At 71.6% G+C, this 88,651-nt stretch carries 76 protein-coding genes, 1 tRNA gene and 1 riboswitch (1 of these 78 running past the window's edge); of the genes, 43 read left to right on the plus strand and 34 right to left on the minus strand.

All coding sequences use genetic code 11. The annotated features are described in order from the left end of the window. A protein-coding gene (locus tag GQQ93_RS05940; protein ID WP_157423289.1) for a sensor histidine kinase crosses the window boundary here: on the plus strand, nt 1-372 show its 3' end. The gene continues 1,410 nt to the left of window position 1, outside the view; 372 of the gene's 1,782 nt are visible here — the last part of the coding sequence; its start codon lies beyond the left edge, outside the window; it ends in the stop codon at nt 370-372. A 39-nt stretch (nt 373-411) separates the two neighbouring features. On the opposite strand, the gene GQQ93_RS05945 is transcribed toward GQQ93_RS05940, so the two are convergent. Both GQQ93_RS05945 and GQQ93_RS05950 read right to left on the minus strand, forming a co-directional pair. Next, a complete protein-coding gene (locus GQQ93_RS05945) occupies nt 412-738 on the minus strand; it encodes an MGMT family protein (protein ID WP_212277260.1) in 327 nt (108 codons plus the stop codon). A gap of 5 nt (nt 739-743) precedes the next feature. Next, the gene (locus GQQ93_RS05950; RefSeq protein ID WP_157423290.1) at nt 744-1,196 is read right to left on the minus strand and encodes a GNAT family N-acetyltransferase; all 453 of its coding nucleotides are present in this window, start codon (nt 1,194-1,196) and stop codon (nt 744-746) included. 210 nt (nt 1,197-1,406) lie between these two features. On the opposite strand from GQQ93_RS05950, the gene GQQ93_RS05955 reads away from it, so the two are divergent. The 9 genes from GQQ93_RS05955 to nagB all read left to right on the plus strand — a co-directional run bounded on the left by GQQ93_RS05955 (nt 1,407) and on the right by nagB (nt 12,542). Next, nucleotides 1,407-2,624, plus strand: coding sequence for an NADP-dependent isocitrate dehydrogenase (locus tag GQQ93_RS05955; protein WP_157423291.1), 1,218 nt, complete (start codon nt 1,407-1,409; stop codon nt 2,622-2,624). Nucleotides 2,625-2,731: 107 nt separating this feature from the next. Then, nucleotides 2,732-4,612, plus strand: a complete 1,881-nt coding sequence (locus GQQ93_RS05960; RefSeq protein WP_157423292.1) for a heavy metal translocating P-type ATPase — start codon at nt 2,732-2,734, stop codon at nt 4,610-4,612. 152 nt (nt 4,613-4,764) lie between these two features. Next, entirely contained in the window at nt 4,765-5,916 is a 1,152-nt protein-coding gene (locus GQQ93_RS05965; protein WP_246192136.1) for an ROK family transcriptional regulator, read from the plus strand. Between the two features lie 68 nt (nt 5,917-5,984). Next, a complete protein-coding gene (locus GQQ93_RS05970; RefSeq protein ID WP_157423293.1) occupies nt 5,985-7,229 on the plus strand; it encodes an extracellular solute-binding protein in 1,245 nt (414 codons plus the stop codon). Between the two features lie 139 nt (nt 7,230-7,368). After that, entirely contained in the window at nt 7,369-8,355 is a 987-nt protein-coding gene (locus GQQ93_RS05975) for a carbohydrate ABC transporter permease (protein WP_157423294.1), read from the plus strand. Then, complete coding sequence (locus GQQ93_RS05980) at nt 8,352-9,311, plus strand: carbohydrate ABC transporter permease (protein WP_246192108.1); 960 nt, start codon at nt 8,352-8,354, stop codon at nt 9,309-9,311. Before GQQ93_RS05975 ends, GQQ93_RS05980 begins: the two co-directional genes overlap by 4 nt. After that, nucleotides 9,308-10,840 (plus strand): glycoside hydrolase family 3 protein, encoded by a 1,533-nt coding sequence (locus GQQ93_RS05985; RefSeq protein ID WP_157423295.1) that lies wholly within the window; start codon nt 9,308-9,310, stop codon nt 10,838-10,840. The genes GQQ93_RS05980 and GQQ93_RS05985 overlap by 4 nt, the downstream gene beginning before the upstream one ends. Then, entirely contained in the window at nt 10,837-11,772 is a 936-nt protein-coding gene (locus GQQ93_RS05990; protein ID WP_157423296.1) for an ROK family protein, read from the plus strand. The genes GQQ93_RS05985 and GQQ93_RS05990 overlap by 4 nt, the downstream gene beginning before the upstream one ends. Further along, the gene (nagB, locus tag GQQ93_RS05995; RefSeq protein ID WP_157423297.1) at nt 11,757-12,542 is read left to right on the plus strand and encodes a glucosamine-6-phosphate deaminase; all 786 of its coding nucleotides are present in this window, start codon (nt 11,757-11,759) and stop codon (nt 12,540-12,542) included. The genes GQQ93_RS05990 and nagB overlap by 16 nt, the downstream gene beginning before the upstream one ends. A 92-nt stretch (nt 12,543-12,634) precedes the next feature. On the opposite strand, the gene GQQ93_RS06000 is transcribed toward nagB, so the two are convergent. Next, the gene (locus tag GQQ93_RS06000) at nt 12,635-13,222 is read right to left on the minus strand and encodes a TetR/AcrR family transcriptional regulator (RefSeq protein WP_157423298.1); all 588 of its coding nucleotides are present in this window, start codon (nt 13,220-13,222) and stop codon (nt 12,635-12,637) included. Nucleotides 13,223-13,331: 109 nt separating this feature from the next. On the opposite strand from GQQ93_RS06000, the gene GQQ93_RS06005 reads away from it, so the two are divergent. Continuing rightward, complete coding sequence (locus GQQ93_RS06005) at nt 13,332-14,426, plus strand: hypothetical protein (protein WP_157423299.1); 1,095 nt, start codon at nt 13,332-13,334, stop codon at nt 14,424-14,426. Between the two features lie 16 nt (nt 14,427-14,442). Here GQQ93_RS06005 and GQQ93_RS06010 read toward each other — a convergent pair whose 3' ends face one another. From GQQ93_RS06010 to GQQ93_RS06050, 9 genes are all read right to left on the minus strand, one after another. Continuing rightward, nucleotides 14,443-14,817 (minus strand): YrdB family protein, encoded by a 375-nt coding sequence (locus GQQ93_RS06010; RefSeq protein WP_157423300.1) that lies wholly within the window; start codon nt 14,815-14,817, stop codon nt 14,443-14,445. A 25-nt stretch (nt 14,818-14,842) separates the two neighbouring features. Next, on the minus strand, nt 14,843-15,715 hold the full coding sequence (purU, locus tag GQQ93_RS06015; protein WP_157423301.1) for a formyltetrahydrofolate deformylase: 873 nt from the start codon (nt 15,713-15,715) through the stop codon (nt 14,843-14,845). 59 nt (nt 15,716-15,774) lie between these two features. Then, nucleotides 15,775-17,625 carry a sigma-70 family RNA polymerase sigma factor gene (locus GQQ93_RS18190; protein ID WP_170296135.1) on the minus strand — a complete coding sequence of 617 codons (1,851 nt, stop codon included), beginning with the start codon at nt 17,623-17,625 and terminating at the stop codon, nt 15,775-15,777. A gap of 425 nt (nt 17,626-18,050) precedes the next feature. After that, on the minus strand, nt 18,051-19,244 hold the full coding sequence (locus tag GQQ93_RS06025; protein WP_246192110.1) for an N-acetylglucosamine-6-phosphate deacetylase: 1,194 nt from the start codon (nt 19,242-19,244) through the stop codon (nt 18,051-18,053). Then, entirely contained in the window at nt 19,245-20,030 is a 786-nt protein-coding gene (locus tag GQQ93_RS06030) for a DeoR/GlpR family DNA-binding transcription regulator (protein WP_157423303.1), read from the minus strand. Next, nucleotides 20,027-20,899, minus strand: coding sequence for a class II fructose-bisphosphate aldolase (locus GQQ93_RS06035; RefSeq protein ID WP_157423304.1), 873 nt, complete (start codon nt 20,897-20,899; stop codon nt 20,027-20,029). The genes GQQ93_RS06030 and GQQ93_RS06035 overlap by 4 nt, the downstream gene beginning before the upstream one ends. Further along, nucleotides 20,896-21,894, minus strand: a complete 999-nt coding sequence (locus tag GQQ93_RS06040; RefSeq protein ID WP_157423305.1) for a 1-phosphofructokinase family hexose kinase — start codon at nt 21,892-21,894, stop codon at nt 20,896-20,898. Before GQQ93_RS06040 ends, GQQ93_RS06035 begins: the two co-directional genes overlap by 4 nt. Then, entirely contained in the window at nt 21,891-22,868 is a 978-nt protein-coding gene (locus tag GQQ93_RS06045; protein ID WP_157423306.1) for an ROK family protein, read from the minus strand. Before GQQ93_RS06045 ends, GQQ93_RS06040 begins: the two co-directional genes overlap by 4 nt. 6 nt (nt 22,869-22,874) lie before the next feature. Then, nucleotides 22,875-23,744, minus strand: a complete 870-nt coding sequence (locus GQQ93_RS06050; protein WP_157423403.1) for an SIS domain-containing protein — start codon at nt 23,742-23,744, stop codon at nt 22,875-22,877. Between the two features lie 396 nt (nt 23,745-24,140). On the opposite strand from GQQ93_RS06050, the gene GQQ93_RS06055 reads away from it, so the two are divergent. The 3 genes from GQQ93_RS06055 (at nt 24,141) to GQQ93_RS06065 (ending at nt 27,423) form a co-directional block, all read left to right on the plus strand. Next, nucleotides 24,141-25,394: an extracellular solute-binding protein gene (locus GQQ93_RS06055; protein WP_157423307.1), complete on the plus strand. Its 1,254-nt coding sequence runs from the start codon at nt 24,141-24,143 to the stop codon at nt 25,392-25,394. A 236-nt stretch (nt 25,395-25,630) separates the two neighbouring features. Then, a complete protein-coding gene (locus GQQ93_RS06060; RefSeq protein WP_246192112.1) occupies nt 25,631-26,494 on the plus strand; it encodes a carbohydrate ABC transporter permease in 864 nt (287 codons plus the stop codon). Beyond that, entirely contained in the window at nt 26,494-27,423 is a 930-nt protein-coding gene (locus GQQ93_RS06065) for a carbohydrate ABC transporter permease (RefSeq protein WP_157423309.1), read from the plus strand. The genes GQQ93_RS06060 and GQQ93_RS06065 overlap by 1 nt, the downstream gene beginning before the upstream one ends. Before the next feature lie 148 nt (nt 27,424-27,571). Here the strand turns inward: GQQ93_RS06065 and GQQ93_RS06070 are convergent, their stop codons facing one another. After that, nucleotides 27,572-28,399 carry a DUF559 domain-containing protein gene (locus GQQ93_RS06070; protein WP_157423310.1) on the minus strand — a complete coding sequence of 276 codons (828 nt, stop codon included), beginning with the start codon at nt 28,397-28,399 and terminating at the stop codon, nt 27,572-27,574. A 174-nt stretch (nt 28,400-28,573) separates the two neighbouring features. Then, on the minus strand, nt 28,574-30,268 hold the full coding sequence (locus tag GQQ93_RS06075; RefSeq protein ID WP_157423311.1) for a beta-N-acetylhexosaminidase: 1,695 nt from the start codon (nt 30,266-30,268) through the stop codon (nt 28,574-28,576). A gap of 157 nt (nt 30,269-30,425) precedes the next feature. After that, nucleotides 30,426-30,507: riboswitch (ZMP/ZTP riboswitch) on the plus strand. 66 nt (nt 30,508-30,573) lie between these two features. Here GQQ93_RS06075 and glyA point away from each other — a divergent pair. The 5 genes from glyA (at nt 30,574) to GQQ93_RS06100 (ending at nt 36,349) form a co-directional block, all read left to right on the plus strand. Next, a complete protein-coding gene (glyA, locus tag GQQ93_RS06080; protein ID WP_157423312.1) occupies nt 30,574-31,848 on the plus strand; it encodes a serine hydroxymethyltransferase in 1,275 nt (424 codons plus the stop codon). A gap of 118 nt (nt 31,849-31,966) precedes the next feature. After that, entirely contained in the window at nt 31,967-32,851 is an 885-nt protein-coding gene (locus tag GQQ93_RS06085) for a bifunctional methylenetetrahydrofolate dehydrogenase/methenyltetrahydrofolate cyclohydrolase (protein WP_157423313.1), read from the plus strand. 74 nt (nt 32,852-32,925) lie between these two features. Continuing rightward, on the plus strand, nt 32,926-34,161 hold the full coding sequence (locus tag GQQ93_RS06090; protein WP_157423314.1) for an acylneuraminate cytidylyltransferase: 1,236 nt from the start codon (nt 32,926-32,928) through the stop codon (nt 34,159-34,161). Further along, entirely contained in the window at nt 34,158-35,036 is an 879-nt protein-coding gene (locus GQQ93_RS06095; RefSeq protein ID WP_157423315.1) for an N-acetylneuraminate synthase family protein, read from the plus strand. Before GQQ93_RS06090 ends, GQQ93_RS06095 begins: the two co-directional genes overlap by 4 nt. After that, entirely contained in the window at nt 35,033-36,349 is a 1,317-nt protein-coding gene (locus tag GQQ93_RS06100) for a DUF6716 putative glycosyltransferase (RefSeq protein ID WP_157423316.1), read from the plus strand. The genes GQQ93_RS06095 and GQQ93_RS06100 overlap by 4 nt, the downstream gene beginning before the upstream one ends. Here the strand turns inward: GQQ93_RS06100 and GQQ93_RS06105 are convergent. After that, entirely contained in the window at nt 36,338-36,874 is a 537-nt protein-coding gene (locus GQQ93_RS06105) for a gamma carbonic anhydrase family protein (protein ID WP_157423317.1), read from the minus strand. The two genes, GQQ93_RS06100 and GQQ93_RS06105, sit on opposite strands and share 12 nt — an antisense overlap. Nucleotides 36,875-36,883: 9 nt before the next feature. Next, nucleotides 36,884-38,131 (minus strand): APC family permease, encoded by a 1,248-nt coding sequence (locus tag GQQ93_RS06110; protein ID WP_246192114.1) that lies wholly within the window; start codon nt 38,129-38,131, stop codon nt 36,884-36,886. 55 nt (nt 38,132-38,186) lie between these two features. Between GQQ93_RS06110 and GQQ93_RS06115 the strand changes: the two genes are divergently transcribed. Then, nucleotides 38,187-38,687: a YbaK/EbsC family protein gene (locus tag GQQ93_RS06115; protein ID WP_212277261.1), complete on the plus strand. Its 501-nt coding sequence runs from the start codon at nt 38,187-38,189 to the stop codon at nt 38,685-38,687. A gap of 595 nt (nt 38,688-39,282) precedes the next feature. Continuing rightward, the gene (locus GQQ93_RS18240; RefSeq protein WP_376863402.1) at nt 39,283-39,822 is read left to right on the plus strand and encodes a helix-turn-helix domain-containing protein; all 540 of its coding nucleotides are present in this window, start codon (nt 39,283-39,285) and stop codon (nt 39,820-39,822) included. Between the two features lie 13 nt (nt 39,823-39,835). Here GQQ93_RS18240 and galK read toward each other — a convergent pair whose 3' ends face one another. Next, nucleotides 39,836-41,017 (minus strand): galactokinase, encoded by a 1,182-nt coding sequence (gene galK, locus GQQ93_RS06125; RefSeq protein WP_157423320.1) that lies wholly within the window; start codon nt 41,015-41,017, stop codon nt 39,836-39,838. Further along, nucleotides 41,014-42,105 carry a galactose-1-phosphate uridylyltransferase gene (gene galT / locus GQQ93_RS06130; protein ID WP_157423405.1) on the minus strand — a complete coding sequence of 364 codons (1,092 nt, stop codon included), beginning with the start codon at nt 42,103-42,105 and terminating at the stop codon, nt 41,014-41,016. The genes galK and galT overlap by 4 nt, the downstream gene beginning before the upstream one ends. 158 nt (nt 42,106-42,263) lie before the next feature. On the opposite strand from galT, the gene GQQ93_RS06135 reads away from it, so the two are divergent. Both GQQ93_RS06135 and GQQ93_RS06140 read left to right on the plus strand, forming a co-directional pair. Then, the gene (locus GQQ93_RS06135; RefSeq protein ID WP_157423321.1) at nt 42,264-43,106 is read left to right on the plus strand and encodes a DeoR/GlpR family DNA-binding transcription regulator; all 843 of its coding nucleotides are present in this window, start codon (nt 42,264-42,266) and stop codon (nt 43,104-43,106) included. Further along, on the plus strand, nt 43,103-44,035 hold the full coding sequence (locus GQQ93_RS06140) for an aldose 1-epimerase family protein (protein WP_157423322.1): 933 nt from the start codon (nt 43,103-43,105) through the stop codon (nt 44,033-44,035). Before GQQ93_RS06135 ends, GQQ93_RS06140 begins: the two co-directional genes overlap by 4 nt. 11 nt (nt 44,036-44,046) lie before the next feature. Here the strand turns inward: GQQ93_RS06140 and GQQ93_RS06145 are convergent, their stop codons facing one another. After that, complete coding sequence (locus GQQ93_RS06145; RefSeq protein ID WP_157423323.1) at nt 44,047-45,222, minus strand: MarP family serine protease; 1,176 nt, start codon at nt 45,220-45,222, stop codon at nt 44,047-44,049. Between the two features lie 264 nt (nt 45,223-45,486). On the opposite strand from GQQ93_RS06145, the gene GQQ93_RS06150 reads away from it, so the two are divergent. Together GQQ93_RS06150 and GQQ93_RS06155 are read left to right on the plus strand one after the other, a co-directional pair. Then, the gene (locus GQQ93_RS06150) at nt 45,487-46,536 is read left to right on the plus strand and encodes an LLM class F420-dependent oxidoreductase (protein ID WP_157423324.1); all 1,050 of its coding nucleotides are present in this window, start codon (nt 45,487-45,489) and stop codon (nt 46,534-46,536) included. A gap of 177 nt (nt 46,537-46,713) precedes the next feature. Further along, a complete protein-coding gene (locus GQQ93_RS06155) occupies nt 46,714-46,896 on the plus strand; it encodes a YegP family protein (RefSeq protein WP_157423325.1) in 183 nt (60 codons plus the stop codon). Between the two features lie 124 nt (nt 46,897-47,020). On the opposite strand, the gene GQQ93_RS06160 is transcribed toward GQQ93_RS06155, so the two are convergent. Further along, the gene (locus tag GQQ93_RS06160; protein WP_157423326.1) at nt 47,021-48,196 is read right to left on the minus strand and encodes a hypothetical protein; all 1,176 of its coding nucleotides are present in this window, start codon (nt 48,194-48,196) and stop codon (nt 47,021-47,023) included. A 164-nt stretch (nt 48,197-48,360) separates the two neighbouring features. Between GQQ93_RS06160 and GQQ93_RS06165 the strand changes: the two genes are divergently transcribed. Continuing rightward, nucleotides 48,361-49,623, plus strand: coding sequence for a sensor histidine kinase (locus GQQ93_RS06165; RefSeq protein ID WP_157423327.1), 1,263 nt, complete (start codon nt 48,361-48,363; stop codon nt 49,621-49,623). Then, nucleotides 49,620-50,282 (plus strand): response regulator transcription factor, encoded by a 663-nt coding sequence (locus tag GQQ93_RS06170; protein WP_157423328.1) that lies wholly within the window; start codon nt 49,620-49,622, stop codon nt 50,280-50,282. The genes GQQ93_RS06165 and GQQ93_RS06170 overlap by 4 nt, the downstream gene beginning before the upstream one ends. A gap of 103 nt (nt 50,283-50,385) precedes the next feature. Here GQQ93_RS06170 and GQQ93_RS06175 read toward each other — a convergent pair. Beyond that, nucleotides 50,386-50,460: transfer RNA gene (locus GQQ93_RS06175), tRNA-Lys, on the minus strand. 171 nt (nt 50,461-50,631) lie between these two features. On the opposite strand from GQQ93_RS06175, the gene GQQ93_RS06180 reads away from it, so the two are divergent. Together GQQ93_RS06180 and GQQ93_RS06185 are read left to right on the plus strand one after the other, a co-directional pair. Further along, nucleotides 50,632-50,937, plus strand: coding sequence for a hypothetical protein (locus GQQ93_RS06180; RefSeq protein ID WP_157423329.1), 306 nt, complete (start codon nt 50,632-50,634; stop codon nt 50,935-50,937). A 78-nt stretch (nt 50,938-51,015) separates the two neighbouring features. Next, the gene (locus tag GQQ93_RS06185) at nt 51,016-51,654 is read left to right on the plus strand and encodes a DNA-directed RNA polymerase subunit beta (protein ID WP_157423330.1); all 639 of its coding nucleotides are present in this window, start codon (nt 51,016-51,018) and stop codon (nt 51,652-51,654) included. A gap of 189 nt (nt 51,655-51,843) precedes the next feature. Here the strand turns inward: GQQ93_RS06185 and GQQ93_RS06190 are convergent, their stop codons facing one another. Further along, a complete protein-coding gene (locus GQQ93_RS06190) occupies nt 51,844-52,767 on the minus strand; it encodes a transglutaminase-like domain-containing protein (protein ID WP_157423331.1) in 924 nt (307 codons plus the stop codon). Next, on the minus strand, nt 52,764-53,693 hold the full coding sequence (locus tag GQQ93_RS06195; RefSeq protein WP_157423332.1) for a MerR family transcriptional regulator: 930 nt from the start codon (nt 53,691-53,693) through the stop codon (nt 52,764-52,766). Before GQQ93_RS06195 ends, GQQ93_RS06190 begins: the two co-directional genes overlap by 4 nt. A gap of 49 nt (nt 53,694-53,742) precedes the next feature. Here GQQ93_RS06195 and GQQ93_RS06200 point away from each other — a divergent pair, with 49 nt between their 5' ends. From GQQ93_RS06200 to GQQ93_RS06215, 4 genes are all read left to right on the plus strand, one after another. Beyond that, nucleotides 53,743-54,630 carry an aminodeoxychorismate lyase gene (locus GQQ93_RS06200; protein ID WP_157423333.1) on the plus strand — a complete coding sequence of 296 codons (888 nt, stop codon included), beginning with the start codon at nt 53,743-53,745 and terminating at the stop codon, nt 54,628-54,630. 190 nt (nt 54,631-54,820) lie between these two features. Further along, nucleotides 54,821-57,259, plus strand: a complete 2,439-nt coding sequence (locus GQQ93_RS06205; RefSeq protein WP_157423334.1) for a helix-turn-helix transcriptional regulator — start codon at nt 54,821-54,823, stop codon at nt 57,257-57,259. A gap of 125 nt (nt 57,260-57,384) precedes the next feature. Continuing rightward, nucleotides 57,385-59,949, plus strand: a complete 2,565-nt coding sequence (locus GQQ93_RS06210) for a glycosyl hydrolase family 18 protein (protein WP_157423335.1) — start codon at nt 57,385-57,387, stop codon at nt 59,947-59,949. A gap of 233 nt (nt 59,950-60,182) precedes the next feature. Continuing rightward, nucleotides 60,183-62,024: a glycosyl hydrolase family 18 protein gene (locus GQQ93_RS06215; protein WP_157423336.1), complete on the plus strand. Its 1,842-nt coding sequence runs from the start codon at nt 60,183-60,185 to the stop codon at nt 62,022-62,024. A gap of 96 nt (nt 62,025-62,120) precedes the next feature. Here the strand turns inward: GQQ93_RS06215 and pstB are convergent, their stop codons facing one another. The 7 genes from pstB to GQQ93_RS06250 form a co-directional block, all read right to left on the minus strand. After that, the gene (gene pstB / locus GQQ93_RS06220) at nt 62,121-62,900 is read right to left on the minus strand and encodes a phosphate ABC transporter ATP-binding protein PstB (RefSeq protein ID WP_157423337.1); all 780 of its coding nucleotides are present in this window, start codon (nt 62,898-62,900) and stop codon (nt 62,121-62,123) included. Nucleotides 62,901-62,929: 29 nt separating this feature from the next. Continuing rightward, on the minus strand, nt 62,930-64,027 hold the full coding sequence (pstA, locus tag GQQ93_RS06225; RefSeq protein ID WP_157423338.1) for a phosphate ABC transporter permease PstA: 1,098 nt from the start codon (nt 64,025-64,027) through the stop codon (nt 62,930-62,932). Continuing rightward, on the minus strand, nt 64,027-64,965 hold the full coding sequence (gene pstC, locus GQQ93_RS06230; RefSeq protein ID WP_157423339.1) for a phosphate ABC transporter permease subunit PstC: 939 nt from the start codon (nt 64,963-64,965) through the stop codon (nt 64,027-64,029). Before pstC ends, pstA begins: the two co-directional genes overlap by 1 nt. Before the next feature lie 120 nt (nt 64,966-65,085). Continuing rightward, on the minus strand, nt 65,086-66,180 hold the full coding sequence (locus GQQ93_RS06235) for a phosphate ABC transporter substrate-binding protein PstS (protein ID WP_246192116.1): 1,095 nt from the start codon (nt 66,178-66,180) through the stop codon (nt 65,086-65,088). Between the two features lie 209 nt (nt 66,181-66,389). After that, entirely contained in the window at nt 66,390-67,325 is a 936-nt protein-coding gene (locus tag GQQ93_RS06240; protein WP_157423341.1) for an NUDIX hydrolase, read from the minus strand. Then, the gene (locus tag GQQ93_RS06245) at nt 67,322-69,529 is read right to left on the minus strand and encodes an RNA degradosome polyphosphate kinase (protein WP_157423342.1); all 2,208 of its coding nucleotides are present in this window, start codon (nt 69,527-69,529) and stop codon (nt 67,322-67,324) included. The genes GQQ93_RS06240 and GQQ93_RS06245 overlap by 4 nt, the downstream gene beginning before the upstream one ends. A gap of 75 nt (nt 69,530-69,604) precedes the next feature. Beyond that, complete coding sequence (locus tag GQQ93_RS06250) at nt 69,605-70,300, minus strand: response regulator transcription factor (RefSeq protein WP_157423343.1); 696 nt, start codon at nt 70,298-70,300, stop codon at nt 69,605-69,607. A gap of 76 nt (nt 70,301-70,376) precedes the next feature. On the opposite strand from GQQ93_RS06250, the gene GQQ93_RS06255 reads away from it, so the two are divergent. From GQQ93_RS06255 to ygfZ, 3 genes are all read left to right on the plus strand, one after another. Further along, nucleotides 70,377-70,691: a hypothetical protein gene (locus GQQ93_RS06255; RefSeq protein WP_157423344.1), complete on the plus strand. Its 315-nt coding sequence runs from the start codon at nt 70,377-70,379 to the stop codon at nt 70,689-70,691. A 177-nt stretch (nt 70,692-70,868) separates the two neighbouring features. Beyond that, nucleotides 70,869-71,477 carry a nitrobindin family protein gene (locus tag GQQ93_RS06260; RefSeq protein WP_157423345.1) on the plus strand — a complete coding sequence of 203 codons (609 nt, stop codon included), beginning with the start codon at nt 70,869-70,871 and terminating at the stop codon, nt 71,475-71,477. After that, entirely contained in the window at nt 71,477-72,634 is a 1,158-nt protein-coding gene (gene ygfZ / locus GQQ93_RS06265; RefSeq protein ID WP_157423346.1) for a CAF17-like 4Fe-4S cluster assembly/insertion protein YgfZ, read from the plus strand. The genes GQQ93_RS06260 and ygfZ overlap by 1 nt, the downstream gene beginning before the upstream one ends. Before the next feature lie 97 nt (nt 72,635-72,731). Here ygfZ and GQQ93_RS06270 read toward each other — a convergent pair whose 3' ends face one another. After that, nucleotides 72,732-78,833 carry a ThuA domain-containing protein gene (locus GQQ93_RS06270; RefSeq protein ID WP_157423347.1) on the minus strand — a complete coding sequence of 2,034 codons (6,102 nt, stop codon included), beginning with the start codon at nt 78,831-78,833 and terminating at the stop codon, nt 72,732-72,734. 186 nt (nt 78,834-79,019) lie between these two features. After that, entirely contained in the window at nt 79,020-79,877 is an 858-nt protein-coding gene (locus tag GQQ93_RS06275) for a class I SAM-dependent methyltransferase (protein ID WP_157423348.1), read from the minus strand. Between the two features lie 101 nt (nt 79,878-79,978). On the opposite strand from GQQ93_RS06275, the gene GQQ93_RS06280 reads away from it, so the two are divergent. Further along, nucleotides 79,979-80,725, plus strand: a complete 747-nt coding sequence (locus tag GQQ93_RS06280) for a phosphoglyceromutase (protein ID WP_157423349.1) — start codon at nt 79,979-79,981, stop codon at nt 80,723-80,725. Nucleotides 80,726-80,803: 78 nt separating this feature from the next. Here GQQ93_RS06280 and phoU read toward each other — a convergent pair whose 3' ends face one another. Next, the gene (phoU, locus tag GQQ93_RS06285) at nt 80,804-81,463 is read right to left on the minus strand and encodes a phosphate signaling complex protein PhoU (RefSeq protein WP_157423350.1); all 660 of its coding nucleotides are present in this window, start codon (nt 81,461-81,463) and stop codon (nt 80,804-80,806) included. A 184-nt stretch (nt 81,464-81,647) separates the two neighbouring features. On the opposite strand from phoU, the gene GQQ93_RS06290 reads away from it, so the two are divergent. Both GQQ93_RS06290 and GQQ93_RS06295 read left to right on the plus strand, forming a co-directional pair. Beyond that, nucleotides 81,648-82,880, plus strand: a complete 1,233-nt coding sequence (locus GQQ93_RS06290; RefSeq protein WP_157423351.1) for a sensor histidine kinase — start codon at nt 81,648-81,650, stop codon at nt 82,878-82,880. Next, complete coding sequence (locus tag GQQ93_RS06295; protein WP_157423352.1) at nt 82,877-83,557, plus strand: response regulator transcription factor; 681 nt, start codon at nt 82,877-82,879, stop codon at nt 83,555-83,557. Before GQQ93_RS06290 ends, GQQ93_RS06295 begins: the two co-directional genes overlap by 4 nt. Nucleotides 83,558-83,639: 82 nt before the next feature. On the opposite strand, the gene GQQ93_RS06300 is transcribed toward GQQ93_RS06295, so the two are convergent. Then, entirely contained in the window at nt 83,640-84,116 is a 477-nt protein-coding gene (locus GQQ93_RS06300) for a hypothetical protein (RefSeq protein WP_157423353.1), read from the minus strand. Between the two features lie 155 nt (nt 84,117-84,271). On the opposite strand from GQQ93_RS06300, the gene GQQ93_RS06305 reads away from it, so the two are divergent. Genes GQQ93_RS06305 through rlmB form a run of 4 tightly spaced genes read left to right on the plus strand, consistent with a single transcriptional unit; the run spans nt 84,272 to nt 88,598 of the window. Then, nucleotides 84,272-84,754 carry a CarD family transcriptional regulator gene (locus GQQ93_RS06305; RefSeq protein WP_022889889.1) on the plus strand — a complete coding sequence of 161 codons (483 nt, stop codon included), beginning with the start codon at nt 84,272-84,274 and terminating at the stop codon, nt 84,752-84,754. 30 nt (nt 84,755-84,784) lie between these two features. Beyond that, complete coding sequence (ispD, locus tag GQQ93_RS06310) at nt 84,785-86,098, plus strand: 2-C-methyl-D-erythritol 4-phosphate cytidylyltransferase (protein ID WP_376863111.1); 1,314 nt, start codon at nt 84,785-84,787, stop codon at nt 86,096-86,098. A 44-nt stretch (nt 86,099-86,142) separates the two neighbouring features. Beyond that, nucleotides 86,143-87,567, plus strand: coding sequence for a cysteine--tRNA ligase (gene cysS / locus GQQ93_RS06315; RefSeq protein ID WP_157423355.1), 1,425 nt, complete (start codon nt 86,143-86,145; stop codon nt 87,565-87,567). Then, nucleotides 87,564-88,598: a 23S rRNA (guanosine(2251)-2'-O)-methyltransferase RlmB gene (gene rlmB / locus GQQ93_RS06320; protein WP_157423356.1), complete on the plus strand. Its 1,035-nt coding sequence runs from the start codon at nt 87,564-87,566 to the stop codon at nt 88,596-88,598. The genes cysS and rlmB overlap by 4 nt, the downstream gene beginning before the upstream one ends. Nucleotides 88,599-88,651: the final 53 nt, after the last annotated feature.

Below are 88,651 nucleotides of genomic sequence, written 5' to 3' on the forward strand. Positions count from 1 at the left end.
TCGGGCGGGCTCGCGCTCGCCGTGCCCGAGCTCGCGGGTCGTTGCCCGGTGCCCGTCGAGATCGACGTGCAGGCCGAGGGCCGGCTGCCCGAGGTGATCGAGTCGACGGCGTACTTCGTCGTGGCCGAGGCTCTCGCGAACGTCGCCAAGCACGCGCAGGCGACCCGCGGCTGGGTGCGCGCGCACCTCGTCGATCACACGCTCGAGCTCGTCGTGCGCGACAACGGCGTCGGCGGCGCCGCGCCCGAGGGAAGCGGCATGCTCGGCATCGCGGACCGGGTCGACGCCGTCGGCGGTGAGCTGACGATCGAGAGCCCTGCGGGTTCTGGCACGACGATCACGGTCCGGATCCCGCTCGGCGCGACCGACTGAGTCCGGTTCGGGGCCCGGCCGGCGAGCCGCTGCGTCAGCTCACGGCCGCCAGCGCGCCGCGGCGAGATCGATGCGGTAGCCGTCGTCGTCAGCCGACGGGCGCAGCGGGGTGCCCTCGAGTTCGTAGTGCGGGCGGGCCCGCTCGGCGTGCCCCGCGGGTGGGCGTCCACCCGCCCGGATCACGCGCCACCACGGGACATCCGCACCGTATCTCGCCATCACCTGGCCGACGGCGCGCGCGCCGCGGGAACCGAGCATCGCCGCGACGTCGCCGTAGGTGGCGACGCAGCCCGGCGGGATGTCGTCGACGACGGCGAGCACCGCGTCGACGAACCCGGGCGGCTGCTCGGGGAGTGCGCGGACCACTGGCCTCAGAGCTCGAGTGCGCCGATCACGTCGCCGTAGGCCGTCTCGCCGATGTCGACGAAGCCGACGCGGTGGAAGAACGCCTCGGGGCCCTCGTCGCCGGGCTCCCACAGCACCGTGATGCGGTCGAAGCCGCGGCGCTTGGCCTCTTCGGCGAGTGCGGTGGCGAGGAATCGGCCGACGCCCTTGCCCTGCACGTCGGCGTCGACGTTGATGCGCCAGATGCAGGCGCGGAACTCCTCGTGCGGGTTCTCGGGGTCGAAGTTGCCGTGGATGAAGCCGATCACGCGGTCGCCCTGCAGCGCGACGCGCTGCCAAGCGGTCTCGGGGTTCACGACCGAGGCCTCGGCCGAATAGGTGACCGGCGCGATGAACTGCTCCTGGCCGGGCTTCAGCGACAACGAGTTCGCGGCCACGATGTTCGACGCGGACAAGTCTTCCAGTCTCAGCTCAGCCATAGCGCCAAGGCTAACCCGTGATGCGCGAGGTCGGTAGCAGGGATGTCCCTGAGTCGACCCCGAGCGGGCGCGACGGCGTCGTCCGCGCGACCGGAGCACCGCTCTGTTGTCTCGATGTCGAGATATTCTGCCGACGCGGTAAGCTGGCAGACGGCGTGTCCGCCCACGAGACTTCCTCAAATTCCCCGAGAGATCCAAGGAGAACTCAACTTGTCCAAGATCAAGGTTGAAGGCACCGTCGTCGAGCTCGACGGCGACGAGATGACCCGCATCATCTGGCAGGCCATCAAGGACCAGCTCATCCACCCGTACCTCGACGTGAACCTCGAGTACTACGACCTCTCGATCCAGAAGCGCGACGAGACCGACGACCAGATCACCGTCGACGCGGCGCACGCCATCCAGAAGCACGGCGTCGGCGTCAAGTGCGCGACGATCACGCCCGACGAGGCGCGCGTCGAGGAGTTCGGCCTCAAGAAGATGTGGCGTTCGCCCAACGGCACGATCCGCAACATCCTCGGCGGCGTCATCTTCCGCGAGCCGATCATCATCTCGAACATCCCGCGCCTCGTGCCCGGCTGGAACAAGCCGATCATCGTCGGCCGCCACGCCTTCGGCGACCAGTACCGAGCCACCGACTTCCGCTTCGAGGGCGAGGGCACTCTCACGATGACCTTCACCCCGAAGGACGGCTCGGAGCCGCAGCAGTTCGAGGTCTTCCAGTCGCCGGGCTCGGGCGTCGCGATGGGCATGTACAACCTCGACGAGTCGATCAAGGACTTCGCGCGCGCCTCGCTCAACTACGGCCTCTCGCGCAACTACCCCGTCTACCTCTCGACGAAGAACACGATCCTGAAGGCCTACGACGGCCGCTTCAAGGACCTCTTCCAGGAGGTCTTCGACACCGAGTTCAAGGCGAAGTTCGACGAGGCCGGCCTCACCTACGAGCACCGCCTCATCGACGACATGGTCGCGGCCAGCCTCAAGTGGGAGGGCGGCTACGTCTGGGCGTGCAAGAACTACGACGGCGACGTGCAGTCCGACACCGTCGCGCAGGGCTTCGGCTCGCTCGGCCTCATGACCTCGGTCCTGGCCACGCCCGACGGCAAGGTCGTCGAGGCCGAGGCTGCGCACGGCACCGTCACGCGCCACTACCGCCAGCACCAGCAGGGCAAGCCCACCTCGACGAACCCGATCGCCTCGATCTACGCCTGGACGCGCGGCCTCGCGCACCGCGGCAAGCTCGACGGCAACCAGGAGCTCATCGACTTCGCGGCCACCCTCGAGGACGTCGTCATCAAGACGGTCGAGTCGGGTGCAATGACGAAGGACCTCGCGCTCCTCGTCGGCCCCGAGCAGGCCTACCAGACGACCGAGGAGTTCCTGAACTCCATCGACGCGAACCTCAAGGCGCGCCTCGGCGCGTAATCGGGCGCCGCGACCGCGGTGATCGATCCGAAGGGCGGATGCTTCCCAGCATCCGCCCTTCGTCGTGCTTCCCCGGTTCGCACGGTCGAGCAGGGCAGGATGGGAGCATGGCTCGCACGCTGAAGCTCGCCCGCCGGTACTGGGTCGTCACGCTGACGGTCGCGATCGGGGCGCTCGGCATCGTGCTCGCGCTCGCCGGCGCGGGCGCCGCCGTGCCGTGGATCTTCAGCGGCTACGCGCTCGTCGTCGCCGCCTGGCAGGCGGTCGGCATGGTCCGCGACATCCTCCGCGGCCACTGGGGCCTCGACATCCTCGCCATCACCGCGATCGTCGCGACCGTGCTCGTCGGCGAGTACATCGCCGCGCTCCTCGTGGTGCTGATGCTCACGGGGGGCGCCGCGCTCGAGGACTACGCGAATCGCCGCGCCAAGCGGGAGCTCGACGCGCTGCTGACGCGCTCGCCGCAGCTCGCGCACCGCCTCGACGGCGACGACCTCGTCGACGTGCACGTCGACGAGGTGCGACCGGGCGATCGGCTGCTCGTGCGGCCGAGCGAGATCGTGCCCGTCGACGGCGAACTGCACTCGGCCGAGGCCGCCTTCGACGAGTCGTCGCTCACGGGCGAGAGCGTGCCGGCCGAGAAGCAGCGCGGCGACGCCGTGTTGAGCGGATCGGTGAACGGGCAGGCGGCCGTCGAGATCGTGGCCACCGCGACGGCCGGCGACAGCCAATACCAGCAGATCGTGTCGCTCGTCGCCCAGGCCGCCGAGTCGAAGGCGCCGGTCGTGCGACTGGCCGACCGCTACGCCGTGCCCTTCACGGTGTTCTCGCTCGCGCTCGCGAGCGTCGCATGGTGGGTCTCGGGCGACCCGGTGCGATTCGCCGAGGTGCTCGTGCTCGCGACGCCGTGTCCGCTGCTCATCGCCGCGCCGGTGGCCTTCATCGGCGGCATGAGCCGGGCCGCGCGCAACGGCGTGATCGTCAAGGGCGGGGGAGTGCTCGAGCTGCTCGCGCGGGCGAAGACCGCGGTGTTCGACAAGACGGGCACGCTCACGCACGGGGCGCCGAAGCTCGTGGCGATCAGGCCCGAGTCCGGCTTCTCGGCCGACGAGCTGCTGGGCCTCGTCGCCTCGGCCGAGCAGTACTCCTCGCACGTGCTCGCGGCCTCGATGATCGAGGCGGCGAAGCAGCAGGGGTTGTCGCTCGCGGAGGCCGAGTGGGCGCGCGAGGCCGCCACGAACGGGGTGACGGCGAAGCTCGGCGACCGCGAGGTGGTCGTCGGGAAGTTCGCGTTCGTGCGGGCGCAGGCCCCCGAGGCGCGGCGCACGGCCATCGCGCCGGGTGAACTCGCCGTGTACGTCGCGGTCGACGGGCGCTACGCCGGCGCCCTGCTCGCGAGCGACCGCCTGCGCGCGAACGCGAAGACGACGCTCGCGAGGCTCGACGAGCTCGGCGTGCACGACACGATGATGCTGACGGGCGACGCGCAGGCGACCGCCGACCACATCGCGGCGGAGCTGGGCATCACGCGCGTGCGCGCCGACTGCCTGCCGGGCGACAAGGTGCGCGAGGTCGCCGCGGTGGCCGCGCGGCCCGTCATCATGGTCGGCGACGGCGTGAACGACGCCCCCGTGCTCGCGGCCGCCGACGTCGGCATCGCCATGGGGGCGAAGGGGGCGACGGCGGCGAGCGAGTCGGCCTCGGCGGTGATCCTCGTCGACGACATCTCGCGGACGGCGAAGGCCGTCGAGATCGGGCGCGACACCGTGCGCATCGCGCTGCAGAGCATCTGGATCGGGATCATCGTGAGCGTGGGGCTCATGATCATCGCGGCCTTCGGCGTGATTCCGGCGACGATCGGCGCCCTGCTCCAGGAAGTGGTCGACCTCATCGCGATCCTGGCGGCTCTGCGCGCCGTCGGCGGGCGGCTCGATGCGCGGGGCGAGGATCGCGCCGTGGCATCCGATTCACGCGTCGGCGTCGCGTAGATCACGAATCGGTAACGCAGGCGCGAAGTCGTGTCGAACACTTGCGTCTGGTTTGTTCGTAAGGTTTACTAACAAACGTGACTGCAACGGATGCGCAGCGAGGCCCGGTCACCACGGAGCCGACGCCCCCCACCTCGGTGGCGCATTCCGACCTGCTCACCGTGCCGTTCGCCGGCGCCCCGATCTTCACCCGCTCGCGCGCGCTCCGGCCCACCGGCAAGGTGCTGCCCGAGCACGCTCGCAGCCACAATCGCGCCCTCGTGCTGCAGACGCTCTACAGCTCGGGCGCCCAGAGCCGTGCCGACATCGCCCGAGAGACGGGCCTGACCCGCGTCACGGTCTCCGACCTCGTGGCCGAGCTCATCTCCGAGGGGCTCGTCGTCGAACTCGGCCAGCGCGAAGACGCCCGGCCCGGCAAGCCCGCCACCCTCATCGACGTCGCCCGCGACGCGTTCCAGATCATCGGCCTCGACCTCTCCGAGCACGAGGTGTTCCGCGGCGCCGTCACCGCGCTCGACGGCACCATCGCCGAGCGCGCCGAGCTCGCCCGCGACGGTGCGACCGGCGAGGAGGCCGTCCGGCTCGTCGAGGCGCTCGTCGACCGGCTGCTCGGTCTCACGACCATTCCGGTGCTCGGCATCGGCGTCGGCTCGCCCGGTGTGGTCGACCCGCTCGGCGTCGTGCGCTCGGCCCCCAACCTCGGCTGGGTCGACCTGCCGCTGCAGGAGCGCCTCGCCGCCCGAACCGACCTCCCCGTGCACGTCGCGAACGACGCGAACGTCGCGATCCTCGCCGAGCACGGCGAGACCGCGCCCGGCGAGCTGCTGCTCGTCAAGGTCGGGCACGGTGTCGGCGCCGGACTCATCGTCGGCGGCCGCCCCGTCATCGGCGGCGGATTCGCCGCGGGCGAGATCGGCCACGTCGTCGTCGGCACCGACGGCGGCCCGCGATGCGCGTGCGGCAAGGACGGATGCCTCGAAGCCTGGGTCGCCGAGCCCCGCCTCCGGGCTCAGCTCGAGGCGGTCGGCGCCGACCGCGAGGTGATCCTGCATGAGGCGGGCCGCCGGCTCGGCATCGTGCTCGCGCCGGTCGTCGGCGCCCTCAATCTGACGGAGGTCGTGCTCAGCGGCCCCGCCGATCTGCTCGACGGAGCCTTCCACGAGGCGACCGTCGACACGCTCCGGAAGCGGACGATGGCGGAACTCAACCGTGATCTGAGGCTCCGGATGTCCGAGCAGGCTGAGGACATCGTCCTCCGCGGCGCGGCCGTCATGGTCCTCTCCGGACAACTCGGAGTCTCGTGAGGGACTCCAGGCACCAAGGGTGACAGCGAACCCCCGCTGTTTCCCCACCCCATGAAAGGAAACGACAAATGAGGAAACTCGGCATTGTGGCGCTCGGCGCTGCTGCTGCCCTGACCCTCGCCGGTTGCAGCACCGGTGGTGGGAACGAGTCGGCCGACGGTGGCGACATCACGGTCTGGGTCGTCGGAAGCGACACCCCTGAGGACGCGCGCGCCTACCTCAAGGACACCTTCGAGTCGGAGAACGACGGTTGGACCCTCACGGTCGAGGAGAAGACCTGGGCCGACGTGAGCGACACCTACGCAGCTGCGCTCCAGTCGAACGACTCGCCCGACGTGGTCGAGGTCGGCAACACCCAGACGGCGAGCTTCGCCGACCAGGGCCTGTTCCTCCCGCTCGACGACTTCAACAGCGACGACTACCTGCCCGGTCTCGTCGAGTCGGCGACGTACGACGGCGAGCTCTACGCCGCGCCGTACTACGCCGGTGGCCGCATCGTGTTCTACAGCAAGCAGATCCTCGGCGACACCCCCGTGCCGACGACGCTCGACGAGTACGTCGCCACCGGCAAGGAGCGCCGCACCGACACCGTCTCGGGCATCTGGGCTCCGGGCCGCGACTGGTACAACGCGCTTCCCTACGTCTGGGCGCACGGCGGATTCATCGCCGAGCAGGACGGCGACGAGTGGAAGGCCGGCTTCTCCAGCGAAGGCGGCGTCGAGGGTCTGACCCAGCTCCAGGACGTCTACCTCAACGCCTCGAACGCGGCGAAGGACGGCGACGAGACCGACCCGCAGGTGCCGTTCTGCGCCGGTGAAGACGTCTTCCTCTCGGCTCCCGCGTGGGTGCAGTGGTCGATCACCGCTCCGGCCGACGCCGAGGCTCCCGGCTGCCCCGACACCTACGGTTCGGACCTGACGGCGTTCGCGCTGCCGGGCCTCGAGGCGGGCGAGACCGCGCCGATCTTCGCCGGTGGCTCGAACATCGCCGTCGCGACGAAGAGCGCGAACCCCGAGCAGGCTCGCGCCGCGCTCGACATCATGGCGAGCGCCGGCTACCAGGATCTCCTGGCCGCCGGTGGCCTGACCCCGGGCCTCACCGCTTCGGCGGAGAACCTGCCCGACACCGAGATCGCGAAGGCCCAGGCCGTTGCGCTCGAGAACTCGAAGGTGACCCCGACCACCCCGAAGTGGGCCGAGGTCGAGGCTGCGCAGATCATCCAGGAGGCGCTCGTGAAGATCGCCCAGGGTGGCGACGTGGCGGCCATCGCGGCCGACCTCGACGCGCAGATCGAGGAGATCCTCAACAGCTAGCCTGTTGAGCCCCGGCGGGGGCGGAGTCCCACACAGCTCCGCCCCCGCTTCCCTGCAACGAACTCGACCGGCGCCGGTGCCGCGAGACGTACCATCAGTCATACCCCGCGTCCCCCCGCGGACACCCGGAGGAAGAGCCATGAGCGCAACCCTCGCCGAGCCTGACGCAACGCCGCGCACGCCGACCACGAAACCGCCCCGTCCCCCCAAGGGCGCCCCCACCGCACCTCGCAGGAAGAAGCCGGTGCAGTGGGCCCCCTGGGCGCTGCTCGCCCCGAGCATCGCGCTCCTCGTCGTGATGGTCGTCTACCCGACGATCGTGATGCTCGTCACCTCGTTCACGAACCTCGAGATCAAGAACAAGATGCTGGGCACGTCGCCCGACTTCGTCGGGTTCGACAACTACATCGAGATCTTCACCGACTCGCAGTTCCCGCAGGTGCTCGCCCGGAGCCTCGGCCTCATGGTCGTGCTCACCGTCCTCATCGTCGTGTTCGGCATGCTCATCGCGCTGACCATGACGAAGCTCTCGAAGGCCTGGCGCCTCGCGGTGTCCGTCTCGCTCCTCTTCGCGTGGGCGATGCCGCCGCTGGCCGCCACCGTCGTCTGGGGGTGGATGTTCGACACCGACTACGGCGTCATCAACTGGGCCCTCAACACCATCACCGGCACGCAGGACTGGCGCGGTCACGGCTGGCTCGAGAACCCCTGGTCCTTCATGATGGTGCTCGTCATCATCGTCACGTGGCAGAGCATCCCGTTCGCCGCGATCACCTTCTACGCCGGACTCGGCCAGGTGCCCGAGGAGGTCATCGAGGCCTCGTCGCTCGATGGCGCCAGTGCGTGGCAGCGGTTCCGGCTCATCGTCCTGCCGTACATGCGCAACGTGATCACGGCCGTGCTCGTGCTCGAGACCATCTGGAACCTGCGCATCTTCACGCAGGTGTACGCGCTGCAGCAGCAGGGCGGCCTTGCGAGCGAGACCAACGTGCTCCCGACTTACCTGTTCCGGCAGGGGCTCGGCGAGTTCGGCACCACGGCGGCCATCGGCGTGTTCATGGTGATCCTGCTCATGGCCATCTCCTACTTCAACGTCCGCAACTCCCTGAAGGATGAAGAGCTGTGAGCATCAGTCCTGGAATGCAGCTCGCCGAAGAGCCCGGCTCGATCGCGGCCGAGACCCGCGCCGCCACCACCATCGGCGACGGCGGCCGCCTCGGCCGTCGCGCCGGCCGCCGCAGGGGCCTCCTCGGCCGCCTCGGCCTCAACATCTGGGCGCTCGTCATCATCGTGTGCTCGATCTTCCCGGTCTACTGGATGGTGAACATGTCGTTCACCCCGTCCAACCAGATCATCAGCCGCAACCCGAGCCTGCTGCCGCTCGACTTCACGTTCAAGAACTACATCACGGCGTGGACGCGCGAGGCGGCACCGGGCCAGACCGACTTCCCGCACGCGCTCATCTCGAGCATCACCGTGGGGCTCGCCGTCGTCGTCGTCTGCGCGATCCTCGCCTTCCTCGCGTCGATCGCCCTCGCACGATTCGCGTTCCGCGGCCGGGTGTTCTTCATCGTCGCCGTGCTCGTCGTGCAGATGGTGCCCGGCGAGGCGATGATGTTCACGATCTACAACATGATCGACGACTGGCGCCTCATGAACACGCTCCTCGGCCTGTTCATCGTGCACCTGGCCGCCGTGGTGCCGTTCACGATCTGGACCCTGCGCGGCTTCGTGAAGGGCGTGCCCGCCGAGCTCGAGGAGGCCGCGATGATCGACGGCTGCACGAAGGCGCAGGCGTTCTGGAAGGTCACCTTCCCGCTCATGGCGCCCGCCCTCGTCTCCACCGGCATCTTCGCCTTCATCCAGAGCTGGAACGAGTTCCTGATGGCGCTCCTCCTGCTCAAGGGCTACAACCTCACCCTTCCGCCGTGGCTCAACTCGTTCCAGTCGGCCACCGAGGCGACGAACTGGGGCGCGGTGATGGCGGGCTCGACGCTCATCGCCCTCCCCGTCGTCATCTTCTTCCTCTTCGTGCAGGGCCGCATGGTCGGCGGCCTCGTGAACGGGGCCGTCAAGGGATGAGCACCGAGAACCAGACCGGTGCGGCCGCACAGCTGCACCGGGACATCCTGACGACCCTGCTGCCGGGCTTCGACGGCCCGGTCGCCCCCGACTGGGTGCTCGCGCGACTGCGCGACGGCCTCGGCGGCGTGTGCCTCTTCGGCGAGAACGTCGTCGATCCCGAGCAGCTGCGGGCGCTCAATGAGAGCCTCCGCGGGGCGAATCCCGAGGCCGTCATCGCGATCGACGAGGAGGGCGGCGACGTCACCCGGCTGTTCTACGACCGCGGTGCGCCGTTCCCCGGCAACGCCGTGCTCGGCCGCATCGACGAGCTCGAGCTCACTCGCCGCGTCGCGGCGGAGGTGGGGCGCGCCCTCGCGGCCACCGGCTGCACGGTGACGTTCGGCCCCGACGTCGACGTCAACGCCAACCCCGACAACCCGGTCATCGGCGTGCGCAGCTTCGGCGACGACCCCGTGCTCGTCGCCCGGCACTCGGCCGCGTGGGTCGAGGGGCTGCAGCAGACGGGCATCGCCGCGAGCGCGAAGCACTTCCCGGGCCACGGTGACACGGCGACCGACTCGCACCTCGCGCTGCCCGTCGTCGACGTGCCGCTCGAGACGCTGCGCGAGCGCGAGCTCGTGCCGTTCCGCGCGGCGATCGAGGCGGGCACCCGCACGATCATGACCTCCCACATCCTGATCCCGCAGCTCGATGCTGAGGCTCCGGCCACCCTCTCCCCGCACATCCTGCACAGCCTGCTCCGCGGGGAGCTGGGTTTCGTGGGCGTCATCGTCACCGATGCCCTCGACATGAAGGGGGCGAGCGGCGCGCACGGCATTCCCGAAGCCGCAGTGCGCGCCCTCGCCGCCGGGTGCGATCTGCTCTGCATCGGCTCGAAGAACACCGACCCGCAACTCGATGAGATCGTCGCGGCGATCGTCGAGGCGATCGATGCGGGCCGGTTGCCGGCCGATCGGGTCCGGGACGCGGCGGCTCGGGTGCGCGCTCTGGCCGCGACGGCTCCCGCGGTGCCCGAGGGTCCGGTGGCGCCCGACGTGATCGAACCCGCCCACGACGACGAGGAGATCGCCCGGGTGGTCGCCTCCTTCGAGGTCGCCGACTCCGTGCGGGGGCGTCTGCTCGGGGCACCCGGCGTCGGCACGGTCGTGCGCGTCGACACGGTGGCGAACATCGCCATCGGCTTCGCACCGTGGGGGCCCTTCGCCGCCGAGGCCGTCGCCCCGCAGCCGTCGTGGCTCAGCCGCGCCGAGCTCGTGCCGGTCGCACCCGGCGAGGTGCTCGACGATCCGGCCGCGCTCGCCGGCCCAGTGCTCGTCGTCGGCAAGGACCTGCACCGCCACGCCTTCGCCCGCGAGGCGATCGACGCGATCCGCGCCGTGCGCCACGACGTCGTGACGATCGACATGGGCTGGCCGTCGCACGACCGCGGCTACGCGGACGTGGCGACCTACGGCGCCTCGCGCCTGCTCGGCGACGCGGTGCTCGCGTTCGTCGACGGCGCGCTCGCACCCGTGGGCGCGCGGTGAGGCTCGGCATCGACATCGGCGGCACCAAGACCGCGGCGGTCGCGCTCGCCGAGACGGGCGAACTGAGCGACCAGGTGCGAATGCCGACCGGGTTCGGCGCCGAGGCCGTCGTCGAGACGGCGCTGCGCACCGTCGAACGGATGGCGGAGCTCTCGGGCATCGGCCAGGCCGCGTTCTCGTCGATCGGCATCGGGATCCCCGGTGCGGTCGACACCGTCACGGGCCGCGTCGCGCACGCCGTGAACCTCGGGCTGGAGGGACTCGACCTCGGGCCCCGGCTCGCCGACCGGCTGGGCGTCGACGTGCGCATCGAGAACGATGTGAAGGCTGCGGCCCTCGGTGCGCATCACCTCCTCGCGGCGCACGGGGCGTCCGCCCCGTCGGCCGATCGCTCGATGGCCTACCTCAACCTCGGCACCGGCCTCGCGGCCGGGATCGTGCAGGGCGGCCGTCTGCTGCGCGGCGGCCACGGCGTGGCGGGCGAGATCGGGCACATCCCGATCGATCCGGCGGGCGAGCTCTGCGGCTGCGGCCAGCGGGGCTGCCTCGAGACCGTGGCCTCCGGCTCGGCGATCGCGCGCATGTGGCCGTCCGAGGCCGAGCTGCCCGCCCGCGAGCTCTTCGACCGGGCCGAGGCGGGCGATGCCGAGGCGATCCGCGTCCGCGAGCGCTTCCTCTCCGGCGTGGCAGCGGCGGTGCGCCTGCTCGTGCTCACGACCGACGTCGACGAGGTCGTGATCGGGGGCGGGCTCGCCGCTCTCGGCGACCCGCTCGTCGACGGAACTCGCCGTATCCTGAACAGGTGGGCCGCCGACTCGGCGTTCCTCGCCTCTCTCGGGCTCGCGGAGCGGGTCCGGGTCATTCCCCTCGGATTTCCGGCAGCCGCCGTGGGCGCTGCCCTGGTAGGAGTTGCGCAATGGCAGAAGTCGTAGTCGTCGAAGACGAGCAGGCAGCGGGAGAACTCGTCGCCGGATCGATCGTCTCGCTGATCAGGCAGAAGCCCGACGCCGTGCTCGGGCTCGCGACCGGCTCGACGCCGCTCGCGAGCTATCGGGCGCTCGCGTCGCGCATCGCGGCCGAGGCGATCGACGTGCGCGGGGTGCGGGGTTTCGCGCTCGACGAGTACGTGGGCCTGCCCGTCGGGCATCCCGAGAGCTATCGTGCGGTGATCACCCGTGAGGTCGTCGAGCCGCTGGGGCTCACCCCCGAGCTCGTGCGGGTGCCGAACGGCGACCCGGCGACGATCGAGCACGCCGGCGCCGACTACGAGGCGGCGATCACGGCCGCCGGCGGCGTCGACCTGCAGATCCTCGGCATCGGCCGCACCGGTCACATCGGATTCAACGAGCCGGGCTCCTCGCTCGCGTCGCTCACGCGGGTGAAGACGCTCACCGAGCCGACCCGCGTCGACAACGCGCGCTTCTTCGACTCGCCCGAGGACGTGCCCATGCACTGCATCACCCAGGGCATCGGCACGATCCTGCGGGCCCGCCACCTCGTGCTGCTCGCCTTCGGCGAGGCGAAGGCCGAGGCCGTCGCCGCGGCGGTCGAGGGCGGCGTGTCCGCGAGCCAGCCCGGCTCGGCGATCCAGCTGCATCCGCACGCGACCGTGATCGTCGATGCGGCGGCCGCGTCGCGCCTCGCGAACCTCGAGTACTACCGGCACGCCTGGGCGAACAAGCCGGCCTGGCAGGGCATCTAGCTCGCTGCGAACGACACGGATGCCTCGGACGGGATGCCGCCCGAGGCATCCGTCGTGCTCGGACTGCGACACCCCGCCGACGCGCGCGCCGGTCAGTGGGGGAGCGCCCCGGGGAGCGCGGCGAGGTAGCCCTCCTCGTCGAAGTCGTCGAAGAGCTGGCGCTGGATCATGAACCCCTGGCCGAGCGCCATCATGATGGGCAGATCACGGGCGAGTCGGGCCTCGACCTCGTCGGCGGGGTAGTTGACGAGGTACCACGGGCGGATCGCGTCGCCGAAGGTCTCGCGGATCGCGCGGACGGGGCCGCGCACCGTGGCGCCGAGCTCGGTGTCGGTGACGGCCGCCGCCCAGAGCTGCACCAGCAGCCGGGTGTCGAAGTGCGCGCGCATTCCGCGCAGCACGGTCGCGAGCACCTCCCCGGGGGTGAGCGGAGCCTCGCCCTCCTGCTGGCGGGCCGCGATCTCGAGGCGTCGCTGCCCGAGCGTGCGCTGCGCGACGGCTGCCAGCAGTTCGACCTTGCTGGGGAAGTGCCCGTAGATGGCCCCGGCCGAGAGCCCGGCCTCGGCGATGATATCGGCCATCGAGGCGCCGTCGAGCCCCTTCGCGGAGAACGCGCGCAGGGCGGCGTCGAGGATCTCGTCGCGCCTCGCCGCACGGTACTCATCGCTCACCTTGGGCATCGGCCGCCTCTCGCTCAGAAAACCGAATGATCGTTCTTGACAAGCATAGGAGGCGCGCGCATTCTATAAAGAACGAATGTTCGTTTTGGGTTCGACCTCGGAGGAGAACATGGCACACACGGATGCCGGGCAGTCGCGTACGCCGATCGCGCGCGTCATCGGGCTCGGCCTCGCGCTTGCGGCGGTCGTCGCAGTCATCGTGCTGGCCTTCGCCTGGCCCTCGGTGACGGCCGAGCCCAAAGACCTGCCGATCGCCATCGCCGGGCCCGCCGAACTCACCGCCGCCGCCGAGCAGGCGGTCGACGCGCAGCAGCCCGGAGCGATCGCCTTCGTCGAGGTCGACGACCGCTCGTCCGCGGTCGCCGCGATCGAATCCCGTGAGGTGTACGGAGCCGTCGTGCTCGGCACCGAGCCCGAGGTGCTCAGCTCCTCGGCGTCGAGCGCCGTCGTCGCACAGTTGCTGAACGGCGTCGCCACCGGGCTCGAAGAGGGGGTCAACGCCCAAGCCGCCGCTGCAGCCGCGGCAGCGGGGGCGCCGACCGCCCCGCCCCACATCGACGTCGTCGTCACCGACGTCGTGCCGCTCGCCGAGAGCGACCCCCGCGGCACCGGGCTCGCCGCCGCGCTCTTCCCGCTCGTGCTGGGCGGAATGCTCGGCGGGATCGCGATCTCGCTCACCGTCATCGGCGCGATGCGGCGGGTGCTCGCGGTCGTCGTCTACGCCGTCACCGGCGGACTCGTGCTCACCGGCATCCTGCAGGGATGGTTCGGCGCGCTGCAGGGCGACTACTGGGTGAACGCCGCGGCGATCGCCCTCGCGCTCGCCGCCATCGCGGCACCCATCACCGGGTTCGTCGCGCTCATCGGACGAGCGGGCATCGCCGTCGGCCCCGTCGTGATGCTGCTCTTCGCGAACCCCATCTCGGCGGCCGCGATCCCGAAGGAGTTCCTGCCGGTGCCGTGGGGCGAGGTCGGCCAGTGGTTCCCGCCGGGCGCCGCCGCGACCCTGGTGCGCGAACTCTCGTACTTCCCGGCCGCCGACACGACCTTCCCGTGGCTGGTGCTCGCCGGCTGGGCCGTCGGCGGGCTCGCGCTCTCGGTGCTCGGCCACTTCCGCACCGCGGGCGGTGCCGAGTCCGACGCGGAGGCCGATGCCGTGGCCGACGCCGAGGCTGAGGCCGCGGCCGCGGCCGGCCGAGCCTGACCCCGACGGGAGGCGGTCAGCCCGCGAGCTCCTTGCGGCCGTTGATGATGCCGCTCACCGCGGCCACCACGGCGAAGACGACCGCGACGACGGGCTGACCCAGCATCCACCAGCCGATCGCGGCGGCCGAGAAGATCGCGATCTCGACGAGCGCCTTGCCGAACGGGTCGATGCGGAAGACCGCCTTCGGCGACATGAACAGCGCCCAGGCGACGATCGCGAGGAGCGGCGCGCCGAGGCCGATGAGCACGCCCGGCCACGGCAGCGGGAAGGCCATGAACCCCCAGATGCCGAGCGACACGAAGGCGAACAGCTCGAGGAAGAACCGGAGGATGTCGTTCGGGCCGATCTTCGGCTGGGCCTGCTGCGGGGTCTCGGGTGCGGTGCTCACAACCCTCGAGTCTACCCGCGACGATTCAGCGGAAGATGATGGTGCGGGCTCCGTCGAGGAGCACGCGGCGCTCGGCGAACCACTTCACCGCCTGGCTCAGCGTGCGGCTCTCCTCGTCCTGACCGATCGCGACGAGTTCGCCAGGGCTCCGCGAATGGTCGACGCGCACGACGTTCTGCTCGATGATCGGCCCCTCGTCGAGGTCGCTCGTGACGAAGTGGGCGGTCGCGCCGATGAGCTTCACGCCGCGGGCGTGCGCCTGCCGGTACGGGTTCGCGCCCTTGAAACCCGGCAGGAACGAGTGGTGGATGTTGATGCAGCGCCCGGCGAGCTCTTCGCAGAGCTCGGGGGAGAGGATCTGCATGTAGCGGGCCAGCACCACGAGCTCGATGTCGTGCTCGTCGACCGCGTCGAGGATGCGTCGCTCGAAATCGGCCTTCGACGCGGCGTCGGTCACGGCGGCGGCCTCGAACGGCACCCCGTAGAAGTCGACGAGGTCGCGGAGCGTGCCGTGGTTCGAGAGCACGAGCGGGATCTCGACCGGCAGTTGGCCCGCGCGCTGGCGGAAGAGCAGGTCGTTCACGCAGTGACCGGCGGTGGAGGCGAGCACGAGGGTGCGGAGCGGTCGCCCGACCTCGTCGAGGTGCCACTGCATGCTCCAGCGCTCGGTGACGGGGGCGAGTGCCGCCTCGAACTCGGCGCGGGTCGCCCGCGACTCGACCTGCAGCCGCATGAAGAAGCGCCCGGTGTCGAGGCTCGCGAACTGCTGGCTCTCGGTGATGTTGCCGCCCGAGGCGACGACGGCGCCCGAGATCGCGTGCACGATGCCCGGTCCGTCGGTGCAGCTCAGGGTCACGACCCAGTGGTACAGGTGATCGGGCGCGGCAGCGGTGGTCATCCGCCCAGATTACCGGGCGGTGGATGCCTCGGCCGCCGAACCGGCCGCTCGATGCCGGGTCACCAGTCCGCCTCGGCGGCAGGTCCGGTTCGCCCGTCGACCAGGTAGCGCACGCTGACGCGGTCGGCGAGGAGCCAGCGCCATGAGCCGTTCGACTCCGTGGCGCGGCCGGCCGGGTTGAGCGTGTAGGTGCCCGCCCGCTCGCCGTCGATCTCGAGCGCGATCGTCGCGCCGGGGACTCCGGAGAAATCGAGTCGGTGCAGCCGGGCTCGGACCGCGGGCGCCTGGAGGGTCACGGGGACGACGGCCGGGTCGGAGACGTTGCCGGCGCGATCGGTCTGCACGAGTTCCAGGGTCGTGGTCCCGGCACGGAGCTCGCGCGGGCCGATGCGCCACGCGCCCGACCCGTCGGCCTGCGTCGTCCAGCTCCGGCCGTCGTCGGCGGTGGCCGTGACCGTCGCGCGGGGCTCGGCGCGCCCGACGAGGTCGGGGTCGACGAGATCGCCCGCGGTGTCGACCCGCTCGACGACGGGAGGCAGCGCCTCGGTGTCGCCGGGCTGGGGCGTCGGCGTCGGGGTGGGCGTGGGGGTCGGGGTGGGCGTGGGAGTGGGCTTCGGGGTCGGCGTGGGGGTCGGTTCGGGCGTGGGGGTCGGCTCGGGCGCGACGCTCGGCGTCGGCGCCGGGGGAGCCGGTTCGACCGGAGGCAGGCCGGGCGCTTCGTCGGCCGAGCCGTCGTCGCCGGTCGTCTCGTCGAGCTCGGGCGCGCCTGACGGGATCGGGGCCGGCGCGGTGGGCTCGGGAAGGATCGAGGGCGCCTCGGCCTGGTCGTCGGGCGCGGGCTCGCGCACCTCGCTGATCGGCGCCGCGAGCGGCTCGTTCGTCGGCGTGAGGCTCGGCGCGACGACGGCGACCGCGACGACCGCCGCAGTCAGCACGAGTGCGCCGGCCCCGATCGCGACGCCGGTGCCGCCGATGGCGCCGACGAGCCCGCCGCCGGCCGCGGTGCTTCCGCCGGCTCCGGCTCCGGCTCCGGCCGTCCCGGTGCCTGCGCCTCCTGCGCCGCCGGTCGCGGCGGCGGCTCCCGCGGCGATGCCGCCGGCGCCCATCGCGTACTCGGCGACGGGTGCGCCCTGCGACAACCAGGCCGAGTACGCCGTCGCGCCGCCGACGCCGGCGGCGAGGGGCAGCAGCACGAGCGCAAGCCGCGATCCGACCTCGCGCGCCTCGGCGGCGACGATCGTGCAGCGGGCGCAGTCGTCGAGGTGCGATTCGAGCTTCGTGGTGTCGCGCGGCCGCAGCTTGCCGCGCGTGTAGCTGCCGAGCCGGTCGATCGTCCAACGGCACTCGGGCTCGGTCGAGTTCTTGAGGTGCGCGCGGATCCACGCCTGGCGGAGCCCTTCGCGGGCGCGGTAGGCGAGGGCGGCGGTGCTGTTCGCGCTCATGCCCACGAGCGGGGCGACCTGCTGCGGCGTCATGCCCTCGACCTCGCTGTACCAGAGCACCTCCTGCCACCTGGTCGGCAGCGAACGGAACGCCTGCGCGGTGGTCGAACGGTCGAGGGCGTCGAGTGTCGCCGCCTCGTTCGTGTCGGGGTCCTCGAACGACTCGAGCGTCTCGAGGTTCGTCTCCTGGCGGGCCCGGCCCCAGCTCGCCGCCGTGTTGCGGATCGTCGTGAAGAGGTACGGCCGGAACGCGGCGGTCGGCCCCTTGCCGGCGAGGATCGCGTCGTAGATGCGCGTGAACGACTCGGCGACGAGATCGTCGGGATCGAGCGAGCTGTAGGAGCGCGCGACGGTGCGGCCCGACGCCGCGTGGCGCTGCCAGAGCTCGGCGTACGCCGAGCGGTCGCCGCGGCGGGTGCGCTCGATGAGGGCGGCATCGGCGGTGTGGTCGGTACGCACGGCGGGCACGCGCGGCTCCTTCTGGCGTTCGGGTCGGGTACCTGAGAGACGCGTCGGCGGGGCGATCATGACGCAGATCAGGGGGTGCGCACAATTCCACCAGATTTTGCTGGGATTCGCGTCATAGATCCGCACCCGGCCCGTCTCATCAGGTGAGGGCATGCAGTTCGCTCTCGACTTCCGCCGTCTCGGTGACCCGAAACTCCGAGACGGAAGCCGGATACCCGCCGGCGGGACCGGAAGCGCCCGGGGAAAAGGGGCGTCTCCGTTCGAACGGCCGGGGCTCCGAGGCGATGGGGAACACGCCTCGGGGCCCCGCCCTTCTCCTCTCCGAGGCACGGCGCGGTTCTGCGAGGCGCCGCGCGGCACGGCGCGGTTCTGCACGGGTGCGCGGCCCGGTCCGGCGCGGCCGACGCGGGCTCAGCAGCGACGGCTCAGCCCAACCGGCTCCCGGCCGACCACACCGCCTGCACGTCGAGCTCGTCGCCGAGCAGCACGGCGTCGGCGGCGTAGCCGCGATCGAGCCGGCCGAGGTCGTGCGCCCGCCCGACGGCCGCAGCGGGCACCGTCGTGAGCGCGGCGATCGCCTGATCGAGCGGGATGCCGCAGTCGACGACGGCGCGGCGCAGCGCCTCGTCCTGCAGCAGGGTCGATCCGGCGATCGAACCCCCGTCGCGGAGGCGGGCGACGCCCTGGTCGACGACGACCTCGAGGGTGCCGAGCAGGTACGCGCCGTCGGCCGAGCCCGTCGCCGCCATCGCGTCGGTGACCAGCGCGACCCGGCCCGGCGCGCCCGCGAAGGCGAGCTTCACGACATCGGGGTGCACGTGCACCCCGTCGTTGATGATCTCGAGCGTGACGTGGTCGGCATGCATCGCCGCGACCACGGGGCCGGGTGCGCGATGGTGGATGCCGCGCATGCCGTTGAACGCGTGCGTCAGGATCGTCGCACCGGCGCCGAACGCGGCGAGCGCCGTGTCGAAGTCGGCGCCGGTGTGCCCGACCGCCACCGCGACGCCGGCATCGACGAAGCGCGTGATGGCCTCCGTCGCCCCCGGATGCTCGGGCGCGATCGTGATCTGGCGCAGCGTGCCGTCGGCCGCGGCGAGGAGGCGCTCGACCGAGTCCGCATCGGCCGTGCGCAGCAGCGAGGGGTCGTGCGCGCCGCGGTAGGCGTCGTCGAGGAACGGCCCCTCGAGGTGGGCGCCGAGCACGCGGGGGTCGCGGCGGGCAAGGCCCGCGATCACCTCGAGCTGCTCGACCAACCGGTCGACCGAGGCGGTGACGAGCGAGAGCACGGTGCGGGTCGTGCCGTGGGCGTTGTGCACCGCGAGCACGCGCTCGATGGCCGCCTCGCCCTCGTCGGCCGACGCGCCGCCGGCGCCGTGGCAGTGGATGTCGATGAACCCGGGGACGAGGAACCGCCCCGAGGCATCCGTCACGCTCGTGTCGGAGGTGAGGAGCGCCCGCCAGGTGTCGCCCAGCCCGCGTTCGGCGACGCTGCCGCTCTCGAAGCGAACCCAGGCGTCGGGCACCGTGTCGAAGCCGCTCACGATCCGCGCCGAATGGACGATCGTGGGCCCGTTCGGGCCGGAGGCGGGGATGGTCGGGACGACTGGGGTGCTCACCTAAGCAACGATAACGTCGTAGCCGTGGTCGGCGAGTCGCGCGAGCTGGGCCTCGGTCACGCCCGAGTCGGTGATCAGGGTCGAGAAGAGGCGCCGCGACCCGATCGCCGCGAACGCCCGCTTGTCGAGTTTCGACGAGTCGGCGACGAGCACGGGGTGCGTGGCCCGTGAGGCCATGAGCGCGTTCACGGCGGCCTCGCGCTCGTCGTGCGACGTGGGCCCGATCGCCGGGTCGATGCCGTTGACGCCGATGAAGGCGTAGTCGAGCGTCACGCTGCCGAGCACCGCATCGGTGTAGGCGCCGACGAGCTCGTAGGAACGTGCGTGCACCACGCCGCCGGTCACGACCGTCTTGATCTGCGGACGGATCGCGAGCTGCATGGCGATGTTGATCGCGTTCGTCACGACGGTGAGGCTCGGGTCGTTCGCCGGCTCCATGATGTCGGCGCGCGACATGAGCGCCTCGACGATCGCCGTGGCCGTAGTGCCGCCGCAGAGGCCGATCACGGCGCCGCGGGGCACCATCGCGCTCGCCGCCCGCGCGATCGCCGCCTTCGACTCGGGGTTCTGCTGGTTCTTGTACCGGATCGGCAGGTCGTACGCGACCGAGTGGGCCACAGCACCGCCGCGGGTGCGGGTGAGCAGCTGCTGGCTCGCGAGCGCATCGAGGTCGCGCCGGGCGGTCGCCGGCGACACACCGAGCTGTTCGACGATCTGCTCGACCTCGACCTGGCCGCCGTCGGCGAGCAGGTCGAGGACGGCGCTCAGGCGCTCCGCGCGATTCATCCGATCCCGTCCTTCCCGGTGGTGCCCGCCGTCACCGGCGAGGCGAACAGCCTCAGCATGCGGCCCGCTTCGATGCGCACCGCGTCGCGGCCCGCCGCGAGGTACTTGCGAGAGTCTACGGCGGCGGGATGCTCCGCGAGGTACTCCCGGATCGCGCCGGTGAACGCCGCATTCAGGTGCGTCGACACGTTGATCTTGGTGAGGCCGGCGGCGATGCCCGCCACGATCGTCTCATCGGGCACGCCGGAGGAGCCGTGCAGCACGAGCGGCACGGGCACGGCGGCGTGCAGCCGGGCGATCAGCTCGAGGTCGAGCGCGGCGACCCGCTCGGTCATCGCGTGCGAGGAGCCGACGGCGACGGCGAGGGCGTCGACGCCGGTCTCGGCGACGAACTGCGCGGCCTCGGCGGGATCGGTGCGGACCCCGGGGGCGTGCGCGCCGTCCTTGCCGCCGATCTCGCCGAGCTCGGCCTCGACGAGCACGCCCGCCCCGGCCGCCCGGGCGACGACCCGCCGGGTGGTCGCGACGTTGTCGGCGAAGTCGAGCTTCGCGCCGTCGTACATGACCGAGCCGAAGCCGCGGTCGATCGCGAGCAGGGCGAGCTCCACGTCTTCGGCGTGGTCGAGGTGCACCGCGACGCGGGCGCTCGAGGCCTCGGCGACGGCGAGCGTCGCGCGAGCGATCGGTTCGAACGCACCGTGGTAGTTCACGCAGTTCTCGGAGAGCTGCAGGATCACCGGGAGCCCGGTGTCCTCTGCGGCGCCCACGAGGGCCTCGGCGGTCTCGAGGTGCAGCACGTTGAACGCGCCGACGGCGGTGCCGGCGGACGCCGCGGCCTCGAGCACGGTGCGGGTGGGGGTGAGCGTCATGCGGTGGTCCTCGGGTCGGTGTTCGGGGCGGATGAATCGGGGTGGCCGGTCACGACGACCTCGGCCTCGAGCCGGGCATGGTCGGGCGAGAGCGCCCCTGCGAGGGGCATCAGCACGGCCGAGGCCGACCACGCCGTGGCGCGTCGGGCGAGGGCCGTCCGCGCCCCGACCCCCTCGGGGCCCGGGTCGCTCGCGAGCGAGGGCATGGCGGCGACGGCGGCGGCGATCGCGGCGACGGCCGCATCGCCGGCGCCGGTTGCGTTGCCGTGCAGCGGTTGCGGCAGCCGGGCGCGCACGCCGTCGGATCGGTCGGCGTGCGAGAGCACGAGCAGCCCCTCGGTGCCGAGCGAGACGAGCACCATCCGCGCGCCGGCCTCGAGGAGCGCGCGCCCGCCCGCGACGGGATCGTCGTCGCCGGTGACCTCGGCGAGCTCGTCGCGGTTCGGCTTCAGCACGGTGGCGCCGGCGCGGGCGGACGCGAGCAGCCCGGGGCCGCTCGTGTCGACGATGACCGGGGTGCCGGCCGCGACGAGCTCGGCGACGAGCCCTGCGAGCTCGTCGGGGCCGAACCCGGGCGGCAGACTCCCGCTGATGACGACCGCCTGGGCGCGTCGGCCGAGCCGGGCCGCCTCGGCGAGGAGCGTTCGGGCCTCGTCATCGGCGAGCCGTGCGCCGTGCTCGTTGAGGATGGTCGTCTCGCCGCTCGCCTCGTCGACGAGAGCGAGGCTGCGTCGCGTCTCACCCTGCACGGGCACGAGCCGGTGGGGGATGCCGCTGCGCTCGAGGTCGGCGGCGAGGCGCGCGCCCGCCGCGCCGCCCGCGGTCGAGAGTGCGAGCACCTCGTGCCCCTCGGCCGCGAGGACGCGCGCGACGTTCAGCCCCTTGCCCCCGGCGCGCGAGACGCCCGTCGGCACGCGATGGGTCTCGCCGGGGCGGAGCTCCGCGAGGTGCCAGGTCAGGTCCTCGGCCGGATTCGGGGTGACGGTGAGGATCACGGTGCCGCCGTTCCGGCCGCGGCGGCTCGGGCCGTCGCGAGGTCGCGTGCGGCGAGGGCGGTGCCGAGCAGGCCCGCGTCGTCGCCGAGCTCGGCGCGGAGGAGCACCGGTCGGCGGTGGAAGCTCAGCAGGGCGTCGACGCGCTCGCCGAGGGGGTCGAAGAGCGCGGGGCCGGCCTGGGAGAGGCCGCCGCCGATGACGACCGCCTCGGGGGCGAGGGTCGCGACCAGGCGGGCGATGCCCTCGGCCAGCGCCTCGATGGCGGAATCCCAGATGTCGCGCGCGACCGGGTCGCCGGCGCCGGCCGCGTCGAGCACCGCACGTGCGCCCGAGACCTCGCGTCCGCTCGCCGCGCGATACCGGCGGGCGATCGCCCCGGCCGAGGCGACCGTCTCGAGGCAGCCGATCGCCCCGCAGGGGCAGCGCTCGCCCTGCGGATCGGCGAGCGAGTGCCCGAACTCGCCCGCGTAGCCGCCGGCCGAGTAGGGCTGGCCGCCGATGAGCATCGAGCTCGCGATGCCGGTGCCGATCGCGAGCACGACGGCGTCGTCGTAGCCGCGGGCGGCGCCCAGGCGGTGTTCGGCGTCGCCCGCGGCGCGAACGTCGTGGCCGAAGGCGACGGGCAGTCCGAGCGTGCGCTCGGCGAGATCGCGGATCGGCGCGTCGCGCCAGCCCAGGTTCGAGGCGAACAGGCCGAGCCCGCGCACCTCGTCGACGAGCCCCGGCACGCTCACCCCGGCCGCGACGACGTCGACCCCGGGGTGGGCGTTGCGCAGCGTGCGGGCGAGTTCGGCGAACGACGCGGCGACCGCACCGGCGGCGTCGCCCGCATCACGCGCGGTCGGCGTGCGACGGAGTCCGAGCACCCGCCCCGCGGCATCCACCATCGCCGACTTCGTGTCGGTGCCGCCGACGTCGAAGGCGAGCACGGCGGCGCCCGGGCCGAGCGGCGTCGGTGGCGCGGTGGCGGTCATCTCGGGTCAGCCCTCGAGGATCACCGAGCGCGTGAGGTTGCGCGGCTGGTCGGGGTCGAGACCGCGGGCGAGCGCCCGGGCGAGCGACACGCGCTGCGCGCGCACCAGGTCGGCCATCGGGTCGAGCGCGCTCGTCTCGAATCGGGCACCGGTCGCGGCGACGTCGCCGGCGAGCCCCTCGGGGGCGGCGCCGAACTGCCAGGTCACGCGGCCGGGCGCGGCGATCGAGATCGGGCCGTGGCGGTACTCCATCGACGGGTACGACTCGGTCCACGACTGCGAGGCCTCGCGCATCTTCAGGGCCGCCTCGTGGGCGAGGCCCACCGAGAAGCCGCGGCCGAGGAAGGTGTACTGCTCGGCGTCGACGAGGGCGGGGTCGAGCGCTTCGGCGAGGGCCAGCTCGGCGTCGGCGACCACGGGTGCGAGGTCTTCACCGAGCGAGGCGCGGAAGAGCGCGAGCGCCGTCGTCGCGAAGCGGGTCTGCACGACCGACTGCTCGTCGGCGAAGGGGAGGGTGATCGCGTCGTCGACGAGGTCGACCAGCGGCGAGGCCGGGTCGCCGATGACGCCGATCGTGCGCACCTTCCCACGCACGTCGCCGACGAGCTGGAGGACCTCGGTCGTCGTGCCCGAGCGGGTGAGCGCCACGACGGCGTCGTAGCCGCGGAGGGGGAACGCCTCGGACGCCGCGAACGCGTCGGTCTGGCCGTGCCCGCCCGACTCACGGAGCCAGGCGTACGACTGGGCCATGAACCACGAGGTGCCGCAGCCGACGACGGCGATGCGCTCGCCGCGGCGGGGGAGGCGCGACTGCTCGTCGCGGAGCTCGGCCGCGCGCGCCCACGTCTCGGGCTGCGAGGCGAGCTCGGCAGCCATGTGGGCGGCGGGGGCGGAAGCGGAAGGCAGGCTCACGTGGGCTCCAGTCGGGTGGTGCGGTCGTCGAACGACGACGATGACGTTGCAATGATTGCAGATGACTGCAACACGTGTCCAACGATCACAGAAAAGATCGTTTACTGCCGAACCCTGCAACCACGGGGTTTAGTGAGGGATCCGAACAAAATCAGGTAACAAATGGCTCTCCAGTCTTGACGGGTGTGCGGAGAGCGGAATAGATTCCCAGCGTCGAGTGAACGTACCTGATCGTTTACTCGCTGAAACGTTCACGAAACTGCACGGATCACCAAGGATCGGTGCAGAATGGACGATCGCATCGACGCGTGAGACCTCATCGTCGTCGGTGCACCACCCATCACAGTGAGGAAGCATCCAATGAAGAAGTCTCTGCGCCTCGGCGCCGCGGTCGCGCTCGCCGCCACCGCCTCGCTGACGCTCGCCTCGTGCGGATTCGGCGGCGGTGACAGCGGCGGCGACTCGGCCGGTGGCAAGACCACGCTCGACCTGCTCGTGCCCAGCTACTCCGACAACACCGAGCAGCTCTGGAACGATGTGATCGACGGCTTCGAGGCCGAGAACACCGACATCGACGTCAAGCTCGAAGTGCAGTCGTGGGACAACCTCGAGTCGGTCGTCACGACCAAGATCCAGGGCGGCGAGGCCCCCGACATCTACAACGGCGGCCCCTTCGCCGGCTTCGCCGCCGACGGCCTGCTCTACGCCGCCGAAGAAGTGGTCTCGCCCGAGACCTTCAGCGACTTCCAGGACTCGTTCATCAAGAACGCCGAGGTCGACGGCACCGCCTACGCCCTGCCGCTCATCGCCTCGGCACGTGCGCTGTTCGTCAACAACGCCCTGCTGCAGCAGGCCGGCGTGAACGAGGCGCCGACCAACTGGGACGAGCTGCTCGGTGCCGCGACCAAGGTCTCGGCGCTCGGCGGCGGCGTGGCCGGCTACGGCATGCCGCTCGGCTCCGAAGAGGCGCAGGCCGAGGCGGCCGTGTGGCTCTGGGGCGGCGGCGGCAGCTTCGGCGACGCCGAGGCGATCACCGTCGACGACCCGTCGAACCTGCCGGGTGCCGAGCAGATCAAGAAGATGATCGACGCGGGCGCCACCCAGGCCGACCCGGGCTCGACCGACCGTTCGCCGCTCATGGACATCTTCATCCAGGGCAAGATCGGCATGCAGGTCGGCCTCCCGCCGACCGTCGGCCAGATCGAGGAGAACAACCCCGACCTCGACTACCAGATCGTCCCGATCCCCACGAAGGACGGCAGCCCCTTCACGCTCGGCGTGATGGACCAGCTCATGGCCTTCAACAACGACGACGGTGCCAAGCAGGAGGCGATCACCAAGTTCTTCGACTACTACTACTCGGCCGACGTGTACGTGCCGTGGGTGCAGACCGAGGGCTTCCTCCCCGTCACGAAGTCGGGCGCAGAGGCGCTGAAGGGCGAAGAGGCGCTCGCTCCGTTCCTCGAGGTGCTGCCCGACGCGCAGTTCTACCCGTCGACGAACCCCAAGTGGCAGGCGACCGACGGCGCGTTCAAGTCGCTCTTCGGCCAGATCCAGTCGAAGCCGGCCCAGGACGTGCTGACCGAGATCCAGGCGCAGGTCGACGCGAGCTGACGCTCGTCTCGATCGCCACACGGAAGGGTTCGGTGACTCCTGCACCATGAGCTCCACAACCGATGCACCATCGAACCCGGCGGGGGGGGGCCCCCGGCCCCCCCCCCCCCCGGGGGGGGGCGGGGGGGGGGCCCCCCCCCCCCCCCCCCGGGGGGGGGCCCCCCGGCCCCCCCCCCCGGGGGGGTGCCGCGGGGGGGGGGGGCCCCCCCCGCGCCCGGCCCGGCGGGCGCGACCTCGTGCGCGCCCTGCCCTGGATCGCCCCCGCGCTCATCCTCATCTTCGGCGTCGTGCTGTTCCCGGCCGGCGTCATGTTCTACAACTCGACCCGCAAGATCTCGCTCTCGGGCCTCGACCAGGGTTCGGTCGGCTTCGACAACTACGTCGAGGTCTTCACGTTCCCGTATTTCTGGCCCATCTTCATCCGCACGATCGTGTGGGTCGTCGTCGTCGTGGCGTTCACGGTGGTGATCTCGCTCGGCCTCGCCCAGATCCTCAACAAGGCCTTCCCCGGCCGCCGGATCGTGCGCCTCGCCGTGATCATCCCGTGGGCAGCCTCTGTCGTGATGACGACGATGGTCGTCTACTACGGGCTCGAGCCGTACTTCGGCATCATCAACAAGTTCCTCGTCGACGTCGGTCTCGTCGCCACGCCCGAGGGCTACGGCTGGACCAAGAACCCGACGACCGCCTTCGCATGGTCGATCGTGGTCGCGATCTTCGTCTCCCTGCCGTTCACGACGTACACCATCCTCGCGGGCCTGGCCACGGTGCCGAACGACACCCTCGAGGCCGCGCGCATGGACGGCGCGGGCCCCGCGCGCACCTACTTCACGGTCGTGCTGCCGCAGCTGCGCGGCGCGCTCAGCGTCGCCGTGCTCATCAACATCATCAACGTCTTCAACTCGCTGCCGATCCTGCGAGTGATGACGGGGTCGATACCCGGCTACGACGCCGACACGATCATGACGATGATCTTCAAGTACATCCAGAACCAGCACAAGGTCGACGTCGCGAGCGCGCTCTCGGTGGTCGCCTTCCTTATCGTCATCGTGATCGTCGCGGTGTACGTGAAGGTCGTCAAGCCGACGCGGGAGATCTGATGACCGTCACCGAAACCCGTGCCATGCTCGCCCAGGGCGGCGACCGCGGAGCATCCGGACACGCCACCGCGCCGCGGAAGCGCCGCTACACCGAAGACCAGGTTTCCCTCGGCAGGGTGGTGCTGCGCACGCTCGCGGGCCTCGTCGTGCTCGTCGTGTTCATCCTGCCGTACCTCATCATGTTCTTCGGCTCGGTGAAGACGAAGGCGCAGATCCGCTCGGTCGATCCCACCTACTTCCCCACGGAGTGGCACTGGGAGAACTACCTCAACATGTGGTCGACGCCCGAGACGCCGCTGCCGCAGAACATGGTCTCGACCATCGTGATCTCGGTGTTCGCGACGCTGCTCGTGCTCGCGGTCGCGCTGCCCGCGGCGTACTACACGGCGCGGTTCCGCTTCCCGTTCCGCATGGTGTTCCTGTTCCTCGTGATCGTCACGCAGATGCTGCAGCCCGCGGTACTCACCTCGGGCCTGTTCCGGCAGTTCGCCGCACTCGGCATGATCGACACCTGGTCGGCGATGATCTTCATCAATGCGGCGTTCAACCTGTCGTTCGCCGTGTGGATCATGCACTCCTTCTTCGCGGGCATCCCGAAGGAGGTCGACGAGGCGGCGCAGATCGACGGTGCGGGGCGGCTCACGGTGCTCTTCCGGATCAACCTGCCGCTCGTGTGGCCGGGCATCGTGACGGCGATCGTGTTCACCTTCGTCGCCTGCTGGAACGAGTTCGCGGCCTCCCTCGTCATCCTCTCGACGGCGGGCAACCAGCCGATGTCGGTCGCCCTGACGAAGTTCGTCGGGCAGTACGAGACGAGCTGGCACTACGTCTTCGGCGTCTCGATCGTCGCGATCATCCCCGTGGTCGTGCTGTTCATGCTCATCGAGAAGCGCCTCGTCGGCGGGCTCACGGCGGGCAGCGTCAAGTAGCTCGCCGCGGTCGAGACGAGCGGATGCCACGGGGCCGGCCCCGTGGCATCCGTCGTCGTGCTCACCGTTTCAGGACGACGGGCGCTGCACAGGATGCTTGCTTCGAATTCCTCCTGAATCGGCGTCGAATGCCTGAAACAGTCGCGGGTCATCGCACGGCGGCGACGGCGACGGCCGTTCGCACTTCGCGTTCGATGGTCTCCCAGTCGTAGAGCACCGTCTCGTAGTCGTAGCGGAACACGACGAACCCCATCAGCACGAGCCGTCGATCCTGGGCGATGTCGCGCTGCCGTTGCCCCTTCGACCGGTGGAACTCGTACCCGTCGACCTGGACCACGACGCAACCCTCGACGAGGAGGTCGACCGGGTGCCCGTCGAGCCGAACCTGCTGCTCGACGGCGAGCCCCGATCGGCACAGCCGGGCGTAAGGGATCGACTCGATGCCCGAGTCGGAGAGCTGTGATGCGCCCCGCCGTATCCGTTGGGCCGCCGAGCTGCGCATCGGGAGCTGCCGGAGCAGGCCGACGCTCACTGCCCCGGTGCGCAGCGCCGACTCCCAGGTGGCGAGCGCGCTGTCGAGGGGCTGACAGTCGGCGATGTCGATCAGCGCATTGACCACGGGGTCGACGAGTTCGAATCGGTGTGGCCGGATGGGGCCGTGCCCCCAGTGCACGACATCGTCGCGCGGATCGAAGCGCGACGCGTTCCGTGGCACGCACAGGTGGCGCCGGCCGTCGTCGAGCGTCCACAGCCCGTGGTGGCGTGCCGCGCTCAGACAGCCGAGTCGGCCGCTCACCTGGGCGGCTCGGCGAAGGTCGAACGGCGCGCCGGGGAGCGCGAGCCAGCTCCGGCGGATTCTGCCCACCTCCTTGCGGGCGATCGCGCCGCGGACGGCGTACCGCGTGAATCCCGCCGCGACCGCCTCCTCGACGTGCCTGATCCGGCCGTTGGCTTCGAGCCAGTCGTGAAGTCGCATGTGCGGAATCCTCGCTGAGGACGATCGATCGCGGGCGTGCGATGGGCAGAATCCGGATGGCTCGCTGCGACGCGGCACGGTGGAGGAGCCGTTCCTGATTCAGGCGATCGGACGCCCTTCAGGATGAAATGCGGGAAACCGTCCTGAGTGGCTTCCGACTTCCTGAAACAGTATTCACTCGGCCCAGTCGACCCCGCCGACCTTGCGGTAGGCGATGCCGAGTTCGTCGAAGTGCGCCCCGAGCGCGCCGAGCCTGGCCAGGAAGCCGGCCTCGTCGCGCGCGTCGGCGGGTGACCAGGCGACCTCGGCGGTCGCGGCGATGCGCGGGAAGACCATGAACTCGAAGTCGGGCACCGTCTCGATCGTCTCGCTCCAGAGCGACGACGTCACCCCGAGGATCTGCTCGTCGGCGAGCTCGAGACCGCCGATCGTCGTCTCGGGGGTCCACGCGTACGCCTGCTCGAGCGTGATAGTGGCGGCCCACCTCGTGCCGAGCTCGGTGCCGAGCGGGCCGGCCGGGCGGTCGGGGTACATCATGTCGAGGTAGGTCACGTCGGCGGGCGCGAGGATGAGCCGCCCGCCCTGCTCGAGGAAGGACCGCGCCTGCCCGGCTGACTCGGGGTACGGCCGCACGGGCTCGTCGCGGCGGTTCGCCGGCATCTCGTGCGAGGCGGTCAGGTCCCAGTAGTGCCCGATGGTGCCGGGCGGCATCTCGTTCGAGGCGCCCATCTCGTGGTAGGCGATGACCGTCTTGCCGGTCGCGGCGCCGGCCTTCGTGATGCGACCGACGAGGTCGAGGAAGTCGTCGTGCGGGGTCGCGAGCGGCTCGTCGCCGCCGACGTGGATCCACGGGCCCGGCGTGAGTTCGGCGACCTCGCCGAGCACGTCGGCGAGGAACCGGTCGGTCGCCTCCGCCCGCTCGGGGGCGGCGCAGAGCGACGAGAAGCCGACCTCGATACCGGTGTACGGCTCGCGCGCGACCCCGTCGCAGTTCAGCTCGGCGTAGGCGCTGAGGGCGGCGTTCGTGTGGCCGGGCAGGTCGATCTCGGGCACGACGGTCACGAACCGCTCGGCGGCGTAGTCGACGATGCGCCGGTAGTCGGCCTTGGTGTAGAAGCCGCCGCCGTCGCCGCCGACCGAGGTCGACGCGCCGATGCCGGTGAGCTCGGGCCAGGAGTCGATCTGCAGCCGCCAGCCCTGGTCGTCGGTGAGGTGCAGGTGCAGCACGTTGAGCTTCAGCAGGGCGATGCGGTCGATGTGGTCGAGCAGGTCGCCCGGCTGCATGAAGTTTCGGGCGACGTCGACGAGCGAGGCGCGGTACTCGAAGCGCGGTGCGTCGGCGATCGATACGGCCGGCACCGTCCAGCCGCCGGCCGGGGTCGAGGCGGCCGTGCGCTCGATCTCGGGGGGCAGCAGCTGCCGCAGGGTCTGCGTGCCGCGGAAGAGCCCGGCGGCCGCAGGCGCGGTGATGCGCACGCCGTCGCGCCCGCTCTCGAAGGCATAGCCCTCCTCGCCTCCCGTCACCGACTCGTCGAGGGCGAGCACGATGTCGTCGCCGTCGGCCTCCGACGAAGCGGATGCCTCGCCGCCGACCCGTTCGACCGGCAGCTCCCAGCCCGTGGCCGCGCGGGCGCCCTCGGCGAACGGGCGGACGGCACGTGCGGCCTCGTCGCCGTCGACGACGAAGCGGGTGCGCTCGGTGAGCGCGAACTCGCCGGCGTCGGTGGGCTCGAAGCTCACCGGGGCGGGCACGATGCCGGGCACGGGGTCTCCGTTCTCCCTCGAGGGGGTGCAGGCGGTCAGCGCGCCGAGCGCGACGGCGAGCGACAGGGCGATCAGGGCGGTGGAGCTGGAGTGGCGTCGTTGCATACGTCCTCGCGAAAAGAAGGATTCTTGACGAAATGGCTCTGCCGGTCATCCTGCCACGTTCGGCATGCTGCGCGACAGCCCCAGCGAGGAGGCGGGATCCGTCCCGAGTCGTCGCGCGTCGCGCGCGGCGGCGGCTCGAGGCATCCATTGCTATGCTTGCGAGCGTCGCGACTGGCGTTGAGATGGATTCCCATCGGGGAGCGACTGCTACGGACCGACCGCACGCCTGGGCCGGTACGACTGCTTCCGCGCGAGTCGCGGAGGCAGCAACCCCACATAGGTCCGTATGTCATAAGGAGCCAGTCTTGGCCGAATCCATCTTCAACGCGCCCCTCTCCGAGGTCGACCCCGAGATCGCCGAAGTTCTCGAACTCGAACTCGGGCGTCAGCGCGACTACCTCGAGATGATCGCGAGCGAGAACTTCGTTCCGGTCTCCGTGCTCCAGTCGCAGGGCTCGGTGCTCACCAACAAGTACGCCGAGGGCTACCCGGGGCGCCGCTACTACGGCGGCTGCGAGTTCGTCGACGTCGCCGAGTCGCTCGCGATCGAACGGGCGAAGTCGCTCTTCGGCGCCGAGTACGCCAACGTGCAGCCCCACTCGGGTGCCACCGCCAACGCGGCCGTGCTCTCGGCGATCGCCACCCCCGGCGACACCATCCTCGGTCTCGAGCTCGCCCACGGCGGCCACCTGACCCACGGCATGAAGCTCAACTTCTCGGGCAAGCTCTACAACGCCGTCTCGTACGGCGTCGACCCCGAGACCTTCCTCGTCGACATGAACGTCGTGCGCGACAAGGCCCTCGAGCACCGCCCGCAGGTCATCATCGCCGGCTGGTCGGCGTACCCCCGCCACCTCGACTTCGCCGCGTTCCGTGCGATCGCCGACGAGGTCGGTGCGAAGCTGTGGGTCGACATGGCGCACTTCGCCGGTCTCGTCGCCGCGGGCCTGCACCCCTCGCCCGTGCCCTACGCCGACGTCGTCTCGTCGACCGTGCACAAGACGATCGGCGGCCCGCGCTCGGGCTTCATCGTCTCGCGCGACATGGAGCTCGCGAAGAAGCTGAACTCGAACGTGTTCCCCGGCCAGCAGGGCGGCCCGCTCATGCACGTGATCGCCGCGAAGGCGACCGCGTTCAAGGTCGCCGCCTCGGCCGAGTTCAAGGACCGCCAGGAGCGCACCATCCGCGGCGCGCAGATCCTCGCGGCCCGTCTCACCGCCGACGACTCGCGCGCCGCCGGCGTCGACGTGCTCACGGGCGGCACCGACGTGCACCTCGTGCTCGCCGACCTCCGCAACTCGAAGATCGACGGCCAGCAGGCCGAAGACCTCCTGCACGAGGCGCTCATCACCGTGAACCGCAACGCGGTGCCGTTCGACCCGCGCCCGCCGATGGTCACCTCGGGCCTGCGCATCGGCACGCCCGCGCTCGCCACCCGCGGCTTCGGCGACGCCGAGTTCACCGAGGTCGCCGACATCATCGCCCTCACGCTCCAGGGCGAGGCGGATGTCACGGCGCTCCGCGCCCGCGTCGAGGCGCTCACGGCGGCGTTCCCGCTCTACCCCGGCCTGCAGCAGTAGGCCCGTCGGGCGGGGCGGCCGAGCCGTCCCGCCCGCAACCGGTCGCCGCGCCCCACCGCCGGCGACCGCCCGCCACCATCCCGCCCCGTCGCATCCGATCGCCTCCGAGGGAGCACCCATGACCGCCATCACGCTCGACGGAGTCGCCACGGCGTCCGCCGTGAAGCACGAACTCGCCGCCCGCATCGAGATGCTGAAGACGCGCGGTCTCACCCCGGGCCTCGGCACGCTGCTCGTCGGCGACGACCCGGCGTCCCGCTCGTACGTCGCAGGCAAGCACCGCGACTGCGCCGAGGTCGGCATCGAGTCGATCCGCGTCGACCTGCCCGCCTCGGCGACGTCCGCCGATGTGCGCGCGGCGATCCGCGACCTCAACAGCGCCGCCGAGGTGACCGGGTACATCGTGCAGCTGCCGCTGCCGGCCGGGCACGATGAGAACGCGATGCTCGAGCTCATCGACCCCGACAAGGACGCCGATGGCCTGCACCCCACGAACCTCGGGCGGCTCGTGCTCGGCATCGAGGGCGAGCTCGCCTCGCCGCTGCCGTGCACCCCCGCCGGCATCGTCGAGATGCTCCAGCGCTACGACGTCCCGATCCGCGGTCAGCACGTCACCGTGATCGGGCGCGGCCTCACCGTCGGACGCCCGCTCGGCCTGCTGTTCACCCGCAAGGGGCTCGACGCGACCGTCACCCTGACGCACTCGCGCACGCAAGACCTCGCGGCGGAGGTGCGCCGCGCCGACATCGTGGTCGCGGCCGTCGGCGTGCCCCACCTCGTGAAGCCCGAGTGGATCAAGCCCGGTGCCGCAGTGCTCGACGTCGGCATCACCCGCGTGCAGGATGAGGAGACCGGCAAGGGCCGGCTCACGGGCGACGTCGACCCCGGGGTCGCCGCGGTCGCCGGCCACCTCTCGCCGAACCCCGGCGGGGTGGGCCCGATGACCCGCGCGATGCTGCTCGCGAACGTCGTCAAGGCTGCGGAGCACCGCCTGGGCGCGTAACCGCGCACCGCCCGTTCACCGGGTCGCAACTGGCGCGCCACCGGCGCGCCATTCGGGCTCCGTAGCCTGCCCGCATGGTCGAGCCGCACCCCGAACTGCACGACGTCGCCGTGGCGATCATCCCGGCGCGCGGTGGCTCGAAAGGGCTGCCGGGCAAGAACCTCATGCGCCTCGGCGGCGTCTCCCTCGTCGGGCGCGCGGTCGCCGCGGCGCGAGCGGCGCGAACCGTCGGCACCGTGATCGTCTCGACCGACGACGAGGAGATCGCACGGGTCGCCCGCGCGGCCGGGGCGGAGGTCGTCGATCGTCCGGCCGAGCTCGCGGGGGACGCCGCCGCGTCGGAGTCGGCGCTGCTGCACGCGCTCGACGAGCTCTACGACGGGGTCGCTGCGCCGCCCGTGACCCTGTTCGTCCAGGCGACCTCGCCGTTCATCGATCCCTCCGACCTCGACGCCGCGGTCACCCGGGTCGCGAGCCACGAGGCCGACAGCGTGTTCGCGGCCGTCGAGAGTCACGCGTTCCTCTGGCGCGCCGCGGGTGACGGCGCCGTGTTCGGCGCCAACCACGATGCCGCCGTGCGCCGTCGCAGGCAGGACCGGGAGCCCGAGTACCGCGAGACCGGCGCATTCACGGCGATGCGGACGGCGGGCTTCCGCGCAGCGCGGCACCGGTTCTTCGGGCGCATCGCCCCGCAACTGGTGCCCGCGCTGCACGGCGTCGACATCGACACGGCCGCCGACCTCGTCGTCGCGAAGGCGCTCGTCGAGCTCATCGACCGTCCGGCCGGCGCCATCGACGTCGACGCGGTCGTCACCGACTTCGACGGCGTGCACACCGATGACACCGCCTGGGTCGACACCGATGGACGCGAGCTCGTGCGGGTGAGCCGCAGCGACGGCCAGGGCGTCGCCCGCCTGCGCGCCGCGCGGGTGCCGGTGCTCGTCCTGTCGGCCGAGGAGAACCCGGTCGTCGCCGCACGGGCGGCCAAGCTCCGGGTCGAGGTGATCCAGGGCGTCCGCGACAAGGGACCGGTGCTCGCCGAATGGGCGGCGGCACGCGGCATCCCGCTCGAACGCATCGCGTACCTCGGCAACGACGTCGGCGACCTGCCCGCGCTCGCCCTCGTCGGCTGGCCGGTGGCCGTGGCCGACGCCGTGCCGGTCGTGCGCGAGGCCGCGCGCGTCGTGCTCGAAGCGCGCGGCGGGGCCGGCGCGGTGCGCGAACTCGCCGAACTCGTCCTTGCGGCGCGCCCCGCCGCGCCCGCATCGAGCCCGTCACCACGAACCGAACACGAGGGAGCACTCGCATGACCGCCATCCGCATCGGCCGATCCGTGATCGGCCCGGGGCATCCCGTCTACGTGATCGGTGAGATCGGCCTCAACCACAACGGCGATGTCGAGATCGCCAAGCGCCTCATCGACGTCGCCGCCGAGTCGGGGGCGCAGGCCGTCAAGTTCCAGAAGCGCACTCCCGAGATCGCGACGCCCGAGCACATGCGGGATGTCCCGCGCGAGACGCCGTGGGGCACGATGAGCTACCTCGAGTACCGGCACCGTGTCGAGTTCGGCGAAGCCGAGTACCTCGACATCGCCTCGTACGCGATGCGCGCGGGACTCGACTGGTTCGCCTCCCCGTGGGACGTGCCGTCGGTCGAGTTCCTCGAGCGGCTCGACGTCGCAGCGCACAAGGTCGCCTCGGCTTCGGTGACCGACCTCGCGCTCCTCGCGGCGATCGCGGCGACGGGCAAGCCGGTCATCTGCTCGACCGGGATGTCGACGCTCGAGGAGATCGACCGGGCGGTCGAGGTGCTCGGCACCGAGCGGCTCGTGCTGCTGCACGCGACCTCCAGCTACCCGATGCCGCCCGAGGAGGCGAACCTCCGCACGATCGACACGCTCAGAGGCCGCTATCCGGGAGTGCCGATCGGCTACTCGGGGCACGAGCGGGGCCTCCAGATCTCGCTCGCCGCGGTCGCGCTCGGCGCGGTCGCCGTCGAGCGGCACATCACGCTCGATCGGGCGATGTGGGGCTCTGACCAGGCGGCCTCGCTCGAGCCGACCGGCTTCGAGCACCTCGTGCGCGACATCCGGGTCATCGGCGAGGCGATGGGCGACGGCGTGAAGCGCGTGTTCCCCGGCGAGGAGGCGCCGCGAGCGAAGCTCCGCCGGGTGCCCGCGCTGTGAGCCGGGCGCGTCGACGGCTCGTCGTCGTCGCCGACTCGGACTCGTACGTGAAGTGGGGCGCGGCGTTCGCCTCGCGCCTGCCCGCCGGGTGGGAAGCCGAGCTCGTGGTTGTGACGACGCCGGTGCTGCCGAGCGAACGGCAGCTGTCCGCCGCGCTCGACGGCACCGGGTTCTCGAGGGGTGCGGTCCGACGGCTGAGCCTCGACGGACTCGCCGCGCGACTCGAGATCCGCAGGCCCGACGCGGTGCTGCTCGCGCTGCGCGGGCCCCTCGTGCGCGTGGTCGCGCCGATCGTCGGCGCACTGCCCGGCCGCCCGGTGATCATGAGCGGGTTCCCCGGGCTCACGATCCCCGCCGAGCCGAAGGCGATCGTCTACCGCGAGCAGGTCGACCTGATCGTGCTGCACAGCCGGCGGGAGGTGCGCGAGTTCCGCGCGAACGCGCTCGCACTCGAGGTGCCGGTCGAGTTCGGCCTCGCGACCCTGCCGTTCCTTTCGGCGCGCGATCGCGCGCTCGCGACACCGGGGGCGGATGCCACGGGCCCGTCGCCGGCGGCCACCGACGAGCCGCACGGCGGCGACCTCGTCTTCGCGGCGCAGGCGAAGGTTCCCGCGGAGCGGGAGGACCGGGTGCGGATGCTGGGCTGGCTCATCGAGGCTGCTCGGCGGCGGCCGGCTCGTCGGGTCGTCGTGAAGGTGCGCGCCCGCCGGGGGGAGGCGCAGACGCACGCCGAGGTGCACGACTACGCCGAGCTCCTCGCCGACCCCGAGGTGCAGGACGCGCTTGGCGGCCCGCCGCCGCCGAACCTGGTCGTGCTCGACGGGCCGATGTCGCGGTGTCTCGACGACGCCGCCATGCTCGTCACCGTCAGTTCGACCGCGGCGCTCGAGGCGGTCGCGGCGGGGGTGCCCGCGGTCGTCGTCGACGAGTTCGGCGTCGAGCCGAGGCTCATCAACACCGTGTTCGAGGGCAGCGGGCTCCTCGCCGGGGCCGACGCGATCACCGGGTGGGCGCCGCGGCGGCCCGATCCGGCCTGGCTCGCCGACAACTACTTCCACGGCGGGGCGGTCGACGACTGGGCCGACCGGCTCGATGAACTCCTGCTCCTCCGGGCGGCCGGCGCGCTGCCGTTCCGGAAGCGTCGCCACAATCTTGCCGGGGGAGCGCTGCGGCGGGCGTTCGAGCGCAAGCGCATGCTCGGGCACTTCGACCGCTCGTTCACGGGTGCCGTCTCGATGCTGGTCGCCCGCCCGGTGCGCTGGGTCGTGCGTCGCGTGCGTCGTGTGCGCGCCTCGCGTCGGTTATTCGCCTGAGGCGGTGTGCTCCTCGACGTGCGCGAGGTAGGCGGCGGCGTTGCGGCGGATGCCGTCGCGCTCCGCATCGGAGAGTTCGCGGCGCACCTTCGCGGGGACGCCCGCGACGAGCGAGCCCGGAGGCACGACCGTGCCCTCGAGCACGACCGCACCCGCGGCGACGAGCGAGCCCTCTCCGATGACGGCGCCGTTGAGCACCGTGGCCGACATGCCGATGAGGCAGTCGTCCTCGACGGTGCAGCCGTGCAGCACGGCGCCGTGACCGACCGAGACGCCCCGTCCCACCGTGAGCGGGTACCCGGCGTCGACGTGGCACACGACCGTGTCCTGCAGGTTCGAGTCGGCGCCGAGCACGATCGGCTCGGCCTCGGCGCGGAGCACCGCGTTGTACCAGACGCTCGAGCCCTCCTCGAGGTGCACGTCGCCGACGATCACCGCGCCGGGCGCGACGAACGCCGAGTCGGCGATCACGGGGGCCGGGATGCCGGCGAGGGAGATGATGCGGGCTGAGGGGTCTGCGGCCATGTCTCGAGCCTATCGACGGCGGCGGGCGATCGTGATGAGCCGCCAGCAGACGCCGAGGGCGACGACCACGAGACCGGCGATGATCGAGACCGGCGGAAGCGTGGCGACGAGTACGAGGCATCCGATCGCCCCGGCCGCAGAGAGCGCTCGGGGAACCCGGCGCTCGCCGGCCGGCTGCGTGAGTGCGGCGAGGTTCGCGACGAGGTAGTAGCCGAGTACGCCGAACGACGAGAATCCGATGGCCTCGCGGAGGTCGACGGTGAGCACGAGCGCGACGATCGCCACGGCCACGACGATCTCGGCGACGTGCGGAACGCGCGTGCGAGGGTGCACCGCGGCGAGGGGGTGCGGCAGCTCGCCGTCGCGCGCCATGGCGAGGGCGGTGCGACCGATTCCGGCGAGGAGGGCGAGCAGCGCGCCGAGCGCCGCGACGGCCGCGGCCAGCCGGACGAGCGGTGCCGCGGCGGGCCACCCCGCGGTCTCGACGAGATCGACGAGCGGGGCGGTCGAGCCGGCGAGCGCCGGGGCGCCGAGCGTCGCGAGCAGCACGAGCGCGACGAGCGCGTAGAGCGCGAGCGCGCAGGCGAAGGCGATCCAGATCGCCTTCGGGATGGTGCGTGCGGGGTCGCGCACCTCTTCGCCGAGGGTCGCGATGCGGGCGTAGCCCGCGAAGGCGAAGAACAGGAGGCCCGCCGACTGCAGGACGCCGGTCCATCCCGAGTCGAGGAGTCCGTCGAGTGGGATGCCGCGTTGCACCAGCGCGCCGCTGCCGGCGGCGATGACGAGCAGCAGCACGAGCACGACGAAGCCCACGATGATCGCCGCGGCCCTGGCCGTTCGGGTGATGCCGCGGAGGTTCACCGCGGCCAGGGCGATGACCGCGGCCGCGGCGAGCGGTCGCTGCCACTCGCTCGGTGCGAGATAGGCGGCGAAGGTCATCGCCATGGCGGCGCAGCTCGCGGTCTTCCCGATCACGAAGCCCCATCCGGCGAGGAAGCCGGGCCATGCGCCGAGCCGTTCGCGGCCGTAGCGGTAGGCCCCTCCCGACTCGGGGTACCGTGCCGCGAGCTGGGCGGTCGAACTCGCATTGGCGAACGCGACGAACCCGGCGATCGCGAGTCCGATGACGAGACCGCCGCCCGCGGCCGCCGCGGCCGGGGCGAACACGGTGAAGACGCCCGCCCCGATCATCGCGGCGAGCCCGATCACGACGGCGTCGCGCACGCCGAGGCGTCTGGCGAGTGAGGGTGGCGTCACGGGCCGAACTCTACGCCAAGCAGGTGTCGCGCCGGTGCCGCCGTAGGATCGGTGCATGAGTTCGCCGATGCCCTCGTCCCCGCCGTCGCATCCCGCGGTCGAACGCGTCGTCGCGTCACTCTCGGCCCATGGCTTGGAGCCCGAGATCGTGTGGTTCGACGACGCCGTGACGACGGCGCCGCTCGCAGCCGCCGCGCTCGGCGTCGAGGTCGGCCAGATCGCGAACTCGCTCGTCTTCACGCTCGACGGCGAGCCGCTGCTCGTGCTCACCTCCGGTGCTCATCGTGTCGACACCGAGTGGCTCGGGGCCGAGCTGGGCGGAACGATCGGACGCGCCTCGAAGGAGCTCGTGAAGGACGCGACCGGTCAGGTCATCGGCGGAGTGGCGCCGCTCGGACACCCGGCACCCGTGCGCACGATCGTCGACACCGAGCTCGCCGGTCACCCCGTCGTCTGGGCCGCCGCGGGCCACGCCAAGACCGTCTTCCCGACGACCTTCGACGAGCTCGTCCGCATCACCGGCGGCACCCCGCGCCCCGTCGAGCCCACCGGCTGAACAGTTCGTCTGGGCCCGTGCGACTCGCCTCCGCGCCGTAGCGGTCGACGGCGCGCCCGATTCATCGGCGCTCTGGGTCGGTCGGTCGTCGGGACTACGTCACTGATATGCACCTGGTATCTGCTCGCCAGACCTTGGCCCCACCCCACTACGTCACTGATACGCGTGTGGCATCGCGGGGCGCGGACCTCAGCCCCCGATACCCCAGGCATATCAGTGACGTAGTCGGGGTTGGTGCGCGTCCGCTGATACCCGAGGCATATCAGTGACGTAGTCGGGGTTGGTGCGCGTCCGCTGATACCCGAGGCATATCAGTGACGTAGTCCGGTACGGTCGGGGCGCCGAGGCGGAGGCGAGGCGACCTCGATGTGCACGGGCTTCGTCGTGAGCGCGAGCATCTTCCGAGTGCTCCTCCACAACGCGCCGCTCGATGCTCTCGACACATTCGAGCCGTTTCGGCGCGTTCCGGGGCCCGACCCACCGAGGCTGGGGAGCGGGATGGCGACGAGACGGCGTGAGGCGGGAGCAGCAGGTGACAGTCGGGGAAGACCAGGAGCCGGGCGTCGCGCAGGTGCTCGATGTGCCGCGGTTCGTCATGCGAGTCCGCCGGCTCGGCGATCTGAGCCAACGCGACCTGGCCCGCCTCGCCGGGATCAGTCAGCCGCAGATCGCTCGAATCGAAGGATCCCTCCGTGGGCTCGACGTCCGCACGCTCGAACGCATCCTCGGCCTTGCGGGACTTCGTCTTGCGGTCGTCGACGAAGACGGAGCCGAGGTCTTCCCGGTCTCCGACGACGTGATCCGTGACAATGCGGGTCGGCGAATGCCGGTCCACCTCGACGTTCGGGTGCCGACCGACCGGCCGCGCAGACTGCTCACCGACACCCGCTACGATCGCCCCGAACCGCAGGGTTGGTATCACCACCGGGCCGAACGCGACGCACGCCGCCGGCGGCTCGCGACGACGTCCCGCGTCGATCAGCCGACACGTTCCGACGCCGAGTCAGCGCGACGTGAACGGCGACGATCGACGGCGAGTCGGAGACGCCTCGAACTCGACGACTGCGGGTGCCTCGACGAGTGCTGGGAGACGCGCGGCTGCGCGAGCGGGTGCTCGTGCCGGTGCGGCGGCTGAGATCCGGTGCGGCTCAGACGTCGCGGCGGGTGCCCTGCGAGGCGCGCACGGTGAAGATCGAGGGTTCGCGGTAGCCGCGCTCCGCGAAGGCCGCGGCGACCTCGCGCGTCACGATCGGCACGAGCGCGTCGATCATGAGCGCGATCGCCGAACCGCCGAATCCGCCGCCCGTCATGCGGGCGCCGATCGCACCGTTCGCCTGCGCGGTGGCGACGGCGAGGTCGAGCTCGGGCACGGAGATCTCGAAGTCGTCGCGCATCGAGACGTGCGACGCATCCAGGAAGGGGCCGATCGCGCCCGGACCCTGCTCGTGCAGGGTGCGCACGGTGTCGAGCACCCGCTGGTTCTCGGTCACGACGTGCCGCACGCGACGGAAGGTCTCGTCGTCGAGCAGCTCGGCTGCTCGGGCCAGATCGCCCTCGTGCAGCTCGCGCAGCGACTCCACGCCGAGGGCTGCGGCACCCGCCTCGCACGACGTGCGGCGCGCCGCGTACCCGCCGGTGGCGTGCGCGTGCGAGACCCGGGTGTCGATGACGAGGAGGCTGAGGCCCGCAGCGGCGAAGCCGAGCGGGATCACCTCGGCGTCGAGGCTGCGGCAGTCGAGGAACACCCCCGCGTCGGCCTCGCCGAGCAGCGACGCCGACTGGTCCATGATGCCGGTCGGCGCGCCGACCACCCGGTTCTCGGCGAGCTGGCCGACCTTCGCGAGCGTGGGGCGGTCGAGGCCGAGGCCCCAGTGCTCGTCGAGCGCGAGCGCGACCGCGCACTCGATCGCCGCCGACGACGACAGGCCGGCGCCGACGGGCACGTCCGACGCGAGGTACAGGTCGACCCCGCGCACGGACGAGAGGTCGGCGCCGTACTCGCCGAGCGCCCACGCAACACCGAGGGGGTACGCCGACCACCCGTCGACCGACTCGGGCGTGAGCAGGTCGAGGTCGATCTCGACCACGTCGGGCGCGAAGCTCGTCGCGACGCGGAGCATCCGGTCGTCGCGGTCGCCGAGCGCGACCGCCGTGCGCTGCTCGATCGCGAAGGGGAACACGAAACCATCGTTGTAGTCCGTGTGCTCGCCGATGAGGTTCACCCGGCCGGGCGACGACCAGACGCCTGCGGGGCGGCGCCCGAACCACTCGGCGAAGCCGTGCTGCGCCTGCGCCACCGGGTCGATCGATCCCGTCGTCGTCTCGCTCATTCCGATACCTTCCCGATCGCGGCGCGCAGCGCCTCGGCCTGCGTCTCGGGGGGAACATCCCCGATCCATGCTCCCATCGCGGCTTCGGAGCCTGCGAGGTACTTCAACTTGTCGGCGCCGCGCCGCGGGCTCGTGAGCTGCAGCATGAGCCGCACCTCGTCGCGCCGCGTGTGCACCGGGGCCTGGTGCCAGGCGGCGATGTACGGCGTCGGGGTGTCGTAGAGGGCGTCGACGCCGCGCAGCAGCCGACGGTAGAGCACCGCGAGCTCGTCGCGCTCCGCGAGCGTCGTCGCGGCGAGGTCGGGCACGTGCCGGTGGGGGAGCAGGTGCACCTCGATCGGCCAGCGTGCGGCGAACGGCACGAACGCGCTCCAGTGCTCGCCCTCGATCAGGAGTCGGGGGCCGCCGCGCTCGCGTTCGAGCAGGTCGGCGAAGAGCGCGGGACCGTACGAGTCGATCGCGGCGAGCAGCCGTTCGGTGCGCGGCGTCACATACGGGTACGAGTAGATCTGCCCGTGCGGGTGCCCCAGGGTGACGCCGATCTCGCGCCCGCGGTTCTCGAAGGGGAACACCTGCTGCACGCCCGGCAGCGCCGAGAGGGCGGCGGTGCGCTGGGCCCACGCCTCGATCACGGTGCGCGCGCGCGTCACGGTCTGGGTGCCGAAGGAACCCTCGTGCTCGGGGCTGAAGCAGACGACCTCGCAGCGGCCGAGCGACGGCTCGCGGCGCTCGAGGCCGACCCGGCGCAGCCCGTCGAGTGCGCCGAGCGGGTCGAAGGTCTCAGCCGAGGCGTGCTCGGGTCCGAACGAGGGAGAGCGGTTCTCGAAGACGGCGACGTCGTAGCGGCTCGGGATCTCGGAGGGGTTGCCGGGGGACTGCGGCGAGAGCGGGTCGAGCTCGGCGGGCGGCAGCACGACACGGTGCTGGCGTGCGGCGGCGATCGAGATCCACTCGCCGGTCAAGGGGTCCTGGCGCATCTCCGCCGTCGCGGGTCGCGGTGCGAGTTCGCGCTCGTCGATCGCGCGTTCAGCCGGCAGCCGCGTGTCGGCGTCGTCGAAGTAGATGAGCTCGCGGCCGTCGGCGAGCATCGTCGGGCGCACGGCGATGCGCGGGTCGATCACGGTCGCGGATGCCTCGCCGCCGAAGTCGCTCGTCAGATTCACGCGGCACACGTTACGCGACTTTCGTTCTGCAAACAAACCATTTTCGTATTGCAAAGTCGGGCCTCGGCCCGGATGATCGAACCATGGACGACGACCCGCAGCTCGACGCGCCCCGCCGACGCGAGCTCGCGCTCGCCCTCGTGGCCGAGCGCGGGTTCGTGCGCGTCGCCGAGCTCAGTCGCGCCTTCGGCGTGACGACGGTGACCGCCCGTGCCGACCTCGACGCCCTCGAGCGCCAGGGCGGCATCCGCCGGGTGCACGGTGGGGCCGTGCCCGTCGGCACCTCAGTCGGCGATGTCCGCCCCGAGCGCGAGCCGAGCTTCGAGGAGGCGCTCGAGGCATCCGTCGAGCCGAAGCGGCGCATCGGCGAACACGTGGCCGGACTCGTGCGCAGCGGCCAGAGCCTCATCCTCGACGTCGGCACGACCACGCTGCAGGTGGCGCGTGCGCTGCGACGGCGCACCGACCTCGACGACCTCGTGGTCTTCACCAACGGGCTCTCGATCGCGCTCGAACTCGAGGCCGAGATCCCCCGCTTCCAGGTCGTCGTGACCGGCGGCACCCTGCGCCCGCGCCAGCACTCGCTCGTCGATCCGCTCGCCGGCACCCTGCTGCACGGCGTGCACGTCGACCTCGCCGTCATCGGCTGCAACGGGGTCGACCCCGTGCACGGCGTCACGAACGCGAACCTCCCCGAAGCCGGGGTGAAAGCGCTCATGCTGCAGCGGGCGGCTCGAGCCGTCGTCGTCGCCGACGGCTCGAAGCTCGGCGAGGTGCACCTCGGTCGCGTCGGCCCGGTCGACGCGTTCGACGCCCTCGTCACCGACGCCTCGGCACCCTCGGCGCTCGTCGCCGAGCTGGAGGACGCAGGACTCGCGGTGGTCACCGCTCACGGGTCTGACCCAGCCCATAGAGTTGAGTCATGACCCAACCCACGGGCGAGCAGTTCGAGCTCGAGACGACGACGTCGAGCGGCCAGATCCGGGCCACCGTCACCGCGGTCGCCGCAGGGCTCCGCACGCTCAGCATCAACGGCATCGACCTCGTGCCGCCGTACGGCGAGGACCAGCCGCCGCCCATGGCCGCCGGCATCGTGCTCGTGCCGTGGCCGAACCGCATCCGCGACGGCCGTTGGAGCCACGACGGCGTCGACCACCAGCTCGCGATCACCGAGCCCGCACGCTCCAACGCCATCCACGGGCTGCTCCGCCACACCGAGTACCAGCCGATCGCGCGCGACCGCGACTCGGTCACGCTCGCCGCGCGCATCTACCCGCAGCTCGGCTACCCCTTCCTCCTCGGCACCGCCGTGCACTACGAACTCGTCGCCGACGGGCTCCGCGTCACCCACTTCGTCGAGAACCTCGGCGGCGAGGCCGCGCCGGTCGCCATCGGCACCCACCCGTACCTCAAGATCGGCGGCGTGCCGACCTCCGAGCTGACGCTGCGCCTCGACGCCGCGAGCCACATCGAGGTCGACGAGCGGCTGCTCCCGACGGGCGAGGTGCCGGTCGAAGGCACCGAGTGGGACTTCCGCGAGGGGCGCCGCATCGGCGATCTGCGTCTGGACGACGCGTTCGGCGAACTCGCGAGCGACGACGGGCAGGTGCTGCACTCGCTCACCGCGCCCGACGGGCGCAGCGTCTCGGTGTGGGCCGACGACGAGTTCGGCTACGTGCAGGTGTACACCTCGCACGACTTCCCCGGCGAAGACGGCGAGATCGCGGTCGCGATCGAACCGATGACGGCGCCGGCCGAGGCGTTCAACTCGGGCCGCGGCCTGCGCTGGCTCGGCCCGGGCGAGGAGTGGCAGCTCAGCTGGGGCATCCGTTTCGAGGGGTTCAGCGCCGACTGACGGTCACCGGCTCAGGCCGCGCACGATCCCGAGTCGACCGGCTCCGCGAGCGCCGGAGCCTGCTCGGCGAGCGGCAGGAGCGTCGAGATCGGGATGGCGAAGCCGACCGTCGCGACCGACTCCGACCGCGCGAAGACGACCCCGGCGACCTCGCCGTCCGCCGTGAGCACGGGCCCGCCCGAGTTGCCGTGGTCGACCTCGGCCGAGAGCGTCATCACCTCGCGGGTCGAGGTGCGGCCGCCCTCCTGCAGCGTGAGGGGGCCGCTCGCGGCCACCCGGCCCGGGCGGAGCTCGAGCGGACCGCCGAAGGGGTAGCCGGCCACCGCGACCTCGTCGCCGAGGGCGGGTTCGTCGAGCGCGAGCGGAGCCGCGGCGAGGCCCTCGACCGCGATCACGGCCAGGTCGTGCTCGGCGTCGAACGCGACGACGCGTCCCGAGGCGGCGGGCAGGCCGGGGGCCTCGACGATGGGCTCGTCGACGCCGGCGACGACGTGCGCGTTCGTGACGATCCGGTCGTCGGCGACGACGAATCCGCTGCCCGAGAGGTTCGCGCCGCACTCGAACGCGGTGCCCGTGATGCGCACCACCGACCGCGACGCCTCGGCGAGGGCCGGGCCGTCGATCGTGCCCGTGGGAGGCGGTTCGGTCGGCAGGGGCGTGTCGAGCACTTCGACGAGCCAGGGGAGGGCTCCGCCGAGCGCGGCGGTGCGGAGTTCGGCCATCACCGACTTCGCGGGTGCCGGGGTCACCTGGTCGAGCGCCCGCAGCACGGTCGAGCCGGCGACGGCCGGCGAGAGCACGGGCACCCCGAGCGCCGAGACGCCCGAGGCGACGAGCGCGACCACGAACGCGGTGACGAGGAGGTTGCCGATCGCCCCGAGCACCCGGTCGAGCACACCGAGCTTCACCGCTCGCGCGCCGTTGCGGAGCGCCCGGCCGACGATCGCGCCGAGCCAGGCCCCCGCCGAGAGCAGCACGAGCGCCGTGACGAGCGCCACCGGCGCCCGCCACTCGGGGGCGGGCACGAGCCCGGCCGCCCAGGGCATGACGAAGTAGGCGGCGATGCCGCCCGCGATGAGCCCGACCAGCCCCGCGGCGGTGCGCAGGAGGCCGGCGCGCGCGCCGTGCACGACCGCCCCGATGAAGACGAGCACGAGCAGGAGGTCGAGCAGCAGGCTCCAGAGCATCTCGCCTCCACAGGGTTCGTCGGGTCTGATCCAGACTGGGTCATCCACCTCGGAGACTGCTGCGAGCCGCCCGCTCGCCGAGCGAGCGGGCGGCGTGCGAACGCCCTGACTGGGAGCATTGTGGCCCACCCACTCGATGAACGCGGAGCGCCCGCGGGCGATGGTGGAACGCGCACAAGCGGTGCTCGGCCGCCGCACCCGTCGCGTAGGGTCTGAGGTGCCCGCGCGCACTCGCCGGGCAGCCCCGACGAAGAGGAGTCACGGATGCGCGTCGGCATGTTCCTGAACTACGCGGGCGGCTTCCGCGAGGCCGCGGACGAGGTCGCCGAACTCGAGGCTGCCGGCGTCGACCTCGTCGCGGTGCCCGAGGCGTACTCCTTCGACGCAGTCAGCCAGCTCGGATTCCTCGCGGCCCGCACCGAGCGGATGACGCTCATGAGCGGCATCCTGCAGCTCTACACGCGCACCCCCACGCTCACCGCGATGACGGCCGCCGGACTCGACTACGTCTCGGGCGGGCGGTTCGAACTCGGCATCGGCGCCTCGGGCCCGCAGGTCATCGAGGGCTTCCACGGCGTGCGCTACGACGCCCCGCTCGGCCGGGCCCGCGAGATCATCGACATCTGCCGCACGACCTGGCGGCGCGAGCCCGTCGTCCACGAGGGCCGCAACTACACCATCCCGCTGCCCGCCGATCAGGGCACCGGGCTCGGCAAGCCGCTGAAGCTCATCAACCACCCGGTGCGCGAGCGCATCCCGATCACCGTGGCCTCGCTCGGGCAGAAGTCGGTCGAGCAGACCGCCGAGATCGCCGACGGCTGGCTGCCGATGTTCTACCACCCCGAGCGGGCCGCCGTCGTCTGGGGTGCCGCGCTCGCCGCGGGCACTGCGAAGCGGGCACCCGAACTCGCCCCGCTCGACGTCTTCGCGAGCCCGGCGCTCGCGATCACCGAGCGGCCCGAGCTCATCGCCGCCGCGATCGCCGCGGTGAAGCCCCAGCTGGGCCTCTACATCGGCGGCATGGGCGCGCGCGGCAAGAACTTCTACAACGACCTCATCGCGAGCTACGGCTTCGAGGCCGAGGCGGCGAACATCCAGGACCTCTACCTCGACGGGCGCAAGGCCGAGGCGATCGCGGCGGTGCCCGACGAGCTCGTGCGAGCCGTCTCGCTGATCGGACCGGCCGGGCACGTCGCCGAGCGCGTCGCCGCCTTCGCCGAGTCGGGTGTGACGACCCTCGCGGTCACGCCGCTCGGGCGCGACTCGGCCGAGCGGGTGGCGCTCATGGCCGGGCTCCGCGCGATCGCCGGCTGAGCGCCCGATCCGAGCGCCCGCCCAATCTGAGCGCCCGCCCGATCCGCGGCGGCGGATACCCCCGTCACGAGGAGCCCCGAATTGGGGCCCGCGGGCTCTGGTGCCGAGGGGAACTCACGGATACCGTGAGAACTGCACGCGAAGCTGCGTGCAGGGGAACCTATGGGAGGGGCCGCCATGGCGGGATCGTTCGAGCTCTACACGGATGCGAGCGGCGAGTACCGTTTCCGTCTGAAGGCCGCCAACGGGCAGGTGATCGCCGCCTCGCAGGGCTACACGACGAAAGCCGCCGCGAAGAACGGGATCGACTCGGTGCGCTCGCACGCCGCCGACGCCGAACTCGTCGACCAGACCGAGTAATCCTCGAGCGACCGCCGGGCGGTGCCCATGGCGCCGCCGGTTCGGTCGCGCGCCGGTCGGCGAGGTGCGGGATGCCGCGTGGGCGGCGCCGCACCGCATCGACCACGCGGCATCCGCGCACGGCTCAGGAGAGCGCGCCGCCCGCATCGCCCGCTTCGTGCTCGCCGCGCCGCCAGGCCGCGTAGGCCCAGACGGCGAGGGCCAGCATCGGCCCCCAGAACCAGAGCGGCAGCACGAGGTCGAAGACGATCGCGTCGAGGATCGAGTCGGCGTCGAGTGACATCAGCACGAGCGGCACGGCCGAGATCGTGATGATCGTCGCGGCCGTGAGGCCGGGAACGACCGCGAGCCGAGGCGGAACGCGTCGACCGCCGATCCGGGGCATCCAACGCGGGAACACGCGGCCCCACGGCAGGACGAGCCCGAGCGTGAGCACGCACGCGGCGACCGCGCCCGAGCCCAGCACGAGCCCGGTCGCCAGCACGGCCGGCGACATCTCGCCGACGGCCGGGGCGAACAGGGGCCACGGCGTGAGCCAGCTCGCCCGCATGAACGCGTAGGGCAGCGGCCCGAGTGCGGCGAGCACGGTGATCGCGCGGCGGTGCCGCACGAGCCAGACCTCGAAGCCGCGCACCTCGCGGGTCGTACGGCCGGCGACGACCGCCACGGCGGTCCATGCCAGCACTGCGGCGACCGAGACAGCCGAGATGACGATGAGCAGCGCGTTCTCGACGAGTCCGGAGCCGAGTTTCCCGAGGAAGGTCGTGACGCCCGCCCAGGTCAGCCCGGCCCACCACACCGCGACCGCGATGAGGGCGGCGAGCAGCGCGAGCAGCGGCACGCCGAGCCTGGGCGCCCGCACGACGAGGACGGCGGTCGTGAGCATTCCGGCGACGACGGCGGAGAACCCGAACAGGTAGCCCGCGAAGGTCACGGTGCCGGCATCGCCCAGGACGGCGATGACGGCTGCGGTGAGCACGGCCGCGGCACCGGCGATGAGCGGCGCTCGTCGGCCGAGTGCGCCGCGCGACCCGGCGGCGACGGCGACGACGAGCCCGACGGCTCCGGTCGCGACCACGGCCGCGGCGAACTGCGCCGGGTCGAGCACTGCGCTCGCGAGGCTTCGGGAGCTCGACGTCGTGTACGGATTCCAGCCGGGAACGAGCCACCAGGCGAGACCGAACGCCGTGATCGCGGCGGAGGCCACGAGTGCGAGCAGCGCGAACGGGCGGAGCAGCCGGGCGACGGCGTCCGGAGGGGCGGCGACCGAGCCGGTGCCGGCGGGTCTGGTGGCGGTCATGGTGCACTCCTCTGCATCGGCCGGGGACCTCGTCGCGGCCTCGTTCCCGGCGTGCCCGCCGACCATCGGCGGGAGTCGTCGCCAGCGTGCCGTCCCGAGCGGGTCGCGCGCCTCACCCGATCGGGTGAGATGCGGCCCCGCGACCCGCCGGTAGCGTGGGGCGGGTGTTGGATGCCACGACCGCGCGCCGGGCGCCGGGCCCCGCCGACTGGGTCTGGGCCGCGGTCGGAGCTGCAGCGCTGCTGCCGATCACCGTCGCGGAGGTGCTGCGGGAGGCCGGTCCCGCGGGGGCCGCCTGGGCGAGCGTCGTGCTCGCGCTCTTCGTGCTGCTGCACCTGTTCGTCGCAGTGCGGCCCCGGTGGCCGCGGGCGGCGATCGCCGTGGCATCCACGCTCATGCTGGCGCTCGCCGTGCTGAGCCTGCCCGGCATGCCGGGGCTCGCCGTGCTGCAGGCCAGCTCCGTCGTCTACCTCGCGTTCGTCTACGCCGCCGCGGCGAGCGATGACCGCGTCGCCGGAGTCGCCGGGCTCGCCCTCGGACTCGTCGGCGTCGGAATCATCACGGGCGTCGTGCTGCTCTCGGACCGCCCGAGCGACGTGGGGATGGTCGCGAGCCCGGGGGCGGTGCTGGCGCTCGCAGGCTCGCTCGGGGGCGGCATCGGAGTCGCCTGGGCGCTGGGCCGCTACCGCAGGGAGACGCTCCGCAAGCGCGCGGCGCAGCAACTCGCGCTCGAGCAGGCCGCTGAACTGCGCCTGCAGGGCGAGCTGCGCGCGGTGGCCGAGGAGCGGCGCAGGATCGCCCGAGAGCTGCACGACGTCATCGCGCACTCGCTCGCCGTGATGGTCGCGCAGGCGGAGGCGTCTCGGCTGCTCCTGGGGCGCGACGACGAGCGGGCCCGTGGGGCGATCGAGCACGTCGTCACGACCGGGCGTGCGGCGATGGGCGACATGCGCGGGCTGCTCGGGGCGCTCGCCGCCGCACCGCGCGGCGACGACACGGCGCCGCGCGAACCGAGCCCCGGTCTCGATGCCGTCCCCGAGCTGGTCGAGCGGTCGCAGGCGCCGGAGCGCACCGCCGAGCTCATCGTCGTCGGCACGCCTGCAGCGGTGCGTCCCGGTGTGGGACTCGCGGCCTATCGGTTGGTTCAGGAGTCGCTGACGAACACGATCAGGCACGCTCCGCCGCCGACGCACTCGCGGGTGCGGATCGAGTGGGGCACGGCGCTCACGGTGACCGTCGACGACGACGGACACGGCGTCGTCGCGTCGGGCGAGCCCGCCGCGGGGCGCGGCCTGCGCGGCATGCGCGATCGCGTCGAGCAGCTCGGCGGCGGCTTCGAGGCCGGCCCCCGGGCGGATGCCGCGGGGTGGCGCGTCGTGGCACGACTCCCGCTCGGCAGCGACGTCCACGACGAGGCATCCCGATGACGGACGGCCCCCGCATCCGCGTCGCGCTCGCCGACGACCAGGAGCTCATGCGCTCGGCGCTCGGGGTCATGCTCGAGGACCCGCCAGACCTCGAGCTCGTCGTGCAGGCCGCCGACGGGGCCGAGCTCCTCGAACGCCTGCGCGCGCACCGCGCCGACGTGGTCGTGATGGACGTGCGGATGCCGCGGATGGACGGCATCGAGGCGACGCGTCGGGTGCGGGCGGAGCATCCCGGCACCCGCGTGCTCGTGCTGACCACCTTCGACCTCGACGAGGTCGTGTTCGCCGCGATCCGGGCGGGTGCCAGCGGGTTCCTGACGAAAGACGCCTCGGCCGAGGAACTGGCGGCGGCGATCCGCGCCGTCCATGCGGGCGACGCGACCCTCGCCCCGCGGGCGACGGCGAGCCTCGTCGACTTCGTGGCCAGGGCGCCGGCCGCCGCCGACGCCGAGACGCTGCTCGCCCCGCTCACCGCGCGCGAGCGCGACGTGCTGGCCGAACTGGTCGTCGGCGCCTCGAACGACGAGATCGCCGAACGCCTCTACCTCACCGGCAACACCGTGAAGACGCACGTCAAGGCGATCCTCGCGAAGCTCGAGCTGCCCGACCGCGTGCACGTCGTCATCTGGGCGTACGAGCACGGGCTCGTGGTGCGCTGAGCGGGCGTCCAGGCAATCGGGTTCGAGTGTCGGTGGTCGAAGATACCTTCGAATGAAGGAGGTCTTCGATGATGAGTTTCCGTGTTGTGGAGCCCGACCCTGGTGGTGCCCCCGGGGAATTCCGACATCCCGACCCGCTGATTAAAAGTCAGCTGCTCTGCCTCTGAGCTACGGGGGCGTGAACGTGACGCAGAAGCGCTGTTATCGCTGCAAGCAGTCTAGGCCACTCGAAGAGTTCAACCGGCTCCGATCGGCGAGAGACGGTCTCACGAAGCTCTGCCGAGAGTGCAACCGTCAGAAGGCCCGCGAGTACTACGCCAAGAACCGTGAGGCCCATGTGCGCGTGATCATGGCGAGAAAAGCACAGCAGAGGCGCCTCGCGCTCGATGCCGTCGGCGACTACCTCAGCGCGCATCCGTGCCTCGACTGCGGCGAGTCCGACATTCGCGTGCTCGACTTCGACCACCGCGCGGGCTGCGAGAAGTCCGCCGAGGTGATGCGTCTCGCGCAGAACGGCTACTCGGTGCGCAAGGTCATGGGCGAGATCGCGAAGTGCGACGTCCGCTGCCGCAACTGTCATGCGAAGATCACCTACGAGCGCTCCGGTGAGAACTGGCGCACGGCGTTCATGCGACGGGTCGCTGAGGGCGAATGAGCGGCGGGCATCCGCTGAACCGCCCCTCGCGCTCGCGCTCGGACGACAGGTGCAGCCCGCCCGAGTATCCTGTTCCGAATGGCCGCCGACTTCCACCGCCCCACCCGGTTCCCACCCGCGCTGTTCGACGGCTTCATCGGCGGCGACGATCCTGCACGGCTGAACCGGGCGGCCCACGACACGGCGGCAGCGCTCCTCGCGCGGGTGCGCGCGAACCCCGATCCCGAGATCGTCGCCCGCCTGACCGCCTACACCGACCTGCACGGCATCGACGCGATAGCCGAACTCTGGGCGGGCTCCTCGGCGAAGAGCCTTCCGGGCGCCCTCTGGCGCATCTATCTCCTGCGCACGCTCATCGGCCAGGACGCCGAGGCGCTGAGCCTCGCCTACCGGCGCGGTGCCGAGGTCTCGCACACGATCGACCAGGTCGTCGCGGGCGCGGCCTCGCCCACGGGGCCCGAGGAGGTGCGGGAACTCGCCGACCGGGTGCTGCACGGCGTCTTCACGGGCGACTTCGCCGTCGCGCTCGAGCGCGCGGCGGCGTTCGCGCGGGTGAGCGCGGCCGGGTTCACGAGCCTCGCCGACGATGCGGATGCCACGGATGCCGCGCACCCCGAGCGCTCGGGCGCGCTCACCCGACGGGCGCTGCGCCTCACGGAGCTCGCCGACGAGCTCGGCGCCTGCGCCCGGCTCTGGCGGCGCGACGCCCTCGACTGAGCGGCCCGACAGCGCCCCGCGACTCCACCGGTGCCGCCGGGAATGAACCGGCCCGCGACGTCGTTTAGACTGTCTGAGGCCGGCCGCAGTAACCCCGGGCTCCAAAATTCGCCGCTCCGAGCGGCCTCGCGCCGAGAGGCGTTTCTGCGGCCGGCCTTTCGCTTGCCTCCTGGCCGATCGGCGCGCGGCCTACGACCAGCGGGTCTCACGGCTCACGAGATCGGTCGTGCCGAACCGCCCCGTCGGCGACGCGGTCGTCACCGTTCGCCCGACGCGCGCGCGTTCATCGTCGCGCCAGATCGCGGCGAGCGAGTGCTCGGCCGCCTCGTCGCCGGAATCGGCCGCGATCGTGAGCTCGGCGAGCCGGTCGGCGATCTCGATCGCCGCGGCGGTCAGCGGGCGCCGGGGTGCGTCCATGATGCCCCAGCCGTCCCAGAGCAGCAGTTCGCTGCGCATGCGATGAGCGAGGTCGCCGAGCACGTAGCCGTGCACGATCCAGGGCCCGGTGATCGGATGCCCGGGGGCGACGCCGTAGTCGGCGAGCCCGGTGCGACCCTCGCGGTGGGCGATCCAGGCCTCGGCGGCGGTCTCGAAGGGGGATCCCTCGCCACCCGGCAGATCGTGCACCTCGAGGTCGTCGCCGTCGTCGACGCCGAGCTCGGGGTCGAAACGCACCCAGCGCCCGTCGCGGTGCATCTCGACGACGACGTGGTCGTGTCGGAACCCCGGTGTGAAATAGGCCGCGAAGCCGAGACGAGTGCGGGCCGGTACGCCGTGCTCGCGCAGGATCGAGACCGCGAGCAGGGAATGGTCGCGGCAGCAGCCGCCCACGCGATCGGCGTCCGCCCGTTCGGCGTCGAGGGGGCCCTCCGCCCGTTCGGCGGCGGCGTCGAGGATCGCCGAGATCCAGCGCCGGTCGACGTCGGCGAGCTGCGCGGCCGTCGGGGCGGCGCGTCCGGCGCGGTAATGGGTGATCGTCGCCGTGGCGGCGCGGTGAATCGCCTGCGGCTCGGGGGCGACCGCGGCGACGAGCCGCCGGTGCGACCCCGGCTCGGAGTACGGGGAGTGACGGGCGAAGTCGTGGGCGAGGCGGGTGGAGGCTGAATCGGTCATGGCGACATCGTCGAGTCCGCCCCGGGGGCGGAGTCAAGCGGCCCGCGGGCGAGGTCGAGCGACTCGCGGGCGGAGTCGAGCGAGTCCGGGATCGGGCGGGCGATGCGCACCGCGATCGCCTGCGGGTCGTCGGGCCACGCGCCCGGGTACCACTCGCGGGGCGGTCGGCCCCGCTCGCCCGGCGCGAGCCCGGCGGCGACGTGCACCGCGTCGTAGAAGCGCAGCAATTCGGGGAACACGACCTCGCGGGCGGCGAGGTCGACGACGGCGTGCTCCGCGCCCGGCTCGACGCGCAGCACGATGTCGCGGCCGGGCCTCGCGCGCCCGGTGAACGGCACCGCGGTCTCGATGCGGCCGGGAAGCCCGTCGCCGACGGGATCGTGGAAGATGACCCAGTGCGCGGGGCCCGCCTCCGCGCCCTCCTCGGCGAGGTGCCTGCGGATCTCGACGACGTCGGCGAGGAAGCTCGGGACGAGCGCGGGCTGCTCGACCGTACGGGAGATGCTCGCGACGGCGAGGTCGGGCAGCGATTCGACGCGCACGCGGTCGAGCACCTCCGGCGACGGCTCGGCGCACGCCTCGCCCGCCGCCGAGGCCGCGGCCGAGGCCGAGGCCGCGAGCAGCTCGACCGTGCGGCTGCGCCGTGCGAACCCTTCGCGCTCGGCGGCCCACCAGGCGAGCAGCCGTGCCCGCGCCGCGTCGGCGGGTGCGTCGAGCAGTTCGCCGATGAGTGCGAGGGGGAGTTCGGCGCGGCGGAGCGCCGCGATCGATCGGGCCCGTTCGAGCTGCTCGGGCGCGTAGCGCCGGTAGCCGGTGCGCCCGTCGACCTCGGCGGGCACGAGCAGGCCGCTCGCATCGTAGAGCCGCAGCGCTTTGAGCGAGAGGCCGGAGGCGCGGCTCATCCCACCGGTGCCGAGCGTCTGCATGCCCGTACGCTAGCGCATCGGCGCGGGCCATCCTGCATAGCATTGGTGCATGGCCTCGACCGTGACCCTCCTCATCGCCCCGCTGCCCGCCGACGCGCCCGCCGACGATGTCGACGCGACCTTCCACGAGGTGGATGCCTCGGAGCCGGCGCTGCGCGTCGGCGAGCTGTCGACGCAGCGCGGCGACGGCATCTTCGAGACCCTCGCGGTCGTCGACGGCCACGCGCAGGAGGCGCAGGCCCACCTCGTGCGCCTGCGCAACTCGGCGGCGATCTGCGAACTGCCCGAGCCGAACCTCGAGCAGTGGCACGCGGCGATCCGGCGGGCGACGTCCGCGTTGCCCTCCACCGGCGAGTTCGCATTGAAGCTCGTGCTGAGCCGCGGCGTCGAGCACGGGCCGGCGCCGACCGCGTGGCTGCACGCCTCGCCCGCGGCCGACTTCACCGTGCCGCGCGAGCAGGGGATCCGGGTCGTGACGCTCGATCGCGGCCTCGCCCACGATGCGGCGGCGCGGGCACCGTGGCTGCTGCTCGGCGCGAAGACGCTGAGCTACGCGCCGAACATGGCGGCGCTTCGTGAGGCGAAGCGCCGCGGTGCCGACGACACGATCTTCGTCTCCTCGGACGGCTTCGTCATGGAGGGGCCGACCTCGAGCGTCATCCTGCGCATCGACGGCGTCTACTCGACGCCCGCGCCGAGCGGGGCGATTCTGCACGGTACGACCCAGCAGAGCCTCTTCGAGCACCTCGAACATGCGGGGGAGCGCACCGAGTACCGCGACATCCCGGTGGCGGAGCTCGCGCTCGCCGACGCCGTCTGGCTCGTCTCGAGCGTGCGGCTCGCCGCGGGCGTGACGGCGCTCGACGGGGCATCCGTCACCTTCGACGAGGCGACCACCCGGCGTTTCAACGACTACCTCCTGAGCCCGCGCGACTGAGCGCGGGCCGCCCCCGAAGGGGGAGTTGCGGGCCGCCCACCGGGCACTCGCGCCGACTTTGTAAATGTTGCTAACATAACCCCACGCGATCGGAGTAGTGAGCGGAGGGGCAATGGCGTCCACACCGGAACGGCCCCGCCAAGCCCCGCGTCATCGCTCGTCGACCGAGCTCTTCGAAGACACACGAGCAGTGGTCGAGCTGCTCGCGAGGCATCGCCTCGTCGTCGCCCCGCACGTCGCCGCGCGGCTGGGCCTCGCCCTCAGCGGCGACGCCGACGCGATCATCGAGGTGACCGGGCGGCTTCGCGCCTCGCAGCGGCTCGGCCACGCCGTGCTGCCCGACCCGCTTCCACTCGTGCCGGCCATCGAGCGGGCGGTCGGCGCCGACGCGCTGCGGCTGGCGGAGTGGGAGCGCATGCTGCTCGTCACCGCCGCCGTCTGCGTCGACGACCGGGTCGACGTGCTGCTCGCGGCGTCCGGCCGGCCGATGTCGGCACTCGTCGAGGGCGGGGTGAGCCGTCACCTGCTGCTCGTCGCCGGCCACTTCGCCTTCGCCGACCCGCGCACGCGGGTCTGGGCGCACGCCGTCGCCAGCCTCGCCGAGCGCACCGCGGCGCACGCCGCGCTCGCGCAGGCGTACGCAGATCTCGGGGTCGACGGACGTGCCACCTGGCACCGATCGCTCTCGACGCTCGAAGGATCCGAGGCGTTCGTCGCCCCGCTCCTCGAGATCGCCGAGGCCGCCGACGCGGCCGGCGAATCCGAATGGGCGCATGCGGTCGCCCGTGAGGCGGCGAGCCACGCCGCTGGCCGCGCCGAGATCGACGCGTGGCGCATCGCCGGTCGTGCCGCGCTGCACGGTGGGCATGTCGACGACGCCCGATGCTGGCTCGGCGAGGTGCTCGAGCACGGCGACGAAGACGAGCGCGCCTCGGTGCTCGCCGACTACCTCATCGTGCGGGCGGCACTCGAGGGCGACGTGCCGCTCGGCGAGCTCGACGATCGCATCGATGCGGCTGGCTGCGACGCGTCGGCCGACGAAGCGGCGGGCGACCCCGATGCCTCGGCTCGCCTCGCACGGCGATGGTTCGATCTCGCCCGCGCCTCGGCGACCGCGGCCGGGCTGCTCGCCGAGCGCGGTGCCCCCGCCGCCGCCGCACGACGTCTCGCCGAGGCGGGGCGGCTCACCGCCCGGTACGGCCTCGACGACGAGCCGCTCAGGTCGGCCGTCGCGTGGTGCGCGATGTTCGGGGTCGGGCGCGCGGGCGACGAAGCCGCCACGCAGGGGACCGGTACGACGAGCGGCACGACGAGCGGCACCGCGACCGCGGGAGCCGGCGCCATCGCGCGCGCGATCGAATCGGGGCTCGCGGGCGATCCCGAACGGGCCGCGCGTTGGCTGGGCGCGCTGCGCGATACTTCGAGCGACCCGCGCGTCGCGCGCGACGAGCGCGCGCCGCTCATGCGCGCCGCCCGGGCCGTCGCCGCCGCGCTCCTCGTGCTCTGGTCTGGAGAGGTCGGGCGCGCGGGGCAGCTGCTCGCTCGCGCTGCCACCGACCTGCCGATCGCGCTGCCCTTCGGCGGTCTCGGAGCGACGCTCGCACGGCGGATCGACGTCATCACCTGCGGTGAGATCGGGGCGTTCGCGCGCGCGGTCGAGGCGTCGCAACCCCCGTCGACGGTCTCGATCCGGGCCGAGGAGCTCATCGACCGCGCGGTCGCCGCCCACCTGCGGGGCGCCCGCGCCGAGGCGGCGACGCTCGTCGCGCTCGCGGGCGAACGCGAGCAGGCGGTCGGGTGCGGCCTGCACGTGCCGGGGCTCGACACGGTCGCCGGCTGGGAGGGGCGAGGCCGGGAGCCCGCGGTGGGCGGCGGAGCCGAAGCCGAGCCCGGGGTGCGGCGCCCGCCCGACTCGCGGCTCGCGAGCGAGCTCCGCCGGCGCATGCGCAGCACCGACCGGCACCGATTCGAGGCCGACTATCGCGCAGCGCTCGAGGCCAGCCGCGGCATCGGCTCGCACTACGAGCGAGCCCGCACCGAGCTCATGCTCGCGAGGGCCTGCGGCGAGGCGGGTGCCCTCGATCGCGCGCAGCGGCACCTGCTGGCCGCCGAGCACCTCTTCGGCGAGTCGGGTGCGAAGGCGTGGCTCGCGGTCGTCGCGGGCGAACGCGGTGTGCTCGCGGCAGCGACGAGCCTCCCGGCTGCGCCCGCGCGGGAGCGGCCGACGACCACGACGAACGGCGGGGCGGCTCCGGGCCGCGAGGCGATGTCGCCCGGCCCCGGAGCCCCGGAAGCCGAGGCCGAGGCCGGCGCCGGCGCCGGCGCATCCCGATCCGTGGCCACCACGGCGGCCCCGGTCGCCGCCGCCGGGCGGGCCGATGTCGACGATCCGCTCGTCGCATGCCGCGCCGTGTGGGCCGACGTGCTCACCGAGCGAGAGCTCGAGGTCGCGATGCTGGTCGTCGACGGGGCATCCAATCGCGACGCCGCAGCGCAGCTCTACGTCTCGGTCCGCACGGTCGAGGTGCACCTCGGCCGGGTCTTCACGAAGCTCGACGTGCATTCGCGGGTCGAGCTCGCGGTGCTCGCCTACCGCATGCGCGGCCTGTCGTCGTCGCGCACCTCGTAAGCCGTCCTTCGCCGAGCGTACGTAGTCCCGCGTATGCGGGGATGTGCGGATTCGGCCGCCGCGTCCCGTCGATAGCGTCGGGCTGCCCGTGGACTGCGGGCGGACCACAGGCAGACAGGAACGAGATGCGAACACTGAAGTTCGGGCGCGGCTCGAAGGCCGCCGTCGCCGCCGCGGGGATCGGACTGCTCATCGCAGGCCTCATCCCCGCCGCGGTCGCGAGCGCCGCCGAGGCGTGCGCCCCGGCGTGGAACTCGACCGCCGTCTACACGGGCGGCGCCGCCGCCTCGCACGGCGGCATCAACTACACCGCGAAGTGGTGGACCCAGAACAACGAGCCGGGCACCGGCGAGTGGGGCCCATGGGAGGCGGGCGCCGCGTGCGGCACGGGCACCCCGACGCCGACTCCGACCCCGACGCCCACTCCGACCCCGACGCCCACCCCCACCCCCACTCCCACTCCCACTCCCACCCCGACGCCCGAACCCGGCACCCCGTGGACCTCGAACCCCGATGAGAAGTGCCGCCCCGACGGCCTCTACCAGACCCCCGGCGTCGATGTGCCCTACTGCACGATCTACGACGAGCAGGGTCGCGAGAAGCTGCCGAACGACCTCGAGCACCGGGTCATCGGCTACTTCACGAACTGGCGCACGGGCCAGAACGGCCAGCCGCGCTACCTCGCGAGCGACATCCCGTGGAAGGAGCTCAGCCACATCAACTACGCCTTCGCCCACATCGACGGACAGGGCAGGGTCTCGGTCAACCAGGATGTCGCGGGCAACGCCTCGACGAAGATGACCTGGCCGGGCGTCGCCGGTGCCGAGATGGACCCGGCGCTGCCGTACCAGGGCCACTTCAACCTGCTCGCGAAGTACAAGAAGCAGAACCCGGGCGTCAAGGCGCTCGTCTCGGTCGGCGGCTGGGCCGAGACCGGCGGCCACTTCGACGCCGACGGCAACCGGGTGGCCGACGGCGGCTTCTACACGCTCACCGATTCGCAGGCGAAGATCGACGCGTTCGCGGACTCCGCGGTGCAGTTCATCCGCAGTTACGGCTTCGACGGCGTCGACATCGACTACGAGTACGCGAACTCGAACGGCAAGGCGGGCAGCCCCGACGACTTCGCATTCTCGGAGCCGCGCCGCGCGAAGCTCTGGGCCGGCTACGAGTCGCTCATGAAGACCCTTCGCGAGCGGCTCGACCGCGCCGGCGCGGCCGACGGCAAGCACTACCTGCTCACGGTGGCCGCCCCCGCCTCGGGCTGGCTGCTGCGCGGCGCCGAGGTCTACCAGGTGACCCCGTACCTCGACTACGTCAACATCATGAGCTACGACCTGCACGGCTCATGGAACGACTACGTCGGCGGCAACGGCCCGCTCTTCGACGACGGCAAGGACCCCGAACTGGCAGCCGGCGGCGTGTACGGCGCCTACAGCAACATCGGCTACCTGAACACCGACTGGGCCTACCACTACTTCCGCGGTGCGATGCCGCCCGGGCGCATCAACGTCGGCCTGCCGTTCTACACGCGCGGCTGGGACGGCGTGCAGGGCGGCACCGACGGGCTCTACGGCAAGGCGCCGCTCGCCGACCAGACGAAGTGCCCCCCGGGCACCGGGCCGACGATCGGCGGCACCTCGAAGTGCGGCAACGGCGCGGTCGGCATCAACAACCTGTGGCACGACCTCGACAAGACCGGGGCCGAGGTCGGTGCGGGTGCGAACCCGATCTGGCATGTGCTCAACCTGCAGAAGGGCGTCGTGGGCGACTACACGGCCTCCTACGGGGCGCCGACGTCGATCAACGGCACGTACACGCACCACTTCGACCAGACGACGAAGACCGAGTGGTGGTGGAACTCGACCACGAGGACCTTCCTGTCCGGCGACGCCGACCAGGCGATCACGGCGAAGGCCGACTACATCGCCGCGAACGGCATCGGCGGCGCGATGATCTGGGAACTCGCGGGCGACTACGGGTACAACGCGCAGAAGGGCCAGTACGAGATGGGTTCGACGCTCGTGTCGATCCTGCACGACCGCTTCGCGGCATCCCAGCCCTACGACGCGGCGAAGGCGAACGTCGCGATGCCGACGAAGGCGATCGACCTGCAGGTGTCGTTCGGCGACTTCGCACTCGGCGACAGCAACTACCCGATCAACCCGAAGGCGACCTTCACCAACCGGTCGAAGACCGCGATCCCCGCGGGGTCGACGATCACCTTCGACACCGCGACGAGCGACACGGGCGCCCTGGGCGAGCAGAACGGCTGGGGCATCACCAAGGTGTCGAGCGACCACACGGGATCGAACGTCGGGGGCCTGAAGGGCGACTTCCACACGTACACGATCACGGTGCCCTCCGGCGGAATCCCGGCCGGCGGCAGCGTCTTCACGAAGCTCTCGTGGCGCCTGCCCATGACGGAGATCTCGAACCTGCGGGTGAAGATCGGCTCGGAGACCTTCGCGACGCTCGACGACCTGCCGCGCGGCGTGACGGTCGTCGAACCCACGGCCGGATCGGGCGGCGGCACGAGCACGTGCGATGCGGCGGCCTGGAGCGCCACGGCGATCTACACCGGCGGCCAGCAGGTCTCGTACAACGGCTCGGAGTACACGGCGAAGTGGTGGACGCAGGGCAACACCCCCGGCACGAACGACGTCTGGGGTCAGCCGGTCGCCTGCTGAGCCGGGCGCGGCACCACGGCATCCACGAGCGGTCGACGCGGATGCCACGGGCGGGGGTTCCGGCGACGGAGCCTCCGCCCGTCCGCATGCGGGTGTACGTAGTCCTACGTACACCCGCACGCGGCGCCCGGATCATGTGGATCGTGCGGACGCCGGCCCGCGGCCTCCCTTCGTAGCGTGAGCGTGTCCAAGGGCGCACGCGCCCGTTCAGTTCCCCTTCACCGAAGGACGCCATGAAGATTCAGAGAACCCAGAGGCGCGGAGTGCGCCAGGCGCTCGCCGCCCTCGCCACCGGCGCGATGGTCGCCGGCCTCGCCGCGGTCGGCGCCGCGCCGGCCGTCGCGGCCGAGCAGTCGCCGAGCGCGGTCAACGGCTACCGCAACGTCGGCTACTTCGCCCAGTGGGGCGTCTACGGCCGCGACTTCAAGGCCAAGCAGCTGCAGACCTCGGGTGCCGCGGCCGACCTCACCCACATCAACTACGCGTTCGGCAACATCCACTACCAGGACCTGACGTGCTTCATCGCGAACAAGGCCCAGGGCACGGGGCCGAACGGATCGGACGGCGCGGGCGACGCGTGGGCCGACTTCGGCATGGGCTACACCGCGGCGAACTCGGTCGCGGGCACCGCCGACACCTGGGACCAGCCGCTCGCCGGCTCGTTCAACCAGATGAAGCAGCTGAAGGCGAAGAACCCGAACCTCAAGGTCATGATCTCGCTCGGCGGCTGGACCTGGTCGAAGAACTTCTCGAAGGCCGCGGCCACGGACGCCTCGCGCAAGAAGTTCGTGAAGAGCTGCGTCGACCTCTACCTGCGGGGCAACCTGCCCGTCATCGACGGACGAGGCGGCACCGGTGCGGCGGCCGGCGTCTTCGACGGCATCGACATCGACTGGGAGTGGCCCGGCTCGCAGAACGGCGAGGTCGGCAACCACGTCGACGAGGTGAACGACAAGGCGAACTTCACGCTGCTGCTGAAGGAGTTCCGCACGCAGATGGACGCACTGAGCGCGGAGAACGGCCACCCGTACCAGCTCTCCGCGTTCCTCCCGGCGAACCCCGCCGACATCGCGGCGGGCGGCTGGAACAACCCTGAGAACTTCCAGTACCTCGACTACGGCAACGTGCAGGGCTACGACCTGCACGGTGCGTGGGACCCGAGCCTCACCGGCCACCAGGCGAACCTCTTCGACGACCCCGCCGACACCCGGCCGGCGACGAAGAAGTTCAGTGTCGACAAGGCGGTGAAGGAGTACCTGAAGACCGGCATCTCGCCGAAGCAGCTCGGCATCGGGCTCGCCGCCTACGGCCGCGGATGGCAGGGCGCGACCTCGGCGAACGCCTGGGGCCCCGCGACGGCGGCGGCCCCCGGCACCTGGGAGAAGGGCAACGAGGACTACGACAAGCTGAAGACCCTCGGCACCGACCACTACGACCCGGCCATCGGAGCCGCATGGCGCTACGACGGCAACCAGTGGTGGAGCTACGACAACGCGCAGTCGACGACCCGCAAGGGCCAGTACATCGCCGAGCTCGGCCTCGGCGGCGGCATGTGGTGGGAGCTCGACGGCGACCGCAGCGGCCAGCTGGTCGGCACCCTCGCCGACAAGCTCCGCGCCTCGGCGACGGGCCCGGCGACCGACCCGACCGGTCCGACGGACCCGACCGACCCGACCGACCCGACCGACCCGACCGACCCGACCGACCCGACCGACCCGACCGGCTGCACCGCGGCGGCGTGGAGCGCGACCGCCGTCTACACGGGCGGCCAGAAGGTGTCGTACAACGGCAAGGAGTACACGGCGAAGTGGTGGACGCAGGGCAACACCCCGGGCACCAACGACGTCTGGGGCCTCGTCGGGCCGTGCACGACCGACCCGACCGACCCGACGGACCCGACGGACCCGACCGACCCGACGGGCTGCAGCGCCGCCGCGTGGAACGCGACGACCGCCTACTCGGGCGGGGCGACCGTGAGCCACTCCGGCAGCGAGTACACGGCCAAGTGGTGGACGCAGGGCAACACCCCGGGCGCCGAGCAATGGGGCCCCTGGGAGCTCGTGAAGGCCTGCTGACCCGATCCTGAGAACACGGATGCCCCGGAGCGAGACTCGCTCCGGGGCATCCGTCATGCGCGCGCGAGGCGCCGTGCGCGACGCGCACGAGGCCGATCAACCGAAGCGGCCCGAGACGTAGTCCTCGGTCGCCTGGACCGAGGGGTTCGAGAAGATCGTCGTCGTGTCGGCGTACTCGATGAGCTTGCCGGGCCTGCCGGTGCCCGCGATGTTGAAGAACGCCGTCTTGTCGCTCACGCGCGAGGCCTGCTGCATGTTGTGCGTCACGATCACGATCGTGTACTGCTGCTTGAGCTCCTCGATGAGGTCCTCGATCGCGAGGGTCGAGATCGGGTCGAGCGCCGAGCACGGCTCGTCCATGAGGATGACCTCGGGGGAGACCGCGATCGCGCGGGCGATGCAGAGGCGCTGCTGCTGGCCGCCCGAGAGACCCGAACCGGGGCGGTCGAGCCGGTCCTTCACCTCGTTCCAGAGGTTCGCACCCTGCAGCGACCGCTCGACGAGCTCGTCGGCGTCGGACTTCGAGATGCGCTTGTTGTTGAGCTTTACGCCCGCGAGCACGTTCTCCTTGATCGACATCGTCGGGAACGGGTTCGGCCGCTGGAACACCATGCCGACCTGGCGGCGCACGAGCACCGGGTCGACCGCGGGGTCGTACAGGTTGTTGCCGTCGATGAGCACCTCGCCCTCGACGCGCGCACCGGGGATGACCTCGTGCATGCGGTTGAGGGTGCGGAGGAACGTCGACTTGCCGCAACCCGACGGCCCGATGAACGCGGTGACGCTGCGGGGTTCGATCTCGAGGGTGACACCCTCCACCGCGAGGAACTTGCTGTAGTAGACGTTGAGGTCGCGGACTTCGATGCGCTTGGACACGGGTTTCCTTCTTGCTTTCGGTCGAGGGCTCAGCGGCCGAGCTTCGGCGCGAACAGACGGGCGACGAGCCTCGCGATGAGGTTCAGTGCCATGACGATGAGGATGAGGGTGAGGGCGGCGGCCCAGGCTCGGTCGAGGAACGCCTCGGCCGGGTTGCCCTGGTTCGCGTACTGGGTGTAGACGAACACCGGCAGCGACTGCATGCGTCCGTCGAAGAGGTTGTAGTTCATGCTCGCGGTGAAGCCCGCGGCGATGAGGAGCGGGGCCGTCTCGCCGATGACCCGGGCGATGGAGAGCATGATGCCGGTCGTGATGCCCGCGATCGAGGTGGGCAGCACGACCTTCACGATCGTGAGCCACTTCGGCACGCCGAGCGCGTAGGCCGCCTCGCGGAGCTCGTTCGGCACGAGCCGCAGCATCTCCTCGCTCGATCGGACCACGACCGGGATCATGAGGAGCGCGAGCGCGACGGCGCCGGCGATGCCGGTGCGGGTGCCCGGACCCCAGAAGATCGCGAAGAGCGAGTACGCGAACAGGCCGGCGACGATCGACGGGATGCCCGTCATGACGTCGACGAGGAAGGTCACCCCGCGTGCGAGCTTGCCGCGGCCGTACTCGACGAGGTAGATCGAGGTCATCAGGCCGATCGGGATCGAGATGATCGCCGCGGCGCCCGTCATGAGCAGCGTGCCGATGATCGCGTGCAGCGCGCCGCCGCCCTCACCGGTGACGTTGCGCATCGACATCGAGAAGAAGTCGGCGTCGAAGCGGGCGAGGCCGAAGGTCACGACGGTGATCGAGAGTGAGACGAGGGGGATCATCGCGAGGAGGAACGCCCCCGTCACGAGCGCCGTCACGAGACGGTCGGTCGCGCGGCGGGCGCCTTCGACGAGGCGCGAGAAGAGCCAGATCGCGGGGATGTAGAGGATGGCGCCGACGACGAGCGCCCCGCCCCAGTCGAAGCCCGAACCCGCGCCGACCGCGACGACGCCGAAGACGGAGGCCGAGACCGCGATCGCGGTGCCGAGGATCACCCAGGGGGCGGAGGTGGGGAGGCGGCCCGCGGTGAGCGAGTTCGCGATCGGGGTGCCCGTCTCGGGCGCGGGGTTCATGGTCTGCAAGGTCATCAGTTCGCTCCCGAGAATTCCTTGCGGCGACTGATGATCCAGCGCGCGAAGGCGTTGACCGCGAAGGTCACGACGAAGAGGATGAGGCCGGTCGCGATGAGCACGTTCACGTTGAGGGCATAGGCCTCGGGGAAGCTCAGCGCGATGTTCGCGGCAATGGTGGTGGGGTTGACCGAGGTCAGCAGATCGAACGTCACGACGTGCGCGGCCGAGAGCACCATCGCGACGGCCATCGTCTCGCCGAGTGCGCGACCGAGGCCGAGCACCGAGGCCGAGATGATGCCCGAGCGGCCGAACGGCAGCACGGCGACGCGGATCATCTCCCAGCGGGTCGCGCCGAGCGCGAGCGCCGCCTCCTCGTGGAGGACGGGGGTCTGCAGGAACACCTCGCGGCAGATCGCGGTCATGATCGGCAGGACCATGACGGCGAGCACGAGCGCGGCGGTGAGGATGGTTCGGCCGGTGGCCGAGACGGTGCCGCTGAACAGCGGGATCCACCCGAGGTTCTCGTTGAGCCAGGTGTAGACCGGCACGACGGCCGGCGCGAGCACGCCGATGCCCCAGAGGCCGAAGACGACCGAGGGCACGGCGGCGAGCAGGTCGACGACGTAGCCGAGCACGGAGGCGAGCCGGCGCGGCGCGTAGTGCGAGATGAACAGCGCGATGCCGATCGAGATCGGCAGCGCGATGAGGAGGGCGAGCGCCGCGGCCCAGACGGTGCCGAAGACGAGCGGGCCGACGTACTCCCAGAAGTTCGTCTCGAGGATCGAGGCGTCTTCCTTCGTGGCGGAGAGCGCGGGGATGGACTGGACGATCAGGAAGAGCGCGACGGCGGCGAGCGTCACGAGGATCATCGAGCCGGCGAAGACCGCCGAACGGGAGAAGACGAGGTCGCCGACGCGGAGCTTCGCCTTGATCGGGGCTGGTGCGGAGGTCATCTGGTGCGATCCTCGGGGGTCGGGTTGCGGTTCTGGGGTGCGCCGCCGGACGAACCGGAGGACGCGGCCGTGCCCGACCCCGTCGCTCCTCGCGGAACTCGGGGGTCGGGCACGAAGCTACTACTTGATCGAGTCGATCGCAGCGGTCACCTTCTCGCGGAGCGTGTCCGAGATCGGCGCCGAGCCGGCGTCGGTCGCAGCCGTCTCCTGGCCCTCGGGGCTCGCGAGGTAGGAGAGGTAGGACTTCACGAGCTCGACGTTGTCGGACTCGGCGTACTCGCCGCAGGCGATGAGGTAGCTGACGAGGACGATCGGGTAGACGCCGGCCTCCTCCGAGGTGCGGTCGATCTCGATCGCGAGGTCGCCCTCGGCACGGCCCTCGGCGAACGGCGAGGCGTCGACGATGGCGGCGGCGGCCTCGGGCGAGTACGGCACGAACTCGTCGCCGACCTTGATCGCCACGGTGCCGAGGTCACCGGCGCGCGAGGCATCCGCGTAGCCGATGGTGCCGTTGCCGTTGGTCACGGCGTCGACGAGGCCCGAGGTGCCCTGTGCGGCTTCGCCGCCCTCGAACGGCCACACGCCGTCGGCCTCCCAGGTCCACACGTCGGCCGCAGCCGCACCGAGGTACTCGGTGAAGTTCTCGGTGGTGCCCGAGTCGTCCGAACGGTGCACGGGGGTGATGGCGAGGTCGGGGAGCGTCGCGTCGGGGTTCGTCGCGGCGATCGCCGGGTCGTTCCACTTCGTGATCTTGCCCGCGAAGATGCCGGCGACGGTCGCCGCGTCGAGGTCGAGCGAGTCGACGCCCTCGAGGTTGAAGATGACCGCGATCGGCGAGATGTACAGGGGGAGCTCGACGATCGTCGAGTCGGGGGCGCACTTCTGGAAGCCGCCCGCGGCGAGCTCCTCGTCCTTGAACGCACGGTCGGAACCGGCGAAGTCGCTCGCGCCCGAGAGGAAGGTCTCGCGGCCCGCACCCGAACCCGAGGGGTCGTAGTCGATCGTGACGTCGGGGTTCGCGGTCTGGAATCCGGCGATCCACGACTGCTGGGCCGCGTCCTGCGACGAGGCGCCTGCGCCGACGAGGTTGCCGGCGAGGGTCGAGGCCGACTCCTCGGGAGCGGCGGCGCCGCCCTCGTTCGAGGCGCAGGAGCTGAGCGCGAGCGCCGCGGTGACGGCGATGGCTGCGGGCACGCCGAAACGCTTGAGGTTCACGTGATTTCCCTTCCGGGGATCGATTGCAGGAGTTGTGGGCCGGTGCCGGCCCGCCTGCGACGCTAACGAGCGCGCCTTACGAGCATCCGCCACCTCGGTAAACGGGAGGTGAACACCTCCTGCCTGATGCGGCTTCCGCAGGAAATTGGGCCCCATCCCGCCCTGTCAGGGCATCTCAGCGCAGATCTCCTGCGGAAGCAGCAGCACGCTCAGGCGCGCGGCGGGTGCGTCTCGATCGAGATGATGCCCGAACCCTGGTTCGTCGCCGAGAGATGCACGACGCTGAACGCGCCGGGCTCGAGTTCGGCGGCGTCGCCGACGTAGGTGCCGAGCGGGGTCGCCGTCGCGAGCGCCAGCTCCGTGAGGAGGTCGGGCAGCAGCGGTCCGTGGCTGCAGATCACGGCCGACCGGCCCGAGCGCACGCGCTTGCCGACGACCCGTCGCACCTCGCCGTCGCCCGCCCGCCACGCGTCCTCGCTGATGCCGGCGTCGCGCTTGATCTCGATCCCGGTCGCGGCGGCGAGCGGCGTCACGGTCGTGATGCAGCGCACCGCGGGGCTCGACACGATGCGTCTCGGCCCCCACGCCGTGAGCGTGCCGACGAGCCCCGCCGCCTGGTCGACGCCGCGGGCCGAGAGCGGCCGCGAGGCATCCGGCCCGTCGAACCCGCTGCGGCCGACGGCCTTGCCGTGACGGAGCACGGTGACGCTGAAGGTCCGCGTGACCCCCTGCTCGACGAGTTGCATGAAGTTGTCGAGGATCTCGACGTCGGGCTGGTAGCTGAGGTACCCGCGGGCGCGCTTCGGCGTCACCCACTCGAGCGCCGCGACCTCGGCGTTCGGCTTGAACGTCGAGCGTTGCACGGCCTTGTCGCTGACCTCGGCCGCCCAGTAGTGCACGATCTTCTCGCGCCCGCTCGGCAGCGGGTAGCGCGAGATGCCGAGCGGCACGCCGAGCGCGACCTCGAGCCCCGTCTCCTCGGCGATCTCGCGGACCGCGGTCTGCGGCAGCGACTCGCCGGGGTCGACCTTGCCCTTCGGGATCGTGACGTCGCCGTAGACCGTGCGGTGGATCACGAGCACGTGCAGCTTGCCGTCGATGTGGCGCCAGCACACGGCGCCGGCGGCGTAGACGGCCGTCGTCACCGGCGTTGCCCCGATCGCGGGCGCACGGCCGATCTCGTTCGCCTGGCGACCTCGGCCATGAGCCGGTTCTGCAGATCCGGGAGCGGCTGCCCCGAGCCGTCGGTCGAGTGACGGGTCCACACGCCCTCGCCGTCGAGGTGCCACGAGCTCGTCGACTCGTCCATCGCCTGGTCGAAGAGCCCCTGCACCTCGGCGAGATGCTGCGGGTCGGTGAGGCGCACGAGCGCCTCGACGCGACGGTCGAGGTTGCGGTGCATCATGTCGGCCGAGCCGATGAAGATCTGCGGGTCGCCGTCGTTCTCGAAGCAGAACAGGCGCGAGTGCTCGAGGTAGCGCCCGAGGATCGAGCGCACCCGGATGTTCTCGCTGAGCCCGGGCAGGCCGGGCCGCAGGCTGCAGATGCCGCGCACCCACACCTCGACGGGCACCCCCGCGTTCGAGGCGCGGTAGAGGGCGTCGATGATGGCCTCGTCGACCATCGAGTTCACCTTGATGCGGATGCCGCTGGGCCTGCCCTCCTCGGCGTTGCGGATCTCGGTCGCGATGAGCTTCAGGAGCCCCTTGCGGAGGTGGAGGGGGGCCACGAGCAGCCGCTTGAACTTCTTCTCGATCGCGTAGCCCGACAGCTCGTTGAAGAGGCGGGTCAGATCTTTGCCGACCTGGTCGTCGGCGGTGAGGAGCCCGAGGTCCTCGTAGATGCGACTCGTCTTCGGGTTGTAGTTGCCCGTGCCGATGTGGCTGTAGTGGCGCAGCACGCCCTTCTCCTGGCGGATCACGAGCGCGAGCTTGCAGTGCGTCTTCAGCCCGACCAGACCGTAGACGACGTGGACGCCCGCCTTCTCGAGCTTGCGCGCCCACGTGATGTTCGCCTGCTCGTCGAAGCGGGCCTTGATCTCGACGAGGGCGAGCACCTGCTTGCCCGATTCGGCCGCGTCGATGAGCGCCTCGACGATGGGGCTGTCGCCCGAGGTTCGGTACAGCGTCTGCTTGATGGCCAGGACGTCGGGGTCGGCCGCCGCCTGCTCGAGGAACGCCTGCACGCTCGTCGCGAACGACTCGTACGGGTGGTGCAGCAGCACGTCCTGCCGGGACACCGCCTTGAAGACGTCGGCCCGCAGGTTCGACTCGGTCGGCTGCAGTTGCACGGCCGTCGTCGGCACGTGCGTCGGGTAGTGCAGCTCGGGCCGGTCGAGGCGCGACAGGTCGAAGAGGCCGCCGAGGTCGAGCGGCGCGGGCAGACGGTAGACCTCCTGGTCCGTGACATCCAGTTCGCGGACGAGGAGACCGAGCGTCACCTCGTCCATGTCGTCGGTGACCTCGAGGCGGATCGGCGGGCCGAACCGCCGCCGCAGCAGCTCCTTCTCGAGCGCCTTGATGAGGTTCTCGGTCTCGTCCTCCTCGATCTCGACGTCCTCGTTGCGGGTCACGCGGAACACATGGTGCTCCACGATCTCCATGCCGGGGAAGAGGTCGCCGAGGTGGTTCGCGATGAGCTCCTCGAGGGTGAGGTACCTGGCACTCTCGATCGACTCGCCGGGGTCCACGCGAACGAAGCGAGGCAGCATCTGCGGCACCTTCACGCGCGCGAACTCCTGGCGGCCGGTGCGGCTGTTGCGCACGCGCACCGAGAGGTTCAGCGAGAGGCCCGAGATGTACGGGAAGGGGTGCGCCGGGTCGACCGCGAGGGGCATGAGCACCGGGAAGATCTGCTTCGAGAAGACGTCGTGCAGGTGGGAGCGCTCGTCGTCGCCGAGCTCGGCCCACGTGGCGATGCGGATGCCGGCCTCGGCGAGGGCGGGCTTCACGAGGGTCTGATACGCGGCCGCGTGGCGCTCCTGCAGCTCGTGCGCCTTCTTCGAGATGTCGCTCAGTACGTCGGCCGGGGCCCGGCCGATGTTCGTCGGCACCGCGAGGCCCGTGACGATGCGGCGCTTGAGGCCCGCGACCCGCACCATGAAGAACTCGTCGAGGTTCGACGCGAAGATCGCGAGGAAGTTGGCGCGCTCGAGCACCGGGACGGTCTCGTCCTCGGCGAGTTCGAGCACTCGCTGGTTGAACGCGAGCCAGCTGAGCTCGCGGTCGAGGTAGCGTTCGGCCGGCAGCTCGGGGGCGCCTTCGATGTCGAAGGGTTCGAAGTCGTCGTCGAAATCGCTCGCCGTCCGGTCGGAGGTGCGGTCGTCCTCGAGGATGCTGTCGGGGCTCATCCCCTCATCATGGCACGCGCCCCGAAACGCACCGATGAGGGCCGGGTTAACGGGCGGTGACGTAGGCGGTGCCGGTCAACGGGCGGTGACGGGGGCTGCGCCCGTGCCCTCTTCGTCCTCGTGGACGTTGAAGCGGTAGCCGACGTTGCGCACGGTGCCGATGAGCGACTCGAGGTCGCCGAGCTTCGCGCGGAGCCGCCGCACGTGCACGTCGACCGTGCGGGTGCCGCCGAAGTAGTCGTACCCCCACACCTCGCTCAGCAGCTGCTCGCGGGTGAACACGCGCGAGGGATGCGCCGCCAGGAAGCGCAGCAGCTCGAACTCCTTGTAAGTGAGGTCGAGCGGCTTGCCGTGGACCTTGGCCGAGTAGCTCGCCTCGTCGATCACCACCCCCGAGGTCTGGATGCGCTCGCTCGGCTGCGAGGTCTGCGCCCGCCCGATCGCGAGACGGATCCGGGCGTCGATCTCGGCGGGGCCTGCGCCCTCGAGCACGACATCGTCGACACCCCAGTCGGGCGTGACCGCGGCGAGGCCTCCCTCGGTGACGACGAGCACGAGCGGGGCGGAGAGCCCCGTCGTCTTCAGAATCTGGGAGAGGGCCTTCGCGCCGGCGAGATTGGTGCGCGCGTCGAGCAGCACGAGGTCGGCGTCGGGAGCCCGCACGAGTTGCTCGGGCGACGCGGGGATCACCCTGACCCGATGGGTCAGCAGTGCGAGCGCCGGGAGAACGTCGTCGTTGGCCGTCGGCGTCAAGATCAGCAGCTGCGCCACGCCACACCCTCCAGTAGTAAGGTGCGGTCAATACTACGGGACGGCCGGCGCCGTCCTGCGACACGAACGGGGAGACATGGTCGAGCAGTCCGAGACGCGCTTCGGGTGGGCGAGCGTCGTGCTCATCTGGGCGGTCGCGGTCGCGGGGTCCGCGATCGTCGGCGGCCTCGCCCTGTCGGGCCAGAGCAGCTGGTTCGGGGATGACTCGTGGCTCGGGCTCTACGGAGCGCTCGGCGTCGTGCTCGCCGCCACGGTGATCGGCACGCTCGTGGTGCAGCTGGCCACCCGGCGACCGGAGGGCTTCGTCGGACGGGTCTCGGCGTCGATCGGCGGGGCCGTCGTCGTGGTCGCGCTCGCCGCTCTGCTGCTCGCGCCGCTCGCGGCGGGCTGAGGCGGGCCCGAGCCGCGCGGCCAGCGGATAGACTCGCAGTATGTCTGAGCTGCTCGCCCTCGAACTCCTCTTCATCGGCCTGCTCGGCCTCGCGAGCCTCGCGATCGCGTGGGTCAGCGGGGTCGTCGTCTACAAGCTCTTCAAGGGTCAGCGCTAGGCGCTGGTGAAGGCGTGGCGATGATCGAGCTGCCCGTCGACCTCCCGGCCGAGCTCGTCCCGCTCTCCTGGCTCCTCGGAGTCTGGGAGGGCTCGGGGGTGATCGACTACGCGGTGGGCGACGAATCGGTCACGCACGAGTTCGGGCAGCGGGTGAGTTTCAGCCACGACGGGCTGCCCCACCTGAACTACACCTCGTACACCTGGCTCTTCTCCGCCGAAGAAGGCGGAGACCCCACGCCGCTCGCGACCGAGACCGGTTATTGGCGTCTTGCCCGCTCGCAGGGCGAGGGCGACCCCGGGCCGGCGCTGCTGCCCGCAGTGGGCGAGTCGCGATTCCCCGACGCCGACTCGGTCGAAGCACTGCGCAACTCCGACGGCGGGTTCGACCTCGAGGTGTCGATCGTGCACCCCGGGGGCGTCAGCGAGCTCTACCTCGGCCAGGTGAAGGGCCCCCGCATCGATCTCGCGACCGACGCCGTGATGCGCGCTGCCGGCGCGAAGCCGTACTCGGCGGCCACCCGCCTCTACGGGCTCGTCGAAGGGCACCTGCTCTGGGCGTGGGACATCGCCGCCCTCGGTCAAGATCTGCGCACGCACGCCTCGGCGCGCCTCGGCAAGGTCGACTGATGACCGCATCGCCGCTGCTCGCGCTCGCCGGAGCCGTTCCTTCGGAGTCGTCGCCGACCGTCGCCGGCCACTACGGCAACCCCATGGTCGAGCAGCGCCGCCTCGAGCGCGGCGAGTCGATCGTCGACCTCTCCGACCGCGGCGTCGTGACGGTGACCGGCCCCGACCGGCTGAGCTGGCTGCACTCGATGGCGAGCCAGTCGTTCGACCGCCTCGCGCCGGGCGAGGGCATCGAGGGGCTGCTCCTCGACGCCGCCGGGCACATCGAGCACGCCGTGCACGCCGTCGACGACGGCGAGACCGCCTGGCTCGTCGTCGAGGGCGACGAGGCCGCGCCGCTCGCGGCCTGGCTCGACCGCATGCGATTCATGCTCCGCGTCGAGGTCGCCGATCGCAGCGCCGAGACGGCCGTGCTCGCGGCGATGTCGCTGGCGGCGCTCGATGCCGCCGTCGCCGCGTTCGCCCCCGCAGGGGTCGCGCTCGACTGGGTCGACCCGTGGGCCGCGCCCCGGCCCGGCGGACACCAGTACGCCGACCAGGCCGGCCACCCGGCATCCGACTGGCATCTCGTCGAGCGCATCGTGCCGCGCTCGGCGCTCGCCGACGCCGCCGACGCGGTCGCGGCCGGGCGCGTCGCCGTCGCCGGGTCGCTCGCGCTCGACGCGCTGCGCATCGCCGCCTGGCGTCCGCGCCTCGCGAGCGAGGTCGACGAGAAGACGATCCCGCACGAGCTCGACTGGCTGCGCAGCGCCGTCGACCTCGGCAAGGGCTGCTACAAGGGCCAGGAGACGGTGGCGAAGGTGCTGAACCTCGGCCGTCCGCCGCGGCGGCTCGTGCTGCTGCACCTCGACGGCAGCGACACCGTGCTGCCCGCCCCCGGAGACGAGGTCGTCGGCGAGAAGGTGCGTCCCGAGCCGGCAGCGGGCGAGGCGCCCGAGCGCAAGGTCGTCGGCCGCATCACGTCGAGCGCCATGCATCACGAGCTCGGGCCGATCGCGCTCGCCGTGGTGAAGCGCGCCGTGCCCGCCGAGCTGCCGCTCATCGTGCTGAGTCACGGCATCGACGTGGCCGCCGCCCAGGTCGAGATCGTGCCGGAGGGGGCAGGTGCCGCCGTCGAGGTGCCGCGCCTGCCGCGCCTCGGAGTGCGGAAGCCGTAGCCGCCGGGTGCAGGCCGGGGCGTCTGGACGCCCGCAAGCGCCCCGCGTACGACGATGCCCCGGAGCCCGAGGGCGCCGGGGCATCGTCTGCCGACCGCTACTTGCAGGTCATCTTCGCGTGGGCGACCTTGACCTCCTTCAGGTACTCGCGCTCGCCGTCGTGGTGGCGGACCGCGACCGTGACGCTGCCCTTCTTGAGCTTCGCCGTGCCCGTGTCGAACAGGTGGTACACGGCCGAGCCCGCGGCGACGTCGGCGATCTCGTGGGTGCCCCACGGCGTCGTGATGACGACGTCGGACGCCATGTTGCCGGTGTTGGCGGCGTACACCGCGAGCTGCGCGGTGCCGGCGACGCACTGGGGCGCCGCGCTCGCCGTGACCCCCACCTCGACGGGCAGCGGCTCGTCGATCGTGATCTCGGCGGTCTGCGCCTCCTCGGCGTTGCCCGCGACGTCGGTCGAGCGGAACTCGACCGTGTGCTCGCCCGCTCCGGTCACGGTGACCGGCGCGTCGTAGGCGACCCAGTCGCCGCCGTCGACGCGGACCTCGGTGCCGGCGACGCCCGAGGTGTCGTCGACGCCCGTGAGGGTGAAGACCGCACCGCGGACGATCTCCTCGACCGTGGCCGTGGTGACCGGGGCGACGGTGTCGAGCCTGGCGCTCGCCGAACGCTCCTCCTCGACGTTGCCGGCTGCGTCGGTCGAGCGGTAGCGCACCGCGATCTCGCCCTCGCCGGTCACCTCGACCGGCTCGGTGTACGCGGTCCACACGCCGTCGCCGATCGCGTACTCGGTCGAGGCCACACCGGTTCCGTCGCCGTCGCCCGCCTCGAGCGAGAAGCTCGGAGCGGCCGTGTACCACCCCTCGGCGCCGTCGGGCTCGGCCGGGTTCCAGGCGAGCTCGGTCGAGGGCGCCGTGACGTCCACCTGCGGCACCTCGAGGTCGAACGAGTCGAACTCGACGACCGTCGACTCCTCCTGCTGCGGGCCGATGGCCATGAGGCCGATGCCCCGCAGCGGGCGGTCGAACGTGATCGGCTGGCCGATCGACGTCCAGTTGACGCCGCCGTCGCTCACCTCGGCCGAGTAGCTCGACCCCGACTTCGTCACGCGCAGGTACCAGTACCCGCTCTCGCTCGAGTCGGCGATGTCGAGGTTGCGATTGCCGATGCCCGCCGCGTCCTTCTCGCCGGCGAGCTCGGCCCGGAGGTCGAGCGCGGTGCCCGGGTTGTTGTACGCGACGATGTCGGCCTTGACGTAGTTGTCGTCATCGGCCCACATCATGAGCCCGGCCAGCTGCCAGCGGTGCTTCAGCGGCGCCTTCAGCTTCGTCGACGCCACCCAGTCGCCCTCGGGCGCCTCGGTGAGGATGAAGTTGCGCGGCGACACGGGGTTCGACCCGTTGATGTCGCCCGGCTGCGTCTCGATCGCGAGGTGGCCGTCGGCCACCTCGAGGTGGTTCGAGTCGTAGCGCACGCTTTGCGCCCAGCGGCAGCCGTCGAGCGCCGTGCCGTCGAACGCGTCGCTCGGCGTCACCGTGGTGCGCGTGTCTGCGTCGGGCGTGACCCGCAGCCAGTCGACCTTCGCGACCGTCGGCGTGGAGCCGAGGTCGCCTGCGGCCATCACGCCGAGGCGTGCGTTCGGCTTCTGCTGCAACTGGCCGGCCAGCGCCGTCCAGCTCTGGCCGTCGGCCGAGTACGCGCCCTTCAGCACGCTGCCGTCGCTCGTCAGCTTCAGGTGGACCGTGCTCGGGAAGTCGGCCGGGAGCGTCGGCGACGCAGCCGTCGAGCGCGAACCCGCCGTCTCGCTCTGGAACTCGATGAACCGGCCGCCGTTCTGGCTGCGCACGAAGGCGAGCTTGTTGTACTCGTCGTCGCTGCCGTGGAGCACGAGGCCCGCCCACTGCCAGTGCGAGGTGTGCGCGAGGTCGATCTTCGTCGTCGCCTCCCACGCCCCGGCGGGGGTGGGCTTGCCGATGAAGCTGACCGGACCGGTCGACGCCTCGTTGATGTCGCCCGCCGTCACCGGGAGCGTCACCGCACCACCCGACTGCGTGACCGGCACCGCGCCCGAGCGCACCGTCCACGACGGTGCGAGCGCCGGGGCGTCGAACTCGTCGGAGAACGGCGCGCCCGTGCACATGAGCGGCTCGAGCGGCTGCTCGGGCTCGGGGCCCTGGGGCTCCGTGTCGATCGCGAACTCCGAGAAGTCGACGACGCCCGCCGAACCCGAGTGCGCGACCATGAACATGCCGACGTCCTGCGTGCTCGCGGCGTCCGCGAGAGTCACCGCACCGCCCACCTGGGTCCAGCTCGTGCCGTTCTTCGAGAAGTAGGCCGTGTAGTCGGTGCCCGAGCGCTTGAGCTTCACCCACACGGGGTAGCTCGTCGTGCCGCCCGCGACCGAGGTGTCGAGCTGGCCGTTGCCGTCGAGGTCGGCGAGGAACTCGACGCCGTTGCTCGGGCGGATGCCGACCATCGCGTATCCCGGCGAGCTGCCGGGCTGCGTGAGGTCGTTGCGCACGATGATGCCGGCCTTGGCCGAACCGTTCGTGTTCTGCTGCGCGTCGACCTTGACGACGGCCTCCCAGTCCTCGTCGCCGCCCGCCGGAGCGTACAGCGTCGAGTATTCGTCGGTGCCCTGCCAGGTGTTGTCGCCGGCGCCGGTGACGCGGAACTTGCCCGCGCCGATGCGTTCGAAGAGGCCGTCCGCGTTCGTGAAGGGCACGAGATCGCCGAACAGTTCGCCGACCTGCGAGAGCACGACGCGCGAGGTCTTCGACTTGCCCGCCGCGTTCGTCGCGGCCGCGGTGAGCTCGTAGAGCCCCTCCTCGGGCGACGCCCACTCGGCCGTGTACGGCGAACTGTCGTCGGTGCCGATCGACTCCCCGTCGACGAAGAACTCGACCGCCTCGACCGAACCGTCCGTGTTGAACTCGTCGCTCGCCGCGGCTTCGACCGTGACGTCCTGGCCGGGCTCGAGCTGGATGCCCGGCTCGGGCGAGGTGATCGCGACCTCGGGGGCCGCGGTCGGGGACGAGCCACGGCCGATCGCCTCGAGGAAGTTGAGCTTCACCTCTCCGCCCCTGAAGACGAGGAAGAGGTTCATCGAGTCGCCCGAGAACGAGCTCACGTCGAGCGTGACGTCCGCGAAGCGGGTCGAACCGGTGGCCGGAACCGCTGCGGTCGCGAGGAGCTCGCCGTCGACGGCGCCCTGACGCAGCTCGATGCCCGTGCCCGCGGCGACCGCGGAGACCCGCAACGCGAGACGCTCGATGCGGTGGAAGCTCACCGGGTCGTAGGTCACCCAGTCGCCGTCGCGGGCGACGACCATGCGGTCGCCCTCGGCGCCGCCGACGTCGCGGCTCGCGACGACCGAGACGCCCGGCGAGGAGCCGTCGAAGAACTCGGCCTGCTTCACCTTCGGGAACACGAGCGTCGTCGCCGAGCCCGTGAGCGGGTTGACCCCGCCCTCGCCGCCGTGGTCGGTGTACCGGGCGTCGATCGCGAAGAAGATGTCCTCATCGGGGGCGTGGCCGCCGAGGCTCGTCGGCGTGGTGCCGGTGAGACCCGAGAGCGGGGTGAGCGGGTGCGCGTGGTCGTCGTGGCCGAGCGCCGGCTGGATGATGACCTCCGAGCCGTCGACCGTGCCGTCCTCGGGGTCGCTCACCTGGGAGGCCCAGCTGAGGTCGTCGCCGAAGTCGAAGAACGCGCCATCGGGCGGCAGCGAGATGCCGACTTGCGGGCGGGTGTTGCCGACGGTGATCGGCGCGGTGGTCGTGCCGGTCTTGCCATCGGGGTCGGTGACCGTCAGACGGGCGTCGTAGACGCCGTCGGCGGCGTAGCTGTGGCTCGCCTGCGGGGTCGTCGCGTCGGTCGTACCGTCGCCGTCGAAGTCCCAGGCGAACTGGAGCGCGGCGTTCTCGGGGTCGCTCGAGCCCGAGCCGTCGAAGGCCACCGCGAGCGGCGCCTGACCCGAGTCGCGGTCGGTCGAGATCTTCGCGATCGGCGAACGGGAGCCCTGGATGTAGTCGATGCGGTGGAGCCCCGAGTTCGGGTTGTCACGGCCGAAGCCGCCGCCCCAGTCGAGCACGTAGAGCGAGCCGTCGGGGCCGAAGCGCGAGTCGATCGGGGCGAGGAACTGCTCCTGCGGGAGGAACGCGTTCACCTTCTCGATCTGGTCGCCGGGGGTCGCGTCGCCGCCTGCGAGCTGGATGGAGTACATCTTGTTGCGCGCCCACTCGTAGAAGAAGGGCTTGCCGTCGTACGACGCCGGGAACTTCGTGTCGCTCACGAGCTCGGGGTCGTACTCGTACACCGGGCCGCCCATGGGGGCGAGGCCGCCGCCCTGCGGGATGATGCCGGGCACCGAGGAGCGCTTGTAGCCGTACGCGAGGTCGGCGCCGCGCGCGGCGGGGAGCTCGGTCAGACCCGTGTTGCGGGGCGAGTCGTTGATCGGAGCGCCGCAGTCGAAGTAGTCGCCGACCGTGACGGGGTTCGTCGTGTAGTCGACGTCGCGGAACGGCTCGTTCTGGCCCATGCAGAGCGGCCAGCCGTAGTTGCCGGGGCTCGTGATGTAGTTCCACTCCGCGATGCCGGCGGGGCCGCGCGTGGCGGGCGCGTCGCTGCTGTTGTCGGGGGAGTAGTCGGCGAGGCTGATCGCACCGGTCGACTGGTCGATCGAGAAGCGGAACGGGTTCCGGAATCCCATCGCGTAGATCTCGGGCAGCGTCTTGTCGTCGGTGTCGTCGGCCTCGGGGAAGAGGTTGCCCTCGGGAATCGTGTAGCCGGGGCCGTCGGCCTTCGGCGTGATGCGCAGCAGCTTGCCGCGGAGGTCGTTCGTGTTCGCCGAGGTCTCGCGGGCGTCGTGGAACGTGCCGGGACGGGTCGAGAGCGGTGCGTAGCCGCCCGAGGGCTCCGAGTGCGGGTTCACGTCGTCGCCGACGCCGAGGTACAGGTTGCCCTGGGCGTCGAAGTCGAGGCCGCCGCCGGTGTGGCCGGGCTCGTCGGGCAGGCGCCGCGCGGGCACCTCGATGATCAGCTCCTCGCTCGCCGGGTCGATGACGCCGTTCTCCATCGTGAAGCGGGAGACGCGGCTGAAGAAGCTCGACGGGTCGGAGTTGTCGGGTGCGTCGGGGGAGCGGTAGAGGTACACGCGCCCGTTCTCGGTGAAGTCGGGGTCGAGGGCGATGCCGAGCAGGCCGTCCTCACCGCCCGAGTAGACGTCGAGCTCGAGGGCGGTCGTGACGGCGTTCGTCGCCGGGTCCCAGACTCGGACCTGGCCGCGCACGAGCTCGGTGTAGAAGACGCGTCCGTCTTCGGCGATGTCCATCGCGAAGGGGGCCGAGGTGTTCTGGTCGAGCGCGACCTTCTCGAAGTTGCCCCACGAGGTGCCGCCGCAGTCGCCGGCCTCGACGCCCGCGGCGTACTTCACGCCGCCGACGATGTGCTCGATCAGGTCGGGCTCCTCGAAGTGCGAGCCGAAGTGGCCCATCGCCGTCACCCAGGCGCGACCGCCGTCGTAGGGCTTGCACCACGAGATCGGGTGGTCGTAGCCCATCGCGTTGCCGCCGGCGTCGTACGTCGACTCGTCCATCGTGGCGAGCACGTGGGCGGTGCCGCGGACGTTGTTCGAGAAGTTGTACCACTCATCGGCGCGATCCCAGCGGTCGGCCTCGAAGTGCGCGGTCGAGGGGTGCGTGTCGTCCTCGATCCGCACGGTGCCGGGCTGGCCGGGGTCGGTGCCGGTCGCCGCGTGCCCCGGCATGAGGGAGCCGACGAGCTCGTCCCACCAGGCGTAGTTGCCGCGCATGTCGGTGGCGTTGTGGATCGCGACGATGCCGCCGCCGGCGTGCTGGTAGCGCTCGAGTGCGGCCTTCTGGTCGGCGTTCCACGGGTCGCCGGAGGTCTGGAACATGATGACCGCGTCGTATTCGGCGAGGGCCTGGTCGTTGAAGACCGTGGAGTCCTCGGTGTGGGTGACCACCATGTCCTCGGCCTCGAGCGCCGCCGTGATCAGGGGCGTGCCCTTGTCGATCGCGTCGGTGTGCCGGTACTGCGTGGTCTTCGTGAAGATCAGCACATGCGCGCCGTCGTGCGCCTGCGCTGGTGCGGCGGCCGCCACGATCGCGCCGGCGGCGAGGATCGAGGCGAGCGTCCCGGCGAGGAGCCGGGAGAGGACATGGGGCAGTTTCGTCAGCATGAGACCTCCGTTGGTTTCCAATGCTGGACACGCGTGCGATCACGAACGTGTGCGAGTCCGGTCCCGAACCTAGGGGAGACTTTTGCCGTCGGTCAAGCAAAAGATGTGAGAACATCGACTTCTTATTGATCAGGACTGTTGAGTAATGCGCAGCACCGCGCAGAATGACGGGAGGTCAGCGCCGATTCAGTCGAGCGGGGCGACGGCCGACCACGGCAGGGTGAGCTCGCCGAGACGGGCGCGCCGCGGGCCGCCGATGATGGGCCAGCCCTCGTGGCGCAGCGTCGCGACGGTCGCGATCCAGCGCTGCGACGGGCCGTACACCGCCATCGCCGCATGCGTCCGCCACGCCAGGTCGAGGTCGACGAGCAGGCCGTGGATCCGCTCGCCCGGCACGTTGCGGTGGATGAGCGCCTTCGGGAGGCGCTCGGCGACGATCGAGGGCAGTTCGAGGCCCGAGCGGCGCAGGCTCACGGTGAAGGTCCGCGGTCCGGATGCCCCGAGCCCGACCCAGCTCGAGACCCGGCCGAGTTCGTCGCAGGTGCCCTCGACGAGCAGCCCGCCGGGCGCGAGCCGCGAGCGCATCAGGCTCCAGGCCGCGTCGACCTCGGCCTCGTCGTACTGGCGCAGCACGTTGAACGCGCGGATCACCGCGGGGCGGCGCCCGCCCGGCACCGGCACCTCGAAACCCCCGATGGCGAAGTCGACGTCGAGCGAGGCGCTGAAGTGGGCATCGCCCGACGCGACCGCGGCGAGCTGCTCGCGCGCGACCTTCACCCGCTCGGGCTCGATCTCGAGGCCGAGCACCCGCACATCGGGCCGCACGTGTGCGAGGCGCGAGGCGAGCTCGAGGGTGGTCACGCCGCTCGCCCCGTAGCCGAGGTCGACGACGAAAGGGTCGGGTGCGTGCAGCAGGGCGGGATGCGCGGCGATCCACCGGTCGACCCGGCGCAGCCGATTCGTGTTCGTGGTGCCGCGGGTGACGGTTCCCACGCGCTGCCCGGGCCGGAGCCGCCGGGGGTGGGGCGAGGCATCCGCGGGCATGCTGCAAGTCTGCCAGCCCGCCGGCCGCCCTCGCGGCCGCCGGGCGGTCATCGGGCTTCACGCGGGCAGGGCCGAGGATGCCTCGCCGCTAGGCTGGTGGCATGCCTCACACCCTCGTGCTGCTCCGTCACGGCAACAGCGAATGGAACCAGAAGAACCTGTTCACCGGTTGGGTCGACGTCCGGCTCTCCGAGCTCGGTCGCACCGAGGCCGCTCGGGCGGGCGAGCTGCTCGCCGAGTCGGGTCTCCTGCCCGACGTGCTGCACACCTCGGTGCTCACCCGCGCGATCCAGACGGCCAACATCGCGCTCGACGTCGCCGACCGCGCCTGGATCGACGTGCGTCGCAGCTGGCGCCTCAACGAGCGTCACTACGGTGCGCTGCAGGGCCTCGACAAGGCCGAGACGCTCGAGAAGTACGGCCCCGAGCAGTTCCAGCTGTGGCGTCGCTCGTTCGACGTGCCCCCGCCGGTGCTCGCCGACGACGCCGAGTACTCGCAGGTCGGCGACCCGCGCTACGCGGGCCTCGCCGACGGCGAGCTGCCTCGGACCGAGTGCCTGAAGGACGTCATCGCGCGCATGCTGCCGTACTGGCAGTCCGACATCGTGCCCGACCTCGCCGACGGCAAGACGGTGCTCGTGACCGCGCACGGCAACTCGCTCCGCGCGCTCGTGAAGCACCTCGACGGGATCAGCGACGACGACATCGCCGAGCTCAACATCCCGACCGGCATCCCGCTCGTCTACGAGCTCGACGACGAGTTCCGCCCGACGAAGCCGGGCGAGTACCTCGACCCCGAGGCCGCGGCAGCCGGTGCGGCCGCGGTGGCGGCGCAGGGCAAGAAGTAGCGCGAAGCACGCGAAGGGCGGATGCCGTACGGCATCCGCCCTTCGTCGTACCGGGCGCGGCTCGCGACCGGGGTGCGCTCAGAGCGCGGACTTCTCCGGGTCCCAATCGCCGGTCGCGAGGTACTGCACCTTCTTCGCGATCGAGACCGCGTGGTCGGCGAAGCGCTCGTGGTAGCGGCTCGCGAGGGTCGCGTCGACGGTGTCGACGGTCTCGCCCTTCCACTTCTCGCCGAGCACCTTGTCGAAGACCGAGAGGTGCAGCGCATCGACCTTGTCGTCCTCGTTGCGGATCTCCTCGGCGAGGTGCACGTCCTCGGTGCGGAGGAGGTCGACGAGCCTGCGGGCGATCTCGACGTCGAGTCGGCCCATCTCCGCGAAGGTCGGGCGCAGCGACTTCGGCACGACCTTGTCGGGGAAGCGGTAGCGGGCGAGCTGCGAGATGTGGGTCGACATGTCGCCCATGCGCTCGAGCGACGCGCTGATGCGCAGCGCGCTCACGACGATGCGCAGGTCGCGCGCGACCGGCTGCTGCTTCGCGAGGATCGTGATCGCGAGCTCGTCGAGCTCGACGGCGGCCTGGTCGATCTTGTCGTCGTCGGCGATCACCTCCTCGGCGAGACTCACGTCGGATTCGTTGAACGCCCGAGTCGCCTTGTCGATCGAAACCGCGACGAGGTCGGCGATCTCCACGAGTCGCTCCTGCACCTCGGCCAGTTCCTGCTGGAACACCTCACGCATGCTCGAATTCCTTGCCTCTCATCGTCCGCGCGCACAGCACGAACCCTCCGGGACGACCCGGCTCCGGGACATCCTCCCGGCCGGAGATGAACAACAGGTGCCGGGATGCTGAACACTCCCTAACGTAGCGCCGCACAGCGGGAAGACGGCCTTCCTTCGCGTGCCGCCTCGTTAGTCTGGTGCCATGGACTCCACGTGGGCAGTGCTCACCGCGCTCGCCTTCGGCATCTTCCTCGGCGCCGCATTCATGGTGATGCTGCACGTCGCCGAGCGCCGCGGCTCGAGTGCGGCCCGGGTCGTCGCGCCGACGATCCCCGATGGTGTCGACCAGGTGCTCGAGGTGCTCGAGTCCGCGGGCGTGGTGCTCGACCCCTCGAACAACGTGCTGCGCGCCTCGCCCGGCGCGCTCGCGATGGGGCTCGTGCGCCAGCAGGCGCTCGTGCACCCCGAACTGCTCGAGCTCGTCTCGACGGTGCGCCGCTCGGGCGACCCCGTCGCCGAGGAGCTGACGGTCGCGCGCTCGCCCTACGGCGAGTCGCCGCTGCGCCTGCGGGTGCGCGTCGCCCGCCTCGGCACCCGGTTCGTGCTCCTCCTCGCCGAGGACCGCACCGAGTCGTACCGGCTCGACGAGGTGCGTCGCGACTTCGTCGCGAACATCAGCCACGAGCTGAAGACGCCGATCGCGAGCGTCAGCCTCCTCGCCGAGGCGCTCGACCAGGCCGCCGACGAGCCCGACCAGGTGCGTCGCTTCGCGGGCCGGCTGTCGGTCGAGGCGAGCCGGCTGGCGCACATCACGAGCGAGGTGATCGAGCTGTCGCGGCTCCAGGCCAGGGACGCGTTGCGGCCCGACGTGCTCGTCGACGTCGACGAGATCGTCGCGGCGGCGGTCGACCAGAACCGCGTGGTCGCGGGCGGCAAGCGCGTCGACGTCGCCGTCAAGGCGGGCACCGGCGCCCGCGTCTACGGCGATCGCGCCCTCATGATCGTCGCGGTGCACAACCTCGTCGCGAACGCGATCGCCTACTCGAACGAGGGCGGTCGGGTCGGCGTCGGCGTGAAGGTCGAGGGCGACGAGGTCGAGATCGCCGTCACCGACCAGGGCATCGGCATCGAGAGCGACGACCTCGACCGCGTGTTCGAACGCTTCTACCGGGTCGATCAGGCCCGCTCGCGCAACACCGGCGGCTCGGGGCTCGGGCTCAGCATCGTGAAGCACACGGTGCAGAACCACGGCGGCGACGTGCGCGTGTGGTCGCAGCCCGGCCGAGGCTCGACGTTCATGATCAAGCTCCCGCTCGCCGAGACGCCCATCGTCGCCGGCGAAGCGGTCGACGACGCGGGCGGGGCCGAGACGGCCCCGGCCGATGCCAGATCGGCTGCGAAGCTCGCAGCCTCCCAGCAAGGAGACCGTACGTGACCCGCATCCTGCTCGTCGAAGACGAGATCGCCCTCTCCGACCCGCTGAGCTTCCTGCTCGAGCGCGAGGGGTACGAGATCGAGGTCGCCGCCGACGGCCCCTCGGCGATCGCCGCCTTCGACCGCGACGGCGCCGACCTGGTGCTGCTCGACCTCATGCTGCCGGGGCTGCCGGGCACCGAGGTCTGCCGCGAGATCCGCACCCGCTCGGCCGTGCCGATCATCATGCTCACGGCGAAGGACTCGGAGATCGACATCGTCGTCGGGCTCGAGCTCGGCGCCGACGACTACGTCACGAAGCCGTACAAGACGCGCGAGCTGCTCGCCCGCATCCGGGCGGTGCTGCGCCGCCGCACCGAGATCGAGGACTTCGACGAGGCCGTGCTCGAGGGCGGGCGCGTCAAGATGGACGTCGACCGGCACACGGTCGAGGTCGACGGGGAAGCCGTGCCCATGCCGCTGAAGGAATTCGAGCTGCTCGAACTGCTCATGCGCAACCCGGGGCGGGTGCTCACCCGCGGCCAGTTGATCGACCGGGTCTGGGGAAGCGACTACTTCGGCGACACGAAGACGCTCGACGTGCACATCAAGCGCATCCGCTCGAAGATCGAGGTCGCACCGTCCGAGCCGGTGCAGCTCGTCACCGTTCGCGGGCTCGGTTATCGATTCGAGGCCTGAGGCCGGCGCCCGCAGGGGCTCAGACATGCGAAGAGCGGATGCCGGTGGCATCCGCTCTTCGTCGCGTTCAGTGGGTCGCGGCTCAGGGAACGAGCGACTCGTACTCGGGCAGACGCCCGTCGAGCACCGGAACCTGCTTCTCGACGCCTTCGGCCGAGCCGTACTGGAAGTAGATCGGCAGGAGCGAACCGGGGTCGACGCCGATGCCCTCGAGGACGATCGGCTCGACGACGTCGATGTCTTCGGCCGCGTCGACGCCGAAGGCGACCGTGGCGCCCGCGTCGACCGGGATGGTCACGGTGTCGCCGCCGTCGACCTGCACGTCGAGATCGACGTCGTCTTCACCGTTGTTCACGATGGTCAGCACGAGCGTGCCGTCGACGCCGTCGTCGCTGACGACGAGGATGTTGCGCAGGTCGAGGTCGCCGACGTTCGCGGAGACGCCGTCGCTCGCGTCGTAGTGCTCGGTCGTCGCCTGGTAGGTGATCATCGAGCAACCGCTCGCGCCGAGGGCGACGCCGAGGGCCAGAGCAGCGGATGCGGCGAGACGCGCCTTCACAGAACCTCCAAGTGCGAAACTGCGCGCACGAACCAGGCGGCACGTGCGATCGAATCCGAGCATATCGTACGCGGGGGCGCCAGCGAGAAGGGGAGGCGAACCTTAGCACGATCGGGAATGTGATATCCTGAAAGTTGCCGAAAGGACTACCATTCATGCTTTTTGAGGTTGGCGAAACCGTCGTTTACCCCCACCACGGTGCCGCAACGATCACCGAGGTCAAGAAACGCATCATCAAGGGTGAAGAGAAGCTCTACCTCAAGCTGAACGTCACGCAGGGCGACCTCGTCATCGAGGTGCCCGCCGAGAACGTCGACCTCGTCGGCGTCCGCGACGTCATCGGCAAAGAGGGCCTCGACAAGGTCTTCGAGGTGCTGCGCGCCCCCTTCACCGAGGAGCCGACCAACTGGTCGCGTCGCTACAAGGCGAACCTCGAGAAGCTCGCGTCGGGCGATGTCATCAAGGTCTCCGAGGTCGTGCGCGACCTGTGGCGCCGCGACCAGGACCGCGGCCTCTCCGCAGGTGAGAAGCGCATGCTCGCGAAGGCGCGCCAGATCCTGATCTCCGAGCTCGCGCTCGCCGAGAAGACCGACGAAGAGGCGGCGTCGACCGTGCTCGACGAGGTGCTCGCGTCCTAGCGGGTCGCTCGATCCTTCGACGAACGGCGGGTGCGTGAGCACCCGCCGTTCGTCGTCTCCGGCGCCGCACATCGGGCCACCGCGGTCGCGGGCACCCGGTACTACGCTCGAACCGTGAGTTCTGCGATCGCCGTCATCGTCGTCGCCGCGGGCAGCGGCACCCGCCTCGGTCATGCCGAGCCCAAGGCCTTCGTGCCGCTCGGCGGCGACACGGTGCTCGCCGCCTCGGTCTCGGGCGTGCTCGCGATGCGCCGGGCTCCGCACCTCGTGCTCGTGGTCCCGGGCGATCGCGTCGAGGCCGCACGCGAGCGATTCGCCGTGGATGCGGCCGACGTCGGTGCCGCGCTCGACGTCGTCGCCGGGGGAGCGACCCGGCAGGAGTCCGTCGCGGCCGGGCTCGCCGTGCTCCCCGCCGCCGTCGAGACGGTGCTCGTGCACGACGCCGCACGCGCGCTCACCCCCGCCCTGCTCTTCGACGAGGTCGCCGCCGCCGTGCGGGCGCGACGGCACGGCATCGTCCCGGCCCTCGACGTCGTCGACACCGTGAAGCGCGTCGCGGTCGACGGGCGGGTCGTCGAGACCGTCGACCGCTCGAGCCTGCGGGCGGTGCAGACCCCGCAGGGCTTCCCGCGGTCATCGCTCGATCACGCCTACGCCACGGCGCGCGGTGAGTTCACCGACGATGCGGCGCTCGTGGCCGCCGCCGGGCTCGTCGTCGAGACCGTCCCCGGCGACGTGCGCGCGTTCAAGATCACCGTGCCCGCCGACCTCCGCCGGGCCGAGCAGCTCCTCGCCGAGCAGCGAGGTACCGAGGCGAGGGCCTCCGAGCCGAGCGCGGCCGACGCCACGCCCGCAGCGGCGGCGCGCACCGCGCTGCCGCGGATCGGCACCGGCACCGACGTGCACGCCTTCGCCGACGACGACACCCCGCTCTGGCTCGCGGGCCTGCTCTGGCCCGGCGAACGGGGGCTCTCGGGGCACTCCGACGGCGACGCCGCGGCGCATGCCGTGTGCGACGCGCTCCTCGCGGCGGCCGGCCTCGGCGATGTCGGCCAGATCTTCGGCACGGCCGACGCGCGGTTCGCCGGGGCGCACGGCGAGGTGTTCCTGGCCGAGACCCGGCGCCTCGTCGAGGCATCCGGTTTTCTCATCGGCAACGTCAGCGTGCAGATCGTGGGCAACCGCCCGAAGCTCGCGCCCCGCAGGACCGAGGCCGAGGTGCTGCTCTCGCGGGTGCTCGGGGCGCCCGTCAGCGTCGCCGCGACGACGAGCGACGCGCTCGGGTTCACCGGTCGCGGCGAGGGGGTCGCGGCCATCGCGACCGCGCTGATCGTTCCGGCCTGACGCGCGACGCGGGCCCCGCCGGGTCGCGCCGGTAAGCTTTGCAGGTGACCGTGCGACTCTACGACTCGAAGGCCCAGGCGCTGCGCGACTTCGTGCCCCTCCAGGAGGGGCGCGTCGGCATGTACGTCTGCGGACCGACGGTGCAGTCGAGCCCGCACATCGGCCACCTCCGCAGCGCCCTCGTCTACGACGTCATGCGGCGCTGGTTCGCGTATCGCGGCAACGAGGTCGTCTTCGTGCGCAACGTCACCGATATCGACGACAAGATCCTGCAGGCCGCCGTCGACGATGGCACGAGCGACACGTGGTGGGCGCTCGCGTACCGGGTCGAGCTCGAGTTCACGGCCGCCTACAACTCGCTCGGCATCCTCGCGCCGAGCTACGAGCCCCGTGCGACCGCGAGCGTGCAGCAGATGCAGGAGCTCATCGCCCGCCTGATCGAGCGCGGCCACGCGTACCCGGCCGCCGACGGCTCGGGCGACGTCTACTTCGACACCTCGAGCTGGCCCGCCTACGGCGAGCTCACTCGGCAGTCGCGCGACAAGATGGAGGCGGCGGCAGACGCCGACCCGCGCGGCAAGCGCGACCCCCGCGACTTCGCCCTGTGGAAGGGCCGCAAGCCGAGCGAGCCCGAGTCGGCGAGCTGGCACTCTCCGTGGGGCGACGGCAGGCCCGGCTGGCACATCGAGTGCTCGGCGATGGCCGCCCGCTACCTCGGCTCCGAGTTCGACCTGCACGGCGGCGGCCTCGACCTCCGCTTCCCGCACCACGAGAACGAACTGGCGCAGTCGAGCGCCGCGGGCGACGGCTTCGCCCGGTACTGGGTGCACAACGGCCTCGTCAACATCGGCGGCCAGAAGATGTCGAAGTCGCTCGGCAACTCGGTCTACGCCGCCGAGCTCTTCGCGCTCGCGAGCCCGCTGGCAGTGCGGTACCTGCTCGGCCAGGCGCACTATCGTTCGACCCTCGACTACGCGCCGGCGTCGCTCCTCGAGGCCGAGGCGGCCGTCGACCGCATCCGCGTGTTCCTCGAACGCGTCGAGCGACGACTCGCGGGCACCCGCTTCGCGGGCGTCGGCGCCCCCGTCGTGCCCGAGGCATTCGAAGCCGCGATGGACGACGACCTCGGCGTGCCGCAGGCGCTCGCGGTGCTGCACGACACGGTGCGCGCCGGCAACCAGGCACTCGACGCCGAAGAGCTGCACGACGCGGCGACCGCCCACGGGCAGGTCGTCGCCATGGTGCAGGTGCTCGGCATCGACCCTCGCGACCCCCACTGGTCGGCCGCCGAGCAGGGACCCGCCGCTGCGGCGCTCGACGTGCTCGTCCGTCGCCTCATCGACGACCGGCAGGCCGCGCGCGAGTCGAAGGACTACGCCGCGGCCGACCGCATCCGCGCCGAACTCACGGCCGCGGGCATCACCATCGAAGACAGTCAGACCGGCACGCATTGGAGTTTGGGATCATGAAGGGCAGCAGCGGCAAGTCGCGCGCCGGAGCCGTGCGCAAGGCGAAGAACAAGCAGGTCGGATCGGGCGGCCAGGGCCGTCAGGCCCTCGAGGGCAAGGGGCCGACGCCGAAGGCCGAGGACCGCGCCTGGCACCCGGCCGGCAAGCGCAAGGCGGCGCAGGAGCGCTACGCCGCCTCGGGCGGCAAGGGCCGGCCCGGCGGCAAGGTCGCGGGTCAGGGCCGCGGATCGAGCGCGCCCCGGGGCGCATCAGGTGCGGCGCGACGTTCGAAGTCGGGCGATGAGTCCGAGATCGTGACGGGCCGCAACTCGGTCGTCGAGGCGCTGCGCACCCGCATCCCCGCGACGACGCTCTATCTCGCCGCGCGCATCGAGATGGACGACCGGGTGAAGGAGGCGGTGAAGATCGCCACCAACCGCGGCATCCCGATCCTCGAGGTCATGAAGCCCGAACTCGACCGCCTCGCCGGCGAGGGCGGCGTGCACCAGGGCCTGGCGCTCAAGGTGCCGCCGTACGAGTACGCCCACCCGATCGAACTTCTCGACGAGATCATCGCGCGCGACGAGACGCCGCTGCTCGTCGCCCTCGACGGCATCACCGATCCGCGCAACCTCGGCGCGATCCTGCGCTCGACGGGTGCCTTCGGCGGGCAGGGCGTCATCGTGCCGCAGCGTCGCTCGGTCGGCGTCAACTCGGCCGCATGGAAGACCTCGGCCGGCGCCGCTGCGCGCGTGCCGGTCGCGATGGCCGCGAACCTGACCCAGACGCTCAAGGCGCTGAAGGAGCGGGGCGTCTTCGTGCTCGGCCTCGACGGCGACGGCGACGTGTCGCTGCCCGGCCTCAGCTGGGCCGACCGTCCGATCGTGATCGTCGTCGGCAGCGAGGGCAAGGGCCTCTCGCGGCTCGTCGCCGAGACGTGCGACGCGATCGTGTCGATCCCCATCACGGCGACGACCGAGTCGTTGAACGCGGGCATCGCCGCCTCGGTGACGCTCTACGAGATCTCGAAGCTCCGCGCCGCGGGGGAATAGCCCCGCCCGCGCGTCGTCGCGAGGCGGTCCGGCCCCGCCGGGCCGCCGCGCGG

This window comes from Agromyces lapidis (assembly GCF_009749405.1).
Taxonomy (GTDB): Bacteria; Actinomycetota; Actinomycetes; order Actinomycetales; family Microbacteriaceae; genus Agromyces; species Agromyces lapidis.

What these genes read in the sequence shown, in the direction of transcription:
- GQQ93_RS05950 (WP_157423290.1), bottom strand. Translation starts at nt 1,196, where the DNA reads ATGGCTGAGCTGAGACTGGAAGACTTGTCCGCGTCGAACATCGTGGCC.
- GQQ93_RS05960 (WP_157423292.1), top strand. Translation starts at nt 2,732, where the DNA reads ATGGCTCGCACGCTGAAGCTCGCCCGCCGGTACTGGGTCGTCACGCTG.
- GQQ93_RS05970 (WP_157423293.1), top strand. Translation starts at nt 5,985, where the DNA reads ATGAGGAAACTCGGCATTGTGGCGCTCGGCGCTGCTGCTGCCCTGACC.
- GQQ93_RS05975 (WP_157423294.1), top strand. Translation starts at nt 7,369, where the DNA reads ATGAGCGCAACCCTCGCCGAGCCTGACGCAACGCCGCGCACGCCGACC.
- GQQ93_RS05985 (WP_157423295.1), top strand. Translation starts at nt 9,308, where the DNA reads ATGAGCACCGAGAACCAGACCGGTGCGGCCGCACAGCTGCACCGGGAC.
- nagB (WP_157423297.1), top strand. Translation starts at nt 11,757, where the DNA reads ATGGCAGAAGTCGTAGTCGTCGAAGACGAGCAGGCAGCGGGAGAACTC.
- GQQ93_RS06000 (WP_157423298.1), bottom strand. Translation starts at nt 13,222, where the DNA reads ATGCCCAAGGTGAGCGATGAGTACCGTGCGGCGAGGCGCGACGAGATC.
- GQQ93_RS06005 (WP_157423299.1), top strand. Translation starts at nt 13,332, where the DNA reads ATGGCACACACGGATGCCGGGCAGTCGCGTACGCCGATCGCGCGCGTC.
- purU (WP_157423301.1), bottom strand. Translation starts at nt 15,715, where the DNA reads ATGACCACCGCTGCCGCGCCCGATCACCTGTACCACTGGGTCGTGACC.
- GQQ93_RS06030 (WP_157423303.1), bottom strand. Translation starts at nt 20,030, where the DNA reads ATGAATCGCGCGGAGCGCCTGAGCGCCGTCCTCGACCTGCTCGCCGAC.
- GQQ93_RS06035 (WP_157423304.1), bottom strand. Translation starts at nt 20,899, where the DNA reads ATGACGCTCACCCCCACCCGCACCGTGCTCGAGGCCGCGGCGTCCGCC.
- GQQ93_RS06045 (WP_157423306.1), bottom strand. Translation starts at nt 22,868, where the DNA reads ATGACCGCCACCGCGCCACCGACGCCGCTCGGCCCGGGCGCCGCCGTG.
- GQQ93_RS06050 (WP_157423403.1), bottom strand. Translation starts at nt 23,744, where the DNA reads ATGGCTGCCGAGCTCGCCTCGCAGCCCGAGACGTGGGCGCGCGCGGCC.
- GQQ93_RS06055 (WP_157423307.1), top strand. Translation starts at nt 24,141, where the DNA reads ATGAAGAAGTCTCTGCGCCTCGGCGCCGCGGTCGCGCTCGCCGCCACC.
- GQQ93_RS06065 (WP_157423309.1), top strand. Translation starts at nt 26,494, where the DNA reads ATGACCGTCACCGAAACCCGTGCCATGCTCGCCCAGGGCGGCGACCGC.
- GQQ93_RS06070 (WP_157423310.1), bottom strand. Translation starts at nt 28,399, where the DNA reads ATGCGACTTCACGACTGGCTCGAAGCCAACGGCCGGATCAGGCACGTC.
- GQQ93_RS06075 (WP_157423311.1), bottom strand. Translation starts at nt 30,268, where the DNA reads ATGCAACGACGCCACTCCAGCTCCACCGCCCTGATCGCCCTGTCGCTC.
- GQQ93_RS06085 (WP_157423313.1), top strand. Translation starts at nt 31,967, where the DNA reads ATGACCGCCATCACGCTCGACGGAGTCGCCACGGCGTCCGCCGTGAAG.
- GQQ93_RS06090 (WP_157423314.1), top strand. Translation starts at nt 32,926, where the DNA reads ATGGTCGAGCCGCACCCCGAACTGCACGACGTCGCCGTGGCGATCATC.
- GQQ93_RS06095 (WP_157423315.1), top strand. Translation starts at nt 34,158, where the DNA reads ATGACCGCCATCCGCATCGGCCGATCCGTGATCGGCCCGGGGCATCCC.
- GQQ93_RS06105 (WP_157423317.1), bottom strand. Translation starts at nt 36,874, where the DNA reads ATGGCCGCAGACCCCTCAGCCCGCATCATCTCCCTCGCCGGCATCCCG.
- GQQ93_RS06115 (WP_212277261.1), top strand. Translation starts at nt 38,187, where the DNA reads ATGAGTTCGCCGATGCCCTCGTCCCCGCCGTCGCATCCCGCGGTCGAA.
- GQQ93_RS18240 (WP_376863402.1), top strand. Translation starts at nt 39,283, where the DNA reads ATGCGAGTCCGCCGGCTCGGCGATCTGAGCCAACGCGACCTGGCCCGC.
- galK (WP_157423320.1), bottom strand. Translation starts at nt 41,017, where the DNA reads ATGAGCGAGACGACGACGGGATCGATCGACCCGGTGGCGCAGGCGCAG.
- galT (WP_157423405.1), bottom strand. Translation starts at nt 42,105, where the DNA reads ATGCTCGCCGACGGCCGCGAGCTCATCTACTTCGACGACGCCGACACG.
- GQQ93_RS06135 (WP_157423321.1), top strand. Translation starts at nt 42,264, where the DNA reads ATGGACGACGACCCGCAGCTCGACGCGCCCCGCCGACGCGAGCTCGCG.
- GQQ93_RS06140 (WP_157423322.1), top strand. Translation starts at nt 43,103, where the DNA reads ATGACCCAACCCACGGGCGAGCAGTTCGAGCTCGAGACGACGACGTCG.
- GQQ93_RS06145 (WP_157423323.1), bottom strand. Translation starts at nt 45,222, where the DNA reads ATGCTCTGGAGCCTGCTGCTCGACCTCCTGCTCGTGCTCGTCTTCATC.
- GQQ93_RS06150 (WP_157423324.1), top strand. Translation starts at nt 45,487, where the DNA reads ATGCGCGTCGGCATGTTCCTGAACTACGCGGGCGGCTTCCGCGAGGCC.
- GQQ93_RS06155 (WP_157423325.1), top strand. Translation starts at nt 46,714, where the DNA reads ATGGCGGGATCGTTCGAGCTCTACACGGATGCGAGCGGCGAGTACCGT.
- GQQ93_RS06160 (WP_157423326.1), bottom strand. Translation starts at nt 48,196, where the DNA reads ATGACCGCCACCAGACCCGCCGGCACCGGCTCGGTCGCCGCCCCTCCG.
- GQQ93_RS06170 (WP_157423328.1), top strand. Translation starts at nt 49,620, where the DNA reads ATGACGGACGGCCCCCGCATCCGCGTCGCGCTCGCCGACGACCAGGAG.
- GQQ93_RS06180 (WP_157423329.1), top strand. Translation starts at nt 50,632, where the DNA reads ATGGCGAGAAAAGCACAGCAGAGGCGCCTCGCGCTCGATGCCGTCGGC.
- GQQ93_RS06185 (WP_157423330.1), top strand. Translation starts at nt 51,016, where the DNA reads ATGGCCGCCGACTTCCACCGCCCCACCCGGTTCCCACCCGCGCTGTTC.
- GQQ93_RS06190 (WP_157423331.1), bottom strand. Translation starts at nt 52,767, where the DNA reads ATGACCGATTCAGCCTCCACCCGCCTCGCCCACGACTTCGCCCGTCAC.
- GQQ93_RS06195 (WP_157423332.1), bottom strand. Translation starts at nt 53,693, where the DNA reads ATGCAGACGCTCGGCACCGGTGGGATGAGCCGCGCCTCCGGCCTCTCG.
- GQQ93_RS06200 (WP_157423333.1), top strand. Translation starts at nt 53,743, where the DNA reads ATGGCCTCGACCGTGACCCTCCTCATCGCCCCGCTGCCCGCCGACGCG.
- GQQ93_RS06210 (WP_157423335.1), top strand. Translation starts at nt 57,385, where the DNA reads ATGCGAACACTGAAGTTCGGGCGCGGCTCGAAGGCCGCCGTCGCCGCC.
- GQQ93_RS06215 (WP_157423336.1), top strand. Translation starts at nt 60,183, where the DNA reads ATGAAGATTCAGAGAACCCAGAGGCGCGGAGTGCGCCAGGCGCTCGCC.
- pstA (WP_157423338.1), bottom strand. Translation starts at nt 64,027, where the DNA reads ATGACCTTGCAGACCATGAACCCCGCGCCCGAGACGGGCACCCCGATC.
- pstC (WP_157423339.1), bottom strand. Translation starts at nt 64,965, where the DNA reads ATGACCTCCGCACCAGCCCCGATCAAGGCGAAGCTCCGCGTCGGCGAC.
- GQQ93_RS06245 (WP_157423342.1), bottom strand. Translation starts at nt 69,529, where the DNA reads ATGAGCCCCGACAGCATCCTCGAGGACGACCGCACCTCCGACCGGACG.
- GQQ93_RS06255 (WP_157423344.1), top strand. Translation starts at nt 70,377, where the DNA reads ATGGTCGAGCAGTCCGAGACGCGCTTCGGGTGGGCGAGCGTCGTGCTC.
- GQQ93_RS06260 (WP_157423345.1), top strand. Translation starts at nt 70,869, where the DNA reads ATGATCGAGCTGCCCGTCGACCTCCCGGCCGAGCTCGTCCCGCTCTCC.
- ygfZ (WP_157423346.1), top strand. Translation starts at nt 71,477, where the DNA reads ATGACCGCATCGCCGCTGCTCGCGCTCGCCGGAGCCGTTCCTTCGGAG.
- GQQ93_RS06270 (WP_157423347.1), bottom strand. Translation starts at nt 78,833, where the DNA reads ATGCTGACGAAACTGCCCCATGTCCTCTCCCGGCTCCTCGCCGGGACG.
- GQQ93_RS06275 (WP_157423348.1), bottom strand. Translation starts at nt 79,877, where the DNA reads ATGCCCGCGGATGCCTCGCCCCACCCCCGGCGGCTCCGGCCCGGGCAG.
- GQQ93_RS06280 (WP_157423349.1), top strand. Translation starts at nt 79,979, where the DNA reads ATGCCTCACACCCTCGTGCTGCTCCGTCACGGCAACAGCGAATGGAAC.
- phoU (WP_157423350.1), bottom strand. Translation starts at nt 81,463, where the DNA reads ATGCGTGAGGTGTTCCAGCAGGAACTGGCCGAGGTGCAGGAGCGACTC.
- GQQ93_RS06290 (WP_157423351.1), top strand. Translation starts at nt 81,648, where the DNA reads ATGGACTCCACGTGGGCAGTGCTCACCGCGCTCGCCTTCGGCATCTTC.
- GQQ93_RS06305 (WP_022889889.1), top strand. Translation starts at nt 84,272, where the DNA reads ATGCTTTTTGAGGTTGGCGAAACCGTCGTTTACCCCCACCACGGTGCC.
- rlmB (WP_157423356.1), top strand. Translation starts at nt 87,564, where the DNA reads ATGAAGGGCAGCAGCGGCAAGTCGCGCGCCGGAGCCGTGCGCAAGGCG.